Origin of the sequence: Pseudomonas sp. CFBP 13710, from assembly GCF_014842235.1 — a bacterium.
In the GTDB taxonomy this organism is placed as follows: Bacteria; Pseudomonadota; Gammaproteobacteria; order Pseudomonadales; family Pseudomonadaceae; genus Aquipseudomonas; species Aquipseudomonas baltica.
The window spans coordinates 56,149-169,597 of the sequence record NZ_JACYVJ010000003.1 but is presented as its reverse complement, the minus strand read 5'-3'; the positions used below and the strand labels follow the sequence as shown (position 1 = coordinate 169,597).

At 63.6% G+C, this 113,449-nt stretch carries 102 protein-coding genes and 2 pseudogenes (1 of these 104 cut by a window edge); 62 read left to right on the top strand and 42 right to left on the bottom strand.

What is annotated here, in order from left to right:
- From IFT44_RS09200 to IFT44_RS09185, 4 genes are all read right to left on the bottom strand, one after another.
- Positions 1-249, bottom strand: partial view of a DUF1244 domain-containing protein gene (locus IFT44_RS09200; RefSeq protein ID WP_049861226.1) — the 5' portion only. Its footprint begins 48 nt before the window's first position; 249 of the gene's 297 nt are visible here — the first part of the coding sequence; it begins with the start codon at positions 247-249; its stop codon lies off the left edge, out of view.
- Positions 250-276: 27 nt separating this feature from the next.
- Entirely contained in the window at positions 277-648 is a 372-nt protein-coding gene (gene folX, locus IFT44_RS09195; RefSeq protein ID WP_049861227.1) for a dihydroneopterin triphosphate 2'-epimerase, read from the bottom strand.
- A 59-nt stretch (positions 649-707) separates the two neighbouring features.
- On the bottom strand, positions 708-1,409 hold the full coding sequence (folM, locus tag IFT44_RS09190; RefSeq protein ID WP_122795311.1) for a dihydromonapterin reductase: 702 nt from the start codon (positions 1,407-1,409) through the stop codon (positions 708-710).
- Between the two features lie 67 nt (positions 1,410-1,476).
- Complete coding sequence (locus tag IFT44_RS09185; RefSeq protein ID WP_122475163.1) at positions 1,477-2,043, bottom strand: antibiotic biosynthesis monooxygenase; 567 nt, start codon at positions 2,041-2,043, stop codon at positions 1,477-1,479.
- A 206-nt stretch (positions 2,044-2,249) separates the two neighbouring features.
- Here IFT44_RS09185 and IFT44_RS09180 point away from each other — a divergent pair, with 206 nt between their 5' ends.
- Positions 2,250-3,197 carry a MerR family transcriptional regulator gene (locus IFT44_RS09180; RefSeq protein ID WP_192175792.1) on the top strand — a complete coding sequence of 316 codons (948 nt, stop codon included), beginning with the start codon at positions 2,250-2,252 and terminating at the stop codon, positions 3,195-3,197.
- A gap of 10 nt (positions 3,198-3,207) precedes the next feature.
- On the opposite strand, the gene IFT44_RS09175 is transcribed toward IFT44_RS09180, so the two are convergent.
- Together IFT44_RS09175 and IFT44_RS09170 are read right to left on the bottom strand one after the other, a co-directional pair.
- Positions 3,208-3,813 carry a hypothetical protein gene (locus tag IFT44_RS09175; RefSeq protein ID WP_192058620.1) on the bottom strand — a complete coding sequence of 202 codons (606 nt, stop codon included), beginning with the start codon at positions 3,811-3,813 and terminating at the stop codon, positions 3,208-3,210.
- A gap of 57 nt (positions 3,814-3,870) precedes the next feature.
- Complete coding sequence (locus IFT44_RS09170) at positions 3,871-4,338, bottom strand: PAS domain-containing protein (protein ID WP_122475159.1); 468 nt, start codon at positions 4,336-4,338, stop codon at positions 3,871-3,873.
- Positions 4,339-4,472: 134 nt separating this feature from the next.
- On the opposite strand from IFT44_RS09170, the gene IFT44_RS09165 reads away from it, so the two are divergent.
- Entirely contained in the window at positions 4,473-4,925 is a 453-nt protein-coding gene (locus tag IFT44_RS09165; protein WP_185795029.1) for a flavodoxin, read from the top strand.
- A 3-nt stretch (positions 4,926-4,928) separates the two neighbouring features.
- Here the strand turns inward: IFT44_RS09165 and IFT44_RS09160 are convergent, their stop codons facing one another.
- On the bottom strand, positions 4,929-5,204 hold the full coding sequence (locus IFT44_RS09160; protein WP_122475156.1) for a YebG family protein: 276 nt from the start codon (positions 5,202-5,204) through the stop codon (positions 4,929-4,931).
- 225 nt (positions 5,205-5,429) lie between these two features.
- Between IFT44_RS09160 and IFT44_RS09155 the strand changes: the two genes are divergently transcribed.
- Entirely contained in the window at positions 5,430-5,870 is a 441-nt protein-coding gene (locus IFT44_RS09155) for a phosphate-starvation-inducible protein PsiE (protein WP_043192974.1), read from the top strand.
- 13 nt (positions 5,871-5,883) lie between these two features.
- Here IFT44_RS09155 and IFT44_RS09150 read toward each other — a convergent pair whose 3' ends face one another.
- The 5 genes from IFT44_RS09150 to IFT44_RS09130 form a co-directional block, all read right to left on the bottom strand.
- A complete protein-coding gene (locus tag IFT44_RS09150) occupies positions 5,884-6,222 on the bottom strand; it encodes a DUF3509 domain-containing protein (RefSeq protein WP_192058622.1) in 339 nt (112 codons plus the stop codon).
- 219 nt (positions 6,223-6,441) lie between these two features.
- The gene (locus tag IFT44_RS09145; protein WP_122475152.1) at positions 6,442-6,852 is read right to left on the bottom strand and encodes an HPF/RaiA family ribosome-associated protein; all 411 of its coding nucleotides are present in this window, start codon (positions 6,850-6,852) and stop codon (positions 6,442-6,444) included.
- A 240-nt stretch (positions 6,853-7,092) separates the two neighbouring features.
- Positions 7,093-9,453 carry a TonB-dependent Fe(3+) dicitrate receptor FecA gene (fecA, locus tag IFT44_RS09140; RefSeq protein WP_192175791.1) on the bottom strand — a complete coding sequence of 787 codons (2,361 nt, stop codon included), beginning with the start codon at positions 9,451-9,453 and terminating at the stop codon, positions 7,093-7,095.
- Positions 9,454-9,562: 109 nt separating this feature from the next.
- Positions 9,563-10,516, bottom strand: coding sequence for a FecR domain-containing protein (locus tag IFT44_RS09135; protein WP_192175790.1), 954 nt, complete (start codon positions 10,514-10,516; stop codon positions 9,563-9,565).
- Complete coding sequence (locus tag IFT44_RS09130; RefSeq protein WP_446730945.1) at positions 10,513-11,016, bottom strand: sigma-70 family RNA polymerase sigma factor; 504 nt, start codon at positions 11,014-11,016, stop codon at positions 10,513-10,515. Before IFT44_RS09130 ends, IFT44_RS09135 begins: the two co-directional genes overlap by 4 nt.
- A gap of 212 nt (positions 11,017-11,228) precedes the next feature.
- Between IFT44_RS09130 and IFT44_RS09125 the strand changes: the two genes are divergently transcribed.
- From IFT44_RS09125 to IFT44_RS09115, 3 genes are read left to right on the top strand one after another with little or no spacing between them, the layout of a single operon-like run.
- Positions 11,229-11,534, top strand: coding sequence for a DUF3649 domain-containing protein (locus IFT44_RS09125; RefSeq protein WP_192175789.1), 306 nt, complete (start codon positions 11,229-11,231; stop codon positions 11,532-11,534).
- On the top strand, positions 11,531-13,111 hold the full coding sequence (locus IFT44_RS09120; protein ID WP_192175788.1) for a PepSY domain-containing protein: 1,581 nt from the start codon (positions 11,531-11,533) through the stop codon (positions 13,109-13,111). The genes IFT44_RS09125 and IFT44_RS09120 overlap by 4 nt, the downstream gene beginning before the upstream one ends.
- A complete protein-coding gene (locus IFT44_RS09115) occupies positions 13,111-13,437 on the top strand; it encodes a DUF3325 domain-containing protein (protein WP_192137749.1) in 327 nt (108 codons plus the stop codon). Before IFT44_RS09120 ends, IFT44_RS09115 begins: the two co-directional genes overlap by 1 nt.
- A gap of 24 nt (positions 13,438-13,461) precedes the next feature.
- On the opposite strand, the gene IFT44_RS09110 is transcribed toward IFT44_RS09115, so the two are convergent.
- Positions 13,462-14,334: a helix-turn-helix domain-containing protein gene (locus IFT44_RS09110; protein ID WP_192058629.1), complete on the bottom strand. Its 873-nt coding sequence runs from the start codon at positions 14,332-14,334 to the stop codon at positions 13,462-13,464.
- 134 nt (positions 14,335-14,468) lie between these two features.
- Between IFT44_RS09110 and IFT44_RS09105 the strand changes: the two genes are divergently transcribed.
- Positions 14,469-15,419 (top strand): DMT family transporter, encoded by a 951-nt coding sequence (locus IFT44_RS09105; protein WP_192058631.1) that lies wholly within the window; start codon positions 14,469-14,471, stop codon positions 15,417-15,419.
- On the opposite strand, the gene IFT44_RS09100 is transcribed toward IFT44_RS09105, so the two are convergent.
- Both IFT44_RS09100 and IFT44_RS09095 read right to left on the bottom strand, forming a co-directional pair.
- Complete coding sequence (locus IFT44_RS09100; protein ID WP_122475140.1) at positions 15,409-16,383, bottom strand: 2-hydroxyacid dehydrogenase; 975 nt, start codon at positions 16,381-16,383, stop codon at positions 15,409-15,411. The genes IFT44_RS09105 and IFT44_RS09100 overlap by 11 nt on opposite strands.
- A 69-nt stretch (positions 16,384-16,452) precedes the next feature.
- Entirely contained in the window at positions 16,453-17,400 is a 948-nt protein-coding gene (locus IFT44_RS09095; protein ID WP_122475138.1) for a LysR family transcriptional regulator, read from the bottom strand.
- A 179-nt stretch (positions 17,401-17,579) separates the two neighbouring features.
- Between IFT44_RS09095 and IFT44_RS09090 the strand changes: the two genes are divergently transcribed.
- From IFT44_RS09090 to IFT44_RS09075, 4 genes are read left to right on the top strand one after another with little or no spacing between them, the layout of a single operon-like run.
- On the top strand, positions 17,580-19,082 hold the full coding sequence (locus IFT44_RS09090; RefSeq protein ID WP_192175787.1) for an efflux transporter outer membrane subunit: 1,503 nt from the start codon (positions 17,580-17,582) through the stop codon (positions 19,080-19,082).
- Positions 19,079-21,244, top strand: a complete 2,166-nt coding sequence (locus IFT44_RS09085) for an FUSC family protein (protein WP_192175786.1) — start codon at positions 19,079-19,081, stop codon at positions 21,242-21,244. The genes IFT44_RS09090 and IFT44_RS09085 overlap by 4 nt, the downstream gene beginning before the upstream one ends.
- Complete coding sequence (locus IFT44_RS09080; protein ID WP_122475134.1) at positions 21,234-21,434, top strand: DUF1656 domain-containing protein; 201 nt, start codon at positions 21,234-21,236, stop codon at positions 21,432-21,434. Before IFT44_RS09085 ends, IFT44_RS09080 begins: the two co-directional genes overlap by 11 nt.
- An 11-nt stretch (positions 21,435-21,445) precedes the next feature.
- Positions 21,446-22,306, top strand: coding sequence for an efflux RND transporter periplasmic adaptor subunit (locus IFT44_RS09075; protein ID WP_192175785.1), 861 nt, complete (start codon positions 21,446-21,448; stop codon positions 22,304-22,306).
- Positions 22,307-22,337: 31 nt separating this feature from the next.
- Here the strand turns inward: IFT44_RS09075 and IFT44_RS09070 are convergent, their stop codons facing one another.
- Positions 22,338-22,802: a multidrug transporter gene (locus tag IFT44_RS09070; RefSeq protein WP_122475130.1), complete on the bottom strand. Its 465-nt coding sequence runs from the start codon at positions 22,800-22,802 to the stop codon at positions 22,338-22,340.
- A 78-nt stretch (positions 22,803-22,880) separates the two neighbouring features.
- A complete protein-coding gene (gene yaaA / locus IFT44_RS09065; RefSeq protein ID WP_192102606.1) occupies positions 22,881-23,660 on the bottom strand; it encodes a peroxide stress protein YaaA in 780 nt (259 codons plus the stop codon).
- Positions 23,661-23,940: 280 nt separating this feature from the next.
- Between yaaA and IFT44_RS09060 the strand changes: the two genes are divergently transcribed.
- From IFT44_RS09060 to IFT44_RS09035, 6 genes are all read left to right on the top strand, one after another.
- Complete coding sequence (locus IFT44_RS09060) at positions 23,941-24,684, top strand: sulfite exporter TauE/SafE family protein (protein ID WP_192175784.1); 744 nt, start codon at positions 23,941-23,943, stop codon at positions 24,682-24,684.
- A gap of 53 nt (positions 24,685-24,737) precedes the next feature.
- Positions 24,738-25,295, top strand: a complete 558-nt coding sequence (locus IFT44_RS09055; protein WP_122475127.1) for a sugar ABC transporter ATPase — start codon at positions 24,738-24,740, stop codon at positions 25,293-25,295.
- 83 nt (positions 25,296-25,378) lie between these two features.
- Positions 25,379-26,848: an IMP dehydrogenase gene (guaB, locus tag IFT44_RS09050; protein ID WP_122475125.1), complete on the top strand. Its 1,470-nt coding sequence runs from the start codon at positions 25,379-25,381 to the stop codon at positions 26,846-26,848.
- A 116-nt stretch (positions 26,849-26,964) separates the two neighbouring features.
- Positions 26,965-28,542 (top strand): glutamine-hydrolyzing GMP synthase, encoded by a 1,578-nt coding sequence (gene guaA / locus IFT44_RS09045; protein WP_185795040.1) that lies wholly within the window; start codon positions 26,965-26,967, stop codon positions 28,540-28,542.
- Between the two features lie 253 nt (positions 28,543-28,795).
- Positions 28,796-29,050, top strand: coding sequence for a FitA-like ribbon-helix-helix domain-containing protein (locus IFT44_RS09040; RefSeq protein ID WP_192175783.1), 255 nt, complete (start codon positions 28,796-28,798; stop codon positions 29,048-29,050).
- The gene (locus IFT44_RS09035; protein WP_185795046.1) at positions 29,047-29,466 is read left to right on the top strand and encodes a type II toxin-antitoxin system VapC family toxin; all 420 of its coding nucleotides are present in this window, start codon (positions 29,047-29,049) and stop codon (positions 29,464-29,466) included. The genes IFT44_RS09040 and IFT44_RS09035 overlap by 4 nt, the downstream gene beginning before the upstream one ends.
- A gap of 70 nt (positions 29,467-29,536) precedes the next feature.
- Here IFT44_RS09035 and IFT44_RS09030 read toward each other — a convergent pair whose 3' ends face one another.
- Entirely contained in the window at positions 29,537-29,908 is a 372-nt protein-coding gene (locus IFT44_RS09030) for a PH domain-containing protein (protein WP_122475122.1), read from the bottom strand.
- A 168-nt stretch (positions 29,909-30,076) separates the two neighbouring features.
- Between IFT44_RS09030 and IFT44_RS09025 the strand changes: the two genes are divergently transcribed.
- The 3 genes from IFT44_RS09025 (at position 30,077) to tadA (ending at position 34,698) form a co-directional block, all read left to right on the top strand.
- Entirely contained in the window at positions 30,077-32,671 is a 2,595-nt protein-coding gene (locus IFT44_RS09025) for a membrane-targeted effector domain-containing toxin (RefSeq protein ID WP_342214279.1), read from the top strand.
- Between the two features lie 167 nt (positions 32,672-32,838).
- Positions 32,839-34,212 carry a multicopper oxidase family protein gene (locus tag IFT44_RS09020; RefSeq protein ID WP_192102601.1) on the top strand — a complete coding sequence of 458 codons (1,374 nt, stop codon included), beginning with the start codon at positions 32,839-32,841 and terminating at the stop codon, positions 34,210-34,212.
- A gap of 3 nt (positions 34,213-34,215) precedes the next feature.
- Positions 34,216-34,698, top strand: coding sequence for a tRNA adenosine(34) deaminase TadA (gene tadA / locus IFT44_RS09015; RefSeq protein WP_206757920.1), 483 nt, complete (start codon positions 34,216-34,218; stop codon positions 34,696-34,698).
- 73 nt (positions 34,699-34,771) lie between these two features.
- Here tadA and mltF read toward each other — a convergent pair whose 3' ends face one another.
- Positions 34,772-36,232, bottom strand: coding sequence for a membrane-bound lytic murein transglycosylase MltF (gene mltF / locus IFT44_RS09010; protein ID WP_192058649.1), 1,461 nt, complete (start codon positions 36,230-36,232; stop codon positions 34,772-34,774).
- Positions 36,233-36,440: 208 nt separating this feature from the next.
- Between mltF and purL the strand changes: the two genes are divergently transcribed.
- Both purL and IFT44_RS09000 read left to right on the top strand, forming a co-directional pair.
- Positions 36,441-40,340, top strand: coding sequence for a phosphoribosylformylglycinamidine synthase (gene purL, locus IFT44_RS09005; protein ID WP_192175781.1), 3,900 nt, complete (start codon positions 36,441-36,443; stop codon positions 40,338-40,340).
- A 19-nt stretch (positions 40,341-40,359) separates the two neighbouring features.
- Positions 40,360-40,671, top strand: a complete 312-nt coding sequence (locus tag IFT44_RS09000) for a Nif3-like dinuclear metal center hexameric protein (protein WP_122475694.1) — start codon at positions 40,360-40,362, stop codon at positions 40,669-40,671.
- Between the two features lie 15 nt (positions 40,672-40,686).
- Here the strand turns inward: IFT44_RS09000 and IFT44_RS08995 are convergent, their stop codons facing one another.
- The 5 genes from IFT44_RS08995 to IFT44_RS08975 form a co-directional block, all read right to left on the bottom strand.
- Positions 40,687-43,149 carry a two-partner secretion domain-containing protein gene (locus IFT44_RS08995; protein ID WP_192058653.1) on the bottom strand — a complete coding sequence of 821 codons (2,463 nt, stop codon included), beginning with the start codon at positions 43,147-43,149 and terminating at the stop codon, positions 40,687-40,689.
- Between the two features lie 159 nt (positions 43,150-43,308).
- Positions 43,309-47,895 carry a hemagglutinin repeat-containing protein gene (locus IFT44_RS08990; RefSeq protein ID WP_192175780.1) on the bottom strand — a complete coding sequence of 1,529 codons (4,587 nt, stop codon included), beginning with the start codon at positions 47,893-47,895 and terminating at the stop codon, positions 43,309-43,311.
- A gap of 19 nt (positions 47,896-47,914) precedes the next feature.
- Positions 47,915-49,591: a ShlB/FhaC/HecB family hemolysin secretion/activation protein gene (locus IFT44_RS08985; protein WP_185795053.1), complete on the bottom strand. Its 1,677-nt coding sequence runs from the start codon at positions 49,589-49,591 to the stop codon at positions 47,915-47,917.
- Positions 49,592-49,801: 210 nt separating this feature from the next.
- A complete protein-coding gene (locus tag IFT44_RS08980; protein WP_122475109.1) occupies positions 49,802-50,359 on the bottom strand; it encodes a L,D-transpeptidase family protein in 558 nt (185 codons plus the stop codon).
- Positions 50,360-50,410: 51 nt separating this feature from the next.
- The gene (locus IFT44_RS08975; RefSeq protein ID WP_185795054.1) at positions 50,411-50,965 is read right to left on the bottom strand and encodes an NUDIX hydrolase; all 555 of its coding nucleotides are present in this window, start codon (positions 50,963-50,965) and stop codon (positions 50,411-50,413) included.
- 135 nt (positions 50,966-51,100) lie between these two features.
- Here IFT44_RS08975 and IFT44_RS08970 point away from each other — a divergent pair, with 135 nt between their 5' ends.
- From IFT44_RS08970 to purT, 4 genes are all read left to right on the top strand, one after another.
- Positions 51,101-51,700, top strand: coding sequence for a CoA pyrophosphatase (locus IFT44_RS08970; protein WP_122475105.1), 600 nt, complete (start codon positions 51,101-51,103; stop codon positions 51,698-51,700).
- Positions 51,701-51,762: 62 nt separating this feature from the next.
- Entirely contained in the window at positions 51,763-52,287 is a 525-nt protein-coding gene (locus IFT44_RS08965; protein WP_192054626.1) for a gamma carbonic anhydrase family protein, read from the top strand.
- Positions 52,284-52,484: a DUF1289 domain-containing protein gene (locus IFT44_RS08960; protein ID WP_192054624.1), complete on the top strand. Its 201-nt coding sequence runs from the start codon at positions 52,284-52,286 to the stop codon at positions 52,482-52,484. Before IFT44_RS08965 ends, IFT44_RS08960 begins: the two co-directional genes overlap by 4 nt.
- A 124-nt stretch (positions 52,485-52,608) precedes the next feature.
- Positions 52,609-53,790 carry a formate-dependent phosphoribosylglycinamide formyltransferase gene (gene purT / locus IFT44_RS08955; RefSeq protein WP_122475100.1) on the top strand — a complete coding sequence of 394 codons (1,182 nt, stop codon included), beginning with the start codon at positions 52,609-52,611 and terminating at the stop codon, positions 53,788-53,790.
- A 63-nt stretch (positions 53,791-53,853) separates the two neighbouring features.
- On the opposite strand, the gene IFT44_RS08950 is transcribed toward purT, so the two are convergent.
- Together IFT44_RS08950 and IFT44_RS08945 are read right to left on the bottom strand one after the other, a co-directional pair.
- Positions 53,854-55,089, bottom strand: a complete 1,236-nt coding sequence (locus IFT44_RS08950; protein WP_122475098.1) for a transporter associated domain-containing protein — start codon at positions 55,087-55,089, stop codon at positions 53,854-53,856.
- Between the two features lie 10 nt (positions 55,090-55,099).
- Complete coding sequence (locus tag IFT44_RS08945) at positions 55,100-55,912, bottom strand: cytochrome C assembly family protein (protein ID WP_122475097.1); 813 nt, start codon at positions 55,910-55,912, stop codon at positions 55,100-55,102.
- 167 nt (positions 55,913-56,079) lie between these two features.
- Between IFT44_RS08945 and ffh the strand changes: the two genes are divergently transcribed.
- From ffh to IFT44_RS08890, 11 genes are all read left to right on the top strand, one after another.
- Positions 56,080-57,462, top strand: a complete 1,383-nt coding sequence (gene ffh, locus IFT44_RS08940; protein ID WP_122475095.1) for a signal recognition particle protein — start codon at positions 56,080-56,082, stop codon at positions 57,460-57,462.
- Positions 57,463-57,719: 257 nt separating this feature from the next.
- Positions 57,720-57,971, top strand: coding sequence for a 30S ribosomal protein S16 (gene rpsP / locus IFT44_RS08935; RefSeq protein ID WP_043193034.1), 252 nt, complete (start codon positions 57,720-57,722; stop codon positions 57,969-57,971).
- A gap of 5 nt (positions 57,972-57,976) precedes the next feature.
- Positions 57,977-58,513 (top strand): ribosome maturation factor RimM, encoded by a 537-nt coding sequence (rimM, locus tag IFT44_RS08930; protein ID WP_122475093.1) that lies wholly within the window; start codon positions 57,977-57,979, stop codon positions 58,511-58,513.
- 3 nt (positions 58,514-58,516) lie between these two features.
- Positions 58,517-59,269, top strand: coding sequence for a tRNA (guanosine(37)-N1)-methyltransferase TrmD (gene trmD / locus IFT44_RS08925; RefSeq protein WP_122475091.1), 753 nt, complete (start codon positions 58,517-58,519; stop codon positions 59,267-59,269).
- Positions 59,270-59,311: 42 nt separating this feature from the next.
- Complete coding sequence (gene rplS, locus IFT44_RS08920) at positions 59,312-59,662, top strand: 50S ribosomal protein L19 (RefSeq protein WP_043193039.1); 351 nt, start codon at positions 59,312-59,314, stop codon at positions 59,660-59,662.
- A gap of 197 nt (positions 59,663-59,859) precedes the next feature.
- The gene (gene xerD, locus IFT44_RS08915; RefSeq protein WP_192175779.1) at positions 59,860-60,756 is read left to right on the top strand and encodes a site-specific tyrosine recombinase XerD; all 897 of its coding nucleotides are present in this window, start codon (positions 59,860-59,862) and stop codon (positions 60,754-60,756) included.
- 142 nt (positions 60,757-60,898) lie between these two features.
- Positions 60,899-61,633 (top strand): DsbC family protein, encoded by a 735-nt coding sequence (locus IFT44_RS08910; RefSeq protein WP_122475087.1) that lies wholly within the window; start codon positions 60,899-60,901, stop codon positions 61,631-61,633.
- 93 nt (positions 61,634-61,726) lie between these two features.
- Positions 61,727-63,031, top strand: coding sequence for a homoserine dehydrogenase (locus IFT44_RS08905; protein WP_122475085.1), 1,305 nt, complete (start codon positions 61,727-61,729; stop codon positions 63,029-63,031).
- A 25-nt stretch (positions 63,032-63,056) separates the two neighbouring features.
- A complete protein-coding gene (thrC, locus tag IFT44_RS08900; RefSeq protein WP_192058665.1) occupies positions 63,057-64,466 on the top strand; it encodes a threonine synthase in 1,410 nt (469 codons plus the stop codon).
- Between the two features lie 134 nt (positions 64,467-64,600).
- The gene (locus IFT44_RS08895; RefSeq protein ID WP_244652136.1) at positions 64,601-68,200 is read left to right on the top strand and encodes an ATP-binding protein; all 3,600 of its coding nucleotides are present in this window, start codon (positions 64,601-64,603) and stop codon (positions 68,198-68,200) included.
- A 105-nt stretch (positions 68,201-68,305) separates the two neighbouring features.
- Positions 68,306-68,773 carry a response regulator gene (locus IFT44_RS08890; RefSeq protein ID WP_163007386.1) on the top strand — a complete coding sequence of 156 codons (468 nt, stop codon included), beginning with the start codon at positions 68,306-68,308 and terminating at the stop codon, positions 68,771-68,773.
- Positions 68,774-68,813: 40 nt separating this feature from the next.
- Here IFT44_RS08890 and IFT44_RS08885 read toward each other — a convergent pair whose 3' ends face one another.
- Entirely contained in the window at positions 68,814-69,452 is a 639-nt protein-coding gene (locus IFT44_RS08885) for a response regulator (protein ID WP_244647082.1), read from the bottom strand.
- Positions 69,453-69,727: 275 nt separating this feature from the next.
- Between IFT44_RS08885 and IFT44_RS08880 the strand changes: the two genes are divergently transcribed.
- Positions 69,728-70,018, top strand: a complete 291-nt coding sequence (locus IFT44_RS08880; protein WP_122475077.1) for a DUF3509 domain-containing protein — start codon at positions 69,728-69,730, stop codon at positions 70,016-70,018.
- Between the two features lie 36 nt (positions 70,019-70,054).
- Here the strand turns inward: IFT44_RS08880 and IFT44_RS08875 are convergent, their stop codons facing one another.
- The gene (locus tag IFT44_RS08875; RefSeq protein ID WP_244652135.1) at positions 70,055-70,966 is read right to left on the bottom strand and encodes a TIGR02285 family protein; all 912 of its coding nucleotides are present in this window, start codon (positions 70,964-70,966) and stop codon (positions 70,055-70,057) included.
- A 180-nt stretch (positions 70,967-71,146) separates the two neighbouring features.
- Here IFT44_RS08875 and IFT44_RS08870 point away from each other — a divergent pair, with 180 nt between their 5' ends.
- From IFT44_RS08870 to IFT44_RS08860, 3 genes are all read left to right on the top strand, one after another.
- The gene (locus IFT44_RS08870; protein ID WP_122475075.1) at positions 71,147-71,686 is read left to right on the top strand and encodes a YaeQ family protein; all 540 of its coding nucleotides are present in this window, start codon (positions 71,147-71,149) and stop codon (positions 71,684-71,686) included.
- Positions 71,687-71,743: 57 nt separating this feature from the next.
- On the top strand, positions 71,744-73,453 hold the full coding sequence (recJ, locus tag IFT44_RS08865; RefSeq protein ID WP_192175778.1) for a single-stranded-DNA-specific exonuclease RecJ: 1,710 nt from the start codon (positions 71,744-71,746) through the stop codon (positions 73,451-73,453).
- A gap of 140 nt (positions 73,454-73,593) precedes the next feature.
- Positions 73,594-74,700 (top strand): NADH:flavin oxidoreductase/NADH oxidase, encoded by a 1,107-nt coding sequence (locus IFT44_RS08860; protein ID WP_192054608.1) that lies wholly within the window; start codon positions 73,594-73,596, stop codon positions 74,698-74,700.
- Between the two features lie 77 nt (positions 74,701-74,777).
- Here IFT44_RS08860 and IFT44_RS08855 read toward each other — a convergent pair whose 3' ends face one another.
- Positions 74,778-76,391, bottom strand: coding sequence for a glucan biosynthesis protein D (locus IFT44_RS08855; protein WP_122475070.1), 1,614 nt, complete (start codon positions 76,389-76,391; stop codon positions 74,778-74,780).
- A 303-nt stretch (positions 76,392-76,694) separates the two neighbouring features.
- Here IFT44_RS08855 and IFT44_RS08850 point away from each other — a divergent pair, with 303 nt between their 5' ends.
- From IFT44_RS08850 to IFT44_RS08790, 13 genes are all read left to right on the top strand, one after another.
- A complete protein-coding gene (locus IFT44_RS08850) occupies positions 76,695-77,447 on the top strand; it encodes a tellurite resistance TerB family protein (RefSeq protein WP_192102592.1) in 753 nt (250 codons plus the stop codon).
- 205 nt (positions 77,448-77,652) lie between these two features.
- Complete coding sequence (locus tag IFT44_RS08845) at positions 77,653-79,275, top strand: methyl-accepting chemotaxis protein (protein WP_122475688.1); 1,623 nt, start codon at positions 77,653-77,655, stop codon at positions 79,273-79,275.
- Positions 79,275-79,790 (top strand): chemotaxis protein CheW, encoded by a 516-nt coding sequence (locus IFT44_RS08840; RefSeq protein ID WP_185795066.1) that lies wholly within the window; start codon positions 79,275-79,277, stop codon positions 79,788-79,790. The genes IFT44_RS08845 and IFT44_RS08840 overlap by 1 nt, the downstream gene beginning before the upstream one ends.
- Positions 79,791-79,806: 16 nt before the next feature.
- Positions 79,807-81,075, top strand: coding sequence for a CheR family methyltransferase (locus tag IFT44_RS08835; RefSeq protein ID WP_192102591.1), 1,269 nt, complete (start codon positions 79,807-79,809; stop codon positions 81,073-81,075).
- Positions 81,072-81,749 carry a chemotaxis protein CheW gene (locus tag IFT44_RS08830; protein ID WP_122795255.1) on the top strand — a complete coding sequence of 226 codons (678 nt, stop codon included), beginning with the start codon at positions 81,072-81,074 and terminating at the stop codon, positions 81,747-81,749. The genes IFT44_RS08835 and IFT44_RS08830 overlap by 4 nt, the downstream gene beginning before the upstream one ends.
- Positions 81,746-84,070: a hybrid sensor histidine kinase/response regulator gene (locus tag IFT44_RS08825; RefSeq protein ID WP_192175777.1), complete on the top strand. Its 2,325-nt coding sequence runs from the start codon at positions 81,746-81,748 to the stop codon at positions 84,068-84,070. The genes IFT44_RS08830 and IFT44_RS08825 overlap by 4 nt, the downstream gene beginning before the upstream one ends.
- Positions 84,067-85,077 carry a chemotaxis response regulator protein-glutamate methylesterase gene (gene cheB, locus IFT44_RS08820; protein WP_185795068.1) on the top strand — a complete coding sequence of 337 codons (1,011 nt, stop codon included), beginning with the start codon at positions 84,067-84,069 and terminating at the stop codon, positions 85,075-85,077. The genes IFT44_RS08825 and cheB overlap by 4 nt, the downstream gene beginning before the upstream one ends.
- A 39-nt stretch (positions 85,078-85,116) precedes the next feature.
- Positions 85,117-86,130, top strand: a complete 1,014-nt coding sequence (locus IFT44_RS08815) for a diguanylate cyclase (RefSeq protein WP_122475057.1) — start codon at positions 85,117-85,119, stop codon at positions 86,128-86,130.
- Positions 86,131-86,243: 113 nt separating this feature from the next.
- Positions 86,244-87,339 (top strand): peptide chain release factor 2 gene (gene prfB / locus IFT44_RS08810; protein ID WP_122475055.1). Its coding sequence is split into 2 segments (ribosomal slippage): positions 86,244-86,315 and positions 86,317-87,339, totalling 1,095 coding nucleotides; the frame shifts between segments, so codons are not numbered across the junction.
- A gap of 110 nt (positions 87,340-87,449) precedes the next feature.
- The gene (gene lysS / locus IFT44_RS08805) at positions 87,450-88,952 is read left to right on the top strand and encodes a lysine--tRNA ligase (RefSeq protein WP_185795069.1); all 1,503 of its coding nucleotides are present in this window, start codon (positions 87,450-87,452) and stop codon (positions 88,950-88,952) included.
- A gap of 198 nt (positions 88,953-89,150) precedes the next feature.
- Positions 89,151-89,861 (top strand): TetR/AcrR family transcriptional regulator, encoded by a 711-nt coding sequence (locus IFT44_RS08800; RefSeq protein ID WP_185795070.1) that lies wholly within the window; start codon positions 89,151-89,153, stop codon positions 89,859-89,861.
- Between the two features lie 58 nt (positions 89,862-89,919).
- Complete coding sequence (locus tag IFT44_RS08795) at positions 89,920-91,197, top strand: flavohemoglobin expression-modulating QEGLA motif protein (protein WP_122475052.1); 1,278 nt, start codon at positions 89,920-89,922, stop codon at positions 91,195-91,197.
- Positions 91,198-91,346: 149 nt separating this feature from the next.
- Positions 91,347-92,255, top strand: coding sequence for an alpha/beta hydrolase (locus IFT44_RS08790; protein ID WP_192175776.1), 909 nt, complete (start codon positions 91,347-91,349; stop codon positions 92,253-92,255).
- Positions 92,256-92,303: 48 nt separating this feature from the next.
- Here the strand turns inward: IFT44_RS08790 and IFT44_RS08785 are convergent, their stop codons facing one another.
- From IFT44_RS08785 to IFT44_RS08760, 7 genes and pseudogenes are all read right to left on the bottom strand, one after another.
- Entirely contained in the window at positions 92,304-93,086 is a 783-nt protein-coding gene (locus IFT44_RS08785; protein WP_122475048.1) for an OmpA family protein, read from the bottom strand.
- Positions 93,087-93,127: 41 nt separating this feature from the next.
- Positions 93,128-93,541, bottom strand: a complete 414-nt coding sequence (locus IFT44_RS08780) for a DUF4398 domain-containing protein (protein ID WP_122475046.1) — start codon at positions 93,539-93,541, stop codon at positions 93,128-93,130.
- Between the two features lie 246 nt (positions 93,542-93,787).
- Positions 93,788-94,231: pseudogene (locus IFT44_RS21340) on the bottom strand (methyl-accepting chemotaxis protein); the annotation flags it as partial.
- A 108-nt stretch (positions 94,232-94,339) separates the two neighbouring features.
- A pseudogene (locus IFT44_RS21335) lies at positions 94,340-95,056 on the bottom strand (PAS domain-containing protein); the annotation flags it as partial.
- A 216-nt stretch (positions 95,057-95,272) separates the two neighbouring features.
- Positions 95,273-96,085: an OmpA family protein gene (locus IFT44_RS08770; RefSeq protein WP_192175775.1), complete on the bottom strand. Its 813-nt coding sequence runs from the start codon at positions 96,083-96,085 to the stop codon at positions 95,273-95,275.
- A 42-nt stretch (positions 96,086-96,127) separates the two neighbouring features.
- Positions 96,128-96,532 (bottom strand): DUF4398 domain-containing protein, encoded by a 405-nt coding sequence (locus tag IFT44_RS08765; RefSeq protein ID WP_185795075.1) that lies wholly within the window; start codon positions 96,530-96,532, stop codon positions 96,128-96,130.
- A gap of 240 nt (positions 96,533-96,772) precedes the next feature.
- A complete protein-coding gene (locus tag IFT44_RS08760) occupies positions 96,773-97,117 on the bottom strand; it encodes a pilin assembly protein (protein ID WP_192058681.1) in 345 nt (114 codons plus the stop codon).
- A gap of 231 nt (positions 97,118-97,348) precedes the next feature.
- Between IFT44_RS08760 and ppc the strand changes: the two genes are divergently transcribed.
- The 6 genes from ppc to IFT44_RS08730 all read left to right on the top strand — a co-directional run bounded on the left by ppc (position 97,349) and on the right by IFT44_RS08730 (position 103,758).
- Positions 97,349-99,994, top strand: a complete 2,646-nt coding sequence (gene ppc / locus IFT44_RS08755; RefSeq protein ID WP_192175774.1) for a phosphoenolpyruvate carboxylase — start codon at positions 97,349-97,351, stop codon at positions 99,992-99,994.
- A gap of 265 nt (positions 99,995-100,259) precedes the next feature.
- On the top strand, positions 100,260-100,907 hold the full coding sequence (adk, locus tag IFT44_RS08750) for an adenylate kinase (protein WP_122475034.1): 648 nt from the start codon (positions 100,260-100,262) through the stop codon (positions 100,905-100,907).
- Between the two features lie 123 nt (positions 100,908-101,030).
- Positions 101,031-101,711, top strand: a complete 681-nt coding sequence (gene tsaB / locus IFT44_RS08745) for a tRNA (adenosine(37)-N6)-threonylcarbamoyltransferase complex dimerization subunit type 1 TsaB (protein ID WP_192054589.1) — start codon at positions 101,031-101,033, stop codon at positions 101,709-101,711.
- A 149-nt stretch (positions 101,712-101,860) separates the two neighbouring features.
- Positions 101,861-102,154 (top strand): hypothetical protein, encoded by a 294-nt coding sequence (locus tag IFT44_RS08740; protein ID WP_192058689.1) that lies wholly within the window; start codon positions 101,861-101,863, stop codon positions 102,152-102,154.
- Positions 102,151-103,020 (top strand): DUF72 domain-containing protein, encoded by an 870-nt coding sequence (locus IFT44_RS08735; RefSeq protein WP_122475030.1) that lies wholly within the window; start codon positions 102,151-102,153, stop codon positions 103,018-103,020. The genes IFT44_RS08740 and IFT44_RS08735 overlap by 4 nt, the downstream gene beginning before the upstream one ends.
- A 48-nt stretch (positions 103,021-103,068) precedes the next feature.
- On the top strand, positions 103,069-103,758 hold the full coding sequence (locus tag IFT44_RS08730; protein WP_185795079.1) for an extensin family protein: 690 nt from the start codon (positions 103,069-103,071) through the stop codon (positions 103,756-103,758).
- A 324-nt stretch (positions 103,759-104,082) separates the two neighbouring features.
- Here IFT44_RS08730 and IFT44_RS08725 read toward each other — a convergent pair whose 3' ends face one another.
- Positions 104,083-104,697 carry an energy transducer TonB gene (locus IFT44_RS08725; RefSeq protein ID WP_192175773.1) on the bottom strand — a complete coding sequence of 205 codons (615 nt, stop codon included), beginning with the start codon at positions 104,695-104,697 and terminating at the stop codon, positions 104,083-104,085.
- Between the two features lie 95 nt (positions 104,698-104,792).
- Here IFT44_RS08725 and IFT44_RS08720 point away from each other — a divergent pair, with 95 nt between their 5' ends.
- Positions 104,793-105,575 carry a class I SAM-dependent methyltransferase gene (locus IFT44_RS08720; protein ID WP_342214278.1) on the top strand — a complete coding sequence of 261 codons (783 nt, stop codon included), beginning with the start codon at positions 104,793-104,795 and terminating at the stop codon, positions 105,573-105,575.
- A 137-nt stretch (positions 105,576-105,712) separates the two neighbouring features.
- Positions 105,713-107,902 carry a TonB-dependent receptor gene (locus IFT44_RS08715; RefSeq protein WP_192175771.1) on the top strand — a complete coding sequence of 730 codons (2,190 nt, stop codon included), beginning with the start codon at positions 105,713-105,715 and terminating at the stop codon, positions 107,900-107,902.
- A gap of 18 nt (positions 107,903-107,920) precedes the next feature.
- On the opposite strand, the gene IFT44_RS08710 is transcribed toward IFT44_RS08715, so the two are convergent.
- From IFT44_RS08710 to dapE, 5 genes are all read right to left on the bottom strand, one after another.
- Entirely contained in the window at positions 107,921-108,322 is a 402-nt protein-coding gene (locus IFT44_RS08710; RefSeq protein WP_192058694.1) for a YbaY family lipoprotein, read from the bottom strand.
- Between the two features lie 60 nt (positions 108,323-108,382).
- A complete protein-coding gene (plsB, locus tag IFT44_RS08705; RefSeq protein ID WP_122475018.1) occupies positions 108,383-110,866 on the bottom strand; it encodes a glycerol-3-phosphate 1-O-acyltransferase PlsB in 2,484 nt (827 codons plus the stop codon).
- Positions 110,867-111,071: 205 nt separating this feature from the next.
- A complete protein-coding gene (locus IFT44_RS08700; protein ID WP_122475016.1) occupies positions 111,072-111,449 on the bottom strand; it encodes a hypothetical protein in 378 nt (125 codons plus the stop codon).
- Between the two features lie 12 nt (positions 111,450-111,461).
- Positions 111,462-112,274: a putative RNA methyltransferase gene (locus IFT44_RS08695; RefSeq protein WP_192175770.1), complete on the bottom strand. Its 813-nt coding sequence runs from the start codon at positions 112,272-112,274 to the stop codon at positions 111,462-111,464.
- Positions 112,274-113,425 (bottom strand): succinyl-diaminopimelate desuccinylase, encoded by a 1,152-nt coding sequence (dapE, locus tag IFT44_RS08690; protein WP_192175769.1) that lies wholly within the window; start codon positions 113,423-113,425, stop codon positions 112,274-112,276. Before dapE ends, IFT44_RS08695 begins: the two co-directional genes overlap by 1 nt.
- Between the last annotated feature and the right edge of the window lie 24 nt (positions 113,426-113,449).

Below are 113,449 nucleotides of genomic sequence, written 5' to 3'. Positions count from 1 at the left end.
GGCTTCCTGCTGGTATTGCGCCTTCCACTGCGCATAGGGCATGCCGTAGACGACTTCGCGGGCCTCATCGAGGCTGACCTCGACCTGCTGCTCGTCGGCGGCCGCCTTGTACCACTTGGACAGGCAATTGCGGCAGAACCCTGCCAGGTTCATCAAGTCGATGTTCTGCACGTCCTTGCGTTCGTCCAGATGCTTGACCAGGCGGCGGAAAGCCGCTGCTTCCAATTCCAGGCGTTGTTGTTCGTTCATGTCGCTCTCCTGCTGGGCGGCAACCGGTCAGCGGCTGCCGGCGAGGGTGATCGAAACCGATTCGGCGAAGCGCAGCGCATGGGGCTTGTCGACTTCCACTTCGGCATAGCGCACGGCGGTGTTCTGCATGACCAGATCGAGAATCTCCTGGGTCAGGCGTTCGAGCAGGGCAAACCGGTTGCCCTCCACATGCTGGATCACCGCCTTGGTGATGGTGCGGTAGTTCAGGGCATGCTCGATATCGTTGTCGCGCACCGCTTCGAGCGCCGGATACAGGACGGTGAGGTTGATCAACACATCCTGCTTGTTGACGATTTCGTCTTCGTTGATACCGATGAAGGTGCGCAAGCGCAGGTCCTTGACCCGGATGCGTGCCATTCCTGGCTGCAGTGGTGCCATCGTTGTGTGCTCCGCAGAATGTTCGGGGCCAGCGTCGTGCCGAACCGACGCAGGCATGCCTATTTTACGTGTCTGCCGCCGTTGACGGTCAAGGTCGTGCCCGTCACGTAGGGGTTTTCCAGCAGGTAGCGCAGGCTCTGGTAGATGACCTCGGCACCCGGCTCGATGCCCAGCGCCGACTTGGCCAGCGATTTGTAGCGATAGTCGGCATCGTCATCCGGGTTGAACAGAATCAGCGCCGGGGCAATCCCGTTCACTTTGATCGCGGGCGCGAACCGCGCCGCGAACGACAGCGTGAGGTTGTCCAGTCCCGCCTTGCTCGCGCAATAGGCCATGTGCTTGGCGCTACCCTTGCGCGTCACGTCATCGCTGATGTGCACGATGTCGGCAGGTTTCGACGCGCGCAGCAGGTCGGCGCAGTGCAAGTTGATCAGATAGGGCGCCAGCATGTGCACATTGACCATCTGCTGGAACGCGGCGGCTTCGTCTCCGGCGCTGTCCGCGATCCAGGCCGAGGCATTGTGCACGATGGCGCGCAGCTGGGTGGTCTGCGCCTTGAGTGCGTCGATGAAGGCCAGGATGCCGGCTTCGCTGGCGAAGTCGGCATGGATGGTCACCGCGCCCATCTCGCGCAGGTGCGCAACGGTTTCGCGCTCCTGGCGATAGCTGATGATGACCGGTTGGCCTTCGCCCAGCAGGCGTTCGGCACAATGCAGGCCGATGCGCTGGCTGGCGCCGGTAATGAGGATCGGGTGAGGCATGGGGCGAGCTCTTCGTCGGCAGGTTGCTGCGCCGATTTATATCACAAAGCGCAGCAGGTCCGGCCGTTCACGCCACCTTGGCCTTGGGCAGCGGCGCCCGGCTCGGCGTGGCGTGCAACCAGCCGCGCAACAGGCGCGTCGACAGTGGAATGAAAAAGAACACCATGAGCGGGGTCAGGGCCAGGGTGCTGAGCATGACTCTGGGCACCAGGCTGATCTCGTTCAGCACGTGACCGAACAGGAAGTTGAAGATCAGCGATACCGGAAAGAACGCCAGCCAGATGGCCACCGCCTGTTTCCAGCGCGGCGGGCGCTGCAGGCCACTGTCACCGAACCAGCCTTCGGTGCCGCTGACCCGGTGCACGTGTGGCTGGGCGAACAGTTCACTGCCACGGCCAAGCCAGGAGCGACGGGAGGCAGAATGCTCCCATGCATGCAGCGTGGTTTCATCGGCAAAACGGAAGATGATCTGGAATTCGTCATCGCCCGGCGCGGGCGCCAGAACGCCTGAACCCAGGTAACCTGGAAAATCGGTGGCCAGTTGTTCGCCCTCATGCAGCCAGGCGATCAGGTCCTGATATTTGCCATCGGCCACGCGGCGCGCAACCATCAGGGTAACGGGGGAGGTAGACATCGTGTATCTCCAGGCAGTCTGGCGCTCCGGGTAGGAGCCTCCATCGAATGCAGCGCCGGGGTGGTGGCGTGCATCTGAAATCAAGCAAGTATTATTCCCGAAAACCGCTGCGTGCACATCTACCGTCGGTTGGATCATCCACAAACCCCAAGCCTCTGCCAGCGGTTACACTGTGCGTTCCTGTTCCTGGCGGCGGTTGACTAGCAATGAGCGAATCCGGCACCCGATTGCCCGGCGTGCAAGACCACGCGCTGGATGAGCTGTACCCCATTCGCGAGGTGGCCCGGTTGACCGGGATCAACCCGGTCACGCTGCGTGCGTGGGAGCGCCGCTATGGTCTGGTGCAGCCTACCCGCACCGAAAGTGGGCACCGCCTGTACTCCCTGGCCGATATCGAAGAGGTGCGCAGTATCCTGGGCTGGATAGAGCGGGGCGTGGCGGTGAGCAAGGTTGGCAAGATCCTGGCGCGCACCCAGCAGGCCAGAACTGCGCTGCCCGGGCCCTGCGACGAGCACGGTGAATGGCAGCAGTGGCAGGAGCGGATTCGCCAGTGCGTACGTGAGTTTGCCGAAGCTCGGCTCGATCAGGTCTACGGCCAGGTGTTTTCCAGCTATCCGCTGGCCGTGGTATTCGAACAGGTACTGATGCCGGTCTGGCAGGAGCTGCTGGTGCATCAGGGCCACTTTGGCCAGGCCAGCGAATGGTTGTTCCTCGACACCTTCCTGCGTGCCCGCACCCTGCAACGGCTGCGCCTGGCTTCCGATCAGGGCCAAGACAGCCGGGTATTGCTGGTGGCCATACCAGAGCAGTGCCGGGAACTCGAGCTCCAGGTCACAGGCCTGCTGCTGGGCGGACCGCAAGTCGAAGTGCAACTGCTCGGTCTGGGCCAGCCGCTCGAAGAGCTGAGCCTGGTCTGTGAAAAGCTCGCGCCCCAGGCAGTGGTGCTGTTCTCCAATCGCCCAGCGCCACCGGCACTGCCACGGCAGCTGGCCAAACTGAACAACGCCCTGAGCTGCCCGTTGCTGTTGGCCGGAGAGCTGTCCGAAATCATGCAGGACAGCCTGCGATCCACTGAGATCGCCTGGCTGGGCAGCGATGGACGTTTGATGCAACGGCGTTTGCAGCAGTACCTGGCCGGGCATCTGGACAGCTGATTCGGCGCATTCAGGTGTGCAGTTGCGGATGCACCAGTTGGTGGTGCATCAGAATGAACTGGCGCAAGGACTCTATCGCCTTGGCGTTGTTCTGGCTGAGCCGGTAGGCAAACAAGCCGTGCTCGGCCTCGCGAATCATCGAACCGCGCAACGGGATCGGTGCGCACCCTTCGGGGGTGAACCACAGCTGGAATTGCGCGGGCGCCTGTGCCCCATTGCGAACCTCGAGCAAGGCGCCCTTGAAGGAAATGTCACGGACCCAGAAGTCGCTGTCACGCCCTTCGCCGTCGCGCAGCACGATCGGCTGCGCGAGGCTCAGCCGCCACGGGCGCAACATCGGTCCGTCCTCATAGATGCTGGGTGCCCCGAGCTCTAGGTGCGCCGCCTGGAACTCGTCTTCCACGACCTGCAGCGGAAAGCTGATCTGCTGGTTTTCCAGGTGTGCTTCGATGGTGACCTGTTCGTGGGATGCCAGGCGCATCAGCAGATCGCGAACCTGCGGTCCACCCTTGATGGAAAGGTTGAGCAGGGTATCGCGAACATTGAGCTGCGGGTTGGCCTGCATCGCCCGCAGAAACTCCAGTTCGTCCTGGGTCAGCAACACATCAGGCGGCATGGCGTGCACTCGCGGCAAAGGGTGACTCGAAGCAACATTGGAAAACGTCCATGGCGGTCATACCGCACCGGGCGGGGCAGGGGTTTCGAGTTCGACGATGCGCTGTTGCAGCGCCGCCACCTGCTGCTCGAGCGCGACGATGCGCTGCTGCGCTTCGACCTCGCTGCTGACATCCTTCTGGATGCCGATGTAGTACATCAGTTGATCGCTGTCGTTGTGTACCGGGGTGATCGACAGCTCATTCCAGAAGAAACTGCCGTCCTTGCGGTGGTTGCGCAGCACCTCGCGGCACGCCAACCCCTGGTCGATCGCCTCGCGCACGCGCTGGCGCGCAGGCTGGTCGCGGTCGTCACCCTGCAGCAGGCGGCAGTCCTGGTAGAGCATTTCCAGTGACGTATAGCCGGTCATGCGCTCGAACGCCGGATTGACGTAGATGAGGATGTTGTCCTCGCCTTCCTGTTCGGCGACGACGATGCCGTCGTTGGACGCATCGATCACCAGTTGCAGCAGCTTCGCATTGATCATGTCAGGGTTCCCTAGCGTGCAGCGTAGTCTAATTCATACGGGCTGCGGGAGGGATCCCAGTACGTCAGATCCTGTCTTTCAATGCGCGGTCGGGCTGGTAAGATCAGCGCTTTCAACGGTCCGAGACAGTCATCATGAAAGTTGCCATCCTCAGCGGTTCGGTCTACGGCGCGGCCGAGGAAGTCGCCCGGCATGCCGAGCAGCTGCTAAAGCGACAGGATATCCAGGCCTGGCACAACCCGCGAGCCACTCTGCAGGACGTGCTGGCATTCGCGCCCGAGGCTGTTTTGGCGGTGACCTCGACCACCGGCATGGGCGAACTGCCGGACAACATCATGGCGCTGTACGCTCAGCTTCGCGATGAACTGCCGGCGGCGCTGCGTGGCCTGCCCGGTGGTGTGATCGCGCTGGGGGACTCCAGCTACGACACCTATTGCGGCGGCGGCGAGCAGTTGCGCGAGTTGTTTGCAGAGCTGGGCGTGCACGAGGTTCAGGACATGCTGCGCCTGGACGCCAGCGAAAGCGTCACCCCGGAAACCGACGCAGAGCCCTGGCTGGCCGAGTTCGTGCAAGCGCTGCAGGCCTGACGATCAGGCCTGCTCGGCGGGGTCGGCCGTAGCCGTGAGCAACTCGTTCAGGGCATCGGGCTGACTCTTGAATGCCTTGGCGAAGATGTCGCGGTTTTTCGCCATGTAGATACCGGCGTCTTCGACCTGTTTGTCATCGAGTGACGGCACGGCTTTTTTCAGTACGTCTGCCAGCAACTCAGCCAGCTCGAGCATTTTGTCGTGACGATCGGCTTCAGCTTTGTCCATAAACAGGCGCTCCAGATCTCGGCTGCTGCGGTATACCACTTCGACGGCCATTGACCACCTCATTTGCCCAGGGAATGGTTTCAGTATAACTACTGTTCGTTTATACAGTGCCAAGCATAAGGCAAATCGGCAGGCTTGAACAGAGGTGCCGACGAGGGGCCCTGCGACAGTCTGGCTGCTTCTCACCAGCCATGCCTGGCCCTTATGCTGCATGCCCTGAACGAGCATAGGCGTTCAGGCGCATCTCACCATCGGTTGGCAAAAGGAATACAGGCAATGAAATGGGCCGAAAAACTTCGCGGGAGTCTGCACGCCCAGGCCGATTCGCTGGGCAATCTGTGCGTCGAAGCGTTCCACTATCTGGCGTTGTTCGGCATTGGCGCCATCACCGCCTGGGCGGCTGTCAGCGCTTTTCTGGGAATGGTAGAGAAGGGCAGCGTGAGCGTGGACGACATTCTGCTGCTGTTCATCTATCTTGAGCTGGGGGCGATGGTGGGGATCTACTTCAAGACCAACCACATGCCCATCCGCTTCCTGCTGTACGTGGCAATCACCGCCCTGACTCGCCTGCTGATCGGCGATGTCTCGCACCACAATGCACCGGATCTGGGCATCATCTACCTGTGTGGTGGCATCCTGCTCCTGGCTTTCGCCATTCTGGTGGTGCGCTATGGGTCTTCGCGCTATCCATCGGTAAAGGAGAAGTCCGACAGCTGAGTCGCACGGCGGCTCATTGCAGGCTGGCGGCGACCGGCGAGGTGTGCGCGGCGTTGGCGCGAAGGACTGGCTTGCTGCCCAGCTTCTCGACGTTGCCGGCATCGGTCATCGCCGCCAGGATCTGCATGGCGCTGCCACCTTGCTCGATGGCCATGCCGAACTGGATGCTTTCGATCAGCCGGCGCATGCGCTTGGGGTCGTTGCGCTGTTCGGCGGTGATCACGCGCTTGGCGGCAACGCCGCGCTCGTTGGACAGGGTCAGCATGATGCTGCCATCCAGGCGCTGAATGCTCAGGTTGACGCGGTACTCGGGTTGGAACGCATCGCTCAGGGCTTGGAATGGATTATCCATGATGTACTACCTGCAATAGTCGAACTTCGTTAATGGACTAGGCGATTAGTTACTGGTTCAAGACCGCTGGTCGGCGCCGCGTTTCATCTTTTGCTATATGTAACTGCCGCCCTACTTCGTCGCAATTGATGTAGCAATCGCCGTGCCCGGACCGGAAAACTTGTTCGCAGGCAATAAAAAAGGCGAGCCCCGGGCTCGCCTTTTCCTACCTTGCAGGGCTCAGGACTTGCTGTTGAGCACCTGTTCGTTTTCCAGAAACTCTTCCTCGAGCAAGGCTTCGTTCGGACCATCGGGAATGGTTTGCTGGTTGGCTGCACGCTTGTTGCGCAGCCTGCCGAACATGTGCTCCAAAGCGTGGCTGAGCTTCTCGGCGGCGCCATCGACCGCCAGGTCCAAGGTTTCAGCCTTGTGCGTCACGGAAATGGGCTGGTGACCTTTTGGACGCGCTTCCATCTGGCAGCGCATGTCGTCGGGCCCGGATTTCTGGCCGTTTTCGTCGGCGAGATGAACCTCGATACGGGTGAGATCCTCCTGATAATGCTCGACTGCGTTTTCCACTACGGTGCGTACCCACTCCTGCAGGCGGGCATCGCCTTGAATATGGTTATCGCTATTGACCTGGATCTGCATAGTTCATCCCTTATTCGGCTTGCTAGCTAGAGATTCGATGACACTGATATTCATCGCCTCTTGAAGTACAAGGTCAGGGAGTTGAAGAAACAATTCAACCCCCTGACGAAGATAAATATTCAGTAACTTTTTCGAACTTTTTCTGAAATAAGTGCGAAACCCGAAACTCTGCGGGGTGCAATCCTGGCCTCCGACCCGCTGCCACAGGGGTTCAACGGCAGCAGGCGCACGCTGCCGGCGTCAGAAGGCGACGGAGGTTTGCACGTAGACGGTGCGCGGCTCACCCACGTACTTGCCCTTGTTGTTGTCGTCGAAGGAACGGGTGTAATACTGGTGATTGAAAATGTTCTTCACGCCCACCGCGACGTTCAAGTCGGACAATTGCGGGCCGAAGTCGTAGCCGGCGCGGCTGCTGAAGAGCATGTAGCCTGGGATGCGCCCGGTGCTGCCATCGGCGCTTTCGGCCTGGGTGTTGGCGTTGTCGGCGAACTGGCTGCTCTGGTAGCTGCTGTCCAGGTCGAGCTTCCACGGGCCCTGGGTGTACCCAACGCCCAGGGTGCCCTTGTGGCGTGACGAGAATGGCACGCGGTTGCCCTTGTTCGGGCCGTCTTCGCGGATGGTGGCATCGACGAACGCGTAGCTGGCGTGAACGTCGAAACCGGCCAGGGCCGGGCTCAAACCGTCCAGTGCGTAGTTGATGCTGGTCTCGATACCCTGATGGCGAGTCTCGCCGCGAGCGATCACCGTGTCGTTGGTCTGGTTGCTGTCGTACTGGTTGTCGAAGTTGATCAGGAACGCACCGATTTCCGCGCGCAGATTGCCGTTGTCGTAACGCGTCCCCAGCTCCCAGGTCCGGGCCTTTTCCGGCTTCACTTCGCCGCCGGTCACACGGTTGGGCATCTGGCTGTACTGCACACTGCCGAACGACCCTTCGGTGTTGGCGTACAGGTTCCAGTTTTCGTTGACGTGATAGAGCACGTTCAGGGCCGGCAAGGCGGTGGTGTAGTCGCCCTGGTATTTGACGTTGGTGAGGTTGTTGGTCTGCTGCGAGTCGATCATCTCGTAGCGGATGCCGGGCGTGAACGTCCAGCGGCCGATATCGATGCGGTCGTCGACATAGAAGGCGTGGGCCTGGGTGCCGCCGCGGGTATCCCGGTCGTTGCGGCTGTCGGTGCTGGGCAACTGCTGGTTGGCGCTGATCGGCGTGCGGTAGCGCAGCTCATGGCCCGCCTCGCTGATGTAGCGGTAGCCCACGCTCATTTCGTGCTGTGTCTGGCCCAGATCGAAGCCTTGGGAGAAGCGCGTCTCTACACCGCGTACCCAGTACTCGCGGGGCGACAGTGAGAGAAAGTTGCCCTGGTCCAGGTAGCCGCTGCGCAGGGTCTTGGTGAAGAAGGTGTTGGCGGTGAATTCGCGGCGATCTTCCTGGTAGCGGTAGCCGAAGTTGACCATGGTGCGGCGCCCCCAGAACTTGTCGTAGCGGCGGGTCGACTGATAGGGGTCGGCCTTGTAGTCGGCTGCGCTGAGGCCACCGGGCATGTCGGCCTCGCCTTCGTAGTACTGCGCCTGGGCATTGAGGCTGTTGGCTTCGTCGATCTGGTATTTGCCCTTGAGAATCAGGTCGTCGATCTGGGTATCGCTGTGCTCGCGCCAGTCGCCGCCGCGCACGCCGGAGTAGAGCAGGGCGCCGCCCAGGCCGTTGTCGGCAGTACCGCCCGCCAGCAGGTTGCCGGTGGTCTTGAAGCCGTCCTGGCTCGACGAAGGGCTGGCCTGGGTCTGCAAGCCGCCCTTGATGGTAGGTGCATCGGGAATCGCGCGGGTCACGAAGTTGACGATGCCGCCGACGTTCTGCGGGCCGTAGCGCACCGCGCCGCCGCCGCGCACCACGTCCACGGCGTCCATGTTGCCCATGCTGACCGGGGCGAACGACAACTGCGGCTGGCCATAGGGCGCGAACGGCACCGGGATGCCGTCCATCAGCACTGTGGAGCGGGTCGCCAAGCGTGGGTTGAGCCCACGGATGCCGAAGTTCATCGCCATGTCATGGCTGCCCGTGCCGTTGTTCTGTGGTGCATTGACACCCGGAATGCGGTTGAGGACATCGCGCGCGCTGGTGGCGCCAGTGCGTTCGAAGTCTTCGCGGCGCACCACGTCCCGGGCACCGGCGTGCTCGAACACGTTGGTCTGTTCGGCGGCGCCGAGCCAGTCGCCCACGACACTGGACGCACCCAGTTCGACCGTAGCACCGGCGCTGCCAGGCTGGGCCACAGGTGTGGCCTCCAGGCTGTAGGCGCCATCGCCCAACGGCTGCGCGTGCAAGCCGGTACCTTCAAGCAGTACGGCCAGTGCCTGTTCGACGCTGTAGCTGCCTTGCAGGCCACGGCTGGGTTGGTCTGCCAGGGTCGTCGAGCCGAATGAAATCAGTACACCTGCCTCGCGGCCGAACTGATTGACCGCGCTTTCGACCGACGCGGGCGCGATGTGGTACTCGCGGGTAGAGCCCTCGGCGGCCAGGGCGTGCGGCAGTTGAGCCACGCTCACGGCAGTGCCGAGCAACAGACAGCGCAGGGCGCGGGCGAGTGGGGTGGGCAGGTTGGACATTCGGCGTTTCCAGGCAGGATGTAGTGGGAGTTACCCTGTCTGTCACGCGAGCAAGGCAAAACGGCTCACCGACGGTGTAAATAAATGCTCGCCGCCAAACCTGGCATGGCTAGACCCGGGATTGCACCGTGACCCAATAGCGGGTGAAGCGCCGGACTTTCACTGGCAGCGCCGCCTCCAGTGAATCGAGAATTTTCTCGGTATCGCCCAGGGGGAAACTGCCGGAGAGCAACAGATTGGCAGCGCGGGCGTCGCAGTCCAGCTGGCCGCGGCGATAACGGCCTACCTCGGCCAGGAAGTCGCCCAGGCGCATGCGCGCGGCGATCAGCATGCCGTCGACCCAGGCGCCACTGTTGGCGTCCAGTGGTCGCGCCGGATTGAAGCGCTGGCGTTCGAACTCGAGCTGCTGGCCTTCGGCCAGGCGCCGTGGCTCATCGTGCAGCCCGGCGGCCTCGAGGGTGACGGCGCCTTGCAGTGCCTGCACCTGGGTGCTGCCCGGCAGTTGGCGAACATTGACCTGCCCCCGGCCAGCGGTGATCAGCCCTTGGTCGGTGCCGATGAGCAGGGGCCGCGCATCGGCACCCGCCGTGAGCATGATCTCGCCTTCGAGCAAGTGGATCAGGCGCCGACCCGCATCGAAGCGCACGTCCACGGCGCTGGTGGTGTTGAGGTGGATCCGGCTGCCGTCGTCCAGTTGCAATTGGCGGCGCTGGCCCAGCGGGCTGCGGTAGTCGGCCACCAGCGGCGGCAGCCAGTGCTGTTGTCGCAGGGCCAGGGTGGTTGCACCGGCCATTCCCAACAGCAACAGCGCCTTGAGGGCGCGTCGGCGGCCGGGCGAGTGGGGTGCGCCCACGGTAGCCTGCGCCAGGGAAGCGGGCAGGCCGGCGAACTGCTGATTGACCTTCTGGATGTGATCCCAGGCGCGACGGTGCTCGCCGTCGGCGTGCAGCCAGCGCTGCCATGCCTGCTGCTGGCGCGGATCGAGCGGGCCTTGTTGCAGTTCAAGCAGCCACTGCACGGCCTGTTCGGCCACGTGCGGAGAAAAACTGCGGGCTTCGTTCACAGCGCGAAGTAGCAGCGCAGGGCTGCCTTGTGCAGATGGCGCTTTACCGTAGCCAGGGATATACCGAGTTCACTGGCGATTTCGCGGTAGCCCAGGCCATCGACCTGTGCCATCAGGAACGCACGCTTGACCGTGACCGGCAGACCTTCGAGTAGCGCGTCCAGCTCGAGCAGGGTCTGCAGGATGATCGCCCGGTGTTCTTCGCAGGGTGCAAGGGGCTCGGGCATCTGGCTCAAGGCCTCCAGATACGCGCGCTCCAGATCCTGGCGACGGTAGTGATTGAACAGCACGCGCTTGGCCACTGTGGTGAGAAACGCCCGCGGTTCACGGATGGGCGTGACCTCGCGCGCGGTCAACAGGCGCATGAAGGTGTCCTGGGCGAGGTCGGCAGCGTTGTCCGGGCAGCCCAGACGGCTGCGCAGCCACTCGGTCAGCCAGCGGCGATGGACGAGGTAGAGGCCCTCGACCGAATGCGAGGCAGGGGAAGTCACAGAGCTCACCGCGAACACTCCGGCGCCATGGGGTGCGCAGCAGAATAAGAATTGTTCGTATCTTACGGGTGAGCCGCCGTTTGGGCAAGGTCGACAGCCGTCCCAGCGTCGGCAAAAAGTGTTGCAGCACAAGATAAACGTCAACGATCTTTGCGCATGAGAATATTTATCATTATTATCAGCACGATTCGGTGCCGCGTTCGTACGTTTGAAGGTCTTTCATGAGAAGCAGAATCGGCGGGGTACCTGCCTCGTATCGTTGGGCGGTGGCCTCCCGCATCGTCGCGGCCGTGTTTGGCGGCTACGTGCTGGCGGCACTTGCAAGCGTATGCATCGCCTGGCTGCTGCCCATGGCACGCGGCGAGGCCGTGGTCAGCGCCATGATGCTGTCGTTCCTTGTGTATCTGGTGGCCGTGCTCTGGTGTTTCGCCTCGCACAGCGCCGGCCGAGCCTGGCTGGGCCTGGCCATACCAGGCCTGATACTGGCCGCGATAACGGGTCTTCTGCACTGGCAGCACCTGCCGTGAGAGAAGGCTTCCGCCAGGCGATGGCGTGGTTGCATACCTGGGCGGGGCTGGTGTTCGGCTGGTTGCTGTTCGCCATCTTCCTCACCGGAACACTGTCCTATTTCAAGGACGAGATCAGCCATTGGGCGCAGCCCGAAGTGCCGGTGCGCGTGCTCGACGCTCGGGCCAGCCTGACGCAGGCGCAGGCCTACCTGCAGGCCAATGCCGGGCAATCGTCACGCTGGTTCATCAGCCTGCCGGACGCGCGCGAGCCAGCGCTTTCGGTCATGTGGCAGGACCCGAACAAAAGCGGGCGCGGCAGCTTCACCCGGCAGACCCTGGACCCGCAGACCGGGCAGCGAATCGAGGCGCGCGACAGCCGCGGCGGCGACTTCTTCTATCGCTTCCACTACCAGCTGCAAATGGGCTACCCCTGGGGCCGCTGGCTGAGTAGCCTGGCGGCGATGGTCATGCTGGTGACGCTGGTCACCGGCATCATCACCCACAAGAAGATCTTCAAAGAGTTCTTCACCTTCCGCCCCGGCAAGGGCGTGCGTTCCTGGCTCGATGGACACAACGCGATCGGCGTGCTGGTGCTGCCTTTTCACCTGATGATCACCTACAGCAGCCTGGTGATTTTCATGACCATGCTCATGCCGGCGAGCATCAACAGCCGCTACGATGGCGATACCCAGGCGTTCTTCAGCGAGATCTATCCGGGCAACCAGCGTTTGGTCGCCGCCGGGCAGCCTGCGCCGCTGGTGAATCTGGGAGGGCTGTACGACCGTGCGCTGCAGCAATGGCCCGGAGGCAGCATCGGCCGGGTGTCGGTGCAGATGCCGGGCGATGCCAACGCTCAGGTGCAGTTCAGCCGCCATGACGGCGATAGCGTGAGTCGCGACCTGGGCGCAGCCATCACCTTCGCCGGTACTACGGGCGCGGTGCTCGAGCAGCCGCGCGAAAGCTCCACGCCAATAGCCATCGCAGGCACGTTCTATGGGTTGCACATGGGGCTGTTCGCCGGGCCCGTGCTGCGCTGGCTGTATTTCTTCTGCGGCCTGGGCAGTACCTTGCTGATCGGTACGGGCCTGGTCATGTGGCTGGGCAAACGTCAGCTCAAGCATGCCCGCAGCGGTGTGCGGCCCTTCGAGCTGCGTCTGGTGGAAGTGTTGAACGTGGCCGGCATGGCCGGGCTGGTGCTGGCGGTGGCAGGCTTCATGTGGGCCAACCGGCTGCTGCCGGCGACCTATCCGGAGCGTGCCGGCATCGAGGTCGACAGCTTCTTCGTGGTTTGGCTATTGAGCATCGTGCATGCCGCTGTGCGCAGTGGCAGCAAGGCCTGGATCGAGCAATTGGGTCTGGCGGCGATTGCCCTGGCGAGTGTGCCGTTACTGAGCCTGCTCACCACCAACCATGGCCTGCCGGCGTCCATCGCCGCCGGCGACTGGGTATTGGCAGGCGTCGATCTCAGCGCCCTGGGCTGCGGCCTGGTGCTGGCGTGGGTGGTCATGAAGATACGTCGCCGCGCTGTGCTGGCGGCATTGCCGGTGGCGCGGACGGTGCGTGCGCGTCCTACCATGCCTGGCGAGGTGCACTGATGTTGGCTGCAGGTTTGCTCAGTTATGCCGGCTTCAGTGCCCTGTGCCTGGCCATGGAACGTCATCATCAGGAAATGCTCGGGCATCGACCCAGTCCTTCGCGCAAGGTGCAATTGCGCATGGCAGGCTGGGCTTTGCTGGCCTTGTCGCTGTGGGTCTCGGTGCTCAGCGCTGGCTGGGCCATGGGGCTGGTGCGCTGGACCGCAGTGTTGATGGGCAGCGCGGTATTCCTGGTGTGGCTGTTGCCGTACCGGCCACGCTGGGCCCTGGCATTGGCCGCAGCCGGCCTGCTGCTGGGGCCATTGGCGGCAGTGGCACACTGGTAGCGCGAGCTGCTCGCCAGTCTGCCGTCAGGTGCAAGCCAGGCGATATTCGCCTGGGGATACCGCACTTGCCTGGCGAAACCGATTGCTGAAGTGACTGGCGCTGGCGAAGCCGCATGCCAGCCCCACCTCGCCCAAGGGCAGGTGCGTCTGGCGCAACAGCGAGCGGGCGCGGGCGATCCGTCGAGCCAGCACGTATTGATGCGGCGGCAAGCCAAAGCTGGTGCGAAACATCCGTGCGAAGTGGTACTCCGACAAGCTGCACAAGGCTGCCAGCTGGCCGAGGCTCAGAGGTTCGGCCAACTGCGACTCGATGAAGTCGCGAAGCAGGCGCCGCTGATGAGGTGCAAGCCCGCCTTTGAGCCGAAGCTGCGGACGCGCGACTGCTTGGCTGAGCAGAGCGTGGGCGAGCATCTCGTGGGCCAGGCTGCTGGTGAGTACGCGCTCCCCCGGTTCGTTCCAGTTCAACGTGATCAGACGAGCGAAGCGTCGTGCCTGTGCCGGGTCTTCGAGGAAGGTATTCTCGCGCAACTGCATTTCGCGGGGCTCACGGTCCAGAAGCGTCACGCAGCCCAGCGCAAACTGCTCTGCGCTGAAATAGAGATGGGCCAGGCGGATATCACCGTTGATCACCCACGCCGACTCATGCCCGGCCGGCAGGATGCACTGCTTGCCGGGCGCGCCTTTCTCCCAAGGGCGATCGCGGCGAAAGGTGCCCGTGCCGCCGCCGATGTAGCACGACAAAGTGTGATGGGTCGGCGCCTGATACTCCTGGGCATCGTGGTGATTGCTCCACAACGCCGCCACCATCGAGTCGCCCAGTTCGGCGCTGTGCTCGAGGCGCGCGTGGCGCGAGTTGTGCAGCGCCTGAAACACTTGCAGGTCCAGCAAAGCAGTCATGGTCGATACCTCCGTGGCCATGGTACTGCGTCGCGGGAAAGCTGCCAGTGCAGCGGCAGAAAAAGCGCAAGTTTGTGCAAGCCGGGATCGGCCGCTGCTCGGACAATGGGCCCCTGACCCCGGAGGGCCTTGTCATGAACCTATCGTTGTATCTGCTGACCGTACTGATCTGGGGAACGACCTGGATCGCCCTCAAGCTGCAACTGGGCGTGGTCGAGATTCCCGTGTCCATCGTCTACCGCTTCGGCCTCGCCGCGCTGGTGCTGTTCGTGATCCTGCTGGCCACCCGGCGACTGCAGGGCATGGGTCGGCGTGGTCACTTCATCTGCCTGGCCCAGGGGCTGTGCCTGTTCTGCGTGAATTTCATGTGTTTTCTCACCGCCAGCCAGTGGCTGCCGACCGGGCTGATCGCGGTGGTGTTCTCCACGGCGACCTTGTGGAATGCACTCAACGCGCGGATCTTTCTGGGGCAACGGATCACCGCCAGCGTGATCGGTGCAGGTGGTCTTGGCCTGCTTGGCCTGGGCCTGCTGTTCTGGCCGGAGCTGGCCGGCCATGATGCCAGCCCGCAGACCCTGCTCGGCCTGGGCCTGGCGCTGCTGGGCACCTTGTGTTTCTCGGCGGGCAACATGCTCTCCAGCGTGCAGCAGAAAGCCGGGTTGAGGCCGCTGACCACCAATGCCTGGGGCATGCTGTACGGAGCGCTGCTGCTGGGCGGCTATTGCCTGCTGCGCGGCACGCCGTTCACCATCGACTGGAGCATGCGCTACGTCGGCTCGCTGCTGTACCTGGTGATACCCGGCTCGGTGATCGGCTTTACCGCCTACCTGACCCTGGTGGGTCGCATGGGTCCCGAGCGCGCCGCTTACTGCACGGTGCTGTTCCCGGTGGTGGCGTTGAACGTCTCGGCCTATGCCGAAGGGTACCAATGGACCGCACCGGCCCTGGGCGGGCTGGTACTGGTGATGCTTGGCAACGTGCTGGTGTTTCGCAAGGGCGCCAGGCCGGCGACGCCCCCGTCGACTGGGTCGCTGGGGGCGCAGCCGGTGCCGGGCGGCGCGGCGCTGGTTCGCCCTAGCCCTTGAACGCCTGCGGGTTGACCAGATCCTGAGGGCGTTTGCCGAGCAGCGCCGCCGTCAGGTTGTCGATGGCGCGATAAGCCATGGCATCACGGGTCTGCGCCGTGGCCGAGCCGATGTGCGGCAGCGTCACGACGTTGCCCAGCTGGAACAATGGCGATTCGGCCAGCGGTTCCTTCTCGTAGACATCCAGGCCGGCGCCGCGCAAGGTGCCGTCGCGCAGCGCCTGCACCAGCGCCGCTTCATCGACCACCGGCCCGCGCGAGATATTCACCAGAATGGCGCTCTTCTTCATTTGCGCCAGCTCGGCGGTGCCGATCATGTGCCGCGTCTTGTCGCTGAGCGGCACCACCAGGCAGACGAAATCCGCCTCCGCCAGTAGTTGCTCGAGGCTGCGAAACTGCGCACCCAGTTCCTGCTCCAGTTCAGGCTTGCGGCTGTTGCCGCTGTACAGGATGGGCATGTCAAAGCCCAGCCGTCCGCGGCGTGCCACTGCCGCGCCGATATTGCCCAGGCCGACGATGCCCAGCGTCTTGCCGTACACATCGGTGCCGAACTGGTCGGGGCCGACGCTGGCTTTCCAGTTGCCGGCCTTGGTCCAGGCGTCCAGTTCGGCCACGCGCCGGGCGCTGCTCATGATCAGGGCGAAGGCCAGGTCGGCGGTGCTTTGGGTCAGTACGTCAGGGGTGTTGGTGAGCATGATGCCGCGCTCGTCGAAATAGCTGACGTCGTAGTTGTCGTAGCCCACCGACACGCTGGAAACCACCTCCAGGTTGGCGGCGTCGGCCAGTTGCTTGCGGCCCAATGGCCGGCCGGCGCCGATCAGGCCGTGGGCCTTGGGCAGCGCCTCGTTGAACTGCGCGGCGATGTCACCCGCCTTCGGGTTGGGCACGATGACGTCGAAATGCGCTTCGAGCCGCTCGACCATGGCAGGGGTGATACGGCTGAACGCGAGGACGGTTTTTTTCATTGGGCGTGTGCTCGTCGGGAGGTAATGAGAGCACGCTAACATTCCCGCTCGAGCAGAAACAATCCCGGCTCAGTTGGCGATCTGCAGGTCGAAGGTCTGCAGGTCGGCGTCGTGCGCCGCCAGAATGTCGGGCAGCGAACCGCGCAGGTATTCCACCCAGGTCTTGATCTTCGCATCCAGGTACTGACGGGACGGATAGATGGCGTACAGGTTCAACTCCTGCAGGCGGTATTCGGGCAGCATGCGTACCAGCGTGCCGTTGCGCAGGCCATCGATGGCCGCGTAGATAGGCAGCACGCCCACGCCCATGCCACTGCTGATGGCGGTCTTCATCGCATCGGCGGAATTGACCTGGAACGGTGCGTTGCTGATGTTGACCATTTCCTGACCATCGGGGCCCTGAAACAGCCATTTTTCCAGTTGCACCACCGGGCTGACCAGGCGCAGGCAGGCATGGTCGCGCAGATCGCCGGGCGTGCGCGCCGAGCCATGAGCCTTCACGTATTCGGGGGAGGCGCAGACGATGCTGTAGGTGATGCCCAGGCGTTGCGAGACGAAGCCCGAATCGGGCAGCTCGCTGGCCAGGACGATGGACACGTCATAGCCTTCGTCGAGCAGGTCCGGGACCCGGTTGGCCAGGGTCAGGTCGAAGGTCACGTCCGGATGGGTACGCCGGTAGCGCGCGATGGCGTCGATCACGAAGTGCTGGCCGATGCCGGTCATGGTGTGCACCTTCAACTGCCCCGAAGGCCGCGCGTGGGCGTCGCTGGCCTCGGCCTCGGCTTCCGCCACATAGGTGAGGATCTGCTCGCAGCGCACCAGGTAGCGTTTGCCGGCCTCGGTCAGGGCAATGCGTCGGGTCGTGCGGTTGAGCAGCCGCGTCTGCAGGTGTGCTTCGAGGTTGGACACCGCGCGCGAGACGTTGGCGGTGGTAGTGTCCAGTTGCGCGGCGGCGGCGGTGAAACTGCCGGCTTCGGCCACACAGGTGAACGCACGCATGTTTTGCAAGGTGTCCATGATTCGGTCTCTGGTTCGACGGACAAATTGTCGCATGAAGCAACAATTATACAGAAGGATTATCGCCGGTTCGGTAACAAAGATTCGCAGGAATTCCAGCTTATCGCCGCTGTGCACCCGCTCTAGAATGCCGGCCCAGACCCCTCCGCACGCCTACCCCCTTTCCGGAAATCGCCGCAGTGCCGCGCCGCCTCATCGACGAGTTGAAAACCCTCAGTATCTGGATCTTGACCCTGGCCTTGACCGGCTGTATCGGCACTGCCGGCATCGCTCCTGAGGGCGAAGCCTTGTCGGCCGATGCGCTGGCCACCGACGCTGCCATTCAAACCGCCGTCCAGGATGCTCGCTGGCCTGAGGGCCAATGGTGGCAAGCGTATGGCGACAAGCAGCTCGATGCCTGGGTGAGCCTGGCCTTGCTCGGCAGCCCGAGCATGGCCATGGCGGCCGCCCGCGTGCGCGAGGCCAAGGCCATGGCGGGGCTGGCGGAGTCCGCCGAATCCCTGCACATCGAGGCCAGCGCTCATTTGCATCGCCACGCCTGGCCTGCCGACCCCTTCTATGGTCCCGGCGACCTGTCGCGCCAGACCACGTGGGACAATGACGCCGGTCTGGGCTTCACCTATGCGCTGGACCTGTGGGGCCGTGAGCGCAATGCCAGCGAGCGCGCCGTCGACCTTGCACACATGAGCGTCGCTCAGGCGCGGCAGGCTCGGCTGGAGCTTGCGAGCAACGTGGTGCAGGCGTACATCCAGCTCTCATTGCACTATGCCCAGCGCGACATCGCGCACAGCACCCTGACCCAGCAAGAGCAGATCCTGGCGCTGGCGCAGCGGCGTCTGCGCGGCGGCATCGGCACCCATCTGGAAGTCAGCCAGGCCGAGACTCTGCTGCCGGAAACCCATCGGCAGATCGACGCCCTGGATGAGCAGATTTCCCTCGCACAGAACCAACTGGCCGCACTGGCGGGCAAAGGGCCGGGGCAGGGCAGCCAACTCACGCGTCCTAGCTTGTCTCTGCAAGCGCCGCTTGGGTTGCCTTCGGTGCTGCCCGCACAACTGCTGGGGCAGCGCCCGGATGTGGTCGCCAGCCGCTGGGCCGTGGCGGCGAACGCGCGGGGTATCGAAGTGGCCCATGCCGGCTTCTATCCCAACGTCGATCTGGTCGGCAGCCTGAGTTACCTGGCTACCGGCGGCGGCATGCTGGAGTTCCTCGCCGGGCGGAAGCTGAGCTACAACGCCGGCCCCGCGTTGAGCCTGCCGATCTTCGATGGCGGTCGGCTGCGTGCGCAGTTGGCCGATGCATCGGCCGGCTACGACCTGGCCGTGGCACGCTACAACCAGACGTTGGTGGAGGCGCTCAAGCAGATCTCCGACCAGCTGATTCGCCGCGCCTCCATGGCCAAGCAACAGGCCTTCGCCGAGCAATCGGTGGCGTCGGCGCGCAAGAGCTACGACATCGCCCTGATCGCCTACCAGCGCGGTCTGACCGGCTACCTGGAAGTGCTCGATGCGCAGACTTTGCTGTTGCGCCAGCAGCAGGTCGAGCAACAGGTGCAGGCTGCGCGGCTGGCGGTGCATGCGCAGTTGGTCACGGCCCTGGGCGGTGGTCTGGGGGCGGGCAGCGATACCCCTGCCGCGCAGCGTCTGCAGGTTCCCAAGCCACTGGTGGTGATCGGTAGATGACCACTTGGCTGGGCAGCCTGCCCTGGCGCCGGGGTTTCTTCGACTGGGCACGCAGCGATGGCGTCACCTGGATCTACATCTTCAAGGTGCTGCTGGCCGCATTCACCACGCTGTGGCTGGCCATGCGCCTGGAGCTGCCGCAACCGCGTACGGCGATGATCACCGTGTTCATCGTCATGCAGTTGCAAAGCGGCCACGTCTTCGCGAAAAGTTTCTATCGTCTGCTGGGCACGCTGGCGGGATCGGCGGTGACGGTGGTGTTGATCGCCTTGTTCGCGCAGAACACCGAGCTGTTCCTGTGCGGCCTGGCGCTGTGGGTCGGCCTCTGCTCGACCGGTGCCATGCGCTGCCGCAACTTCCGCGCCTACGGCTTTGTCTTGGCTGGCTACACCGCGGCCATGGTCGGTCTGCCGGCCCTGGCCCATCCGGACGGTGCCTTCATGGCGGCGGTCTGGCGCGTGCTGGAGATTGCCCTGGGCATTCTCGTCGCGACGGCGGTCAGCGCGGCCATTCTGCCGCAGTCGGCCTCCGCTTCGATGCGCAACGCCTTGTATCAGCGCTTTGGCGTGTTCGCCCGGTTCGCCGCCGATGGCCTGCGCGGTGGCAGCGCACGGGAACAGTTCGAAGCCGACAACGTGCGCTTCATCGCCGAAGCGGTGGGCCTGGAAAGCCTGCGCAGTGTGACGGCCTTCGAAGACCCGCACATGCGCCGACGCAATGGTCGGGTCAGCCGACTGAACAGTGAATTCATGGCGGTGACGACCCGCTTCAATGCGCTGCACCAATCACTCGAGCGTATCCGCGCGCGCGGTCATCGCCAGGTGGTAACCGCCATCGAACCGGCCTTGCAGGCATTGACGCACGTGCTGGACGACTTCGCCGGCCAGGCCTTGACCGATGCCGATGCCGCACGTTTGGCCCGGCGCATGGTGCAGTACAAGGACGCGCTGCCAGCACAGGTGCGCAGCTTGCGTGACAGCTTCGAGCAGAGTGGTCCGGAAGATGACGACCTGCTGGACTTTCACACCGCTTCGGAGTTGCTCTATCGCTTCGTCGAAGAACTGCACGGCTATGCCCAGACGCATGCCTCGCTGGCCGAGCATCGGCATGCCCGCGAGCGCTGGGACGAGCCGTACCGTGCGCAGACCAACTGGCTGGCCAGCGCCGCCGCCGGTATTCGCGGCGCGCTGGTGTTGCTGCTGCTGGGCGGCTATTGGATAGCGACGGCCTGGCCCAGCGGCGCGACCATGACCCTGGTAGCTGCAGCCACCGTAGGCCTGTCGGCGGCGTCACCGAACCCGCGGCGGATGTCGTTCCAGATGGCCTGCGGCACCTTGCTGGGGGCGCTGGTCGGCTTCTATACGACCTTTTTCGTGCTGCCGTGGATCGACGGCTTCGCGCTACTGTGCCTGACCCTCGCGCCGGTGCTGACGCTGGGCGCCTTCCTTGCCTCTCGACCTCGCTTCGTTGGCTATGGACTGGGCCTGCTGATCTTCTTTTCCATGGGCTCGGTGCCCGGCAACCTCACCCAGTACGATCCGTATGCGTTCATCAACGACTACATTGGCATGGTCCTGGGGATGCTGTTCTGCGCTGCCGCTGGCGCGGTCATCCTGCCGCCCAACAGTCGCTGGATGTGGCAGCGCCTGGAGCAGGACCTGCGCGCCCTGGTGGTGTTCGCCATCAGCGGCAAGCCGCGCGGCCTGGGCTCGGCCTTCGAGAGCCGCACCCGCGACCTGCTGCATCAGGCCTATGGCCTGGCGGCCGGGCAGCCACAGGTGCAGCGCAACCTGCTGCGCTGGATGTTCGTGGTGATGGAGGTGGGGCACGCCATCATCGAGCTGCGCCGCGAGCAGGAGCGCTTGCCGGTGCACCCGGCCTATGCCCCGTGGCAGCCGTGGCGCCAGTCGATCCGGGTGCTGGGGCGTGCGCTGATTCGCCTGTTCATCCAGCCCCAGGCGGGCAACCTCCAGCGCGCGTTGGCGGCCGTGGAGCAGGCCATTCACCTGGTCAGGAACACCGACGAGCCCTTCGCCCGACATTTCGATACCTCGGCGCTGCGCCGGGTGCAGAGTTACCTGCACTTCATTCGCAGTTCGTTGCTGGACCCGCAATCACCCCTTGCCGAACTGGCCGCGCCTGGAGCCGAGCATGCCCCGTGAGATCGCCTTCCATGGTCTGTACATGCCGACCATGACCCTGTTGTTCGTGCTCGCCGCCGGGTTGGCCTGGGCCTTCGACCGGCTGTTCGCCAGCCTCGATGTGTACCGATTCTTCTGGCACCCGGCGCTGTTGCGCCTGAGCCTGTTCGTCTGTCTGTTCGGCGCCATGGCGCTGACTGTCTACCGGTGAGAACCTGCGCAATGAAAAAGTTTTTCAGCCTGTTGGCGACCCTGCTGGTGCTGGCACTGGCGATCTTCATCGGTCGCCAGTTGTGGGTGCACTACATGCAAACACCCTGGACCCGCGACGGACGCGTGCGTGCGGACATCATCAACGTCGCCGCCGATGTGTCGGGCTACGTCACGGCGGTGCCGGTGCGCGACAACCAGCGTGTGCGCAAGGGCGACGTGCTGCTGCAGATCGATCCGGCGCACTACCGCCTGGCAGTCAAGCAGGCGCAGGCGCTGGTGGCGTCGCGCAAGGCCGCCTGGGACATGCGCAAGGTCAATGCCAGCCGTCGTGCCGATCTCGATGAACTGGTGATCTCCAGGGAAAGTCGCGAGGACGCCAGCAACGTCGCCGCCTCGGCGCTGGCCGACTATCAACAGGCCGAGGCGCGCCTCGAGGCCGCGCAGCTGGACCTGGACCGCACCCGTGTGCTGGCCACGGTGGATGGCTACGTCACCAACCTCAACGTGCATGTCGGTGACTACGCGCGGGTGGGCGAGGCCAAGCTGGCCGTGGTCGATGAACATTCGTTCTGGGTCTACGGCTATTTCGAAGAAACCAAGCTGCCCCATGTGCATGTCGGCGACGCGGCGCAGTTGCAGATGATGAGCGGCGAGACCCTCAAGGGCCATGTGGACAGCATCTCGCGCGGCATCTATGACCGCGACAACCCGCAGAGCCGCGAGCTGACCGCCGACGTCAATCCGACCTTCAACTGGGTTCGCCTGGCGCAGCGAGTGCCGGTGCGCATCCAGCTGGACGAGGTGCCCGAAGGCATGCTGCTGGCAGCTGGCACGACCTGCACGGTGATCGTCACGCCCGCACTGCCGTGACCACTGCGCAAGCGTTCGCCATTACCGGTGCTTATTGGGAAAAACTGCCCTGCAAGCGTTCGGCGCGAAATTCCAGGGTCTGCGGGCGATAGCCGGGGCGCAGTGGCGGCAGCGGCAGGCAGTCCTGCCAGTCGGCACCGGCCTGCAGTTCACCAGGGCCGCGGTAGCGAGGTGCGGTGTAGAGGTTTTCGGCCAGGTTGGCGGTCTGGCCGGGGGCGTAGGCAGCTATCTGCCACTGCAGTTCCTGCATCGGTACGTTGTTGCCGTTGTTCAGGTTCAGGCGCAGCGGACGGTCGCCCGGACAGCCCTGCGGATCGTAGGTGATGCGCATCTCCAAGCGTGCCAGGCGGTGGGCTTCGCGGGTGTCGCTCCAGATCACCCACAGCGAGAGCAACGCCAGGCTGAACAGGGCAGCACCGGAGATCGGCAGCGCCTTGGACGGGTAGCGGACCAGCAAGACGATCCAGGTGATGACCAGAAAGATGCCGATTAACATGACTGCCAGCCTTGGTTGGGAAGAGAGGGGTATCGTACAGAACGTTGGCGTGTCAGTGGCAGGCGCACCCACGCCAGGTCAATCATCCGGGTGATCGCGCAGAAACACCAGGTGGTCGGGCCGTGACTGCTCGGCGCTGTAGCGATAGCCCTGGCGGTCGAAGCCCTTGAGCTGCAGGGGGTCGTGGAGTTTTTCGTCGATCACGAAACGCGCCATCATGCCGCGGGCTTTCTTGGCATAGAAGCTGATGATCTTGTACTGGCCATTCTTCAGGTCCTTGAAGTCGGCAGTGATCAGGCGCGCCTGCAAAGCCTTGCGCTTGACCGCCGAGAAATACTCGTTCGACGCCAGGTTGAACAGCACGTCGTCGCCTTGTTCGGCCAGGGCCTGGTTGAGCCATTGGCTGATGCGCTCGCCCCAGAACGCGTAGAGGTCCTTGCCGCGCGCGTTGACCAGCTTTGTGCCCATCTCCAGTCGGTACGGTTGCATCAGGTCCAGTGGCCGCAGCAGACCATAGAGGCCCGACAGCATGCGCAGATGTTTCTGCGCGTAGTCGAAACCCGCTTTGTCCAAGGTGGTCGCGTCCAGTCCGGTGTAGACGTCGCCCTTGAAGGCGAGCAACGCCTGCTTGGCGTTGGCTGGCGTGAAGTCGGGTGTCCAGCTGCCGAAGCGTGCCGCGTTGAGGCCGGCCAGCTTGTCGGAGAGATGCATGAGCTCGGCGATCTGCGCGGGGCTGAGCTCGCGCAGTTGTTCGATCAGCACCTGGGAATGGTCGAGAAATTCAGGCTGGGTGTGGCGCTGGATGACCGGCGGGGTATCGAAGTCGAGGGTCTTGGCGGGGGATATCACCATCAGCATGCAGAGGTTCTCCTGTGAGCGTGGGCAAATTCTGGAGCAGTGCCCGGAGCGCGTCCACCATTAAGCGTGGGGGCATCCAGATGGACCGCAGCGACCCCGGACGCGGCTCGCGCCGCTGCTACAGGAGATCGCTTGTGCCGTTGGTACGGCGTTCCTCTGTAGCAGCGGCGCAAGCCGCGTCCGGCCACACCGCGAACCCTCTGGCACACCACCCACCCCCAACCGTATTGACGCCATCGATCCCACTCCCCCACAGTGCCCGGAAAAAGGAAATCCGCGCATGGACTACGCACTCATCGACTGGAGCATCATGCTTCTGGCAATCGCCGCCGCCTACATCGTCTTCGGCATTGCCGGCTTCGGCACGGCACTGGTTGCAGGCCCGGTACTCATCCACTTCATGCCGCTGGCCACGCTCATCCCGCTGTTGGTCGTACTCGATTTCATCGCTGCCTTCGGCAATCTGCTTCCTGCCCGGCAATCGGTGGTGGGCGTGGAGCTCAGGCGGTTGCTACCGTTCATGGCGCTGGGCTGCACCTTGGGCGTGGTCTTTCTGCTCAACCTGAAATCCGACCTGCTGTTGCTGCTGATGGGCCTGTTCATCACCGGCTACGCCCTGTACATGCTGCTGACCACGGCGCGACCCGCACGGTTGTCGCCCTGGTGGGCCGTACCGATGGGCACCATCGGCGGGCTGTTCGGGGCCTTGTTCGGCAGCGGCGGGTTTCTCTATGCGATCTACCTGGGCGCGCGGCTGGACGACAAACAGCAGGTGCGCGCCACGCAAAGCGCGCTGATCAGTTGCAGCACCATCGTGCGCCTGACCCTGTTCATCATTGCCGGGGTCTATGCCGACACCCAACTGCTGCTGACTGCCGCCTGCCTGCTCCCAGCCATGGCAGCAGGCCTGTTGATCGGACGACGATTGACCCTGCGCATGTCCCGCGAAGCGTTCGTGCGGCTGGTGACCTGGCTGGTGCTGGCCAGCGGCCTGGCGTTGCTGTACCGCTATTTCAACCCTTGACCTGCGCGAGCAGGGGACTATCCTGCCGCTTTTGCGTACTGTCGGGCCCTTGCATGAACACTCAGAACATTCTCGTTCCGCGCCTCTCCACCCTGCCGGTGCACGAGCCGCGTGCGCGGGCAATCCTGCGCTGGCTGGTACGCAAGAACATCGTCGAAGAACAGCTGAGCACCTGTGGCCGCAGCGGCAACCGCATGGCCTACGCCATCGGCCCGGGCGCGCGCCAGGTCGTCGAAAACCCTGAGGTGCTGCCCTACGGACAAACGGTCAACGGTCTGGAAGTGGTCACCGATCGCTGCATTTTCACGCCCGTGGACGGTTTCCTGCACGAGGCCGGCTGCCCCGAATGCCGTCAGGAAGTGGGCGAGGCGCTGTTCGACAGCCTCGAGGAATGGATGCCCGGCCTGACCGACAACTTCACTTGCCCGCTGTGCGGCCATGAAGATGACATCAATGGTTTTCTGTTCCTGCAGCCCTGCGCCTTCTCCAATCTGGGTTTCATCTTCAATAATTGGGGCCAGACCCCCTTCAAGGCGGAGTTCATCGCCGAATTCGCCGATTGGCTCGACCAGCCGATTGCGCAGGTGCTGGTAAAGTTCCAGGACAATTGACCGCCAGGCCATCTTTGCCTTTCTTGTGGGGGCATGTGTGGGTATAATGGCGCGCTTCCATTTTCCCGCTCGGGAGCCCCCGCATGCTGCGTATCAGCCAAGAAGCCCTGACCTTCGACGACATTCTTCTAGTGCCCGGTTATTCCGAAGTACTGCCCAATGAAGTCAGCCTCAAGACCCGTTTGACCCGCGGCATCGAGTTGAACATCCCGCTGATCTCCGCGGCGATGGACACCGTGACCGAAGCCCGCCTCGCCATTGCCATGGCTCAGGAAGGCGGCATCGGGATCATCCACAAGAACATGACCATCGAGCAGCAGGCTGCCGAAGTGCGCAAGGTCAAGAAGTTCGAGGCCGGCGTGGTCAAGGACCCGATCACCATCGAGGCTGATGCCACCGTTCGCGACCTGTTCGAACTGACCTCGCTGCACAACATCTCCGGCGTGCCGGTGCTGCACGACGGCAACCTGGTGGGCATCGTCACCTCGCGCGACGTGCGCTTCGAAAACCGCCTGGAAATCCCCGTCCGCGAAGTGATGACGCCCAAAGAGCGTCTGGTCACCGTCCGCGAAGGGGCCGACAAGGACCTGGTCCGCGACCTGCTGCACAAGCATCGCATCGAGAAAGTGCTGATCGTCGACGCCGAGTTCCATCTCAAAGGCATGATGACCGTCAAGGACATCGAGAAGGCCAAGGCCTACCCGCTGGCGAGCAAGGATGACCAGGGCCGCCTGCGCGTCGGCGCGGCCGTGGGCACCGGCAAGGACACCGGTGAGCGCGTCAGCGCCCTGGTTGCAGCCGGCGTCGACGTGGTCGTGGTCGATACTGCCCACGGTCACTCCAAAGGCGTGATCGACCGTGTGCGCTGGGTCAAGCAGAACTTCCCCGACGTGCAGGTCATCGGCGGCAACATCGCCACCGGCGAAGCCGCCAAGGCCCTGGCCGAAGCGGGCGCCGATGCCGTCAAGGTCGGTATCGGCCCGGGCTCCATCTGCACCACCCGTATCGTTGCCGGTGTCGGCGTGCCGCAGATCAGCGCCATCGCCAACGTCGCCGCAGCCCTGGAAGGCACCGGCGTGCCGTTGATCGCCGACGGCGGCATCCGCTTCTCCGGTGACCTGTCCAAGGCCATCGTCGCTGGCGCCTACTGCGTGATGATGGGCTCGATGTTCGCCGGTACCGAAGAGGCGCCAGGCGAAATCGAACTGTTCCAGGGTCGCTCCTACAAGGCCTACCGCGGCATGGGCTCGCTGGGCGCCATGTCCCAGGCCCAGGGCTCGTCCGACCGCTACTTCCAGGATTCCTCGGCCGGTGCCGAGAAGCTCGTGCCCGAGGGTATCGAAGGCCGCGTTGCCTACAAGGGCGGCCTGTCGGCGATCATCCATCAGCTGATGGGTGGCCTGCGTTCTTCCATGGGTTACACCGGCAGCGCCGACATCCAGGAAATGCGCACCAAGCCCGAGTTCGTCCGCATCACCGGCGCCGGCATGGCTGAATCCCACGTCCACGACGTGCAGATCACCAAGGAAGCGCCCAACTACCGCGTGGGCTGACCCCGGTAGTCCGCCTGCCGCCCGGTGCACACCCGGCGGCAGACGGAAATTCAATCCAGCGGGGCTGTTCACTACAGCCCCGTGTTGTTTCCGAATACATCTGACGAGAATGAGTCATGGCCCTCGACATTCACGCCCACCGTATCCTGATCCTCGATTTCGGTTCCCAGTACACCCAGCTGATTGCCCGCCGCGTGCGCGAAATCGGCGTGTACTGCGAGCTGCACCCGTTCGACATGGACGATGAAGCGATTCGCCAATTCGCCCCGCGCGGCGTCATCCTCGCCGGCGGGCCCGAGTCGGTCCACGAAGCCGACAGCCCGCGCTGCCCGCAGGCGGTGTTCGACCTGGGCGTGCCGGTCTTCGGCATCTGCTACGGCATGCAGACCATGGCCGAGCAGTTGGGCGGCAAGGTGGCCGGCTCCGATATGCGTGAATTCGGCTACGCGCGCGTCGACGTGGTCGGCAAGAGCCGCATCCTGGAAGGCATCGAAGACCACATCGACGCCGATGGCGTGTTCGGCCTGGACGTGTGGATGAGCCACGGCGACAAGGTCACCGAGATTCCCCAGGGCTTCAATGTGCTGGCCAGCACTCCGAGCTGCCCGATCGCCGGCATGTTCGACGACGACCGCCACTACTACGGCGTGCAGTTCCACCCGGAAGTGACCCACACCAAGCAGGGCGAGCGCATTCTGTCGCGCTTCATCATCGACATCTGCGGCTGCGAGGCACTGTGGACCCCGTCGAAGATCGCCGAAGACGCCATCGCCCAGGTCCGCGCCCAGGTGGGTACCGACAACGTCCTGCTGGGCCTGTCCGGCGGCGTCGACTCCTCGGTGGTCGCGGCCCTGCTGCACAAGGCCATCGGCGATCAGCTGACCTGCGTGTTCGTCGACAACGGCCTGCTGCGCCTGCACGAAGGCGAGCAGGTCATGGCCATGTTCGCCGAGAACATGGGCGTCAAGGTGATCCGTGCCAACGCCGAAGACCAGTTCCTCGACAACCTGGCCGGCGAAGCCGACCCGGAGAAGAAGCGCAAGATCATCGGCCGTACCTTCATCGACGTGTTCGACGCCGAGTCGTGCAAGCTGGACAACATCAAGTACCTGGCCCAGGGCACCATCTATCCTGACGTGATCGAGTCGGCCGGTGCCAAGAGCGGCAAGGCCCACGTGATCAAGTCCCACCACAACGTCGGCGGCCTGCCCGAGGAGATGAACCTCAAGCTGGTCGAGCCACTGCGTGAGCTGTTCAAGGACGAAGTCCGCCGTCTGGGCCTGGAACTGGGCCTGCCGTACGACATGGTCTACCGCCATCCATTTCCCGGCCCAGGCCTGGGTGTGCGCATCCTGGGTGAAGTGAAGAAGGAATACGCCGACCTGCTGCGTCGCGCCGACCACATCTTCATCGAAGAACTGCGCAAGGCCGACTGGTACCACAAGGTCAGCCAGGCGTTCGTGGTGTTCCAGCCGGTCAAATCGGTCGGCGTCGTCGGCGACGGCCGTCGCTACGCCTGGGTCGTCGCCCTGCGCGCCGTGGAAACCATCGACTTCATGACCGCTCGTTGGGCGCACCTGCCGTACGAGCTGCTGGAAACGGTGAGCGGCCGCATCATCAACGAGATCGAAGGCATTTCGCGGGTGACCTACGACGTGTCGAGCAAGCCGCCGGCTACGATCGAGTGGGAATGATCGGGCGGCCGGTATCTTCCGGCACTCGTTGGTAAGAAATGCCCTGGAGCCCGCGTAATTGCGGGCTTTTTGGTTTTTGGGTTCAGATTTTTTCAGCTCTTTCTATGCTGCAGCTGAGAGTGGGCTGTTCGGGAGATACCACCGCAGGCGTCGATTCCAGCGGGATCATTAGACGAACGAAATGCCATCAGTTGTCCCGTTGCTTGCAGATTGCTAAAGTGCAAGCAATCGCAGCAGCTAAGGGGTATGAAAGATGCCATCCGTTACCGTTCGAAATGTTTCTGAAGAGGTGCACCGCGCTATCCGCGTGCGGGCTGCTCAACATGGCCGCAGCATCGAAGCCGAGATGCGTGACATTCTCGAGTCTGCGGTGAGGCCGGAAGGTCGGGTCAAACTGGGCTCGCTGCTGGCCCAGACCGGCCGCAAGGTCAAGCTGACGGATGAGGAGTTCGCTGCCTTCCAAAGCGCGCGCGATAAAGCCCCCGCCCGCGCAGCGAGCTTTGAATGATCCTGCTCGATACCAATGTGATTTCCGAGCCTCTACGCCATTCGCCCGCGGCGTGCGTCATTCAATGGATCGACGAGCAGGCATTGGAAACGCTTTACCTGTCCGCCATGACCGTGGCTGAGCTACGTGCAGGTATAGCGTTGATGCCGGTTGGGCGACGCCGTTCGACGCTGCACGAAAGTCTCGAAAAGCAGGTGCTGCCCATGTTCGTCGGGCGCGTTTTGCCTTTTGATCTGGCCTGCACGCAGGCTTACGCCGAGGTGCTGGCCAAGGCGCGCAAGGCCGGTAGTGGGATCGAGGCTGCCGATGCCTGCATCGCTGCGGTCGCTCTTGCCAATGGATTCATTGTCGCCACTCGCGATACTCACCCGTTCCGGGCTGCAGGTCTGGCGGTCATCAATCCTTGGGAGCTATAGAGCAAGCCTTGCTGCGAAGCCACGAAATGACAGGAAAAACGTAGGGCGCCGTGACCGATGACCAATCAACTCACTTCAACACATGCCCCGCAATCAGCCGCGAAATCTCCACCATCGACGTCTTCCCCGAGAACTCAAAGCGCACCTTCCCCAGCGCCGAAAAATACACCTCCAGCTCCGAGTCCAGATCGAACGTGCCCGACGTTTCGATCGAGTACGCCACGATGTTCTTGTAGGGCAGGGAGGTGAAGTCCTTCTTGCTGCCGGTCAAGCCCTGCACGTTCACCGCGATGATCCGTTTGTTGGTGAACACCACGCCGTCGCGCATGGACTTGTAGGCGTCGACCACCTGCTCGTCATCCAGCAGCAGGGCAGTGACGCGTTCGGCGTATTCGGCGTTTTGCTTGAGTTTGAAGAAGCCTTTGTTGTTGAAGTCGATCATGGCCCGGAGTCCTGTATATAGGGGTGGCCAGAGTTTACCTCGATGACGGTGGCAGCAAGGGTGTCGGGTCGTAGTGAGGTGCCTGAACGGTGAGGCCAAATATGTAGGCCAGGAGGGTCCAGGGCACTTGCCACACTCGCAGCTCCTTCAGAAACCGATCCCTTTGATATGACTGATGTACTTCCCAATACGCAATTAGGCGATGTGCTCGCAGGCATCGCACGGCAGGTCACACAACAAGTGCCGGATCTGCACCAAATGGCTGTCGCCACTGCCACCCAACTGCTCGCGTCCATGGCCATCGACACCCACCCCGACGCTTTTTACTGGCATCGCTTCGACAATGCGCAGTCCAGCCATCGCTCCTTCAGTGGCTACGCGCACATGGGCCCGCCCAGTGAAACGATGACGTTTACCGAACTGGTGATGCGGCGGTTCCGCGCGAGCGACCAGGATAATGCCGACTTGCTGCATGTCATGGGCGGGTTCTACACGGGCGATGCGCGGGCAGGCTGGTTCGATGAGCGCAACGAGGTAAGACTGGCGCCCGACAAGGTACTCAACGCGTTATGGCACATCGATTTCGCGGCGGCCTATCGCCAAGCGCTGGCGACGTTCTGGACCGACAATGGGCCAGGGGTGCAGACGCTGATCCGCATCAACTGCCTGCGCGCCGCCGTGGATGCAGCTCAGGCCGGGGCCATGATGCGCCAACAGGTGCAATGTGTGTTCGACGGTCTGGGTTGCGAGTACGCCATGGCACCGACCTTGGCCGACTTGACCGGTAGCCATCCGCCGAGCCACGGCGTTACGGTCAGCACGCTGCAGATTGCCGGCCACGGGTTCGCCAGTGTGTTGTGTTTCAAGGCCAGCGGGGGCGAGTGTCTGTTGTACCTGGCCGGTCGCGACAAGGCGTTTGAAGTGTTCGCCGATGTGAAAGCGGCGCAGGCATGGTTGCACCAGCAGCTGCAGGACGTGCAGCGCCGGGAGCGCTTGCTCGACCACGGCAGGCTGCTGGAGCCGGCGGCTGCATTGGCGCGTGCGCGCAGCCTGGCGCTGCTGGCGAAGAAGCCGCTGGCGCTGTTCGCAGCAAAGGTGTCCTGGCCATCCATCGCAGCCGATGCGGCCCACTGGCTGCAAGGGCAAACCCGCGAGCAGATGCTGGCCGAGGCCAACCTGCAGTTGCACAGCAACAGCGAGTTGCGCCAGCAGTTGTGGATCGGTTATCTGGGTGCAGGCGTGCACTTGTTCGGCGCGGCAGCCATGGTCAGCTGGCCGATCGCATTGATCGTGGTGGTGGCGAGCGCCGGAAAATTCGCCCTCAATGTGGAACGTGCGGTGAATGCGGGCGCCGCCACGGACCGTCGCGCCGCCTTGTATGCATCGATATTCAGCGGTATCGAGTTGCTGCTGAACATGATCCTGCTGATTTCCCAGCGAGCCCCGCAGAGCGCCGAACTCCAGCCACTGCAGTCGCGACCTCAGGTGTCCGCGCTGACGCCTTTGCTGCCCAGTGCCGAAGGGCTGCTGGCAGTCGAGGGGGAGCAGATGATCCGCTTGCACGGCGATCTGTATCGCGTGCGCTACGACCCCAGCCTGCGTTACTGGTTGATCGTCGATCCGCAGCGCCCCTATGCCTTCACCGGTAATTACCCGGTGCGTTTCAACGACCAATTGCAATGGGAACTGATGCCGACCGGTTGCCTGCGGGGCGGTGGCGGCTGCCTGAGCGTGTCACGGCAAATGGAACTTGAACCGCCACCGGTGAGCTACGTGCAGTTCGAGGTTTCGGCGACTCGCTACGAAGTACCGCTGGTGGCTCGCGCTGCCACCGGCGAGCTGTTGAGCGACCAGTTTCGCAAGATGCTCTCCGGTGAATACTTCGACCCCGACACGCCGCTCAATCCGGTGCTCGACAGCCTCAACAAGCTGCGTGTTCAACTGATCGAGGACGCCAACGCATTCATCGCCGAATGGCGCTCGCCCGGCAGATCGCCGTTGCCTGTGCCCGATGCTTCGCTGCCGCCCTATACCGCCGTGCGCCGACTGTTGGACGAATCCGGGGCACTGGTCATCGGTGAGTCTCATCAGGCTATCGCCAGCAAGCGTTTCCTGATCGAGAACATGCGGGCGCTGGCCGGCGACGGTGTCGACACGCTGTACATGGAGCACTTGATGACCGATCTGCATCAGGCCGATCTGAACCAGGTGGCCAGTGATGGCCGGCTGCCCAGTGGGCTGCAGGACTATCTGCGCGATCAGGATCTTGGCCATCGTACCGATCCGGCTCGACAGTACAACTTCACCACGCTGGTGCAGGCTGCGCGGCGCGAGGGTATCCAGGTGCGCGCCCTGGATTGCGCGGCCAGCTATCGACTCGATGGCATGGACGACCTCTACGGCGCCGGCCAGACGCTGCGCCAGCGGGTGTTCAGCTACCACGCCAGTCGCGTCATTGCAGCACGCACCGCATTGCCCGGCCGGGGCAAATGGATCGCCTTGGTCGGTGACACTCACGCGTCCACCTACAAGGGTGTTCCAGGTCTGGCGCAACTGCACGACGTGACAGCACTGCGCATCGTCGATGCCGGTGCCGGCCAGCAGACCAACATCACCCTGGACCCCGGCGAGTACTACCTGCCGTCGATGGGCCGCGGCGACGGGGTGGTCAAAGCGGACTGGCGCTTGGCGCTGACCGTACGCGAAGCGCCGTTCACCTACCTGGATCCGTCCCTGGCCCCACCCGGCGTGATCAGGCCATGACGTACAGGGCCAGACATCATGTGCCCCTGTAGCAGCGGCGCAAGCCGCGTCGGCGGTGCATGCGATCTGTCCGACACCCAACCGCGCGGCGGCGCAAGTCTTAATCTTTCTCAATTGCAGGTGTATGGTGTCGGCCTTTCACGTTCATCACGCAGGTGCCCATAGCCATGTCTTTCACTCGTCGACGATTCCTCGGTGGCCTGGCGGGCGTTGTCGCGGTCGGCGTGGGTGCCGGGGGCGCTGCCCGTTATTGGTTGGGTACGCCTGTGGACCAGGCCGGCGTGGACTATCAGCTGATTGCCGCGCCGCTGGATGTCGAGTTGGTGGCAGGTCATCAGACTCCGGCCTGGGCGTTCGGTGGTTCGGCACCCGGGCGTGAGCTGCGGGTGCGCCAGGGCGAATGGCTGCGGGTGCGCTTCATCAACCAGCTGCCGGTGGAAACCACCATCCACTGGCATGGCATTCGCCTGCCGCTGGACATGGACGGCGTGCCCTACGTGTCGCAGTTGCCGGTCAAGCCCGGTGAATACTTCGACTACCGGTTTCGTGTGCCGGACGCCGGCAGCTACTGGTATCACCCGCACGTGGCCAGCAGCGAGGAACTGGGCCGCGGCCTGGTCGGGCCGTTGATCGTCGAGGAGCGCGACCCCACCGGCTTCGCGCACGAAGCGGTGCTCAACCTGAAGAACTGGCACGTGGACGAGGAGGGCGCGTTCCTGCCGTTCAGCATCCCCCGCGAAGCGGCGCGCAACGGCACCCTGGGCCGGCTGTCGACGATCAACGGGGTACATCGGGCGACGGTCGATCTGCCGGCGGGTCAAGTCGTCAGGGTGCGCATTCTCAACCTGGACAACACAGCCACCTATCGCCTGAACTTCCGTGGCAATGCCGATATGCGCCTGTATGCACTGGACGGCAACCCCATCGAACCGCGCGCGTTCGGCAAGGATTACTGGATGGGCCCCGGCATGCGGGTTTGTCTTGCAGTCAAGATGCCACCTGCCGGTGAAGAGATCGCCATACGTGACGGTCCGGTTCGCCTGGGCACGCTGCGCTCGGTGCAGGCCGCAGCGGCGCCGACCGATTGGCCGCCGGCGTTACCGCCCAATCCGATCGCCGAGCCGGACCTGGCCAATGCCGAGAAGCTCAATTTCAACTTCGAATGGGTCGGCGAGGTGTCGGATACGACCGAGGGCAAGCCGCCCAGCCTGTGGCAGATCAACGGCATCGCCTGGGACATCACCGACAAGACCTGCGCCGACCGCCCCATTGCCAAGCTGCAGTTGGGCAAGAGCTACGTGCTGGAGTTGAAGAACATGACTCAGTACCAGCATCCTATCCACCTGCACGGCATGAGTTTCAAGGTGATTGCCTCCAACAGGCGCAAGATCATTCCTTATTTCACCGATACGTTCTTGCTGGGAAAGAACGAGCGTGCCCAGGTGGCGCTGGTGGCGGATAATCCTGGTATCTGGATGTTCCATTGCCATGTGATCGATCACATGGAAACCGGACTCATGGCGGCAATAGAGGTTTCCTGAACGTTGAAACAACCCAAGATCATTGATCGCAGCCGCGATCGGTTTTTCATGGCCCAGGCGCTAGAGCTGGCCGCTCAGGGTGCGGCGCTGGGCGAAGTGCCTGTGGGCGCAGTCGTGGTGCAGGACGGCGAGATCGTCGGCCGCGGCTTCAACTGCCCCATCAGTGGCAGCGACCCCAGTGCCCATGCCGAGATGGTGGCCATCCGCAACGCCGCGCAGTCCGTGCACAACTATCGCCTGCCGGGCAGCACCCTGTACGTCACCCTGGAGCCTTGCAGCATGTGCGCCGGGCTGATCGTCCATGCGCGCATCGCCCGGGTGGTGTTCGGCGCGCTCGAACCCAAGGCGGGCGTGGTGCAGAGTCAGGGGCAGTTTTTCAGCCAAGGCTTCCTGAACCATCGGTTGGTGGTGGAGGGTGGCGTGTTGGCTGAAGAGTGCGGGGCGATATTGAGCGAATTTTTCAGGGCGCGTCGGGCGAAGGGCTGAGATTGAAGGAGGGAGTGCTGCCGAGGGCCTTTTCGCGGGCAGAGCCCGCTCCCACAGGATCACTCGGGTGCTCTTAGAGCGGCGGCGTCTGCTGTGAGGGCTTAGTTTGGTCCACACCAGGCACGTGCAGATTGCCATCGGCGACCTGGCTGCCTTCGAGCTGTGGCTGGGTCACCCAGGTGAGGATGTCGTAGTAGCGGCGGATGTTGGCCACGAAGTGCACTGGCTCGCCGCCGCGGGCATAGCCGTAGCGGGTCTTGCTGTACCACTTCTTCTGCGCCAGGCGCGGCAGCATCTTCTTCACATCCAGCCACTTGTTCGGGTTCAGCCCTTCACCTTCTGCCAGCTTGCGCGCGTCGTCGAGGTGGCCACTGCCCACGTTGTAGGCCGCCAGGGCGAACCAGGTCCGGTCGGGTTCCTGAATGCCGGCGTCGAGCTGATCCTTGACATAGGCGAAGTACTTGGCGCCGCCATTGATGCTCTGCTTGGGGTCCAGGCGGTTGCTCACGCCCATGGCCTGGGCAGTGTTCTGGGTCAGCATCATCAGGCCCCGCACCCCGGTCTTGGAGGTCACGCTGGCCTGCCACATGGACTCTTGATAACCGATGGCGGCCAGCAGCCGCCAGTCGACCTTCTCCTGCTTGGCCGAGGCCTGGAAGGTTTTCTCGAACTTGGGCAGGCGCTGTTGCAGGTGCTGGGCGAAGGTGTAGGCGCCGACGTAGCCGAGCACATCGACATGGCCGTAGTAGCGGTCTTTGAGGCGCTGCAGGGTGCCGTTGCCCTTGACCTTGTCGATGAAGCCGTTGACCTCGTTCAGCAGGCTGTTGTCTTCGCCCCCGGCAACGGCCCAGCGCTGGTCGCGGCCATCGCCCAGGTCGAAGGCGACCCGCACGTTGGGGAAGTACACCTGGTTCATGGCCACTTCGTTGGAATCGACCAGAGTCAGGTCGATCTGCCCCTCGTCGACCATGCGCAGCAGATCCACCACCTCCACCGCGTCGGACTCTTCGTACTCGAGCGCCGGGTACTGCAGCTTCAATTTGGCCAGTTGCTCGGCGTGGCTGCTGCCCTTGAGCACCATGATCTTCTTGCCCACCAGCTCGGCGGCATCGGTGGGGCGGTTCTGGCCGTTGCGATAGATGACCTGCGGCGTGACCTCCAGATAGGGGTGCGAGAAGCGCGCCTGTTGTTCCCGCGCCTCGCTGGTGACCAGCCCCGCAGCCGCCAGCACCGGGCCCTGGGGCTGGCTCAGGCCGGCGAAGATGTCGTCGAGGTTGTCGGCGGTTTCGATCTGGAGTTTCACGCCCAGGTCATCGGCGAAGCGCTTGACCAGCTCGTACTCGAAGCCGGTTTCGCCGTTGCGATCCTGGAAGTAGGTGGCCGGGCTGTTGCGGGTTATGACGCGCAGCACGCCGTCCTCCTTGATCCGTTCGAGTGTGCTGGGTTTATCAACGCAGCCACTGAGCAGCAGGAGAAGTCCGGTTGCGAAGAGCCATTTGGCGCAGCGCGAGCGTAAGACGGTCTGGGTGAGCATGGGTGCAGTATACGCAAACGGTCGCTCGAGCCATATCTCGACAGCAGGCGAAGGAGTCTGGTAGAGCGCAGCGCAACCTCTTGCCGGCCCCCGGCAAGGGATCTGACGAACGATCGCGCTGTTTTTCCATCCGTCGGGTGCCTAGGTGAATGGTTTAGGCTAGAATGCACGGCCTCCAAGCACACCCCCTTTCGAGGCTGTCCCGACGATGTTGATCCTGCGCGGCGCTCCTGCCCTTTCTGCCTTTCGCCACGGTAAATTACTCGAGCAACTGAGCCAGAAGGTCCCCGCTGTTACTGGCCTGTATGCTGAATTCGCCCACTTCGCCGAAGTCGAAGGCGAGCTGGCCAGCGACGACCGGCAAGTCCTTGCCCGTCTGCTCAAGTACGGTCCCAGCGTTCCCGTTCAGGAGCCCACCGGGCGGCTGTTCCTGGTGCTGCCGCGCTTCGGTACGATTTCGCCGTGGTCGAGCAAGGCCAGCGATATCGCGCACAACTGCGGCCTGACCCAGATTCAGCGTCTGGAGCGCGGCATTGCCTTTTATGTGTCTGGTGATTTCAGCGAAGCCGAAGCCGAGCTGATCGGTGCCGTCCTGCACGATCGCATGACCCAGGTGGTGCTGGCCCGTCTGGAAGACGCCGCCGGCTTGTTCCGTCACGCCGAACCCAAGCCACTCACCGCCGTGGATATCCTGGGTGGCGGTCGTGCCGCGCTGGAACGGGCCAACGTCGAGCTGGGCCTGGCCCTGGCCGAAGACGAAATCGACTACCTGGTCAGCAGCTTCCAGGGGCTGGCGCGCAATCCGCACGACATCGAGCTGATGATGTTCGCCCAGGCCAACTCCGAGCACTGCCGCCACAAGATATTCAACGCCAGTTGGGACATCGACGGTCAGAGCCAGGAAAAAAGCCTGTTCGGCATGATCAAGAACACCTATCAGATGCACAGCGAAGGCGTGCTGTCAGCCTACAAGGACAACGCTTCGGTCATCGTCGGCAGCGTCGCCGGGCGTTTCTTCCCGAACCCTGAAACCCGCCAGTACGGCGCGGTGCAGGAGCCGGTGCACATCCTGATGAAGGTGGAAACCCATAACCACCCGACGGCGATCGCGCCCTTTCCGGGCGCCTCCACCGGCTCCGGCGGCGAGATCCGCGATGAAGGCGCGACCGGCCGCGGCGCCAAGCCCAAGGCTGGCCTGACCGGTTTCACCGTGTCCAACCTGAACATTCCCGGTTTCGAACAGCCGTGGGAAAAACCCTACGGCAAGCCCGAGCGCATCGTCACCGCGCTGGACATCATGATCGACGGCCCGCTGGGCGGCGCGGCGTTCAACAATGAATTCGGTCGCCCGGCCCTGACCGGCTACTTCCGCACGTTCGAGCAGCGCATCGACACCCCCCACGGTGAAGAAGTGCGCGGCTACCACAAGCCGATCATGCTCGCCGGCGGGATGGGCAACATCCGTGCCGAACACGTGCAGAAAGGCGAGATCACCGTCGGTTCCAAACTGATCGTGCTCGGTGGTCCTGCCATGCTCATCGGCCTGGGCGGCGGCGCTGCTTCCTCCATGGCCACCGGCACCAGCTCGGCGGACCTGGACTTCGCTTCGGTACAGCGCGAAAACCCGGAGATGGAGCGTCGCTGCCAGGAAGTCATCGACCGTTGCTGGCAGCTGGGCGGCAGGAATCCCATCAGCTTCATCCACGACGTAGGTGCGGGCGGCCTGTCCAACGCATTCCCCGAACTGGTCAACGACGGTGGCCGTGGCGGCCGCTTCGAGCTGCGCAACGTACCCAACGACGAGCCGGGCATGGCCCCGCTGGAAATCTGGAGCAACGAATCCCAGGAACGCTACGTGCTGGCCGTGGACGCCGCCGACTTCGAGCGTTTCCAGGCCATCTGCGAGCGCGAGCGCTGCCCGTTCGCCGTCGTCGGCGAGGCCACTGCCGAGCCGCAATTGACCGTCACCGACAGCCACTTCGGCAACAACCCGGTCGACATGCCGCTCGAAGTGCTGCTGGGCAAGGCGCCGCGCATGCACCGCAGTGCCGTGCGCGAGCAGGAGCTAGGCGATGACTTCGATCCGGCCCAGCTGGACCTGGCCGACTGCATCGAACGCGTCCTACATCACCCTGCGGTGGCCAGCAAGAGCTTTCTGATCACCATTGGCGACCGCACCATCACCGGCCTGGTGGCACGCGACCAGATGGTCGGCCCGTGGCAGGTACCGGTGGCCGATGTCGCCGTCACCGCCACCAGCTTCGACGTCTACAGCGGCGAGGCCATGGCCATGGGCGAACGCACGCCGCTGGCGCTGCTCGACGCCCCGGCTTCGGCACGCATGGCGGTCGGTGAAACCCTGACCAACATCGCCGCGTCCAGCATCGCGAAAATCTCCGACATCAAGCTGTCCGCCAACTGGATGTCCGCTGCTGGCCATCCGGGCGAAGACGCGCGTCTGTACGATGCCGTGCAAGCGGTTGGCATGCAGCTGTGCCCCGAGCTGGGCATCACCATTCCGGTCGGCAAGGACTCCATGTCCATGAAGACCCAGTGGAGCGAAGAGGGCACCGACAAGAGCGTGACCTCGCCGATGTCGCTGATCATCACCGGCTTCGCGCCCGTGGTCGACATTCGCAAGACCCTGACTCCGCAACTGCGCATGGACAAGGGTGAAACCGACCTGATCCTCATCGACCTGGGGCGTGGCCAGAACCGCATGGGCGCCTCGATCCTGGCCCAGGCACACGGCAAGTTGGCCAGCCGCGCGCCGGACGTCGACGATGCCGAAGACCTCAAGGCGTTCTTCGCCGTGATCCAGGGGCTCAATGCCGACGGCCACTTGCTGGCCTACCATGACCGTTCCGACGGTGGCCTGCTGGCCAGCACGGTGGAAATGGCCTTCGCCGGTCACTGCGGTCTCAACCTGCAACTGGCCACCGTGGCGCACAGCCGCGAGGAAATTGCGGCAGTGCTGTTCAACGAAGAACTGGGTGCAGTCATCCAGGTGCGTCAGGACGCCACGCCGATGATTCTGGCGCAGTTCAGCGCCGCGGGCCTGGGCAACGACTGCGTGGCGGTGGTCGGCCAGCCGATCAACAACGGCGCGGTGAACATTCGCTACCACGACGACCTGCTGTTCAGCGGCGAGCGCCGCCTGCTGCAACGTCAGTGGGCCGAGACCAGCTACCAGATCCAGCGCCTGCGCGACAACGCTGCCGGTGCCGATCAGGAATTCGATGCGCTGCTCGAAGAAGACAATCCAGGGCTGAGCTTCAACCTCAGCTACGATGTCGACGAAGACATCGCCGCCCCGTACATCAAGAAGAACGTCCGTCCACAGGTCGCCGTGCTGCGCGAACAGGGCGTCAATGGTCAGGTCGAAATGGCTGCGGCCTTCGACCGTGCAGGCTTCAACGCCATCGACGTGCACATGAGCGATATTCTCGCCGGACGTGTCGACCTGAACGAGTTCAAGGGTCTGGTTGCCTGCGGTGGCTTCTCCTACGGCGACGTCCTGGGTGCCGGTGAAGGCTGGGCCAAGTCGGCACTGTTCAATGCCCGTGCCCGTGATGCGTTCCAGCAGTACTTCGAGCGCAGCGACAGCTTCACCCTCGGCGTGTGCAACGGCTGCCAGATGATGTCCAATCTGCACGAGTTGATTCCAGGCAGCGAGTTCTGGCCGCACTTCGTGCGCAACCGGTCCGAGCAGTTCGAGGCACGGGTTGCCATGGTCCAGGTGCAGGAGTCCAACTCGATCTTCCTCCAGGGCATGGCCGGTTCGCGCATGCCGATCGCCATCGCCCACGGTGAAGGTCATGCCGAATTCGCCACCGCGGACGCCTTGGTGCAAGCCGATGTGTCGGGCTGCGTGGCGCTGCGCTTCGTCGACAACCACGGCAAGGTCACCGAGCAGTACCCAGCCAACCCGAACGGCTCGCCGCGCGGGATCACCGGATTGACCAGCCGCGACGGCCGCGTGACCATCATGATGCCGCACCCGGAGCGGGTATTCCGCGCTGTGCAGAACTCCTGGAAGCCTGAGGAGTGGAACGAGGACGGCGCCTGGATGCGCATGTTCCGCAATGCCCGCGTGTGGGTGAACTGACAGGTCGGTGAACCAGCAGATGTTCAAACTGGCCTTCTTCGTTCCCGACAGCCATGTCGAAGCCGTCAAGAGCGCTGTATTCGCCGCCGGTGGCGGTCGCATCGGTGCTTACGACAACTGCGCATGGCAGGTGTTGGGGCACGGTCAGTTTCGGCCATGTGATGGCAGCCAGCCATTTCTGGGTCAGGCCGATACACTGGAAAAGGTCGAAGAGTGGAAGGTCGAGCTGGTAGTGGCCGATTCACTCATTGAACCGGTGGTCCAGGCATTGCGCCTGGCCCACCCGTATGAAACCCCTGCCTTCGAAGTGTGGCGACTGCACGATCTGTGAGTCGCCACGTTCCCCTCAGCGGATGCGTACCTGCTCATACAACCGCTTGACCGCCTCCAGGCCTGTGTTGCCCGTGGCTAGCTTGTGGCTGGTCTGCAGTTCATGGGCGCCTGCTGCCATTGCGTGAGTCGTGCCTCGTGCAACTTTGAGGCTCATGGGCTCGCTGCTGAACATTCCGGATTGTTCGCTCACGCCCGTTTTGTCGGTGCGGGTGAACTCGAAATTGGCCTGTTCGACTTCGCCTTTGCCAGCGTTTGGCTGCTGCGCCAGAGCTTCCTTGACCGGCGAATTCCACTTGCCGCCCAGCGCTGCCACTTCATTGAGCATTGTGCCTGGAGCCGTACCTTCGGCCAGCACGACACGCCCCTCGACACCGAGGATTTGCGTGCTGTCGGCGCGATGAGTGATCGCCAGCTTGCCCTTGACGTTGCCGCTCAGGTTGTCGGCCTGCAGACGTGCGCCGTCCAGACGTGCATCCATCTGGCTATCGAGCCTGAGCGTCGCAGCTCGTAGCTGCGCATTGTGCTGTGTCTGCTGCTGCTCGTTGCGGTAGCTGAGGCCAAGAGCCGGCTTGAGCGGATCACTGGCATCGGCGCTCAGTTGCTTGCGGTCCGATTGACGCTGGTCGCTGGCGCTTTCCAGATAGACACCGCCTGCGGTGGCCGCCAGCTTCATGCTGGCTGCGTCGGCCTGGACACCCTGCAGGTGCAGGGCGCGTGCCTTGCGAGCGCCGGCCTGCAGCGCCATGTCGCCCTTTACCTGCCACTGATTGCCGTGCTGATGTTGCGTGCTTTCGTCTCGTTGACCGAAGGTATGCAGACCTTCGGCACTCCTGGATTCACCACCACCCTTGAGGGTTGTCTTGTCCACGGCCGCGAGGCTGGTGAGGGTGCCTCCCGCCGTCACCTTCAGACTGCCAGCGGGCTTGTCCGGCGTGCCTATGTCCACACCGTTGAGCTGCACATCGCCGCTGGCGCGCAGGATCACGTCGCCTGGCGCATCGATCCGCGCCTTGCTCGCCGTGCGTTGCTGGTAAGCGCCGTCCTTGCCCATGCGGTCGAGGGTGGCGTGGGCGGGGTTGAACGCCAGGTTGGCACCGGCGTCGATCTGCACCGCGCCTTGCGAGGTGCCGATGCGGGTGCCTTCGTAGCGACCACTGCCGGTCAGGCGGATGTCGATGCCTTCGGCCGCGCTCAGGCTGCCGGCCTTGGCTGTGCTGGTGGTTGCCGCGCCCGCCTGGACCTTGTGCATGGCCGCCTTCATCTCATGGCTGTCGGCATGGATGGCGATCTTGCCCAGGGTGCTGGCGTACTCGGTACCGGTATCAGCCAGTTTGCCGCTGACATCCAGCGATACCGTGCCGCCCTGCAGGCGACTTGAGCCGGTATTGACCATGGATGCCGCGTTGACCTTCAACAGGCCGCCGCTGTTGATCTCCGCACCCTGGCTGCGCACACCGTCGGCGAGTAGGCGCACATCGGCTTCGCTGGCCAGGCGTGCCGCGCCCAGATTGAGCTGACGGCCGGCTGCCAGGTGGATCTCGCCCGCTCCGCCGTGCAGTTCGGTGGGGGTCTGTGGCTTGCCGGCGCGCGCAGGTGCATGCAGCGTGAGGTCGCCGGCCGATTCGATACGGATGCCTTGACCGGCCGTGAGTCGAGCGCCTGGCATCTTGATACCCGCGCCTTCCTCACTGCTGACGATGCGGATGCGCTTGTCCGTGGCCATCGCGCCGAGCAGGTTGGCATCGATGAGTTTGGTCGTGCGCGTGCTGCCGATCACACCATTGCTGGCGTAGTCGACGACATTGCTGCCCAGCACCAGGTCGATATCGGCGCCTGCGGCCATTGGCCCGCTGCTGACGATACTGGGTGCTATCAGCGCCAGGCTGCCGGCCGGGTTGCTGACACCGCCGCTGTCGACACGCAGCAACTGGTCGGTGGCCTGCGTATCGAACGTTGTCAGCCGACCGTCCTGGACAGTGGCCGCGCCGACCACGAAGGTGGCTCGTGGCGCGTTGACCAGGCTTGCGCCGTTGAGCGTGATGCCATTCGGGTTGGCCAGGACATAGTCTGCCGCGGCGCCGAAAACCACTTGCGGGCCGTTGATGTTGGAACGGTTGTGGCCGACCACCTCGTTGAGGATGGTGCTGGCGGCCGTGCCGCCCAGTTGTGGATTGGCCTTCAGCTCGCCGGCCATTTCACTCTTTCCAGCCACCAGGCTGTTGTTGAGCACCAGGCCCTGGGTGCCGACGTTGTATTCGCTGTAGACGTTGTGCGAAAGGCCGTTGGCATTGGGCGCAACGATGTCGATGACCGGTACTTTGTACTGGCCGTTGATGATTGGCGCCGTTTCGCCACCCGCAAACGCGGTCAGGCCATCGGCCCAGGCAGGGGAGCAGGGCACCAGCAGCGCGCTGGCGATGGCCAGCGGCAGCGAGCGCAGGGTCAGGTGGCGCAATTGTTCCATGGTATGAGGCATCGAGGTCTTTCCTTAGGTCCAGGATTGGCTGTGCATCGACCTGGGGGCCGATGCACGAGAGCTACCTTAGGAAGGGTGGGGCGGACGCGATAGCGGCAGCGCGCGCGGCCCATCGTAGGATGCGGCCCAAACGGATGTCGGGCCGGCGGAGAGTCATGCTCAGAGCGCGAGTTTTTCCACGCCCCCTGTCAGATACTGAGTGCGGTTGTGCCCGCCGGCGCGGAACAGCCCGGTATCGATCATCACCTCTTCGGGCTTGTCCTTCTGCAGATGGCTGTACAGGTCCTTGATCGCACCCAGTGACGGCGTCAGCGCCAGCAGGGAGACCGTTACCAGTCGGTCGCGCGCAGTCAGGTCACTGGTCTGCATCGAGTTCGGGTCCGGGTGCAGCGCAGTGCCACTGGTCTGCAATTGTGCGCCGACCAACTGGGTTGTCCCCAAGACCTCCAGGCCCAGGGTGTCGCGGCCATTGAGTACGGTACTCTGGGCCACGGTATCGCGCAGTTCGCGACGCATGTCGAAGCCCAGCTTGGCCGAGATATCGGTGGAGTAGGCCGCATTCAACTGGTCCAGGCGCTGCTTGCCCTTGCTTCCCCACTCGCCTGCCAGCTTTGCCAGGCTGCCGATCGCGCCCCACGGATCGCCACCGTTGCCGACTTCGGCCTCGGCATTGACCTTGGTCGCGTCAACGTTGTCCCTGACGCTGACTGCCCGCAGGCTGCCCACCGAACCGCTTATTGTGCCGGCATGCACTTGCGCGCCGCCCAGCAACAGCTCGCCCGGGCTGTTGTATTCCACTGTGCCCGCGGTGAGCCTGGCGTTGGCATAGGTGTCGCTCTTGAGCTTGTCGTAGTCGAGCTTGAACTGAACGTTGAACTCATCGAGTGCGTAGGACTGCTTCGCGCCGCCTGAATGGCCACCCAGGCTGAAGGTGGCGGAAATCAGCTTGTTGTCGCGATCGCTGGTCGACCGCGCGGCGATCACGGCGATACCCCCCTTGCGTGCGTCCAGCTTGATCCGGTCGGCCGTGGCGTGCAGGCCTTCGAGCAGTATCGCTGCCGCATGGTCACTGCCTGCCGTGACCGCCATGTCGTTGAGCACATGCCACTGTGCGCCGCGACGCAGTGCCGAATCCTCCGCAGTCTGACCGAATTCGAAGCCTGCGCTGCCTGCCACCGGCAAGCCGCCTGTCGATGGCCTGGCGCTGACCTTGAGCGAACCGCTGCCGCCATAGACATTGCCTTGGGCCCTGGCAGTGTCGATGCCGGCCAGTGCCACGGCACTCTGGCCAGCGTCGATCGACAGGCTGCCCACCGGCGTCTGTTGCGAGCCGATGGCAGTGCCCTGCAGCATCACGTTGCCTTGCGCGCTCAATGTAACGGCGCCGGGGGTGTCCAGCCTGGCGCCGACGGCGAAGGTCTGGGTACTGTCGAGTACGGTGTATTGCCCGCTGCCGCCGATGGCGCCACCCTGAACCACAGGGGCTGGTGCGACCACCCCATTGAGCTGCGCTGCGCCCCGCCCGCGCGTGCCATCGTCATGCTTGACGATACTGTTGCCGGCTTGCAGGAACTGCAGGTTACCGCCGCTGTGGATCTGGATTGGCCCCTGCACACTGCTCATGACCGTGCCTTCATACAGGCCATCGGTGCCCATCTGGATACGGATACCGTTGTTGCCGAGCAGACTGCCGACTACTGCCGTATCCACCGTCTTGTATTGTGCGCTGCTGTGACCGCGGGCTGCGGCGCCCATGGCCCAGTCGGCGCCGGTCGAGGTTTCCAGCCTGGCAATGGCGTCCACCCCCAACGCGTCGATTGCGCTACGCACGCTGTTTCTGGCAGCGTCCATGACATGCCTGTCCGCGCTCAGCGCGATGGCGCCGATCGTGCTTTCGTACTGGGTACCGATGTCGTGCAGCTTGCCGGTCACGGCAATATCGAGCTCACCCCCCGTGAACTGCGACACCCGGGCAATGTGCGTCAGCGACTGGGTATTGCGGTCCAGGTAGTCACCCTTGAGATTGATGCCCACGCTCCACGGCAGCAGGCCATCCTCCAGGCCACTGGCATACAGGCTGGTCTGGTCAACTCCGCTCCACAGCTTCTGTACCTGACGGGTAATGGCGCCGTAGTCCAGCGAGCTGCCCGCACTGAGCTTGATCTTGTTGTAGTCCAGGGCGGTCTTGGTGCTGTCGGTAACGGCCTGATTGTGGACACGGTCGGCGCGCACCTTCAACAACTGGCCTGCTTCCACCTGCGCTGCCTGGGTGGTCAGTGCCTTCGCGGTCAGGCGTACGTCGTTGCCGGCCTTGATCGAGCTGCGCGTGTGTACGTTCTCGCTGCGGCCGTCGGTGTCGGTCTGCAAGGCGAAAGCGGCGCCGATACCGAAACGGTCAACGCCCGCAGTGATCTCGTAACCCACCGTTCTTCCGGTTTCCTGGTTGCGGAAACTGCGTTGCGCCTCGGTGGCCAGAATGCGCATGTCATCGGCATCGAGCAGCACGTTCTGTTCGGCTTGTACCGACGAGCCGACGATGGCCAGGCCCTGCCCGGCCTCGAGTGCGACGTTACCGCCCTTGAGCTGGCTGGCTTGATGCGTGTTCAGCCGGGCGGTGTCCAGCGTCCACTGCTGGCGCATCCCGGCACCGGCGTCCCACTGCCCGGCAGATCCCTGTGCGTCGCCTGGCTGGCCGGAGCCTGGCGTGGTCTGTTCGCCGAAAACGGTCAGTTTCCAGTCCTTGCCCTTGAGGGTGGATTCGCTGCTCTGCTGGCCGGCAGCGACCATCAGGTTGCGCTCGGCCTTGACCGTCAGATCGCCAGCGGTGGCAAGGCTCGAGCCCACGATCAGGGTGTCGCGCTTGCCGTCCAGAAGCAGGGCGCCACTGGCGCTGAGGGAGCTGCCTTGATAGGTACTTTGCCTGCGGTCGTAGCGGCGGTCGGACGCGCTGAACAGCGCCGTGTCCTGGCGCGCATTGTCGATACGCTGGTGGGCTTGGGCACCTTGTACCCTGAGGTCTTGCGCAAGGCTTCGCAGGTCAATGTCCCGGGCCTCCAGCTGCGCGGCTATCAGGTCCACGCGATCGGCCTGGGCGGCGAGCTTGCCATTGCCTGCGGCAAGCCGGCTGCCGCGGTGGTCCAGGGTCTGCTCGCGGTCGTGCAGTTCGGTCGCCGAACGGCGGACGATCACGTGGCCCTCGCGACTGTCCTGCGCAACCGAGCCATGCAGAACGACGGTACCGATCTCCACCGCTTCGGTTGCTGCGAGGTTGAGGTCGCTGCGACTGTTCAAGTCGCTGCCCATGACTGTTATTGCCCGTCCCGTGAGGCTGATCGATTGGCCGTCGATCAACGTCGAGGCTGCGCTCTGAGTGGTCTGGGTGGCCGTGCTGTCCAAGCGTTGAGGGCCCTGGCGTTGGTTGCTGACGGTGACGCGGTCAAGCCTGCGGTCGACATTGGCGGTCAGCTCCAGCGTATTGCCCGCGCCAATGCCTACGTCGCCGAGGCTGTTGACGTGGGTGGCGGCGAGCCTGGCATCGTTGCCCGCAGTCAGGGTCACGGACTGCGTGGCGTTCAGCGCATTCGCCAGATGCTCGGTATGCGTCAGCTCGACGGTGGTAGTGGTCGCACCTGCAGGCAGGATGTACCAGTCGTTCTCCACACCGCTCCTGCGGCTGGATTCGACGGTGCGGGTCAACGTATCCAGGTTCAGATCGGCACCGGCGTCGGCGCTGATCGACGCGCCACTGATCGCCACCGACTTGATGTTCAGGTTCGCTGCCGAGCTCAGCCGCACATCGCCAGTGCCGGCGTCGAGTACACCCTGCGTGGCCAAGCCATCGCGCTTGGCGGTGCTGATCATGTTCAGTGCGCCCTGCGAAGCGATCTCGATGCCTTCACGCGCTGCGGTCCGACTGAGGCCCATGTTGATGCCGGCACCTTCGCGGGTGCTCAGAATATTGATGCGATTGGCGTGCATGGCGCCCATCAGGCGCGCGTCGGTACTGAACGCGTTCTGCTGGACGTGGCTGACCTTCAGATCGCTGGCATCGACCTTGTGTGTGCCCAACAGAATGTCGAGCCTCTGCGCTGCGCTGATCGGCCCGCGCTGGTCGATCGTGGGGGCGATCAAGGCCAGCGAACCGCCATTCACGGTCACCCCGCGGGTGTCTACCCTCAGCGCGGTGCGTGGGTCGACACCACCGTCGGTATTGAGCCCGGTGATCCTGCCGTTCTCGATCTGCGGCCGGCCAACCAGAAAGGTCGCCTGCTTGTCCATTTGCAGGTTGATCCGTGCGCCATTGAGCGAAATCCCGTTGGGGTTGCTCAGTACATAGTCGGCCGCTTGGCCGAAGATCACTTGTTCACCGTTGATGTCGGAGCGGCGTCGGCCGATCACTTCGTTGAGAATGGTGCTTGCCGCCTGGCCCTTGAACTGGCCGTTGGCCCGCACATTCAAGAATTCGCCGGCGACGTGCGCACGGCCGGCCTTCAGGCTGTTGTTCAGTACCACGCCGGGGACACCGACGTTGTATTGCTCGTAGCGGTTGTGCGAAAGACCGGCGGCATTGGGCGCCACGATGTCGACGATCGGGGCGGCACCGGCATTGGTCATGACGATCGGTTTGGCACCCGGCTCGAAGGCCGGCTGGATGACGTCGGCGCTGGCCATGTAAGGCGCCAGTACGACACCGGCGATTGCCAGGCGCAAGGCGTCGCGCTGAACACAACGTGATGGTTTGGTCATGGGGATATCTACCTGTTTTTCAGAAGACTTGCGAAAGCCCGAAGGTCCAGAAACCTGGTTCCGGCGAAGCGCTGGCACGCCGATGCAGGCCGCGCTGATAATCCAGAGTGATCTGGCCGTCTGCCCAGCTCAGGGTGGCCCCGGCGCTCAAGCCGATGGCGTGCTGGGTCTCGACCTGGTTGTACGTGTGCCGGCCCCAGCCCGAGTCCAGCCCCGCTTGGGGGGTCAGGTACAGGCCTTGGGCGAGTAGCTGCGAAGTGCTCAGGGTGTTGCGCAACGTGGCCCCCTTGGAAACCGGCTGGCTGTCCAGGCGATAGCCGCGCACGCTGGCGCTGCCGGCCAGGCGCATCTGCTCCAGGCTCGGTAGCGGGTCTGGGCTGTACTGCATGTCCAGTTCGCTGCTCCACGCCCAACGTCGATCGAGCAGATCGAACAGCGATCGGCGAGTGACGGTGCCTCGGTATTTTTCGAAGTGCGGTTGCGGCGCGTCATGCCGCAGGGGTGTGCGATCGCCCCCCAGCCAACCCTGCCCGCGGGAGTAGCCCAGGGCGCCACTCCACACCGAATCACCCAGGTGAGTCAGGTTGAGCCCGACGCTGGCGACGCTCAGCGTGGTGCGACCGTTGCGTACGGTAGTGCCGTCGAACAGCAGATCGGTACGGGTCTGGTCCAGGCGCAGGTGCCCATTGAGCAGGGTCGTCTGGTTGCGCCACAGGCTGCGATCCAGCTTCAGGCCATAGCTGTCCAGGCTCTGCGCCACCTCATGGCGGTTGGGCAGCGGGGCGCGGGATTCGAAACGACTCGCCGAAGCGTTCAGGGTCCAGCGCCCGTAGGGTATTTCGTAGAACATCCCGCCTTGGCGACTGCGGCCCGATCCACCGTCCAGGCTGTTGGCATAGCTGGCAGCCAGCGAATCATTGAGACGAAACGGGTTGTCCAGGCTCAGGCTCAGCTGTGCCTGGTGGCGCCCCGATGCATCGCTGCCACGGTTGTTCAGTCCGGTGCCCAGGGTCCAGGATTTGTGCGTGCCCTGTGGGCGCAGAACGATTCGCGTACCCCCCACCTGCTCGCCGGGAGCGATGTCCAGGATCAGGTCGACGGAGCGCAGCCGGTTGAGCTGGTCCAGGCCACTTTCCACATCGGTGAGCTTGAGCGGGCGACCGATCATCCCAGGGAAAGCGCTGCCCAGCGCCAGGTCGTCACTGCCGTCGGCGATTTCAATGGATTCGATGAAGCCTTCGAGCATGGCGATGACCAGCTCGCCATCTGCTGCGGGCATGCGAACGATATAGGGCCTGGCCGCGATATAGCCGGCCTTCACGTAGGCACCGGTCAAGGCCAGCAGCATCTGGTTGATGTCATCGACGCCGCTGCACGGCGCCACCCATGGCTGCAGGACACCTTGCAGCGCAGCGGTGTCCAGCAGCTGGTTGTCCTGCACGCGCACCGCGGACACCGGCCAGCACTCGCCATCACCTTGCTCGACCCGCTGCGGTGCGCGGCTGGCTGGCTCCGCCGCGTCTTCACGAAGGGTTTCCAGCCGTTGCGCCTGTTCGGCAGCGGCGCGCTCGTGGCGCTGGGTATCGAACTGACGCAGGATCTGGTCATTCAGCGGTTGCGCGCCGGTTTCGCCCAGCGCCATGGCGGGTGCGAAAAGCAGTGCGGATAACAGCCGGTCCTTGCGGAAAATCGTCATTGCAGCCCAGCCCCAATCGTCGACCAATCAATAGGCGGCCACTTTAAGAGGGGGGACTTCCCAGGGAACGGGCAGGGGAGAGGGGTTGTTGGTAGGAAGAATCTGACAGACAGTAGGAAAGGGCGGATTCGAAAAAGGAACCAGTTGTAGGATGGTTCCTATGACAGCTGAAGGAAGGTCAAGGCTGGGTCGGTAAAGAGAACGCCGTGCTCACGGCCGGATCTCGATCATCGTGCCGTCCTTGACCAGGCTCCACACCTCCCGCATGTCGTCGTTCTTCATGGCGATACAGCCATCGGTCCAGTCCAGGGTGGCGAAGTACCATTCCGGGTACTCCTCGTCGATCGGCGTGCCGTGGATCATGATCATGCTGCCCGGTGGAACGCCCTCGCGGCGGGCGCGGGCCGAGTCGCTGATGTTGGGATAGGAAACGTGCATCGCCAGGTTGAAGCGATCGCTGACCTTGCGCCAGTCGAGCCAGTAGAAGCCCTCGGGCGTGCGCTTGTCGCCCTCGCGCGCCTTCGCGCCCTGGGGTTGCTTGCCCAGCGAGATGCGGTAACTCTTGAGCGGCTCGCCACCGCTGATCAACTGCAACTGGCGACTGGTCTTGAGCACCAGCACCTTGTCGATCGGGTCCACGCCCAGGCGCTTGCTCGATTGCACCGCAGGGGCGATCTGGTCGACCGGCTTGCGTTCAACGGTAACGGTGAAGGCAGCCTGGGCGCTCACGGCGAAGCACAGGCAGAACAGGGCGGTCAGGCAACGCATCTATGGGATATTCCTGCAATGGAAACGCGCCGCTGGCGCCGGTGCGATGGGTCAGGCCTGTGGCCAGCGCGCGAGCAGCGGCCCCAGGCACTCGTTGCGAACCGGGTAGCTGTGCTCCAGCCGGTCGGCGAAAAAGTATTCTAAGGTACGGCCGACGGTGGGGAAAGCCAGCTCCGCCCAAGGGATCTGATTTTGCGCGAACAAGCCCACTTCCAGGCTTTCCTCGCCCACGGCAAACGAAGGCTCGGACATTTCGGCTCGGTAGAACACCTGCACCTGGCTGATGTGCGGCAGATCGAACACGGTGTACAACGCAAGGTTGGTCACCTGTGCGCAGGCTTCTTCGACGGTTTCCCGGCTGGCAGCCTGTTGCAGCGTTTCGCCGTTTTCCATGAAGCCTGCCGGCAGGGTCCAGAAACCACGGCGCGGCTCGATGGCCCGGCGGCACAGCAAGACCTGGTCCTGCCACACGGCGATGCAGCCCGCGACCACTTTGGGATTCTGGTAATGGACGAGGTGGCAATGCCCGCAGACGAATCGGGGGCGAGTATCGCCGGTAGGGATGCGCAGGGTTACCGGGTTGCCGCAATGGCTGCAGAAATTCATGCTCAGATCCTTGATGGCTGCCGCTATCTTGGCCGTAGTGCCGAGGTGCCGCAAGCCTGCGGCACGGCAAATCGAGCTTGGGCTGCCAGCGGCTTTTGGTGCATCATGCCAGCAGGCCACGGATCGAGAAACGCCATGCTGGACGAGCTACTTCGCCGAGTGAGCAACCATACGCCACGGACACTGGAAACCGACAGCCGTTTTCCCGAAGCGGCCGTGTTGCTGCCCATCACCCGCAGCGACGAGCCCGAGCTGGTGCTGACACTGCGCGCCTCGGGGCTCTCGACCCATGGTGGCGAAGTGGCTTTCCCCGGCGGACGCCGCGACCCGCAAGACCCTGACCTGATATTCACCGCTCTGCGCGAAGCCGAAGAGGAAATCGGCCTGCCGCCCGGGCTGGTGGAAATCATCGGTCCGCTCAGCCCGCTGGTGTCCAAGCACGGGCTCAAGGTCACGCCATTCGTGGGCATCATTCCCGACTATGTCGAATACCGACCCAACGATGCCGAAATCGCCGCGGTGTTTTCCGTGCCGCTGGAGTTCTTTCGGCAGGACCCACGCGAGCACACCCACCGCATCGATTACCAGGGTCGCAGCTGGTACGTGCCCAGCTATCGCTTCGGCGAGTACAAGATATGGGGATTGTCGGCGATCATGATCGTCGAACTCGTCAACCTTATGTATGACGCCCGGATCAGCCTGCATCGGCCTCCCGAGCATTACACCGCCATCTGACCGTCATCTGAACGTAGTGCGGCGGGGCGCCGTGCCGACCATTGCCGCGTCGAGGAGATCACATGAAATACCGTCTGGGCGACTCGCGCGTCGAAACCCATCCCGACAGCTGGGTCGCACCCAATGCCACCCTCATCGGCAAGGTGCGCCTGCAGGCCGGGGCCAGCGTGTGGTTCGGCGCCGTGCTGCGCGGCGACAACGAGCTGATCGACATCGGCGAGCACAGCAACGTGCAGGACGGCACCGTGATGCATACCGATGCCGGCGTGCCGCTGACCATCGGTCGCGGCGTGACCATTGGCCACAATGCCATGCTGCATGGCTGCACTGTGGACGACTTCAGCCTGATCGGGATCAACGCCGTCATTCTCAACGGCGCCAGGATCGGCAAGCACTGCATCATCGGCGCCAACTCGCTGATTGCCGAGGGTAAGGACATTCCCGATGGATCGCTGGTCATGGGCTCCCCGGGCAAGGTCGTGCGTGAGCTGAGCGAAGCCCAGAAGCGCATGCTCGAAGCCAGCGCCGCGCACTATGTGCACAATGCCCAGCGCTATGCTCGCGAACTGATCGAGCAGGACTCGTGAACCCTCTGCCCAAGCCGGTCAAGTCTCCCTGCATCAGTGTCTGCGCCCTGGATGAGCAGGATGTGTGCACGGGCTGCCAGCGCACCGCCGCGGAAATTACCCAGTGGGGGCGCATGAGCGACGACCAGCGCCGCGCCGTGCTGCGCCTCGCCCATGAGCGAGCCGTGGCCCAGGGCCTGGTATTTGCGGGCGGCTGATCCGGCCCTTGCCTGTGGGCGGCGAGACTGGCGCACGCAAAGCCGCGTTGAGTTAAAATGCCCGCCCCTGTCGGGTCGGCCTGCGTGCTGCCCCTCGATCCAGACGATTCCCTGAGGACCTGAAATGACCCGTATCGGAACCCCCCTGTCGCCGACCGCGACCCGCGTACTGCTGTGCGGCTGCGGCGAGCTGGGCAAGGAAGTGGTGATCGAGCTGCAACGCCTGGGCGTCGAAGTCATCGCCGTAGACCGTTACGCCGATGCGCCGGCCATGCAAGTGGCCCATCGCAGCCACGTCATCAACATGCTCGATGGCGCCGCCTTGCGGTCGGTCATCGAAGCGGAAAAACCGCACTACATCGTGCCCGAGATCGAGGCCATCGCCACCGCCACGCTGGTGGAGCTGGAGTCCGAAGGCTTCACCGTGGTGCCGACTGCGCGCGCAGCCCAGCTGACCATGAACCGCGAGGGCATTCGCCGCCTGGCCGCCGAAGAGCTGGACCTGCCGACCTCGCCGTACCATTTTGCCGACACCTTCGAAGACTACGCGCGGGCCGTGCAGGACCTGGGTTTCCCGTGCGTGGTCAAGCCGGTCATGAGCTCTTCGGGCAAGGGCCAGAGCCTGCTGCGCTCGGCGGCCGATGTGCAGGAAGCGTGGGACTATGCCCAGGAGGGCGGCCGCGCCGGCAAGGGCCGTGTGATCATCGAAGGTTTCATCGACTTCGACTACGAGATCACCTTGCTGACCGTCCGCCACGTTGGCGGGACGACGTTCTGCGCACCGGTTGGCCACCGGCAGGAGAAGGGCGACTATCAAGAGTCCTGGCAGCCCCAGGCGATGAGCCCGGTGGCCCTGGCCGAGTCGGAGCGGGTGGCGCGTGCAGTGACTGAAGCCCTGGGTGGGCGCGGCCTGTTCGGCGTCGAACTGTTCATCAAGGGTGATCAGGTGTGGTTCAGCGAGGTCTCGCCGCGTCCGCACGATACCGGCCTGGTCACCCTGATTTCCCAGGATCTGTCCCAGTTCGCCTTGCACGCACGCGCCATTCTCGGGTTGCCGATCCCGCTGGTTCGTCAGTTCGGGCCATCCGCCTCGGCGGTGATCCTGGTCGAAGGCAACTCTCGCCAGACCGCCTTCGACAACCTCGGCGCGGCACTGGCCGAACCGGATACGGCGCTGCGTCTGTTCGGCAAGCCCGAGGTCAATGGGCAACGGCGCATGGGCGTGGCCCTGGCCCGCGACGAATCGATCGAGGCAGCCCGGGCCAAGGCCACGCGCGCCTCGCAAGCGGTCAAGGTCGAACTGTAAGGTCTGAGTCGACCGGTGCCTGCCGAGCGGCGGCGCCGGTTTTGCGAGGGCGCGACACCGCCGTCACGCTGCTGGCAGGCTGCTCGCGTGCCATATAAGCACCCGTGACGCGCGGTTTTCCTCGGTCTCGAGAATTTCCATGCGATAGCGACCGATCTTCAGGCACACCGCGCTGGCCGGAATGCTTTCCAGCGCCTCGGTGACCAGGCCGTTCAAGGTCTTGGGGCCATCGCTGGGCAAGTGCCAGCCCAGGCTCTTGTTGATGTCGCGAATGGAGGCCTGGCCTTCGACCACGAAGCGGCCATCCAGCTGCGGATGGATATGCGGATTGGCCAGCGCATCGTCATCTTCGAACTCGCCGACGATCTCTTCCAGAATGTCTTCCAGGGTGACGATGCCCTGCACCTCGCCGTATTCGTCGACGACGATGCCCAATCGGCGTTGCTGCTTGTGGAAATTCAGCAGCTGCATCTGCAGGGGCGTGCTTTCCGGAACGAAGTAAGCCTCATAGCAGGCGGCCAGCAAGGCCTCGATGGTGAGTTCGCGGTGCGGCAGCAGGTGGCTGATCTGGCGGGTATTGAGCACCCGTTCGACATGGTTGATGTCGTTGTGGAAGACCGGCAGGCGGGTATGGCGGCTGATCATCAGCTGGTCGATGATCTCGTCCAGCGAATCTTCCAGGTTGATGCCGTCGATTTCGTTGCGCGGCACCAGGATGTCGTTGACGGTGATCTTGTCCAGCGCATGGATGCTGTTGGCCAGGTGCGGTTTGTTGCTGCGCGCTTCGGCGGCCAGTTCGTCCAGCACACTGCGCGGTATGGCAGGCTCCTGCTGGGCGCCTTTGCCGGGTTCCTTGCGGGCGAAGGGCACGACCAGCAGCCGTGCGGCGCCGTCCAGTAGCCATGCCAGCGGCCAGACCAGCTTGAGTGGCGGCGCCAGCAACGCATTGGCCATGCCGATGAACGGCCGCGGGTAGCGCTGGGCAAGGCGGCGTGGCAGGTAGTCGGCCAGCACCAGCAGGGCGAGCGTGGTGCCCAGGCCACCGAGCCAGGCGCCATGGGCGCCGCGCAGATAGATGCCAAGCGTTACCCCCAGGGTCACCGCCATGGCACGGGCCAGGGTATTGAGCAGCACCAGGCTGGGCAGCGGCGCCTGCAGCGCCGGTCGATCGCCATTGCGCCCGGTAGGGCGCTGTGCGGCCAGCGTGTGCAGCGCGGCTTCCACTGCGCAAAGCAGCGCGGCGAGGAGAATTGCCAGCGCCAGCGCGCCGAGCATCGGCCCTAGGGGCAGAGTGTCCATGGGTGACCTGTCAGATGTGCAGAATGTATTCGCGAACCAGCTTGCTGCCGAAATAGGCCAGCATCAGCAGGCAGAAGCCGGCCAGCGTCCAGCGAATGGCCTTGTGCCCGCGCCAGCCCAGGCGATTGCGTCCCCACAGCAGCACGCTGAAAACGATCCAGGCCAGGCAGGCGAGCAGGGTCTTGTGCACCAGGTGTTGCGCGAACAGGTTCTCGACGAACACCCAGCCTGAAATCAGTGACAGCGACAGCAGTGCCCAGCCGGCCCAGATGAAACCGAACAGCAGGCTTTCCATGGTCTGCAGCGGCGGGAAATTCTTGATCAGCCCTGCCGGATGCTTGTGCTTGAGCTGGTGGTCCTGGAGCAACAGCAGCAACGACTGGAACACGGCGATGGTGAACATGCCATAGGCCAGGATGGACAGCAGGATGTGCGTGAGAATGCCTGGCTCTTCGTGGATCAGCGGTGCAGTCCCGCCGGGCGCGAACTGGGCGATCAGAATGGTCGCCAGACCCAGGGGAAACAGCAGCACCAGCAGGTTTTCCACGGGTATCTGGCTGGTGGCCAGCAGGGTCAGGGCGATCACCGCCACGGCGATCAGGCTGGCCGCGCTGAAGAAGTCCAGGCTCAGCCCCAGGGGGGTGAGCAACTGCGAGAACAACGCGCAGCCGTGGGCAATCACGGCCAGGAAGCCGAACAGGTAGAGCACGCGCTTGTCAGCCTTGCCGCCTTGGCCGATACGGGTTGCCTGATAGGCAGTCGCAGCGGCGTACAGGCAGGCGGCGGCGAGGGTGGGGATTAGACTGGGTGACAAGGGGAGCATAGGTCCTGTGGAGCACAAGCCGGAAAGTGCCTGAGTTTGGCATCAAATGCCCGCCGACGAAAGACTGCATACCGCGCAGTGTCCGTGGCACCCACTCTTGGTTATAATCGCCGGCCTGCTCTTGCCGCCACAACCTCGGCTCAACCAGAGCCAGAAAGGATCGCGACATGTTTGAAAACCTTACAGACCGCCTCTCGCAGACGCTTCGCCACGTTACCGGCAAAGCCAAGCTGACCGAGGACAACATCAAAGACACCCTGCGCGAAGTGCGCATGGCGCTGCTCGAAGCCGACGTCGCCTTGCCGGTGGTGAAGGACTTCGTCAACAAGGTCAAGGAGCGTGCGGTCGGCACCGAGGTTTCGCGCAGCCTGACCCCAGGCCAGGCGTTCGTGAAGATCGTCCAGGCCGAGCTCGTCGAGATGATGGGCGCGGCCAACGAGGAACTGAGCCTGGCGGTGACCCCGCCGGCGGTCATCCTCATGGCCGGCCTGCAGGGTGCGGGCAAGACCACCACCGCCGGCAAGCTGGCGCGCTACCTCAAGGAGCGCAAGAAGAAGACGGTGATGGTGGTGTCGGCAGACGTCTACCGCCCGGCAGCCATCAAGCAGCTGGAAACCCTGGCCAACGATATCGGCGTGACCTTCTTCCCGTCGGACATCAGCCAGAAGCCCGTGGACATCGCCAACGCCGCGATCCGCGAGGCCAAGCTCAAGTTCATTGACGTGGTCATCCTCGACACCGCCGGGCGCCTGCACATCGACGCCGAGATGATGGGCGAGATCCAGCAGCTGCACGCGGCGGTCAAGCCTGCCGAAACCCTGTTTGTGGTCGACGCCATGACCGGCCAGGACGCAGCCAACACGGCCAAGGCCTTCGGTGATGCGCTGCCGCTCACCGGTGTGATCCTGACCAAGGTCGACGGCGACGCTCGCGGCGGTGCCGCACTGTCGGTGCGTGCCATCACCGGCAAGCCGATCAAGTTCATCGGCATGGGCGAGAAGAGCGAAGCGCTCGAGCCGTTCCACCCCGACCGCATCGCCTCGCGCATCCTGGGCATGGGCGACGTGCTCAGCCTGATCGAGCAAGCCGAGCAGTCGCTGGACAAGGACAAGGCCGACAAGCTGGCCAAGAAGCTGAAGAAGGGCAAGGGCTTCGACCTCGAAGACTTCCGCGACCAGCTCGTACAGATGAAGACCATGGGCGGCCTCGGTGGCCTGATGGACAAGCTGCCGAGCATCGGCGGTGTGAACCTCTCGCAGATGGGCAACGCCCAGAACGTTGCCGAGAAGCAGTTCAAGCAGATGGAAGCCATCATCAATTCCATGACCCCGGCCGAGCGCCGCGACCCCGAGGTGATCAGCGGCTCGCGCAAGCGTCGCATCGCCATGGGCTCGGGTACCCAGGTGCAGGACATCGGTCGCTTGATCAAGCAGCACAAGCAGATGCAGAAGATGATGAAGAAGTTCTCGACCAAGGGCGGCATGGCCAAGATGATGCGCGGTATGGGCGGCATGCTGCCCGGCGGCGGTGGCGGCATGCCCAAGATGTAACCCATTGCGTCGGTACGAGAACCCTGTGGGAGCCTGCTCCCACAAGCACATCCCTCTTGCCGATGAATACCCTGGCCATGTGGCCAAACTCCGTTGCTTGCAACGGCTCATAGGCAAATCCTCGCTGCAAGCCTCGACCTATCGGAAAAAGGCATTTGCAAATGTCCGTGTATTCCTTGAGAATATGCGGCCTTTCGGGCACCCGTGTGCCCGCTGTGCATTATGATTTGCAGCACCGACTACAGGAACGATGTTCAATGCTAACCATCCGTCTTGCCCGTGGCGGCTCCAAAAAGCGCCCGTTTTACCAACTGACCGTAACCGACTCGCGCAACCCGCGTGACGGTTCCCACAAAGAGCACGTGGGTTTCTTCAACCCTGTTGCCCGTGGTCAGGAAATCCGTCTGTCCGTGAACCAAGAGCGCGTCAACCACTGGTTGAGCGTTGGTGCACAGCCTTCTGAGCGCGTTGCTCAGTTGCTGAAGGAAAATGCCAAGGCCGCGGCCTGAGCAATATGAACGCGACGCCAGATTCCGCTGATGACTTGATCGTCGTCGGCAAGATTTTCTCGGTACACGGCGTTCGCGGCGAGGTGAAGGTCTTTTCCTTTACCGATCCGATTGAAAACCTGCTGCAGTACACCTCCTGGACGCTCCGGCGCGAAGGCGTGACCAAGCAGGTAGAGCTGGTCAGCGGCCGATCCACGCAAAAGGATCTGGTTGCCAAGTTGAAAGGCCTGGACGATCGCGACGAAGCACGTCTTCTGTCCGGTTACGAGATTTGCATCTCGCGCAGCCTTTTGCCCGACCTGGCCGAAGATGACTACTACTGGTATCAGCTTCAGGGCCTGAAAGTCATCGACCTGCAAGAGCAATTGCTCGGCACCGTCGATCACCTGTTGGAGACCGGCGCCAACGATGTAATGGTGGTGAAGCCCTGCGCGGGCAGCCTGGATGATCGTGAACGCCTGTTGCCCTATACGGCGCAATGCGTGTTGAAGGTCGACCTGGCCGCTGGCGAGATGAGGGTGGATTGGGACGCGGACTTCTAGGCGATGGCAACCCTTCGCGTGGAAGTGATCACCCTGTTCCCCGAGATGTTCTCGGCCATCAGCGAGTACGGCATTACCAGCCGCGCGGTGAAACAGGGGTTGTTGCAATTGACCTGCTGGAATCCGCGGGACTACACCACGGACCGTCACCACACAGTGGATGACCGGCCCTTCGGCGGTGGTCCGGGAATGGTGATGAAGATCAAGCCCCTGGAAGACGCTCTGGTTCAGGCCAAGGCTGCGGCAGGGGAAGCGGCGAAGGTGATCTACCTTTCGCCCCAGGGCCGACCGCTGGTACAGGGTGCGGTGAAACAACTGGCGACCTCCGAATCCTTGATTCTGATCGCCGGGCGGTACGAAGGCATCGACGAGCGTTTCATTGAAGCTCATGTCGATGAAGAGTGGTCTGTTGGCGACTATGTGCTGTCGGGCGGTGAATTGCCTGCCATGGTCCTGATCGATGCGGTTACACGGCTGCTGCCCGGAGCTTTGGGGCATGCGGACTCTGCGGAGGAAGATTCCTTCACCGACGGTCTGCTGGATTGCCCGCACTACACCCGACCGGAGGTGTATGCGGATCAGCGTGTTCCCGACATATTGCTTAGCGGCAATCATGCACACATCCGGCGCTGGCGTTTGCAGCAGTCCCTTGGGCGGACCTACGAACGACGTGCCGATCTTCTGGAAAGACGCTCGCTTTCTGGAGAAGAGAACAAGCTGCTGGCGGAGTACCTCCGCGAGCGGGACGATAGTTAACGTATCGATGGTAAGTCAGACGATTTACCTTAGGAGCACAGCATGACCAACAAAATCATCCTTGCACTCGAAGCAGAGCAGATGACCAAAGAAATCCCTCCCTTTGCCCCGGGCGACACCATTGTCGTTCAGGTGAAAGTGAAGGAAGGCGATCGCTCGCGTCTGCAGGCGTTCGAAGGCGTTGTTATCGCCAAGCGCAACCGCGGCGTGAACAGTGCTTTCACCGTTCGTAAAATCTCCAACGGTGTAGGTGTAGAGCGTACTTTCCAGACCTACAGCCCGCAGATCGACAGCATGGCCGTGAAACGTCGTGGTGACGTGCGCAAAGCCAAGCTGTACTACCTGCGCGACCTGTCGGGTAAAGCAGCACGTATCAAGGAAAAACTGTCCTGAGTACAGTTTGTTTCTGATGCAGGAAAAGGCAGCCTTCGGGCTGCCTTTTTTGTGGGCGAAAGTGTGTAGGCGAGCGTGAACGGGTGGGTAAGGTTCATGTGGGAGCGGGGCGGGTGGCGAGCCCTCTGCCCGCGAAGGCGTCGCCCTGACGCTGCGCCCTGTTATCATCCCCGCACCCCCACAGCCCTGCGATTGCGATGCCTGCCCTCGACCACCCCCTGATCGACCAATTTCTCGATGCCTTGTGGCTGGAAAAAGGCCTATCGGAAAACAGCCGCAACAGTTACCGCAGCGACCTTGCATTGTTCAACGGTTGGTTGCACGAGCGCGGCATCGCGCTGGAGGCGGCGGGCCGCGATGTATTGCTCGATCACCTGGCCTGGCGGGTCGAGCAGGGTTACAAGGCGCGCTCCACGGCACGCCTGCTGTCGGGCGCGCGCGGCTTCTATCGCTACCTGCTGCGCGAAAAGCTGATCGGTGCCGACCCGACGCTGCAGGTCGACATGCCGCAACTGGGCAAACCGTTGCCGAAATCGTTGTCCGAAGCCGACGTCGAAGCGTTATTGCAGGCGCCCGATCTGAGCGAGCCGATCGGCCAGCGGGATCGCGCCATGCTCGAGGTGCTGTATGCCTGCGGCCTGCGCGTGACCGAGTTGATCAGCCTGACCCTGGACCAGGTCAATCTGCGCCAGGGTGTATTGCGCGTGGTGGGCAAGGGCAACAAGGAGCGCCTGGTGCCGATGGGTGAGGAAGCGGTGGTCTGGGTCGAGCGGTACCTGCGCGACGGACGTCACGAACTGCTCGGCGGCAGGCCCAGCGACGTGGTCTTCCCCAGCCAGCGCGGCGAGCAGATGACGCGACAGACCTTCTGGCATCGGATCAAGCATCAGGCCCAGGTCGCCGGCATCGCCAAGTCGCTGTCGCCGCACACGCTGCGCCACGCCTTCGCGACGCATCTGCTCAATCACGGTGCGGATCTGCGCGTGGTGCAGATGCTGCTCGGCCACAGCGATCTGTCGACCACGCAGATCTACACCCACGTGGCACGCGCGCGTCTGCAGGAGCTTCATGCCAGGCATCATCCGCGCGGATGAAACAACGTGCTCAAAGGCTGTGTCGAGGGTTGTCCAGAGTCGGTCTTGGCCAATGAATGTGGTAGGCTTGCCCGGTTTATGCAGCGGGCTGTGACGAGCTGATCGTCCACCGCCCCTCAAGTCCGTCGCTCCAGGAGTTCCCATGCGCGTGACCCGCCTTTTCGCCGCCGCAGCCCTTGCGCTGGCCAGCACCTTTGCCGTTGCCGACCCGGCTGCGGAACAAGCGATTCGCAAGACCCTGCAGACCCTGCAACTGGAAGTGCCGATCGAAAGCGTCGCCGCCAGTCCGCTCAACGGCTTGTACGAGGTCAAGCTCAAGGGCGGTCGCGTGCTTTACGCCAGCGCCGACGGTCAGTTCGTCATGCAGGGCTACCTGTTCCAGATCCAGGACGGCAAGCCGGTCAACCTCACCGAGAAAACCGAGCGGCTGGCCATTGCCAAGACCGTCAACGCGATCCCGGTAGCCGATACCGTTGTGTACCCCGCAGTGGGCGAAACCAAGTCGCACATCACGGTTTTCACCGATACCACCTGTCCGTACTGCCACAAGCTGCACGCCGAAGTCCCCGAGCTGAACCGCATGGGTGTCGAGGTCCGCTACGTAGCGTTCCCGCGCCAGGGCTTGAAGTCGGCCGGTGACGAACAGCTGCAGGCTGTCTGGTGCTCCAAGGACCGCAAGGCAGCGATGGACAAGATGGTATCGGGCGATACCATCAAGGCGCCTTCATGCGCCAACCCGGTGGCCAGGCAGTTCGAGCTGGGCCAGTCGATCGGCGTCACCGGCACGCCAGCCATCGTGCTGGAGAACGGTCAGGTCATTCCGGGTTACCAGCCGGCCGCCAACGTCGCCAAGCTGGCCCTCGACGCGAAAGGCTGAGTGGCACTCGCACGTCATCAATAGCCGAAGGCTCACGGCCTGCGGCCAGTATCACGACCGTCATCGAGGCGGTCGTTTCATGGGGAGTTCAGAGTGAAACCGGTCAAAGTAGGCATCTGTGGGTTAGGTACCGTCGGTGGCGGCACCTTCAACGTACTTCAGCGCAACGCCGAGGAGATTGCCCGCCGTGCCGGGCGCGGTATTGAAGTGGCGCAGATTGCGATGCGCTCGCAGAACCCCAATTGCCAGATCGCCGGTACCCCCATTACCAACGATGTCTTCGCCGTGGCCTGCAACCCGGATATCGATGTCGTCATCGAACTGATCGGTGGCTACGGCATCGCGCGCGAGCTGGTACTCAAGGCCATCGAAAACGGCAAGCACGTGGTCACCGCCAACAAGGCGCTGATTGCAGTGCACGGCAACGAGATCTTCGCCAAGGCACGCGAGAAGGGCGTGATCGTTGCGTTCGAAGCCGCCGTGGCGGGTGGCATCCCGGTGATCAAGGCCATTCGCGAAGGCCTGTCGGCCAACCGCATCAACTGGGTCGCGGGCATCATCAACGGTACTGGCAACTTCATCCTGACCGAAATGCGCGAGAAGGGTCGTACCTTCGAGGACGTCCTGGCCGAAGCGCAGGCCCTGGGTTATGCCGAGGCCGACCCCACCTTCGACGTCGAAGGTATCGACGCGGCGCACAAATTGACCATTCTGGCGTCCATCGCCTTCGGCATTCCGCTGCAGTTCGACAAGGCCTACACCGAAGGCATCACCCGCCTGACCACGGCCGACGTCAACTACGCCGAAGCCCTGGGCTACCGCATCAAGCATCTGGGTGTGGCGCGCAGCACCGAGCGCGGTATCGAGCTGCGGGTGCACCCGACGCTGATCCCGGCCGACCGTCTGATCGCCAACGTCAATGGCGTGATGAACGCAGTGATGGTCAACGGCGACGCGGCCGGTTCAACCCTGTTCTACGGTGCCGGTGCGGGCATGGAGCCGACTGCCTCGAGCGTGGTCGCCGACCTGGTCGACGTGGTCCGCGCCATGACCTCGGACCCGGAGAATCGCGTGCCGCACCTGGCCTTTCAGCCGGATTCGCTTTCCGCTCACCCGATCCTGCCCATCGAGGCCTGTGAAAGCGCCTACTACCTGCGCATTCAAGCCAAGGATCATCCGGGCGTGCTGGCGCAGGTGGCGAGCATCCTCTCCGAGCGTGGCATCAACATCGAGTCGATCATGCAGAAAGAGGTCGAGGAACACGATGGCCTGGTGCCGATGATCCTGCTGACCCACCGCGTCGTCGAACAGCACATCAATGATGCTATCAAGGCGCTGGAAGCCTTGCAGGGCGTGGTTGGCCCGGTCGTGCGCATCCGTGTCGAGCACTTGAACTAAGCGGCAGCTGCCAGAGGAATTCGCAATGCGTTATATCAGTACTCGCGGTCAGGCCCCGGCCCTGAACTTCGAAGAGGTTCTGCTCGCCGGTCTGGCCAGTGACGGTGGCCTCTATGTCCCGGAAAACCTGCCGCGCTTCACCCAGGAAGAAATCGCCTCGTGGGCGGGGCTGCCTTATCACGAGCTGGCATTTCGGGTCATGCGCCCGTTCGTCACCGGCAGCATTCCGGATGCCGATTTCAAGAAGATTCTCGAAGAAACCTACGCGGTATTCGCCCATGCATCCGTCGCACCTTTGCGCCAGCTGGGTGGTAACGAGTGGGTGATGGAGCTGTTCCACGGGCCAACGCTGGCGTTCAAGGACTTTGCCCTGCAGCTGCTGGGGCGGCTGCTCGACTACGTACTGGCCAAACGCAGCCAGCGTGTGGTGATCGTCGGCGCCACCAGTGGCGATACCGGTTCGGCCGCAATCGAAGGCTGCAAGCACTGCGAGAACGTCGATATTTTCATCCTGCATCCGCATGAGCGCGTGTCTGCGGTTCAGCGTCGGCAAATGACCACGATTACCGGCGACAACGTGCACAACATCGCCATCGAAGGCAATTTCGACGACTGCCAGGAAATGGTCAAGAACAGCTTCGCCGACCAGAGTTTCCTCAAGGGCACGCCGTTGGTTGCAGTGAACTCGATCAACTGGGCGCGGATCATGGCCCAGATCGTCTACTACTTCCACGCGGCCCTGCAGCTGGGCGGCCCGGCACGCTCGGTGGCGTTCTCGGTGCCCACCGGCAACTTTGGCGATATCTTCGCCGGCTATCTGGCGCGCAACATGGGCCTGCCGATCAACCAGTTGGTGGTGGCCACCAACCGCAACGACATCCTGCACCGTTTCATGAGCGGCAATCAGTACGTCAAGCAAACCCTGCACGCGACGTTGTCGCCGTCGATGGACATCATGGTGTCGTCGAACTTCGAACGCCTGCTGTTCGACCTGCACGGTCGCAACGGCGCGGCCATTGCAGGCCTGATGGACAACTTCCGCCAGGGCGGCGGTTTCAGCGTCGATGAGGAACGCTGGACCGAGGCGCGCAAGCTGTTCGACTCGCTGGCGGTCACCGACGAGCAAACCTGCGAGACCATCGCCCAGGTGTTCGCCGAGTGCGGCGAGGTCCTCGATCCACACACGGCCATTGGCGTACGCGCGGCGCGCGAGTGTCGTCGCAGCCTCGACACGCCCATGGTGGTGCTGGGAACGGCGCACCCGGTCAAGTTCCCCGAAGCCGTGCAAAAGGCCGGCGTAGGCAAGGCCCTGGAGTTGCCTGCGCACCTGGTCGATCTGTTCGAGCGCGAAGAGAAGTGCACCGTGTTGCCCAACGACCTGTCGGCCGTACAAGCCTTCGTCAGCCAACATGGCAATCGCGGCAAACCGCTGTGATGGCATGCAGCCTCGCGTCTGACGCGATCTGAAACACATAAAGCCCGCCCGATGCGGGCTTTATGCTTTTTACAGTGCCAAGCTTATGCAACTTTTTCCTGGGCCCCTTTGGCCCGCAGGCAAGGATGCATGGCATGAAACCCACACTGACCTCGTTTCTCACGCTCGCAGGGGTGACGGCGTGGATGGCGGGGTTGTTCATGGCGGTTGCCATGCTTTCGCCCGGCCTGGCGTTCGCTGCCCAAAGCCTGCCCTTCGCCTTGGTTGCACCGTTCGCGCAGCTTTCTCCACTGCCCCTTTCCAGCACCGAACAGCAGTGGCTGCAACGCCACGGCACGCTCAGGGTGGGTGTTTCCCTGGCCGATCACGAACCCATCGACATCACCAGCGATCGCAACCGCTATCAAGGTGTGAGTGCCGACTACCTGAGCCTGATCGGCAGCCGCCTGGGGGTCGATCTGCGGGTGTTGGGGTTTGCCCAGCGCAGCGAGGCGGTGCAGGCGCTCAAGGATGGCGAAATCGATCTGCTGACCAGCGCCAATGCCTTCGAACAGGCCATCGATGGCCTGGCCTTTTCCAAGGAGTACATGCCTGACCGCGGCGTCATCGTACGGCGCGCGGGCAGCAAGCACAGCAGCGGCCTGGCCGGGGAGAAGGTCGCGCTGGTGGATGGCTATGCCGACGATGCCACGGTGCAGCGCGTGTATCCCGACAGCCGCATCGTGGTCGCACCCAGCCTGAGCAGTGGCTTGCAGGCGCTGCACCAGGGCGATGTCGACGCCATGATCAGCAACGAGGTGATCGTGCGCGCCTACAACGCACTGCGACCCTACCTGGCTCTGGATATCGTCGGCCCCAGCGGTCTGCCACCCGTGGGTTACACCATCGCCAGTCGCCAGGCCGATCCGATATTGGGGCAGATGGTCGAGCGGGCCCTGGCCAGCCTCGACGATGGTTTGCGCCGCGAGATCCTGACCCGCTGGACCACCGGGCTGGGGTCGGAAATCGGCCACCACCGGGTACCGCTGGAGCCTGCCGAACAAGCCTGGATCGCCCGGCACCGCCAGGTGCGTGTGGTCGCGACGCAGTATCCTCCCTACCTGTACCGGGACCGCCAGGGAAACTGGGTAGGGCTCAACAGTGAAGTGCTGGCAACGCTGTCGCACATGACGGGGCTGCAGTTCGTCTACCTGCCTTCCCACTCGATGGCCCAGAGCCTGGAAATGCTGAAGCTTGGCAAGGCCGATATGAATACCACTCTCTCGGAAACGCCGGACCGCAAGGCCTTCCTGAGTTTCAGCCATTCGTTCGGGGGCCAGGGCTGGGTGTTCATCGTGCGCGCCGAGGACCTGCCCATCGGTCATCTGGACGAGCTGGCCGGCAAGGTCCTGGCGATTCCGGCCGAGCACGCCCTGGAAAGCGCGATCCGCAGCCAGTACCCGCACATCAAGCTGCGCCTGGTCAGCACCTACGACAAGGCGCGCGAGATGGTGGCGAGCGGCGAAGCGGATGCCACCATCGACAGTGAAGTCGGCGCCTATCGCGCGGTTGGCCGTTATCCGCCCGGCGTGCTCAAGGTCGGACGCAACGTCGCCGGCGAATGGTCGCCCGACCGTTTTGCCATTCGTGCCTCGGAACCCGAGCTCACGTCCATCATCAACAAGGCGCTGGAGGCCTATCCGGTCGCGGAACTGCGTGCAGCGCGCCTGAAGTGGCTGGGGGCGGTAGTGCCTCCAGAGCCCATGTGGCAACGCATTGCCACCTGGGTCTATTGGCTGCTGGCAGCAGCGCTGGTGCTGGGCGCGGTGTCGCTGTTGTGGAGTGGTCGACTCAAGGCGCAGATTCGTCAGCGGCTCAAGGCCGAGCAGGCACTCAACGATCAGCTGGCATTCCAGCACGCGCTGCTCGATGGCATCCCCGGGCCCATCTATGTCCGCGACCTGCAGGCGCGGCTGTTGTCCTGCAACAAGAGTTACGAGCAGAGCTTTGCCACCCGTCTGCAGGACATCAAGGGTCGTACATTGCTGGAAGTCGCCGTGGTCAATGCCGACGAAGCGCAGCAGATGCACCGTGACTACCTCAGGCTGCTGGACGATCAGCAGCCGGTGTCGACCGATCGGCAGATCCAGATGCGCGGCCGCAAGGTTCACGCCTGGCAATGGATCGTGCCGTTCTACAACGCCGAGGGGCAGTTGCAGGGCCTGCTCGGTGGTTGGATCGACATTTCCGAACGCAAGCGCCTGGAAGACCAACTGGTCGAAGCGCGGCACATTGCCGAACAGGCCAACCAGGCCAAAAGCGCTTTTCTGGCGACCATGAGCCATGAGATCCGTACGCCCATGGCAGCCATCATCGGTCTGCTCGAGCTCGAGCGTGAACGGCGCAAGCGTGACGACCAGCCAGTGTCGCAGGCGCTGGAAGTGGCCTGGCGTTCGGCGCGGGACCTCATCGCCCTGATCGGCGACAGCCTGGACCTGGCGAAGATCGAATCGGGCAGCATGTTGCTGGCCGAGGAGGTAACCGAAGTGAGGCCGTTCTTCGAGGGCATGCTCAGCCTGTTCTCGGCCCAGGCTCAGCGCAAAGGCGTAGCGCTGCACCTCGATATTGCGCCGGGCGTGGCCAGCGCGTTCTGGTTCGATCCGCTGCGATTGCGGCAAGTGGTGCACAACCTGCTCGGCAACGCCTTGAAGTTCACCCGCCAGGGCAGCGTCAACCTGGCGGTCGCGGCGCAGCCACTCAGTTCAGGCCAGTGGCACATGACCATTACCGTCAGCGACACAGGTGCGGGCATCACGCCCGCTCAACAGGCCAGGCTGTTCAGGCCGTTCGTCCAGGGTAACGTGGATGTGCAGCAGGAATCGGTCGGCACCGGCTTGGGTTTGAGCATCTGCAAGCAGCTGGTCCAGCTGATGGGTGGCACGATCAGCCTGCACAGCACCGAAGGCGAGGGGACACGGGTGGAAGTGCAGATCGAGGTGCGGCATCAGGCTGAACAGGACGCGATGCCGACCGTGCACGCTCGGCCCGACAGCGCTGCACTGGACATACTGGTCGTGGACGATCTGTCGGCTAACCGGATGGTACTGACCCAGCAGTTGCAGTTCCTCGGGCACCGGGTGCAGGACGCCAGCGACGGTGTGAGTGCGCTGGCGGCCTGGCAGGCCGGGCATTTCGATCTGGTGCTGACCGACTGCAATATGCCGGGCATGAACGGCCATGCCTTGTGCAAAGCCATCCGCCTGCAGGAGGCCGCGTCCGCCGCGCCTCCGGTCAGGCTCATCGGTTGCACCGCCAATGCCATGCAGGACGAGCGGTTGCGCTGCGCCGAAGCGGGCATGGACGAACTGCTGGTCAAGCCGATAGCGTTGGACAAGCTGGCGCAGATCATCGCCGACATGCAGCAGGGCCCGGCATTCTCCATGCAGGCGCTGCATCACCTGACCCAGGCGGATAACGCGGTCATTAGGCGAATGCTCGATGAGCTCTCGCGCAACCTTGAGGCTGAAAGCCAGACGTTGGCGAAAAGTGTCGAGACGCTCGATCGTGTGCGGTTGCACGAGGTGCTTCATCGGCTCCACGGCATCGCTTGTTTGATCGATGCCGCACCTCTGGCACGCGTGCTGGCCAAGGTGAACACATGCTGCCGGTCGGGCAGCGATGAACAGTTGACCGTTCACGCTGCCGAGCTGAATCGCGAGATCGCCAGGCTGGCGACGGCGATAGCACGCTGCTAGGAAAATTCTCGGAAACTTTCGGACTTGTCCTATCCCAAGCGTGCCGCTTGCCCTTTAGAGTGCCTGTCAATGCGCAGCTCGATGCGCTCACTCGAGGTTTCCTTCATGCGTTCGCTCAGAGTTCTGGTGCTTGAAGACATTCCGTACCAGCTGATCGCCATGCATCAGGTGCTCAATGCGTGTGGCGTGTTCGATGTCCTGACCGCGCAAAGTTTCAACGCGGCATGCCTCTCGCTGGAGAAGCGCCAGGGCGTCGACATTGTCATCTGCGAAATGACCGTGGCCGGCCTGGACATGGGCGAGCTGATCGGCCATCTGGCCGCAACCGGGTTGGCACGGGCGCTGGTCATCTACAGCAATGGGTCACAGCCGGTGGAACCGTTCACGGCATTGGCGCGGCAGCATCGGCTACCGCTGCTGGGCGTACTGCACACACCGGTGTCGGCCGCAGCAGTGCATGGCCTGTTGCAGGATTACCAGCGAAGCATGAGCGCACGGGCCTTGTTGCCCCTGCCGGAAGTGCACGAAATCAGTCACTTCGAGGGCGCCTGGTCTTTGCCTTTGCGTCCTTAGAACGGCCCGCCTACCCTGCGCACACCTGCCGCGGCCGGGTTCATTTCAGCCCGTGAGCCTGCAGGTAGATATACAGCGCAGCATCGTTGCCGATGCCCAGCTTGCGCATGGCGCTCACTTTCTGTGCACTGATCGTCTGCTTGCTGCGGTTGAGCTGCGCGGCGATTTCGTTGACCGAGAGCCCCTGCGCCAGCAGTCGCGTTATCTCGAGCTCGCGAGGTGACAGGTCGACATGGCCGGTGATCCGTCTTGCGGGGGTATCGCTGGGCAGTGCCAGGATGCTCTTCACCGATTGCGCCACGTAGGGTTTGTTGCGCTTGAGGCTGGCAATCGCCGTAGGGAGTTCATTAACCAGGCTGGCCTTGCCCAGCAAACCAGCTACCCCCAGGTTGAGGATCGAACGCAACAGACCCGGGTTGGTCAGCATGGTCACCACCAGCACGGGCAGCTTTGGCCAATGCCGGCGAACGTAGGCGATCAGCCGCAGGCCATCGCCCTGTTCCGTGGAGGGCATCATGAAGTCGGTGATCAACAGGCCACATTCGGTTTCGCCCAGGCAGCGTGTCAGCTCCTCCGGCGAGGAAGCTTCGGCCACCACGCGCAAACCGGGGTCTCGTTCCAGTACGGCGCGCAGGCCAACGCGAAAGATCGGATGGTCATCGGCCAGCACGATCCGCAGCGGGGCGATCAGTGGGTCGGTCAAGGCAGGCTCCGGTGACGGGCAAATCAGGCGATGAATTCTGGCACACCTGTGGTCCATTCCTGATCTGTTTTGTAGTCCATTTCTAAGCATGCAGGCGCCAAATCTGATATTCAGAAATGTCCTACATTCGCGCTGTCATATTCTATCGGCAACCTCGGTAATAGTCTGACACGGCTTGCTCAGAACTTTTTTCGCAGGGCAGGGGTCAGTGTCATGCACCTTAAGAATTCGAACAGACGAGTGGTGATGCGATGAAGAATATCAGCCTGTTGCTCAATGAAGCCCTGACGCCGTATCGCGTGACGCTCGAAGGGCAGGATAGCCTTGGCAATTGCCAGGTCGTGGTGATGAGCGCGGCTGGGAGCGTGGTGACCAAGCGTTTGGTCAACCGCAGTCAGTTCGAGGATCTGCGTTCGTTTACCGACGTGGTCGATGGTCTGCACCGCGATCTTCTGGTGGCAGAAGGGCGGCTGGAGCCGTCGATGATCGCGGCGCTGCGCAATGTTTCGCAAAATGCCGCTTTCAGCCACGCGCTGGTCTGACATTCATCGATGGATGGCCGCCTGTGTAATCCTCACTCAGCGCTGACTGCTCATGGCCTCTTTGCGCTGGGCATCGAACAGCGCAGTGGTTTCCCGCAAGTACGCCGGCCGTTCGGCGGGCGCCAGCCATTGGGCGTAGAAATCTGCCAACTGACCGTTCCTGAGGTCCAGCAACACCGAATTCAGTGCTGTCAGTACGCGCCGGCTGGCAGGGCTGTCGGAGCAACCGACATGAATGAACTGCGAGCGCGCTGAGCCCTCGATGGGGACTTGCACCAACTGTTCCGGATCCAGACCTTCCTGACGTGCCTGGTAGCGCGCTTCGTGCCAGTAGCCGAGCAGCGCCTTGATCCGGCCGAGTCTTTCCATGCGCAGCAGGCTGCCCATGGCGTCGTTGCCATGATGGGCCAGAAGCTGATAGCTGTCGGTGTCGGCGAGAATCCGGTCCACCACAGGGCCATAGCTGCGCTCGGCAATGATGCCCAGGGCCAGGGTTCTGCTGCGTAGAAGCGCGCCCAGGTCGACCTTGCCGTCTCGCATGAACTCGGCAATCAGCGGCAGGTCGCCGCGCTGCATGATCAGCATATTGCTCAGCACATTCATGCTGGGCACGGAATAAAGAATGCTGCGCGCCCGCTGTGCGGTCCAGAGCAGCGCAGGGTCGCAGTTGAGGCCGGGTTCGCCAAGCATCTGCGAGGCACGCGCCCGATTGACCCTGAGGACATTGTGGTCGTACTCGGGCAAGGCTGCGCGCAACAACGGCAGGGCCAGGTCGACGGCGCCCAGGTTACGCGCCGGGCCGCTGGCGATGGTCAGCGGCGCCAGGTCGCGCAGCAGCCATGTAATGGTCTCGCGACCATGGGCGAGCGGCGAAGTGAGCAGGCACGAGCACACCGCCAGTGCCAGGAGAAGGCTGCTGGGCGGCAGAGTTCTGGAACACGAGTCCATGGCATTCCTTGCGCGGGGTGTGGGGCGTGGGTGTCCGTTTTTGAAACACTGCGCCATCTTTACCACACCCGGACCCATGATCAAAACGTGCCGCAGGGTCGCACTGCCCCGTGGTGGTCGTTGATCGGGCCCGCATCGGGTAGACTGTCGGCCTTTTCCTGTCCCCAAGAAGCCTGCCTAATGGCCCAGCCGTCGACCACCTACAAATTCGAACTCAACCTCACCGATCTTGACCGCAGCGTTTACCAGACCGTCAAGCAGACCATCGCGCGTCACCCCTCGGAAACCGAAGAGCGGATGACCGTGCGCTTGCTTGCCTACGCGCTGTGGTACAACGAGCAGGTGTCTTTCGGCCGTGGTCTGTCGGATGTCGACGAGGCTGCTTTGTGGGAAAAGAGCCTGGATGGCCGGATCCTGCATTGGATCGAAGTCGGCCTGCCCGATGCCGATCGCCTGACCTGGTGTTCGCGGCGTACCGAACGCACCAGCCTGTTGGCCTACGGCAGTTTGCGCGTATGGCAAACCAAGGTGGTCGATGCGGTGAAGAACCTGAAGAACGTCAACATCGCCGCGGTGCCCCAGGAGGTGCTCGAGACCCTGGCCAAGGACATGCCGCGGGTCATCAAATGGGACGTCATGATCAGCGAGGGCACGGTGTTCGTCACCGATGACCGCGGTCAGCACGAAGTTCAGCTCGAGTGGCTGCTGGGCGAGCGCTAGGCCGCCCAGGTTTCAACCTTCTTCCCTTGTCTTGCAGTGAGAACCGCCCCAGGCCCCATGCGCATCGAACCCCGTCAGTTGCCCCAGACCCTGCCTTTCCTCGGCGACATGCCGCCCTTGCTGAATCGTCTTTATGCGGCACGTGGCGTGTCGAGCGCAGAGGAGCTGGACAAGAGCTTGGCGCGCCTGATTCCCTTTCAGCGGCTCAAGGGCATCGAGGCCGCCGTCGAGCTGCTGGTGACGGCGATCGACCAGCGCCAGCGCATCCTGATCGTCGGCGATTTCGATGCCGACGGTGCCACGGCCAGCGCGGTCGGTGTGCTCGGCCTGCGCCTGCTGGGCGCCGCTCACGTCGACTACCTGGTGCCCAACCGCTTCGAGTATGGCTATGGCCTGACCCCGGAAATCGTCGCAGTCGCCCTGCAGCGCGAGCCGCAATTGCTGGTTACGGTCGACAACGGCATTTCCAGCGTCGAGGGTGTGGCTGCGGCCAAGGCTGCCGGGCTGCAGGTGCTGGTCACCGACCACCACTTGCCGGGGCACGAGTTGCCGGCTGCAGATGCCATCGTCAACCCCAACCAGCCAGGCTGCGAGTTCCCCAGCAAGAATCTGGCGGGCGTCGGGGTGATTTTCTACGTGCTGATGGCACTGCGGGCGCGGCTGCGCCAGCTGGGCCGCTATGCACAGGTGCCGCAGCCCAATATCGGCGAGCTGCTGGACCTGGTGGCACTGGGCAGCGTGGCGGACGTCGTGCCGCTGGACGCCAACAACCGCATCTTGGTGCACCAGGGCCTGGAGCGCATTCGTGCGGGCCGTGCGCGGCCGGGCATCACGGCAATCCTTGAAGTGGCACGCCGAGAGCATGTGCGCATCACCTCGACCGACCTGGGGTTCATTCTCGGGCCGCGACTCAACGCAGCCGGCCGCCTGGACGATATGAGCCTGGGCATCGAGTGCCTGCTGAGCACCGATCTGCCCAGCGCCCAGACCATCGCGGCGCAGCTCGATGGCTTGAATCAGGACCGCAAGTCGATCGAGCAAGGCATGCAGCGCGAGGCCCTGGCTCAGCTCAAGGACCTGGCGCTGGAGTCGATGCCGTTTGGCTTGTGCCTGTTCGATGCGCAATGGCATCAGGGTGTGATCGGCATCCTCGCTTCGCGTCTCAAGGAGCGCTACCACCGTCCAACGATTGCCTTCGCCGACGCCGGTGACGGGCTGCTCAAAGGCTCGGCACGCTCGGTCCAGGGCTTCCATATCCGTGACGCGCTGGACGCGGTGGCGGCCAGGCATCCGCAATTGATCAGCAAGTTCGGTGGGCATGCGATGGCCGCCGGGCTGACCCTGCCGCAGGAGAATTTCCCGGCGTTCTGCGAGGCATTCGACGCGCAGGTGCGCACCCAGCTGTGCGAGGAAGACCTGACCGGACGCCTGCTGTCGGACGGTACCCTGGGCGTCGAGGAATTCCATCTGGAGCTGGCGCGCGCCCTGCGCAATGCCGGCCCGTGGGGGCAACATTTCCCGGAGCCGATGTTCCACGGGGTGTTCCAGTTGGTGGAGCAGCGGGTGGTTGGCGAGCGACACCTGAAGGTGACGCTCAAGACCGAGTGCGGCAGCGTCAGCCTGGACGGCATCGCTTTCGGCGTCGACCGCGAGGTGTGGCCCGATCCATCGGTACGCTGGGTGCAGTTGGCCTACAAGCTGGATCTCAACGAGTTCCGCGGGCGGGAAACGGTGCAGTTGCTGATTACCCACATCGAGCCGCGCTGAGCCGTACGACCCTGCTCGGCCGCGGAACCACGCTCGCGGCTCGGTTGTCGACTAGTCTTCGAGAACGAGACAGGCACGTCCGCAGCCGTGTTCGAGCGGACGCTTCTCGTCCTATCTGAAACTGCCAACCGAGGTGCCCGATGAGCATGTTGCTCGAACCCTATACCCTGCGCCAGTTGACCCTGCGCAACCGCATCGCCGTATCGCCGATGTGCCAGTACTCCAGTGTCGATGGCCTGGCCAACGACTGGCACCTGGTGCACCTGGGCAGTCGCGCCAGTGGCGGTGCCGGTCTGGTCTTCACCGAGGCCACCGCAGTGACGGCAGAGGGTCGCATCACGCCTGAAGACCTGGGCCTGTGGAACGACGAGCAGATCGAACCGCTGCAGCGCATCACCCGCTTCATTACCTCGCAAGGCGCGGTGCCGGCCATCCAACTGGCCCACGCCGGGCGCAAGGCCAGCACTTGGCGGCCTTGGCTGGGCAAGCATGGCAGCGTGCCTGTCAATGAAGGCGGCTGGGTGCCGGTGGGCCCGTCGCGTATCGCCTTCGACCCGCAGCACACCGCGCCGACCGCACTGGATGAAGCAGCCATCAAGGACATCATCCAGGCGTTCGTCGACGCGACTCGTCGCGCGCTGACCGCCAATTTCAAGGTAGTCGAGGTGCATGCGGCGCACGGCTATCTGCTGCACCAGTTCCTGTCGCCGATCAGTAACCAGCGTCAGGACAGTTACGGCGGCAGCTTTGAAAATCGCATCCGTCTCACTCTGGAAGTCACCCAGGCGATTCGCGACATCTGGCCTGAAGAATTGCCCGTGTTCGTGCGTGTGTCGGCCACCGATTGGGTCGAAGACGGCTGGAACCCGGACGAGACCGTCGAGCTGGCCAAGCGCCTGAAAGCGCTGGGCGTGGATCTGATCGACGTGTCGTCGGGCGGTACCTCGGCCAATGCCGAGATCCCGACCGGGCCTGGTTATCAGACGCGCTTTGCCGAGCGAGTCCGCAAAGAGGCGGATCTTGCCACGGGCACCGTCGGGATGATCACCGATCCCGCGCAGGCCGAACACATCCTGCGCACTGGCCAGGCCGACGTCATCCTGCTGGCGCGTGAGCTGTTGCGTGATCCGTACTGGCCGCTGCACGCCGACGAAGACCTGGGTGGTCGTCTGGCCACATGGCCCGCCCAGTACCAGCGCGCCACCCATCGCGACCAGCCGATTGTGGAATCGGACCTTCGCGACTGAGTGGCGCTGCGGCGTTTCGGTGATGTCATCCTCGCCCGCAAAAAGGGCGGGCGAGGATGCTGGCTGAGGTCAGCGCATCACACGTACTTGCGTTTCTCCGCTGCGGGCGGCAGGTACTGATAGAGCCAGGTTTCGCTGAGGGTACGCCCCTGGGTCTTGATGAACAGGCGCATGTCCACCGGATCGACGCTGTCGCTGGTCGGGTACCAGTCGAACAGCACGCGGAAGCCCTTGATGTCGGGCAGCTCGAGTACCTGAACGTCCTGCACCTTGCCACCCGAAGCCGTGATGATGGGCTCGATCGGCGTTTTCAGCGATTCAAGCCCGCCGCCGGCGAAGTCCACGGCAAAACGCCGCGCCCAGACATTCGGATAGTGTTCACCCGGTGCCCAGCCTTCGGTGAAACCGCCCATCCCCGAGCGCGTCGCTGCAACGCGGGCCAGCGGTGTACCGATCGGCGCCAGGGCGCTCCAGTACAGTTTGTAACCGAAATTAAGGGCATCGCCGGCCTTGACCGGTGATTTGGGTGTCCAGAAGGCAACGATGTTGTCCATGGTTTCACCGGTGGTCGGCAGTTCCACCAGGTCGATGGAGCCTTCGCCCCAGGCGGTGGTGGGCTCGACCCACAGGCTGGGGCGCTTGTGGTACCAATCGACCGTGTCCTGGTAGTTGCTGAAGTCGTGGTCGGTCTGGATCAGGCCGAAGCCTTTTGGATCGACATCGGCGAAGGCGTTGAAGCGCACCCGGTCCGGGTTGTTCAACGGCCGGCAGATCCATTCGCCGTTGCCGCGCCACATGGCCAGCCGGTCGGAGTCGTGGATTTGCGGGTGGATGGTGTCGCACATGCGCCGCTCGTGGTTGCCGCAGCTGAACATGCTGGTCATCGGCGCCACGCCCAGTTGCTCGATGTCCTGGCGCGCATGGATGTGCGCGTCGATGTCCATCACCACGCGCTCGGCCTGGCAGTCAATGTCGAAACGATAGGCGCCGGTGGCGCTGGGCGAGTCGAGCAGGGCGTAAACCACGAAGCGGGTACTGTCCTTGCCAGGCGTTTCGAACCAGAACTTGGTGAAATCGGGGAACTCTTCCTGCTTCTTGGCATAGGTGTCGATGGCCAGGCCGCGCGCGGACAGACCGTACTGCCCGGTGGCATCGACGGCGCGGAAGTAGCTGGCGCCGAGGAAGGACACCACGTCATGGCGGTCGAGCTTGGGTGCCTTGAACAGCTTGAAGCCGGCAAAGCCCAGGTCGCCCTTGAGCTGCGAGGTATCCACCGTGGTGTTCTTGTAGTCGAACAGCGGCGGATGGAAATGCACTTCACGCGCTTGTTTGCGCCCGGCGTCGACGCTGTACATGCGCACCGGCGTGCGGAACCCCATGCCCACATGGAAGAACTGCACGTCCAGTTGGCCCTTGAGGTCGTTCCACAGCGAATGATTGGCGTCGTAGGCAATTGCATTGAATTGCTGGGGGGTCATGTTTGCCAGGGTCGGCGGCAAGGTCTGCTTGTTGCTGACATAAGCCTGCGCGGCGAGACTCTTGGCCTGGGCCTTGAGCATGTCGAAAGTGAACGGTTCGGCTTCGCCGTCGGCGGTGGCGGCCAGGGCCTGGGCAGCGAACAATCCGGTGCCGGACAGTCCGGTATAGGCCGCGAGGGCCATCGACGCTTTCAGAAGGTGCCTGCGGTGCATAGATAACCTGTTCTGAATCAACCTCGGTCGCTCCAAGCGACCGGCGAGGCTCAAGTAGGAAGGTTTGGGCCTGCCTTGTCCAAACGCAGAGAACTGTACACAGATACCGTAATGACCGATGTGTTCGCAAACTCCTGTAAAAATTTTTTCACGTGCACTTTGTATCGACAGCGAGATCGGTGGTCGAGGCGCAGTGTTGAGAGCAAGCCTTTGCGCAACATCCCGAAGCAAATCACCGTGCGAGCCAGGCAACGGAATGCCCTTACTCTCGTCAAACGTATCTCCCATTGACGAGACCAAAAAATGAACACGCGTGGCTTGCTCGACCAGTTGTTCAAATCCGGCCAGGAACTGCTCAAGAACAAGGGCGGCGGTTCTTCCCCCCTGGGCGGTGCCGGTAGCACCGGTGGTGTTGCCGGCGCGCTCGGCGGCCTGCTCTCGGGCAAGGGCGGTGCGGGCGGCGCGCTGGGTGGCCTGCTGTCCGGCGGCAAGGGCGCACTGACCGGCGGCGCCATGGGCTTGCTGCTCGGCAACAAGAGCGCGCGCAAGTACGGTGGCAAGGTCTTGGCCTACGGTGGGTTGGCGGCACTGGGCGTGATTGCCTACAAGGCCTACGGCAATTGGCAGGCCCAGCAGCAGAACGCCCCTCGAGGCGAACCGCAGACGGTCGACCGAGTGCCACCCCAGCAGGTAGAGGAACACAGCCAGGCTATCCTCAAGGCGCTGGTGGCAGCAGCCAAGTCCGATGGCCATGTGGATGATCGCGAGCGCGAGCTCATCGAAGGCGAATTCACCCGCCTGGATTCGGACAACGAACTGCAGCAGTGGCTGCACGCCGAACTGAACAAGCCGCTGGACCCGGCAGACGTGGCGCGGGCAGCCAAGACTCCGGAGATCGCTGCCGAAATGTACATTGCCAGCGTCATGATGGTGGATCAGGAGCACTTCATGGAGCGTGCCTATCTAGACGAGCTGGCCAAGCAGTTGGCCCTCGACCCTGCGCTCAAGCTCGAACTGGAGAAGCAGGTGCGTCAGGCCGAAGTCGAAGCCGTCTGACCCCGGACGTCAGGTCCGAAGGCTGACGCCGCCACTCATCTGCCGGAACTTACGTTGGTTGGCAATAGTGGCGCATTGATCTACCAGTAACTGGCAATACCCTCGCGGATGAAGGAAAGTCAGGTACCAGCGCGAAATCGTCTGAGGTAGGGCTATACTCAGGCGATTTTTCGTTTGTAGCTGCAGGAATTTTCGAGGGTTGACTGTGAAGAACTGGTCCTTGCGCCACCGCATTCTGGCGAGTTTCGCCGTTGTCATTGCAATCATGCTGTTGATGGTCGTGGTCTCCTATTCACGTCTGCAGACCATCGAGACGAACGAAACCAAGGTGCGCACCGACAGCGTTCCGGGCGTGGTCTTCAGTTCCATGATCCGCAGCGCCTGGGTAGACAGCTACGTGTACACCCAACAACTGGTGGGCTTGAGCTATCAGCGCGAGTTGCTCACGGCCGACGTGGACCAGTACAAGAGCTTCGCCGAGCGCCTGACCCAGCAGATGGCCAATTACCGCAGCACCGTCCAGGACAGCGACGACCAGGCGGCCTTCGAAGAATTCGCGCGGATGCGCGTGACCTATGAAAAGACCTTGGCCGATGTGCTGGAGGCCTATCGACTGCGCAAGTTCAGTGAAGCCCAGCAGATGGCCATCGACGACCTCACGCCCGCCTGGGTGGCAGGTCGCAAGCAGCTCAATACCTTGATCGACCGCAATCGTGAAGCGGCCGAGAAAGCCACCAGCGCCATTGACGCTTCGGTCGCGGCGGCCAAGGTCAGCCTGGTGATTTCCCTGTTGGTGGCAATCATCGTTGCCGGTATTTGCGGGCTCTGGCTGCTGCGCACCATCATGGCGCCCATGCAGAAGATCGTGCGGATTCTCGAAGTGATGCGCACCGGTGACCTGAGCACGCGCCTGAGCCTTGCGCGCAAGGACGAGTTCAACGAGGTCGAACTGGGCTTCAACGACATGATGACCGAGCTCACCGCGCTGGTCGCCCAGGCGCAACGCTCCTCGGTGCAGGTCACCACCTCGGTGACCGAAATCGCGGCCACCTCCAAGCAGCAACAGGCCACGGCGACCGAGACTGCCGCAACCACCACCGAGATCGGCGCGACCTCCCGGGAAATCGCTGCCACGTCCCGTGATCTGGTGCGAACCATGGGTGAAGTCACCTCGGCGGCCGATCAGGCTTCCTCGCTGGCCGGCTCCGGCCAGCAGGGTCTGGCGCGCATGGAAGAAACCATGCACCAGGTGATGGGTGCCGCCGAATTGGTCAACGCCAAGCTGGCAATCCTCAACGAGAAGGCCGGCAACATCAATCAGGTAGTCGTGACCATCGTCAAGGTCGCCGACCAGACCAACCTGCTGTCGCTCAACGCGGCCATCGAAGCCGAGAAGGCCGGTGAATATGGTCGCGGTTTCGCCGTGGTCGCCACTGAAGTGCGCCGCCTCGCCGACCAGACCGCCGTGGCCACCTACGACATCGAGCAGATGGTGCGAGAGATCCAGTCGGCAGTGTCGGCCGGCGTCATGGGCATGGACAAGTTTTCCGAAGAAGTGCGCCGCGGCATGTTCGAGGTACAACAGGTCGGCGATCAGCTGTCGCAGATCATTGGCCAGGTCCAGGCCTTGGCGCCGCGCGTGCTCATGGTCAACGAAGGCATGCAGGCTCAGGCGACCGGTGCCGAACAGATCAACCACGCCCTGTCGCAGTTGGGCGATGCCAGCAGCCAGACGGTCGAATCCTTGCGTCAGGCCAGCTTTGCCATCGACGAGCTCAGCCAGGTCGCTACCGGCCTGCGCGGCGGCGTCTCGCGCTTCAAAGTCTGATGAACGCATTGCCGGTCACATCGCGCAGCAAGTTGTTCCTGTTGTTTCGCATTGCGCAGGAACGCTTCGCCCTGGATGCGCTGGAAGTCGCAGAGGTGCTGCCGCTGCTGCCGCTCAAGCCGGTCGCGCATGCCCCGGCCTGGGTGGCCGGTGTGTTCGCCCATCGTGGCCGGGTGGTGCCGGTGCTGGACGTCAGCGCGCTGAGCTTCGGCGTGGCTGCCGTGCGGCGCACCAGCACGCGTCTGGTGCTGGTGCATTATCCGCACGAGCAGGCCGGCCCCGAGGCGCGCCTGGGGCTGATCGTCGAACACGCCAGCGAAACCCTTCGCTGTGACCCCAACGGTTTCAAACCCATGGGAGTGCATAACCGTGCCACGCCCTATCTGGGGCCGGTGCTCGAAGACAGCCAGGGGCTGTTGCAGTGGTTGCGGGTACAGGATCTGCTCGAACCGTCGGTGCGCGACTTGCTTTTCGCACCGCAGTTGGCGGCCTCCGTATTGGGTGAAACAGGGTGATGGGTGATGCATCGTGATGGGTGAAGAGCAGCGCTTCGTACGTTTTCTGCGTGAGCGCATCGGCCTGGACGTGGCCTCGGTAGGCCCGGCGCTGATCGAGCGCGCGGTCGCGCAGCGCAGCCAGGCTGCGCATGTCCGCGACCTGGATGCCTACTGGAAGCTGCTGCAGGGTTCGGCGGCGGAACAGCAGGCGCTGATCGAGGCGGTGATCGTCCCGGAAACCTGGTTCATGCGTTATCCCGAGTCCTTTGCCGCGCTGTGCAAGGTCGCCAAGGCGCGGCTCGCCGAACGGCCGGGCGTGGCGCTGCGTATCCTCAGCCTGCCGTGTTCCACTGGCGAGGAGCCGTACTCGATCGCCATGGCCTTGCTCGACGCCGGGCTGGCGCCGCAGCAATTCAGTGTGGACGGCGTGGACATCAGCCCCCTTTCGGTGGCCCGGGCAACGCGAGGGATCTATGGCCGCAATTCGTTTCGCGGCGCACCACTGACCTTTCGCGACCGCCATTTCGTGCCTGCGGACGAGGGGTATCTGCTCGATGCTCAGGTTCGGGCCCAGGTTCGCTTGCAGGTCGGTAACATTCTCGATCCGTTGCTGCTGGGCGGTGAACTGCCCTATGACTTCGTGTTCTGCCGCAACCTGCTCATCTATTTCGACCTGCCGACCCAGCAGCAGGTGTTCGAAGTGCTGAAGACATTCACCCGTGAAGACGGCGCGTTGTTCATCGGTCCTGCCGAAGGCAGCCTGCTGGCACGGTTGGGCATGCGCCCGATCGGTATTGCCCAGTCCTTCGCGTTCGTCCGCGATCGCCACGTCGCACCAACGCCCACGCCGCTGCCCCCGGCAACGGCGCGCCTACAGATGCCGATCAAGTTGTTGCCCGAGCCGGGCAGGTTGCCCGTGCGAACGCGAACCCGTGCGCTGCCGGTGGCGAATGCCGCCGAGGCAGTGGCAAGCGATGGCGCCGGTCTGCTCGCGCAGATCGCCCGCTTGGCCAACGAAGGCAAGAGTGCCGAGGCGCAGGCCGCGTGCGACGCGTTCCTGCGCAGCCACGGTCCCGACCCCCAGGTGTTCTACTGGCTGGGCCTGCTCAGTGATGTCGGCGGCCAGGTGCTGCAGGCGCAGGGTTATTACCGCAAGGCGCTGTACCTCGACCCGCAGCACGCCGAGGCCCTAGCCCACCTGGCCATGCTGCTCACCGCCCAGGGCGACATTGCCGGGGCGCGGCGACTGCAGGAGCGCGCAGCACGCAACGACCGGCCGCACGTCCAGGAGCATAAGCGATGACCGCCCTGGACCTGATCGACAGCGACGCCCAGCAGATTGACGACTGCTGGAACCGTATTGGTATTCATGGCGACAAATCCTGCCCGTTGCTCGCCGAGCATATCCACTGCCGCAATTGCGCGGTGTACGCCTCGGCGGCCGTGCGCCTGCTGGACCGCTACGCGCTGGACCGCCAGCACGCGCCGATGCACTACAGCGAAACCCTGGGCCGGGTCGAAAGCAGGTCGCTGGTGCTGTTTCGCCTGGGCGATGAGTGGCTGGCGCTGGCCACCCGCTGCCTGGTCGAAGTGGCCCCGGTGCAGGCAGTGCATTCGCTGCCGCACCAGCGTTCGCGCGCCTTGCGCGGGGTCGCCAACGTGCGCGGCGCACTGGTGCCATGCCTGGCGTTGGAGGAACTGCTGGGCATCGACACCCAGCACGTCGCACCGGCCGCTTCGGCGCGGGTCATGCCACGCATGCTGATCATCGCCATAGACGGCGGCTCGGTGGTGGTACCGGTGGAAGAGGTGGATGGCATTCATCGGATCGACCTGGTCGAGCTCGAACAGGCGTCTACCGCCACCACCCAGGCGGGCGCCCGTTTCACTCAAGGGGTTCTGCCGTTTCGCCAGCGCAGTGTGCGCCTGCTCGATGACAAGGCGCTGCTGATCGCCATGAACCGGAGCCTGACATGACCCCGGAACAGATGCGCGACGCCTCGTTGCTGGAGCTGTTCAGCCTGGAAGCCGAGGCCCAGACCCAGGTGCTCAATGCCGGGCTGCTGGCCCTGGAACGCAATCCGACCCAGGCCGATCAACTGGAAGCGTGCATGCGCGCGGCCCACTCGCTCAAGGGTGCGGCACGCATCGTCGGCCTGGATGCCGGGGTGCGTGTGGCTCACGTGATGGAAGACTGCCTGGTCGCGGCGCAGGAGCGGCGTGTCTACCTGATGCCCGAACACATCGATGCGCTGCTGTTGGGCACCGACCTGCTGATGCGCGTCGGCACGCCCGGCCCTGGCGCACCGGGTACCCTCGATATCAATGCCTACGAGGCGCAGATGGCCGCGGTGATGGACCCGTTGGCGGCCGCGGCAGCGCAGATACAGGTCAGCGTGCCCGTATCGGCCGTCCCGCTCGCGCCTGCCGAGCCGCCCATGGAGGTCGCGGCCGAGCCGCCTCGGGACATCGATCCGTCGCAAGCGATGCCCGGCCAGGACGACTCGGCCGCCGAACTACTTGCCGGCCGGGCGCGCCGGGTCAGCGATACCGGCGAGCGCGTGCTGCGGGTCACGGCGGAGCGCCTGAACAGCCTGCTGGACCTGTCGAGCAAGTCGCTGGTCGAAACCCAGCGCCTCAAGCCCTATCTGCTGACCATGCAGCGCCTCAAGCGCATGCAGGCGCAAAGCATCCGCGCGCTTGGCGGGCTTGCCGAACAATTGCAGCTCGAGGGCCACAGCGCAGAGGTACGCGACGCCCTGGCGCAGGCGCAGTCGCTGCTGGATCAGACCCAGCAGATGCTGCTGCAGCAGACCGCCGAACTGGACGATTTCGGCTGGCAGGCCAGCCAGCGCGCGCAGTTGCTGTACGACACGGCGCTGGCCTGCCGCATGCGCCCATTCGCCGACATGCTCGGTGGTCAGGAACGCATGGTCCGCGACCTCGGTCGTTCATTGGGCAAGCAGGTGCGCCTGGATATCGAAGGCGAGAAGACCCAGGTCGATCGCGACGTGTTGGAAAAGCTCGAAGCGCCCCTGACCCACCTGCTGCGCAACGCCGTCGACCACGGCATCGAAACCGCCGAGCAGCGATTGCTGGCCGGCAAGCCCGCCGAAGGTCGCGTGGTGCTGCGCGCTTCGCACCAGGCGGGCTTGCTGGTGGTGGAACTGAGCGACGACGGGGCGGGTGTCGACCTTGCCGCGCTGCGGCGCAGTATCGTCCAGCGCGGTTTGTCGGCCGCCGATACGGTGGAGCAGCTCAGTGAAGAAGAGCTGCTGAGCTTTCTGTTCCTGCCCGGCTTCAGCATGCGCGACACGGTAACCGAGGTCTCGGGCCGCGGCGTTGGCCTGGATGCGGTATTGCACCTGATTCGCCAGCTGCGCGGCTCGGTCGAACTGATTCAAGTGCCAGGGCAGGGCAGTCGCTTCCATATCGAGGTGCCGCTGACCCTGTCGGTGGTGCGCAGCCTGGCAGTGGAAGTGGGGGGCGAGGCCTATGCGTTTCCGCTGGCCCACATCGAACACACCATGGACCTGCCGGCCGAAGACATCATCCAGCTCGAGGGGCGCCAGCACTTCTGGTTCCAGAACCGCCATGTGGGGCTGGTTGCCGCCAGCCAGCTGCTGCAGAGGCCGGCCAGCCAGGGCGACGAAGCGAGCCTCAAGGTGGTGGTGATTCGCGACCGTGAAGCGATCTACGGCGTGGCCGTGGAACGCTTCATCGGTGAGCGCACGCTGGTGGTGCTGCCGCTGGACGCCCGCCTGGGCAAGGTCCAGGATATTTCCGCCGGTGCCTTGCTCGACAATGGTTCGGTGGTGCTGATCATCGACGTCGAAGACATGTTCCGCTCGGTGGAAAAGCTGCTCAACACCGGCCGCCTGGAGCGTATCGACAAGCGCAGCCAACAGGCCGAATCGGCTCGCAAGCGGGTACTGGTGGTGGATGATTCGCTCACCGTCCGCGAGCTGCAGCGCAAGCTGCTCAGCCATCGTGGCTATGACGTTGCGGTGGCCGTCGACGGCATGGATGGCTGGAACGCGTTGCGCAGCGAGGACTTCGACCTGCTGATCACCGACATCGACATGCCGCGCATGGACGGTATCGAATTGGTGACTCTGCTGCGCCGCGACACCCGCCTGCAATCGCTGCCGGTCATGGTGGTTTCCTACAAGGACCGGGAAGAGGACCGCCGCCGCGGCCTCGACGCCGGGGCCGATTATTATCTGGCCAAGGCCAGTTTCCACGACGATGCCTTGCTCGATGCGGTGGTTGAATTGATCGGAGGAGCGCGGGGATGAGGATCGCCATCGTCAATGACATGCCCATGGCCGTGGAGGCGCTGCGTCGCGCGATCGCCTTCGAACCGTCCCATGACGTGGTGTGGGTGGCCGCCAACGGTCGTGAGGCGGTCGAGCGCTGTCAGGCCGTAACTCCGGACCTGATCCTCATGGACCTGATCATGCCGGTCATGGACGGCGTGGAAGCCACCCGGCAGATCATGGCCAATACGCCCTGCGCCATCGTCATCGTCACCGTCGACCGCCAGCAGAACGTCCACCGCGTATTCGAGGCCATGGGCCATGGCGCCCTGGATGTGGTCGACACCCCTACACTGGGGGTGGGCGACGCTCGCGAAGCCGCAGCGCCGCTGTTGCGCAAGATCTTCAATATCGGCTGGCTGGTGGGCCAGCGCAGCCCGGCGGTGCGCAGCGAGTTGCCGCTGCCGCGCTCGGGCGGCGTGCGGCAGAAACTGGTGGCCATCGGTTCGTCGGCCGGCGGTCCGGCCGCGCTGGAAATCCTGCTCAAGGGGCTGCCACGCGATTACCCGGCGGCGATCGTGCTGGTCCAGCACGTGGACCAGGTGTTCGCCGCCGGAATGGCCGAGTGGCTGAGCAGCGCAGCCGGCTTGCCGGTGCGTCTGGCCCGCGACGGAGAAACGCCGTTGGCTGGCACTGTGCTACTGGCAGGCACCAATCATCATATTCGTCTGCTGAAAAATGGTACCTTAACCTACACGGCAGAACCGGTGGACGAGATCTACCGGCCCTCCATAGATGTTTTTTTCCGAAGCGTGGCGCAATTCTGGAATGGCGATGCAGTGGGCGTACTGCTCACCGGCATGGGCCGCGACGGCGCACAGGGCTTGAAGTCGATGCGTCAGCGCGGCTTCCTGACCATCGCGCAGGACCAGCAGAGCAGCGCTGTCTACGGAATGCCCAAAGCGGCGGCGGCCATTGACGCAGCTGTTGAAATTCGTCCGCTGGAGCGGATCGCACCCCGACTGATGGACGTATTTTCACGATGAACTCGAGCCACCGCGTAGGCAGTATCCAGGTGACAACGCATGATTGATCTACAGATCGAAGCCTTCAGGTCCAACGACAACAACAAGTCGATGGTACTTCTGGTGGACGACCAGGCCATGATCGGTGAAGCCATCCGTCGCAGTCTCAGCGACGAGGCCAACATCGACTTCCACTTTTGCGCCGATCCGCAGCAGGCCATCAACCAGGCCATGCGAATCAAGCCGACGGTGATCCTCCAGGACTTGATCATGCCGGGGCTCGACGGCCTGTCGCTGGTGCGTGACTATCGCAACCATCCGGCCACCCAGGACATCCCGATCATCGTGCTGTCGACCAAGGAAGACCCGCTGATCAAGAGCGCTGCCTTCGCCGCCGGTGCCAACGATTACCTGGTCAAGCTGCCCGACACCATCGAGCTGGTGGCGCGCATACGCTACCACTCCAAGTCGTACCTGACCCTGCTGCAGCGCGACGAAGCCTACCGTGCGCTGCGCGTGAGTCAGCAGCAGCTGCTCGACACCAACCTGGTGCTGCAGCGGCTGATGAACTCCGATGGCCTGACCGCGCTGTCCAATCGTCGTCATTTCGACGAGTACCTGGAACTGGAATGGCGTCGCGCGATGCGTGACAAGACCCAGCTGTCGCTGTTGATGATCGACGTCGACTATTTCAAGTCCTATAACGACAACTTCGGCCACCTGGCAGGCGACGAAGCCTTGCGCCGCGTCGCCGACGCCATTCGCCATTCCAGCAACCGCTCCAGCGACCTGCCGGCGCGCTATGGCGGCGAAGAGTTCGCCCTGGTGCTGCCGGGTACCTCGCCTGGCGGCGCGCGGCTGGTTGCCGAGAAACTGCGGCAGACCATTGCCGCCCTGAACATCCCCCACATCGCGCCCCAGGCTGATGCCTGCCTGACGGTGAGCATCGGCCTGTCGACCATGACTCCGCAGCAGGGCAGCCATTGCCGCGAGCTGATCCTGGCCGCCGACAAGGGCCTGTATACGGCCAAGCATGCCGGGCGCAATCAGGTAGTGGTCGGGGATCAGGGCTAGGCCGCCCGATCTTCCAAAAAAAAAGCCCGTCCCCTGCTCGGCGGGCTGCTGTCATTGGCCGGCTGCGGTATACTCTCCGGCTTTTGACACGTTACGCACGAGAGCTGCCCGCCATGGAAATCAACCCGATCCTTAACAGCATCAAGGACCTGTCCGAGCGCTCCGAAACCATTCGGGGGTATCTTTGACTACGATCAAAAGCATGAGCGTCTGACCGAAGTCAATCGCGAGCTTGAAGATCCCGCTGTCTGGAACAACCCTGCCTACGCCCAGGAACTGGGCCGCGAGCGTTCGCTGCTGGCGCAGATCGTCGACACCCTCGATGAAATGAACGCCGGCCTCGGCGATGCCCGCGACCTGCTGCAAATGGCGGCCGAAGAAGAAGACCAGAGCGCCGTCGACGACGTCTCCGCCGAAGTCGAGCGCCTGCGTGCCCAGCTCGAGAAGCTGGAATTCCGCCGCATGTTCAGCGGCGAGATGGACGCCAACAACGCCTACCTGGACATCCAGGCCGGCTCCGGCGGCACCGAAGCCCAGGACTGGGCCAACATCCTGCTGCGCATGTACCTGCGCTGGGCCGACAAGCGCGGTTTCGACACCACCATCATGGAGCTGTCGGCCGGTGAAGTCGCCGGTATCAAGGGCGCCACCCTGCACATCAAGGGCGAGTACGCCTTTGGCTGGCTGCGCACCGAAATCGGTGTCCACCGCCTGGTGCGCAAAAGCCCGTTCGACTCCGGCAACCGTCGCCACACCTCGTTCTCGGCCGTGTTCGTCTCGCCGGAAATCGATGACAACATCGAAATCGACATCAACCCGGCCGACCTGCGCATCGACACCTACCGCTCCTCCGGTGCCGGCGGCCAGCACGTCAACACCACCGACTCGGCGGTGCGTATCACCCACGTGCCGACCAACACCGTGGTCAGCTGTCAGAACGAACGTTCGCAGCATGCCAACAAAGACACGGCGATGAAGATGTTGCGTGCGCGCCTGTACGAACAGGAAGTACAGAAGCGCAATGCCGCCTCGCAGGCGATGGAAGACAGCAAGTCGGACATCGGCTGGGGTCACCAGATTCGCTCTTATGTGCTCGACGCTTCGCGGATCAAGGATCTGCGTACCAACATCGAACGCAGCGACTGCGACAAGGTGCTCGACGGCGACATCGACGAATACCTCGAAGCCAGCTTGAAACAAGGGCTGTAACACCGCCTGGCAGGCTGGCGCAGCCATTGCGTCGGCCTGCCACGGCTGGCCTGCCCGCGATCCCGGCGCCGTAGTCGGGAGCAACGAACCCGTGATGGAAAATCCAAGACATGAGCGACCAACAACCCGACCCGCAAGACCTGCAACAGGAAGAGAACAGCCTGATCGCCCTGCGCAAGGAAAAGCTTGCTGCCGTGCGTGCCCAGGGCCAGGCCTTCCCCAACGATTTTCGTCGCGACAACTATGCAGGCGACTTGCAGAAGCAGTACGCCGACAAGACCAAGGAAGCGCTCGCCGAAGCGGCGATTCCGGTCAAGGTCGCCGGTCGCATCATGCTCAACCGTGGCTCGTTCATGGTGATCCAGGACATGACCGGGCGGATCCAGGTCTACGTCAATCGCAAGACCCTGCCCGAAGAAACCCTGGCTCAGGTGAAAACCTGGGACATGGGCGACATCATCGCGGCTGAAGGCACCCTGGCCCGTTCCGGCAAGGGCGACCTGTACGTCGAAATGACCAGCGTACGCCTGCTGACCAAGTCGCTGCGCCCGCTGCCCGACAAGCACCATGGCCTGGTCGATACCGAGCAGCGCTACCGTCAGCGCTATGTCGACCTGATCGTCAACGAGGAGGTGCGCGACACCTTCCGTGTGCGCTCCCAGGTCATCGCCCACATTCGCAGCTTCCTGGCCAAGCGCGACTTCCTCGAAGTCGAAACGCCGATGCTGCAGACCATTCCCGGCGGCGCTGCGGCCAAGCCGTTCGAAACCCACCACAATGCCCTGGACATGGAAATGTTCCTGCGCATCGCCCCGGAGCTGTACCTCAAGCGCCTGGTGGTCGGTGGCTTCGAAAAGGTCTTCGAGATCAATCGCAACTTCCGTAACGAAGGCGTTTCGACCCGGCACAACCCCGAGTTCACCATGCTCGAGTTCTACCAGGCCTACGCCGACTACGAAGACAACATGGACCTCACCGAAGAGCTGTTCCGTGAGCTGGCCCAGTTGGTACTGGGCAGCACCGACGTGCCCTACGGCGACAAGGTGTTCCATTTCGGCGAGCCGTTCGTACGCCTGTCGGTGTTCGACTCGATCCTCAAGTACAACCCCGAGCTGACGGCAGACGACCTCAACGATGTCGACAAGGCGCGTGCCATTGCCAAGAAGGCCGGCGCCAAGGTGCTGGGGTTCGAAGGCCTGGGCAAGCTGCAGGTGATGATTTTCGAAGAACTGGTCGAGCACAAGCTCGAGCAGCCGCACTTCATCACCCAGTATCCGTTCGAGGTGTCGCCACTGGCGCGCCGCAACGACGACAACCCCAACGTCACCGATCGCTTCGAGTTGTTCATCGGGGGCCGCGAGATTGCCAACGCCTATTCCGAGCTCAATGACGCCGAGGACCAGGCCGCACGCTTCATGGCCCAGGTGGCGGACAAGGATGCCGGCGACGACGAAGCCATGCACTACGACGCCGATTTCGTTCGGGCGCTCGAATACGGCATGCCGCCGACGGCCGGCGAGGGTATCGGTATCGATCGCCTGGTCATGCTGTTGACCGATTCGCCTTCGATCCGCGATGTGATCCTGTTCCCGCACATGCGACCACAAGCCTGACGGTCGTTGATCAGCCGCCCCATGGGGCGGCTTTTTTATGAGCGCAGATCAGCGGTGTCATTGCCGGCCCCGACGCGGCTTGCGCCGCTGCTACAGGGATTGCGATCTCACGCCGTCGTTACAGGCGATTACGCTATCGTGTAGCAGCGGCGCAAGCCGCGTCGGCACCCACTCCCACTCACTCAAAGGATACGAGCAGTGATCCCAGCCACACCCAGACAGGGAGCCGCCAGCGTTGCCTCGACGCTCGCCCGCAACGTCCAGTATCAAGGCCGCAAGGCCAGCCGACAGGGCAGCGAACTGCGCCGCCAGGAAATCCTCGACGCAGCCATGCGCATCGTCGTGCGCGATGGGGTGCGGGGTGTGCGCCATCGCGCCGTGGCCACCGAAGCCGGGGTGCCGCTGTCGGCTACTACCTACTACTTCAAGGACATCGATGACCTGCTCAACGATGCCTTCGCCCAGTACGTCGAGCGCAGCGCCGTGTTCATGGCCAAGCTGTGGAGCAACACCGAAGAGCTGCTGCGCGCCCTGATCGCCCGCGGCGACGGCAGCCCCCAGGCCCGCGCTGCCCTGGCCGACGAAATCGCCCGCCTGACCGCCGACTACGTCATGCATCAGCTGCAGACCCGTCGCGACCAATTGATTGCCGAGCAGGCTTTCCGCCAGGAAGCGTTGCTCAACCCGCGCCTGGCCGAACTGGTGCTGGCGCATCAGGACATTCTGCTGCAGGGCGGGCGGCAGATGCTCGAGGTGCTTGGCTCGCGCGAACCGTCGCAGGACGCACAGGTGTTGACGGCGATTATCGGCCGGATGGAATATCAGGGTCTGCTGGCCAGTGCCCCTGCCGATGCCGACCGTGAAATGCTCGGCATCCTTACCCGTTTCATGCAGTGGGTACTGAGCTGAGCCCCATGCAGTGAGAGGTCCGCTGCCGGCGGGCCGAGCCAGAACGAGGAGCAGTACGGTGGACGAGTATCAGCAGACGATTCGAGACCTGTCCGACCGCATCGTGCACGCGCAGACGCCGATCCGCGTGCTTGATGCGGTGAAATGGGACGACTCCATTCGTCACGGCTTTCTGCAGGCGGGCGGCAAGCAGATGCCTGCGGTCGACCGCGACTATTACCAGAACCGCGCACTGGGCTTCGACTCCAGTGCGGTCAAACTGGAATTCCAGAACATCGAGCGCGACATCACCCGTCAGCTCGGCCAGTTCAACCCGGTCGGGCAGATCATGCGGCGCATGTGCAAGGAGTACCGCATGGTGGTGCGCATGCTCGAGGCGCGTGGCACCGAGGACTTCGGCCTGATCTCGCAGGAGCTGTACGGCGCCGCGTCGGATGCGTTTCATGCCGGCGATCCGACCCTGGCCGACCTCGGCCTGATGCTCTCCGATTACCTGAACAACATTGCCGGGCGTGGCGATCTCAAGGACGAAGCCAAGACCCTGACCGCCAAGGATGCAGTGAACATGCTGCAAGGACGCCTGAACCGTGTGTTCGGCGAAACCGAGGGCACCATCCGCGTGTTCGAATCCGATGGCATCGTCGCCGACGCTGCCGCAGGGGCGGACTACATCAAGATCCGCAGCGATGCCATGTTCAACGAGCGCGATGTGCGCGCCCTCGAGGTGCACGAGGGCCTGGTCCATGTTGCCACCACCCTCAATGGCCAGAACCAGCCGATCTGCACCTTCCTGTCCAAGGGTCCGCCGTCGTCCACGGTGACCCAGGAAGGCTTGGCGATCCTGATGGAAGTGATCGCCTTCGCTTCCTACCCCAGCCGCCTGCGCAAGCTGACCAATCGCACGCGCGCGATCCACATGGTCGAGGAGGGCGCCGACTTCCTGCAGGTGTTCGAATTCTTTCGCGAAGAAGGCTTCGAGATGCCCGAGGCCTACGGCAACGCCAGCCGCGTGTTCCGCGGCTCGACTCCGACCGGGCTGCCGTTCACCAAGGATTTGTCGTACCTCAAAGGCTTCATCATGGTCTACAACTACATTCAGCTGGCCGTGCGCAAGGGCAAGCTGGAACAGGTGCCGCTGCTGTTCTGTGGCAAGACCACCCTGGAGGACATGCGCACGTTGCGCCAGTTGGTCGACGAAGGACTGGTGACGCCGCCCAAGTACCTGCCCGAACAGTTCCGTGACATGAACGCACTGTCCGCCTGGATGTGCTTCTCGAACTTCCTCAATCACCTGAGCCTGGACCGAATTGAAGCCGACTACTCGAACATCCTCTGACCTGCCGACGCAGCTGCATCGACCCCCTGTAGCAGCGGCGCGAGCCGCGTCCGGGCGTTGCACATGAAGGCCTGCCTGCCGCGACGCTCGCCGACATTGCTGCATCGCCCCCCTGTAGCAGCGGCGCGAGCCGCGTCCGGGCGTTGCACATGAAGGCCTGCCTGTCGCGACGCCTGCCAGCGCTGCTGCTACTGACCGCGCTACTGACTGGCTGCAGCTCATTATTGTTCTACCCCGAGCGGGGGTTGCCGTTCACCCCGGAAAAAGCCGGGCTGGGTTTCGAGGACGTCAACCTCACGGCCGCCGACGGTACCCGATTGCACGGTTGGTGGCTGCCTGCCAAGCCCGGTGTCGAGGTCAAGGGCACCGTGCTGCACCTGCACGGCAACGGCGGCAACCTCGCCTGGCATCTGGGCGGCAGCTGGTGGTTGCCCGAGCAGGGCTATCAGGTGCTGATGCTCGACTACCGTGGCTACGGGATGTCCGGGGGGTCGCCCAGCCTGCCGGCGATCTACCAGGACATCGACGCCGCGTTCGCCTGGCTGGCGAGCAAGCCTGAGGTGCAGGCCAAGCCGTTGGTCTTGCTGGGGCAAAGCCTGGGCGGCGCCATGGCCGTGCACTACCTGGCCGAACACCCCAGGCAACGCCAGCGCCTGCAGGCGCTGGTGCTCGATGGCGTCCCTGCCAGTTACCGCGCCGTTGGCCAGTACGCACTGAGCACATCCTGGCTGACCTGGCCACTGCAGGTGCCGCTGTCCTGGCTGGTGCCCGACAGCGACAGTGCGATCCGCTCCATCGCCCAGCTCGAGGGCACACCGGCGCTGCTCTTCCAGAGCATGGACGACCCTATCGTGCCATTGGCCAACGGTATCGCGCTGTACCAGCAGGCACCGCTGCCGCGAGTCCTGCAACTGACCCGCGGGGGACACGTGCAGACGTTCGCCGACCCTACCTGGCGCCAGGTCATGCTGCGCTACCTGGATGACCCGCAGCATTTCAATGGCCTGCGCCGTCTGGGCGAGATTCCCAACTACCCAGCGCCCGCTGCGGACAAATGAAAACGCCCCGGTGAGCACTCACCGGGGCGTTCGATTACAGCGCGAGGATCAACGCATCGACGAGCGTGGAGCCACTGGCTGGTTGTCGTTGGAAATGGTCACTTCCACGCGACGGTTCTGGGCGCGGCCCGAGTTGCTGGTGTTGTCGGCAACCGGGTATTCCTTGCCATAGCCCTGAGCGACGACGCGCGAAGGCTCGACGCCAGCGCGGACCAGTGCGGCCATTACCGAAGTAGCGCGACGCTCGGACAGGCTCTGGTTGTAGGCAGCCGAACCGGTGCTGTCGGTGTAGCCTTCGACGATGACCTTGCGATCGGGGTTTTCCTGAAGGAACTGGGCCAGCTTGGCCACGTTGACGAACGCGGACGATTTCAGCTCGGCCTTGTTCAGGTCGAACAGCACGTCACCAAAGGTCACCAGGGTGCCGCGGTCAGTCTGCTTGGCGTTCAGGCTTTCCTGAAGCTTCTTGATCTGAGCGTCGCGGGCATCCAGGCGAGCCTGAGCGCGCTGGGCAGCTGCGCCTTTGAGGTTTTCCTCGGCGCTGCGCAGGGCGATGGTCTGCTTGGCCACTTCAACGCGCTGGTTGGTCAGGTAGGCCAGTTGATCGACTTTCTTCGCGTCGGCGTCGTCGCGGAAGGCTTTGTCAGCCTTGTCCAGCCACTCCGACGCGTCCTTGGTTTCCAGGGCCGCCAGTTGTACCGACTTGGGGTTGGTCTGCAGGGACGAGAAATTGGTCCGCGCCTGTTCCAGGTTAGGGTTCGGCGGAGTGGAGCAAGCTGCCAGGCCAACGCTGAGAGCCAACAGAGCAGGAACCATCAATTGTTTACGCATAATCTTCATCCTTTATTCGAGTTCAAGTCGCGATGGGCAGCTTACTGAACGCTGCGGCCGGCTTCGTCACGCAGGTCCTGTACACCCTGCTTGGAGTCTTGCAGGGCCTTGGCGGCTTTGCCGGCCTGGGCCTTGCGCTCGGCCAGACGTGCGTCCCACTCGGCCTGTTCGGCCAGCATCTTGGCTTTCTCGTAGTTCTTGTCATGCATGGCGATTTCCGCCTGCTTGAACTTGTCCTGCGCCGCTTTCATTTCGACGGCAGCGTATTCGGTACCGCCAGCGCTAACGGCGCTGTTCACAGCCGACTCGGTCACAGCGTACTGTTCGGTCGGTGGCTTGCCGGCGCAGCCAGCCAGGACGAAGGTGGTACCCAGTGCCAGGGCAGCCAGTTTCAGCCCGCGCAGAGGGTTGGACGAGGTTTTGGCAGTACGGGTATTCATGGCTTTCAACTCCATTGGATAGCTCCTGAAAAACATCAAAATCCATGACAGTCGAACGTTTCGCGCGCCTGGGTCAAGCCCGGCGACTCACTGACGCCGCTGGCTGTAATGGTTAAACGTTGGGACACAAGAGAATTTTGAATAGTTCAGAAATTTGTCCGAATGGGCGGTTTTTTTCTGACGCCGTGGGTTTGGCGCCATGAAAAAGCCCGTGATACGGATGTCGACTACATACCGTGTACACAGCTGCCTGGAACTCGACTAGGACTCGGCGCCCAGCTGGGTAGCAAAGCTCTCGACCGCGCCTAGCACGCGCTTCGCACCGTCCTGAATTTCGGTGATGACCGTGCCTGCCTGGTTCGCCAGTTGCAGGCCAGACTCGGCTTTGTGTTTGCCGGCGCCGATGGTGGCTACTGCACCGGTGGCCAGTTTCTGGTTCTGCTGCACCACGCTCTCGATCTCTGCAGTGGCTTGGGTCGTGCGCGATGCCAGCTGCCGGACTTCATCGGCGACGACTGCAAAACCGCGACCCTGTTCACCGGCTCGCGCAGCTTCGATAGCGGCGTTCAGCGCCAGTAGATTGGTTTGCGCGGCGATTCCGCTGATCGTCTTGATGATGTTGGAAATGACCTGGCTCTGCTCGTCCAGCGCCTCGATGCCTTCGGCGGCGCTTTGCATATGATGAGCCAGATCTTTCATCACTTCGACCGTCTCACGCACGACTTGCGCCCCGCGCAGTGCAGTTTCATCCGTGCGCACCGACGTGTCGTACGCCACCGTGGCGGCTTCGGCGATGGCTATTTCACGCTCTACCATCTCGGTAATGACGGTAGCGACCTTCACCACCTTGTAGACTTTGCCATTGCCATCGCGGACCGGGTTGTAGGACGCTTCGAGCCACACATCCCGGCCCTTGCTGTCGATGCGTTTGAAGCGCTGGGCAACGAACTCCCCCCGGCGCAGCCGATCCCAGAACGCCTGGTATTCGCTGGAGTCGGCGATGTCGCTGCTGCAGAACAGCCGGTGGTGCTTGCCCTTTACCTGCTCCAGGCGATAGCCCATCGCCTGCAGAAACAGGTCGTTGGCGGTGAGCACGTGCCCGCCGAGGTCGAACTCGATCACCGCAGTAGAGCGCAACAGTGCCTGGATGAAGTTCTCGTGGGCGCGAGAGGTTTCGATGGTATTGGTCAGGTCGCTTGCGTAGCAGGAGAACTTGAGCAACGTGCCGTCGGTGGCGCGTACAGGGTGCATGATGACGCGCAGCCAGGTTTCGCCGCCGTCCTTGCGCAACAGCCGCCAGGCGCCACAGAAATGTTCGCCCTGCCGGATCGCGGTCCGCACCCGCGCATAGTGCGGGTCGCTGCGCACCTGTTCGGCAACGAGGCTTTCCAGCGGTTTGCCCGCCAGCTCGTCATTGCGGTATTGCAGCACTTCCTCGAAGTTGGCATTCACGCCGAGAATGCACCCGCGAGGGTCGAGCCTCAGGTGGATGGTTTCTTCGTCCAGGCCCTGACGGATCTGCCTGACCATTGCCACTTCCTCACGCAAGGCGGCCATTTCGTTTTTCATGCGTTTGAAAGAAAACATGTGGCAGGCCTCGGGTAGGGGAAGGGCACCTAGATTATCGACCGCGCAGAACCATACTTAAGGCCAAGGTGCTCGCGAACCGACCGCGCATTCGTCGCGATGAAACGCCCGGGCATGAAAAACCCGGCGCGCAGGCCGGGCTTTTCGAGGCATCGTGGATCAATGCAGCGAAGCGCGGCTCCTGACCGGCTGGTTGTCGTTGGAAATGGTCACCTCTACCCGGCGATTCTGTGTCCGACCCGAGGCGTCGCCGTTGCTGGCAACCGGGTAGGCCATACCCAGCCCCTGAGCCACGATACGTTCGGCACCCACGCCCGTACGCACCAGCTGCACCATGACGGCATTGGCGCGTCGCTGTGATAGGGCCTGGTTGAAGGAAGCCGAACCCGTGCTGTCGGTATGCCCTTCGACGATGACCTTGCGGTCCGGATTGTCGCGCAGGAACTGCGCCAGGCGGCCTATGTTGTCGTAGGCATTGGCGCGCAGCTCGGCATGGCCCACTTCGAACAGTACGTCGCCGAAGGTCACCAGGCTGCCGCGCTCGGTCTGTGCCACGGCCATCACTTCGGCTGCGGGCTGCTTGGCATTGAGGCTTTCCTGCAGTTTCTTGATCTGCGCATCGCGAGCTTCCAGGCGGGCCTGCGCACGCAGCGCGGCAACACCCTGGATCGCGTGCTCGGCCGTGCGCAGTTCGATGGTGTGCTTGGCAACTTCGACACGCTGATTGCTCAGGTAGGCCAGATGACCCACGTGCTCATCGGCCTCGTTGGCGCGAGCGGCCGCTTCGGCGCGCTCCAGCCAGTCGGCGGCGTCCTTGGTCTCCAGGGCGGCCAACTGTACCGACTTGGGGTTGCCCTGCAGGCCGGCGAAGTTGGCCTGGGCCTGCACCAGTTGCGGGTTGGGGGTCTTGGAGCAGGCAGCCAGCAGTACGACCAGCGCCGACAGGGCGGGGAACTTGAATGTGTTGTTCACGGTATTTTCCTGAATCTTGATAGAAGAACGCGAAGGCCAGGCTCAAGAAGCAGCGCGCAGGCCTTCCTCGCGCAGGTCCTGAACGCCCTGGCGGGCATCGTCGACGGCGCGGCGAGCCTTGGCGGCCTGAGCCTTGCGCTCGGCCACACGGGCATCCCACTCAGCCTGCTCGGCGAGGCGCCGGGCTTCATCGTGGTGCTTGCGGTGCAGGGCGATTTCAGCGTTCTTGAGTTTGTCCTGGGCGGACTTCATTTCGATGGCGGCGAACTCGGTGCCACCGGCGCTCACCGCCGCATTGACGGCCGACCGGCTCAGCGCATATTGCTCGACCGGTGCGTTGCTGGCACAGCCTGTCAGCACGACACCGGCAGCAAGGCATACAAGGGCTGTTTTCAACGGGCCGAAAGACGACCTTACGCTGGATGTATTCACGCGATAGTGCTCCATTGGACAGCGATTGATTGCTTCGTCCGCTATCCGCGACGCGCCGGAGTGGGCCTGTCGCTGGGATGCGCTGCGGACGGATCGGTGGCCATTACCTGGCTCTTTTTTTCGAGTCTACAATCGCTATGGAACACTATCCTATTGATTTATATGGTTTTATACGTGGAGGCCTGGTTTTTTTTCTGACCATTTGACCCGGCGCGTTATGGGTGTAGGAATATTCTTAAAGTTAATAGTCCATGTTCAGTCTGGAGTGTCATCCGCATTGTGTTTCAAGCGCCCAAGGTGTTCACGCGACAGCGCCAGGAAACGCGGCGTCGCGCCGATGTCTTCGTACATCGGGTCGCCTTCTTCGTCGGTAGCGATGACCTTGGTCCCCTTGACGTAGGGAAAGCTGCCTTCGAGTTCTTCGAGTGCCGCACCGATCAGTTCGCCCAGCAGTTCCTGAGCGTGATGCTTGGGGTACATCTGGGTCAGGGCCGCCAGGCGTGCGGCCGACTCCATGTCCAGATGTATGTTGATACCCGTGTCGGTCAGTCGGCCCTTGGCGTTCTGTTCCCAATGCTCGGCCAGTTCATGAATCTTCATAAATACCTCTTGCCCAGGTTGTTCACGCCCCGTCCAGCACGCTTGTCAGCCTCGGCTCGGCTGGGGCACTCTTTACTGTACAGCCGTCGTTGCATGGCAGTAGTTGTTGCGTACCAGTAGTTTGTAGAGCCATTTTTCCCGTGCTTGTTCAGTGGCCATGGCGACCGAATCACCGGTCGCGCCGCGCGGGCTGGAAGGGCACACCGTTTCCAAGCAATGGAGAAAATGCCGATGTCCGATATCGATCTGCGCCTGCGCGAAGACGTGCACCTGCTGGGTGAATTGCTGGGCAATACCATCCGCGAGCAGTACGGCGACGCCTTTCTGGAAAAGATCGAGCGCATACGGCGTGGCGCCAAGGCGGACCGTCGGGCTGATCCGTCCGGTGATGCGGTCAGCGCCGAACTGCGCTCCAGCCTGGACGACCTCGGTGAGCAAGAGCTGCTGCCCGTGGCCCGCGCCTTCAATCAATTCCTCAACCTGGCCAATATCTGCGAGCAATACCAACTGATCCGCCGTCGCGACGAGGGCCAGCCCGAACCTTTCGAAAACCTTGCCCTGGGCGAGCTGCTGGGGCGGTTGAAAAACGCCGGGCACAGCCCTGAAGCCTTGGCGCAGCAGTTGCTGGCGCTGGATATCGAGCTGGTGTTGACCGCGCACCCCACCGAAGTGGCTCGCCGCACGCTGATCCAGAAATACGACGCCATCGCTGCGCAGTTGGCCTTGCATGACCACCGCGATCTCACCACCGCCGAGCGCAACGCGGTGCGCGAGCGCCTGCAGCGGTTGATCGCCGAGGCCTGGCACACCGAGGAAATCCGTCGTACCCGACCCACGCCTGTGGATGAGGCCAAGTGGGGCTTCGCGGTCATCGAAAATTCGCTGTGGCAAGCGGTGCCCAACCACCTGCGCAAGGTCGACGCGGCATTGCAGGCCGCCACCGGCCAACGCCTGCCGTTGGGCGCTGCACCCATACGCTTCGCTTCGTGGATGGGCGGCGACCGCGACGGCAATCCGAACGTGACAGCCAAGGTTACTCGCGAAGTGCTGCTGCTGGCGCGCTGGATGGCGGCGGATCTGTTTCTGCGCGATGTCGATCAACTGGCCGCCGATCTGTCCATGCAGCAGGCCAGTGCGCCGCTCATGGCCCAGGCGCCCGACAGCCGCGAACCCTATCGCGCCGTGCTCAAGCAACTGCGCGAACGCCTGCGGGCCACGCGCAACTGGGCCCATGCCTCGCTGCCGGGCGATCAGCCCGGCGATGACCAGGTGCTGCAGGACAATCGCGAGCTGATCGAGCCGTTGCAGTTGTGCTTCGATTCACTGCACGCCTGCGGCATGGGCGTGATCGCCGATGGACCGCTGCTGGACTGCCTGCGCCGCGCCGTGACCTTCGGCCTGTTCCTGGTGCGCCTGGACGTGCGTCAGGATTCGACCCGCCATCGCGCAGCGTTGAGCGAGATCACCGAGTACCTGGGGTTGGGTCGCTATGCCGACTGGGACGAAGAGGCGCGGGTCGAATTCCTCGTGCGCGAGCTCGCCAATCGCCGGCCGTTGCTGCCGACCTGCTTCGAACCCAGCGAAGACACCGCCGAAGTGCTGGCTACCTGCCGCGAGGTAGCGGCCGCGCCGGCTGCGTCGCTGGGCTCCTACGTGATCTCCATGGCGGGCGCCGCCTCTGACGTGCTGGCGGTGCAGCTTCTGCTCAAGGAGTCCGGGCTGCGTCGATCAATGCGCGTGGTGCCGCTGTTCGAAACCCTGGCCGACCTCGACAATGCCGGCCCGGTGCTCGAGCGCCTGCTGCAGCTGCCCGACTACCGCCGCTCGCTGCAGGGTCCGCAGGAGGTGATGATCGGCTACTCCGATTCGGCCAAGGATGCCGGGACCACCGCCGCCGCGTGGGCGCAGTACCGGGCCCAGGAAACCCTGGTGAACATTTGCCAGGCGCACGGCGTCGAGCTGTTGCTGTTCCATGGTCGCGGCGGCACCGTCGGCCGCGGCGGCGGTCCGGCCCATGCGGCCATTCTGTCGCAGCCACCAGGCTCGGTGGCGGGGCGCTTCCGCACCACCGAGCAGGGCGAAATGATCCGCTTCAAGTTCGGCCTGCCGGACATCGCCGAGCAAAATCTCAACCTGTATGTCGCCGCCGTGCTGGAAGCCACCGTGCTGCCGCCGCCGCTGCCCGAGCCTGCCTGGCGCACCGTGATGGACGAGTTGGCGGAGCAGGGCGTCAAGGCCTATCGGCAGGTGGTGCGCGAGAACCCGCACTTCGTCGAGTACTTCCGCCAGGCCACGCCCGAACAGGAGCTCGGTCGTTTGCCACTGGGCAGCCGTCCGGCCAAGCGCCGGCAGGGCGGCATCGAAAGCCTGCGCGCCATTCCGTGGATATTCGGCTGGACCCAGACGCGGCTGATGCTGCCCGCCTGGCTGGGCTGGGAGGCGGCCCTGGGCGCAGCGCTGGCGCGTGGCCAGGCTGCACAACTGGCTTCGATGCGCGCCCACTGGCCGTTCTTCCGCACGCGCATCGACATGCTCGAGATGGTGCTGGCCAAGGCCGATGCCGAGATTGCGGCGCTGTATGACGTGCGGCTGGTCGAACCCGAGCTGCAGCCATTGGGCGCGCAACTGCGCGACCTATTGTCGCAGTGTTGCGCGGCCGTGCTGGGCCTGACCGGGCAGACTCACCTGCTTGCGCACAGCCCGACGACCCTGGAGTTCTTCAGCCTGCGCAACACCTACCTGGATCCGTTGCATCAGTTGCAGGCCGAACTGCTGAAACGCTCGCGCGCCCGCGAAGCGGCGCTGGACAGCCCTCTGGAACAGGCCCTGCTGGTCACCGTGGCAGGCATCGCCGCCGGGTTGCGCAATACTGGTTGAGACTGGTGGTCGATCGGTGCAGCCGGGCAGCTGTCAGCTCGGGTGCAACCGATTGGCGGTGATACCCGGTACAACCCCTGCAGGATGCCGTCCTCGGGGGCAGGTGCCTGCGACTTTCGGTGGCTTGTGTGCCCCGTGCCCGCTGTGTATCTTGATCAGCCTTTGGCCATCTTGCGGCCATCATTTTTCTTGGGAAGGGCTTCTGCCGTCAGCGCGGCGGAAGCAGATTCGACGACTATCTATAAAAATCGAGAGGAGCACATCGATGCGCGTGATTCTGCTGGGAGCTCCCGGGGCCGGTAAAGGTACTCAGGCAAAATTCATCACCGAAAAATTCGGTATCCCGCAAATTTCCACGGGCGACATGCTCCGTGCTGCCGTCAAGGCCGGTAGCGAACTGGGCGTGCTGGCCAAGAGCGTCATGGACAGCGGTGGCCTGGTGTCCGACGACCTGATCATTGCCCTGGTCAAGGAGCGCATTGCCCAGCCCGACTGTGCCAACGGCTTCCTCTTCGATGGCTTCCCGCGCACCATTCCGCAGGCCGAAGCGCTGGTCACCAATGGTGTGGAGCTCGATCACGTTCTGGAAATCGCCGTCGACGACGAAGAGATCGTTCAGCGTATCGCCGGCCGTCGGGTCCATGAGGCATCGGGCCGGGTCTATCACACCGTCTACAATCCACCGCGCGAAGCGGGCAAGGATGACGTGACCGGTGAGGCGTTGGTGCAGCGCAAGGACGACACCGAGGAAACCGTGCGTCATCGCCTCTCGGTCTACCACTCGCAGACCAAGCCCTTGGTGGCCTTCTACAACGAACTGGCGGCTGCCCATGGCAAGCCCAAGTGCAGCCACGTCGAAGGCGTCGGTTCGGTCGCCGACATCACCGCCAAGGTGCTTGCCGCACTGAGCTGAGTGCTGGCATCCAGACGCCTGGCATCCACACACTGGGTGTCGGCCACTGCCTTGCCATGAACGGCCCGCTTGCGGGCCGTAGTTGTCTATAATCGCCTATTCCCCCTTGCTTGGACCCTTTCGATGACCACCCTGCTGGCCCTGGACACTGCCACTGAAGCCTGTTCCGTTGCGTTGCTGCACGATGGCAAGGTGTCGAGCCACTATGAAGTGATCCCGCGCCTTCACGCGCAGAAGCTGCTGCCCATGATCAAGACCTTGCTGGCCGAAGCGGGGGTAGCGCTGACGGCCGTCGATGCGATCGCTTTCGGGCGCGGCCCGGGCGCTTTCACCGGGGTGCGCATCGCGGTGGGGGTGGTCCAGGGCCTGGCGTTCGGTCTGGATCGTCCCGTGTTGCCAGTGTCCAACCTGGCCCTGCTGGCGCAGCGCGCCTGGCGCGAGCATGGCGTCGGCCAGGTAGCGGCCGCGATCGACGCGCGCATGGACGAGGTGTACTGGGGTTGTTATCGGGAGCACGCGGGAGAAATGCGCCTGCAGGGTAAGGAGGGGGTATTCGCTCCCGAACGTGCCCTGCTGCCGGCCCAGGCCTCTGGCGAATGGTTCGGCGCAGGCACCGGCTGGACCTATGCCGAGCGGATCGCCGTGCCCATCGTAGGGCGTGATGCCGATCTGCTGCCTCATGCGCAAGACCTGCTCGAGCTTGCACGGTTTGCCTGGGCACGTGGCGAAGGCTTGCCCGCCGATGGCGCCCAGCCGGTCTATCTGCGTGACAACGTTGCCACACCGAAGAAGTCGCCGTTGTAGTACGCTTCGTCGGCGTTCAACCCTGTAGTGCGCATTTCATCGGCATAATCTGCCATGAAGATAAAACTTTGCCGCAATTTGTGGTCTAGTGGTTACTTGGGTCACTGCAGGATACTGTGGCGGCTTGTCTCGACGATCGAGTGAACCTGATGCGTATCGATGGTGTTTCCTCCCAGCCTTATCCAATCAAGCGCAAGCCGCTTGCGGACAAGGCGCGGGTGCAGGAAACCCTCGACGATATCGAAGGCGAGTTCGAGGTTCCTGCGCAACCTACGCCCCAGCGCTCCCGCGCGCGTGGCACCAGCGTGCCGGCCCGCCAGCAGGACATGATCTTTCCCCGCTCGATGAGCCGGCGTGCGGCTGACGCGCTGGGCATGTACCTGAGCACCCAGGGTTTCGTCGAGTGGGACAATGAAGTCCTGGGCCTGGATGTGCATATCTGACTGTGCCCAGCCTGCCTTATTTCATCGGCTGTCCGTCGTGGAGCGAAAACGCCTGGCGCGGGGATTTCTATCCGCAAGACGCGCGTCCGCCGGATTTCCTGGCTCTCTATGCCCAGCAGTTCAACGCTGTGGAAGGCAACACCACGTTCTACGCACGGCCGGCGCCCAATACCGTGGAACGCTGGGCTGCAAGCATGCCGTCCGATTTTCGCTTCACGGCCAAACTGCCGCGCGACATCAGCCATGGTGGCGATCTGCGCGAGCAACTGGGAGTGGCTGAGGATTTTTGTCGGCTGCTCGCGCCGCTCGGCGATCGGGTGGCGCCCTTGTGGTTGCAGCTGCCTGCATCGTTCGCGCCCTGGCGGCTGCCGGAATTGATCGGCTTCATCGACGTGCTGCAGCGGCCCATCGCTGTGGAGGTACGCCACGGCGCATTCTTCGCTCGCGGTGACGAGGAACGACTGCTCAACAATCTGCTGCGCGAACGCAATGTCGAACGCATCTGTCTGGATCCGCGTGCGCTGTTCAGTTGTGTTTCCGACGCGCCCGCCGTGCTCCATGCCCAGTCCAAGAAGCCGCGGGTGCCACCCCGCCCAGCGGCGTTCAGCCACAGCCCGCAGGTGCGTTTCATCGGCCACCCGCAGCTGCAGGCGAATGAGCCTTTTCTGACCCCCTGGGTGGAGAAGATCGCCGCCTGGATCGAAGAGGGCCGCACCCCCTACATTTTCCTGCACACGGCCGACAACTTGCTCGCGCCCGCCCTGGCCCGGCGTTTCCACGAGCGTTTGATGGAACGTTTGCCAGGCCTGCCGGCCTTAATGGAACTGCCTCGGGAGCCACAGACGGCGCAACTCGGCCTGCTCTGACGCGGTTTTTCCGCAGGTACCGTTCAGCCACGCCAAGCAGGAGCCTGTGTGCCGAGATTGCTGATCATTCTGCTGCTCCTGGCCGCCGCGCCCGTTGCCGTGTGGCGAGGCTGGGTCGAGGTGCCCGATCGCTGGAATCCCTGGGCGCCGCTGGATATCGCCGAACCGGTGAATTTCCTTACCCGCTACAAGCTCGGCAAATTACAGAATGATCCACAGCTGTGTGTGCAGGCTCTGGCAACTTCCACCGTGCGCTATAGCGTTCAGGCCGACAGCCCGGCCGATGCCAAGTGCCCGTTGGTGAACGTGTTGCGCGTGCAGGGCAGCGAGGTCAGGTTGAGCAGCAGTTTCCTCGCCACCTGCCCAGTGGTGGTGGCGTTCGCCATGTTCGAGCGCCAGGCCCTGCAGCCGGCAGCGCAGGCGACGTTCGGTCAGGCAGTAACGCAGGTGGATCACCTGGGCAGTTTTGCCTGCCGCAATGTCTATGGTCGCAGTGAAGGACGTCTGAGCCAGCATGCCAGCGCCAACGCGCTGGACATCGCCGGGTTTCGTCTGGCCGACGGACGTCGTATCAACGTGCTCAAGGATTGGCCTGGCGACAGCGCCAACGCGCGCTTCCTGCGGCAGGTACGCGACGGCGCCTGCAAGCATTTCAATACCGTGCTGGGCCCCGAGTACAACGCCGCCCACCGCAACCATTTTCACCTCGACATGGGCCGCTGGAGCGTGTGTCGCTGATTCATTTCCGGCCACCGCGGTGGACCCGGACGCGGCTTGCGCCGCTGCTACAGGGCCTGTGTTGGCTGAACGCCGGACGCGGCTTGCGCCGCTGCTACAGGGCATGGGCTGGCTGAACGCCGGACGCGGCTTGCGCCGCTGCTACAGGGCATTGGCTGGCTGAACGCCGGACGCGGCTTGCGCGGCTGCTACAGGGCCTGGGCTGGCTGAACGCCGGACGCGGCTTGCGCCGCTGCCATATGGCTGCCGGTGCGGGCCTCTGTAGCAGCGGCGCGAGCCGCGTCGGCGGTGCACGCGAGGTATCTGGATGGATGCGATCGGCGCTCAGGCAGCCAGACGGATGTTGTTCAACACGGCGGGGCGCATCCAGCTCAGGTCCAGGTCCAACGCATGGCATTGCTCACTGATAGTTTCCTGCGCCAGCGGTACCGGCGTCTGCGCCAACTGCCAGTCGAGCTCGGCAATCGGCAGGCGCATTGCCCGAGGCAGAGGCGCGGGGGCAGGTTGCGTGCTCTGGCCACCCTGGTTCAGCACCAGTGGACGAACCCAGCGGCTGTCGAACGCCAACTGCGCCTGTTGGGCCAGCACGTCCTGCTCGGGCAGCGGCGCCGAGGGTTTGTCCAGCAACGTCAGCTCCAGTTCGGCCTTTGGCAGAAACAACGGCTCGGGAGGCTTCACTTCGGTGTCGCGAACATCGCACAGGCGCTGCAGAAGAATGTGCGCCAGGATCTCGCTGCCGGCGCTGGGCTCGGCCGCCGCTGTATTGTCTGCCGCTGCACGAGCCTGCCCGGGCAGCTGTCCGTCGCAGTGCTCGGTCAATGCCTGGGCAAAGAAGTCCTGCCACAGCGCACTTGCAGCACCCAGGGTCTGGATGTTGTGCTGGCTGAAGTCGCCGATGGGCGAAATGTAACCTGGCGCTGTGGAATTGATGACGGACATGGCACTCGGCACGCTTGGGCTCTGGCAAAATGCCTGGCAAAGTTCTTATCGGCGGCGTGCGCCGATCTTTTAGCCTTTCGATACAGGAATCTTCAGTGGAGCAGCAAGTCGGTGGTCGCATCCAGGTTCAGGCGCAGAACGACGCCTGCGAACCGCAAGCCGAACGATGGGCGCAACGCCTGCATCTGCCTCGCCAGTTGCCCGACGCCGATTTCGTGCTGCAGGTCGGCGAAACCGGCCTGCAGTTGCAACAACTGGGCGCGGACGCGCCGGGGCCCGTGCGTGTGGATTTCGTCGAGGGCGCCGTCGCTCACCGACGACTGTACGGCGGTGGCAGCGGTCAGATGATCGCCAAGGCCGTAGGCGTGCAGCCGGGCGTGCGCCCGCGGGTACTGGATGCCACGGCCGGCCTGGGCAAGGACGCGTTCGTGCTGGCCAGCCTGGGCTGCGAAATGAGCCTGGTGGAGCGACAGCCGATCATCGCCGCGCTGCTCGAGGACGGACTGGCCCGTGCCCAGGGTGACCTGGAGGTAGGCGCCATCGTTGCACGCATGCATTTGCTTCAGGGCAACTCGATCGAGGTCATGCAGCAGTGGCAGGGCGAAGCGCCCCAGGTGATCTACCTGGATCCGATGTTTCCCCATCGCGAAAAAAGTGCGTTGGTGAAGAAGGAAATGCGCCTGTTCCGGCCGCTGGTGGGCGATGACATGGACGCGCCGGCCCTGCTGGCCGCCGCCCTGGCCCTGGCCAGCCACCGGGTAGTGGTCAAGCGACCGCGCAAGGCGCCCTGCATCGAGGGCTGCAAACCCAGCCATGCGCTTGAAGGCAAATCCAGCCGCTACGATATCTACCCGAAGAAAGCCCTGAAACCGACGTGATGAATGGACGCAGGTTGTAGGCCAGGACGACCCCCGGCGCCCGGGGGTACGTAGGATCGGTCCTGATTTTTTCCCAACCGGTTATAGCGCGGCGCGCTCAAATAGAATCAAGTCTCATTTGTAGTGAGGCTGTATACATGTACCGTTCTACAGGAGTTTGCACATTGCCCCGCCGTTCGGCGCTGGGCCTGGCGTTGATCGGTTGCGCCGCAGGTGCCAATGCCCACGAAGGGCCCGAATCGCTGGTGCTCGACAAGCTGAGCGTGATCGGCAAGCAGGCCGCGCCACCCTACCAGGTCGAGCGTTCGGCTTCCGCCAAGTACGCCGTGCCACTGCTCGACGTGCCGCAAACGGTTACCGTTGTCCCGCGCCAGATCATGCGCGAGCAGAATGCCCTGAGCCTGCGCCGGGCACTGTCCAACGTCTCCGGCATCTCCTTCAATGCGGGCGAGGGCGGCGGCGGGTCGGGAGACAGCATCAACATCCGCGGTTTCAGCGCCAATGCCAACCTGCAGATCGACGGCCTGCGCGACTCTGCGCAGACCAGTCGCAGCGACCTGTTCAACCTGGAGCAGGTCGAGGTCATCAAGGGGCCCAGTTCGGTGTTCGGTGGCGCGAGCGCCACCGGCGGCTCCATCAACCTGATCACCAAGCTGCCGGTTGCCGACAGCTTCACCGAGCTGGGCGCCGGCGTTGGTACCGATCGCTATCGGCGCCTGACCCTGGACACCAATCAGCAGCTGCACGACCTGGGCGACGGCACCCTGTTTCGTCTCAATCTGATGGCTCACGAGAACCACGTGCCGGGGCGCGATCGCATCGAACAGCAGCGCTGGGGCCTGGCGCCGTCGCTGATGTTCGGGCACGGCAGCGACACGCGCCTGACCCTCAGCTATTTCCACCAGAGCGATGACAACCTGCCCGACTACGGCGTGCCTGCACGCGATGGCAAGCGCTTGCCGGGCGTCAAGACCAGTCACTATTATGGCTGGCGCAACCTGGACCAGGACCGCACCGACACCGACAGCCTGACGGTCAAGTACGAGCACGACCTGAACCCGGACTGGAGCGTGCAGAACCTTGCCCGACTCAGCCAGGTTGACCGCGATGCCACCGTGTCCGCTTCCCATGTCAGGCTGGCCAAGCTTCCGGCGCTACGCTACCTGCCGGCAGGGCCTCAAGCCTATCGGCGCGACGTGCAGACCCGCCTGGCGATGAACCAGACCAGCCTGACCGGTCACTTCGATACCTTCGGCCTGGGCCATACCCTGGTGGTCGGCGCGGAACTGTCGCGCGAAACCTACGACCGCAAGGCCTCGGGCTATGCCGTGGAGTCCTTCTACCCAGCCAACGGCTACGATCTGGCCAACCCGCCGGGTTACTGGAGCGGGCCGAAGGTCAAGTCGCCTACCAGCGTGGCGCACAACAGCATGGAAGATCGCGCCCTGTACGTGTTCGATACCCTGGCCCTGGACGAGCAGTGGGACCTCAGCCTGGGCCTGCGCTACGACCACATGCGGGCCCAGGCCAGCAATCGCTCGGCCAGCGGCGTTCGGACCCAGGCCGGCTCAACCGATGGCGTGTTCAGCCAACGCGCCGGCCTGGTCTACAAGCCCACCGAGCACGGTCGCTTCTACGTCGCCTACGGCACCTCGTTCAACCCTTCGGCCGAGAACCTGCTGACCTACGGCGGTGGTCTTTCCGACAGCACCCAGAGCCTGGAACCCGAGAAGGGCAAGACCTGGGAACTGGGTACCAAGTGGCAGTTGCTCGATGAGCGGCTGCAGCTGGAGGGCGCGCTGTTCCGGGTGGTCAAGGACAACGTGCGCGAACGTCTGAGCGATGGCAGCAACCTGCTTGCCGGCAAGCAGCGCGTGCAGGGGTTGGAATTGGCAGCCACGGGCGCATTGAGCGAGAGGTGGCACGTGTTCGCCAACTACACCCTGCAAAGCAGCGAGACACTGAAGTCGGTGGCCAATCCCGAACGCGTAGGTCAGGCACTGAAAAACACGGCGCCCCGATCTTTCAATCTATGGACCGCCTACCAGCTTCCCAGCGACATTACCCTGGCCTACGGCATCCGCCACGTCGGCAAACGCAACCTGACGTCCCAGGATCAAATCAAGCTCGATGCCTACTGGGTACACGACGCGATGCTGGGCTACCGGGCATCCGACAACCTCGAGCTGCAGCTGAACCTGAGCAACCTGACCGACACGAAGTACGTCGAGCGGGTGCGCACGGTCATCGGCAGCGATACCCGTTCTTCGGCCGTGGAGTTCGGTGATGGTCGTGCGGCGGTATTGAGCAGCGTCTATCGGTTCTGAACACCGCCGCAGCCCTGGCTACCGCGAAGCGGCATCCATGCGGATACGCAGCGGCTGCTCATCCTTGCCATCCAGCGTCACGCCGTGATGCTGGGTGCTGACGAACAGCAGGTGCCCGTCGGCTTCAACGCGGGCACTCACCGAATAGCGATGCCCCGGCTTGACCTGGGCCGGGTCGTATTCAAGTTTGAACGGCAGCGGCACCTGGCCAGTGATCGGGCCACTCTGCCGGGCCAGGGCCACCGCAGGGGCGTCAGCCAGGGACACGTCCTGCAGGCTCACGGTCAATACGGCCGAAGGCGGCAAGGCGATGCGCTGCAGATAGAACGCCTCCCCCTCAAGCGTGGCCTTGGGTGCGGGCTGCATGCTGCTGCAGGCGCCGATGAGGGCGCTGAGTACGATCAGTGAAAGGCGCTTCATGGTTATCTCCATTTACAAATTCGGCCGTCAGGCAAAAGCATAGGCAAAGACCGTCGTCGATCACAGCCCATCGGCGGCCTCATCGCTGCGGTGCAGCGCAACCTGACGGATCGACAGGCGTATTTCAGCGGGCAATACCCGTTTGGCAGCGCCTTCGGCCAGCTCATCGAGCATGGGGTGGTGGCTCAACTTGCCTTGGGCATCGCGGCGCAGTACCCCTTGATCGAGAAGGGTCTGAATGAAGTGACGGAACAGGCTCTTGTCGAAGAACTCCGGGGCGTTCAGGCCATGCAGGATCGACAGGCGCTGGGCCATGGTGGTGCACAGGTTTTCCAGTTCTTCGGCGCTGAGGGTGTTCTGCCCGGCATTGAGCAACAGGGCGATGGCCATGTAGAAACGCTGCAGGGTCTGCGCGATGGCACGCGACAACAAGGTCAGCAGCACGAATTGCCGCGAACTCGGCGCGGGGCGCAGGTACACACCGTTTTCCAGGCGCAGCAGGCCTTGTTCGACCAGCGCTTGCAGCCACTGGTCAATCACCTCGTCGAGCTGCCCGGCGTTCCAGCGGATGAACAGTTCGGCCTGCAGATAGGGGTACAGCGCATGGGCGTAGCGCAGGATCTGCTCGCGGGTCATGCGCGAAGTGCTCTGGAAGAAGCTGGCAAGCAGCGCGGGCAGGGCGAAGATGTGCAACACGTTATTGCGGTAATAGGTCATCAGCACCGCGTGCTGTTCGTCCAGATACAGGATTTTGCCCAGGGCATCGCTCTGTTCGGACAGCAGCTGCATGCCCTGGACATGAGCGATCAGGCTGCGGGCATCGCCAGTGGGAACGGTGGTATGAGGCGAGTAGGGCACCTGGCGCAGCAGGGTCAGGTACAGGTCGAGTACCCGTTCCATTGCCCGTTCGTCCAGGGCCAGCTTGCTGGTCGACAGCAGCGCCAGTGCCACCAGGTTTACCGGGTTGATGGCTGCGGCCTCGTTCATGTGGCGAGCCACGCGGATACTCAGGCGGTGCGTGGTTTCGTTCAGCCAGTCGGGCTTGAACTGCGGCGCCAGGTCTTGCTCGCGCCAGCCAGGCTGCTGCTCATCGAGAAAAGCCTGCAGCTTGATCGGCTCGCCGAAGTTGACCGCCACTTGGCCAAAGCGCTGTTTGAGTGCGCCGATGACCTTGAAGACGTCCAGAATCGACTCTTTCTTCTTCGCCGCGCCGCGCAGCTCGCCCAGGTAGGTACGGCCTTCCAGCACCCGTTCGTAGCCGATGTACACCGGTACGAAGACGATGGGCGTACGCGAGGAGCGCAGATAGCTGCGCAGGGTGATGGCCAGCATGCCTGTCTTGGGTTGCAGCATGCGTCCGGTGCGCGAGCGCCCGCCTTCGACGAAGTACTCCACCGGAAAACCCTTGGTGAACAGGGTGTGCAGGTATTCGTTGAACACGGCGCTGTACAGCGGATTGCCCTTGAAAGTGCGGCGCATGAAAAACGCCCCGCCTCGGCGCAGCAGGCTGCCGATCACAGGCATGTTGAGGTTGATGCCGGCAGCAACATGGGGTGGCGTCAGGCCGTTCTTGAACAGCAGGTAAGACAGCAGCAGGTAGTCGATGTGGCTGCGATGGCATGGCACATAGATGATCTCGTTGCCACGGGCAACGTCCTTCACACCGTCGATGTTGTTGACCTTGATGCCGTCGTAGATCTTGTTCCAGAACCAGCTGAGCACCACTTCCATGAAGCGGATGGCGGTGTAGGTGTAGTCCGAGGCGATTTCGTTGCCGTAGTGCAACGCTCGGGCCTCGGCCTTTTCCAGGGTGATGTGCTCGCGTTCGGCTTCTTCGGCAATGGCCTGGCGCACCAGTGGGTCGCGCACCAGACCCTTGACCAGATGGCGGCGGTGGGAAATGTCGGGGCCGATGACTGCCGTCTTCAGGTTGCGAAAATGCACACGCAGGATGCGCTGGGCCATGCGCACCGTTCGCTCGTGACCCTTGTTCTGCTGCACCAGCTCGGCCAGGTGGATTGGCTCGGAAAACTGTACGCGGGTCTTGCGTCCCAGGATCAGAATGCTGACCAGCTTGCGCAAGCGCCCGGTAACCGCCCAGCTGTCGGCGAACAGCAGCTTCCAGGGGCTGGATTCGCTCGCTGGCGACTGGCCCCAGAACACGCTTACCGGAATGATCTGCGCATCTTCGCCGGCGTTCTGTGCCAGTGCCGTGACCAGCCGCGCCAGGGTGGGCGGGGCGCCGCGCTTGTCTTGCCGGCCCAGCCAGTCAGGGTCCGGGGTCAGGTAGAACACCGCCGTGGGCTCCATGAGATCGCCGATGGCCACGGGCAGCACCGGGCGTGGCAGGCCGGCTTTGCTGCATTCGCGGTCGACCACGGCAAGGTCGGCCAGCGAAGGCGATTGCAAGGCGTACAGCACGGGCCTGCTGCGATCCAGGTTCAAGGTGAACGAGGACTGGTTGATGGTTTCAGACCGAACCCACAGGTACAACAAGCGGCGCAAGGTGCCGAACACGAGGCGGTGCAGAGGTGAGCGGGTCATAGGCCAGGGCTTGGGGGGAAAACGCTATTTTACCGGCTTTTGCCGACGTAAGGGATGCGGGGTGTCGGCGAATATCTTCGCGCGGCTACGGGCTCTTTCGCGGCCACTGGCCGCTCCTGCAGGGGTTTTGCATGGCCTGCCCGCAGCGGTCCCGAATGGTTCCGCAGGAGCGGCCACTGGCCGCGAACCGTCGCGCTGCGGTGTATCAACTGGTACGCCAGGTGATTTCCTCTTCGCCATCGTCGCTGATACGGATCCAGCGGTCGGCATTCTCTTCGCCTTCTTCTTCCACCCAGCTGCCAGGCGCACAGCGCACCTCCACATTCAGGGCCTTGAAAGCTGCACGGGCGCAGGCCACGTCGTCGTCCCACGGCGTGGCGTCGCTCTCCAGGTACAGGCTGTTCCACTTGCCGACCGCTTTGGGCAGCCAGGTGACCGGCACGTCGCCCGCCTGGCACTTCCAGGTCTGGCCTTTCTGCTGCCAGTCGCTGCAGGGGCCCAGGGCCTGGCCGAGCCATGCGGCGATGGCCTTGTGATCGACGTCGGCGTCCTTGAGGTAAATCTCGATATCGGGTTGGCGCATGGGTAGGCTCGCTCAGTCTTGACGCACAAAGTAATCGTAGCGCATGGATACCGTGACCACGAACGGCCGCGGCTGTTCGATCACCGCGGTCCGTCGCTCGGCGCTGGCGCGCCAGCCATGCGGCGTCATCGCCAGCAGGTTGGCGCGCGATTGCGCGTCGATCAGCTTGAGCTTGAAGGTCAGGGTTTCATGGTGGGCATGCTGCATGCCCTCGGGCACCTGCAACAGGTGTTTGTCGTCGACGTAGTCGCGCACCTCGTCATACAGCTGTTCGCGCAGCTCCATCAGGTGGCCGCTGGTGGGTCCCACACGCATCAGCCCACCCCCCGGCGCCAGCAGGCGCTTGGCTTCGTCCCAGTCCAGCGGGCTGAAGACGCTGGTCAGGAACTGGCAGCTGGCATCGGCAAGCGGTACACGCGCCATGCTGGCCACCAGCCAATGCACCGACGGCGCTCGCTTGCAGGCGCGTTTGACCGCCTCGCGGGAGATATCCAGGGCATACCCGTCGGCGCGCGGCAGCGCCTGGACGATCTGTTCGGTGTAGTACCCCTCGCCACAGCCGATGTCCAGCCAGCGCCGAGGCCAGCGCTCGGCTGCAAGCTCGGCCAGGCGCTGGGCCACCGGCGCATAGTGGCCTTCGTTGAGGAAGTCCCGGCGAGCCTCGACCATGGCCTGGTTGTCGCCGGGGTCGCGGCTGTTCTTGTGCTGCACCGGCAGCAGATTCAGGTAGCCCTGGCGCGCGCGGTCGAAACGGTGACCGCTGGGGCAGACCATGCCGTTGTCGGCGTTGGCCAGCATGGCAGTGCAGAGGGGGCAGGTGAGCATCAGGCGAGTAACTCGACGAGGGTCTGGTAGTAGATTTCGGTCAGTACATCGAGGTCGCTGGCCAGGATGCGTTCGTTGACCTGGTGGATCGTGGCGTTGACCGGGCCCAGCTCGACCACCTGGGTGCCGAGGGTGGCGATGAAGCGCCCGTCGGAGGTGCCGCCGCTGGTGGAGGCCTGGGTGTCGCGCCCAGTGACGGTCTTGATGCTCGCGGCCACCGCGTCCAGCAGCGCACCGGGCTCGGTCAGGAACGGCAGGCCGGACAGCGCCCAGTCCACGTGCCAGTCCAGGCCATGCTTGTCGAGAATCGCGGCCACGCGCTGCTGCAGGCCTTCGACCGTGGACTCGGTGGAGAAACGGAAGTTGAACACCGCCGTCAGTTCACCGGGAATGACGTTGGTGGCGCCCGTGCCGCTGTTTAGGTTGGACACCTGGAAGCTGGTTGGCGGGAAGAAGGCGTTGCCGTCGTCCCAGTGCTCGGCGGCGAGCTCGGCCAGGGCTGGGGCGACCAGGTGGATCGGGTTGCGGGCCAGGTGCGGATACGCCACATGGCCCTGCACGCCGCGCACGGTCAGAGTCGCACCGAGCGAGCCGCGTCGGCCGTTCTTGACTACGTCGCCGACCAGGGTGGTGCTCGACGGCTCGCCGACGATGCACCAGTCCAGGCGCTCGTTGCGTGCAGCCAGGCGCTCGACCACCGCTTTGGTGCCGTGATGGGCCGGGCCTTCTTCGTCGCTGGTGATCAGGAAGGCCACCGAGCCCCTGTGGTTGGGATGGTCGCCGACGAAGCGCTCGGCGGCCACCAGCATGGCCGCCAGGCTGCCCTTCATGTCGGCCGCGCCGCGCCCGTGGAGCATGCCCTGCTCGTCGATCACCGCCTCGAATGGGGCGATCTGCCAGGCCTGGGTGGGGCCGGTGGGCACCACGTCGGTATGCCCGGCGAAGCACAGCACCGGACCGTCCTGGGTACCGTGGGTGGCCCAGAAGTTATCCACCTCTTCGATGCGCATCGGCTCCAGCGCGAAGCCAGCCTGCCCCAGGCGTTGCATCATCAGCTTTTGGCAATCGGCGTCCAGAGGCGTGACCGAAGGGCGGCGGATCAGGTCGCAGGCAAGCTGCAGCGTGGGCGAAAGGTCGGCGGCGGCCGTCATGAAAACTCCAAAAGCAGGGGCGGC

Excerpts from the sequence above, each read along its gene's own strand:
- folX (WP_049861227.1), bottom strand. The coding sequence starts at position 648 with ATGGCACCACTGCAGCCAGGAATGGCACGCATCCGGGTCAAGGACCTG.
- folM (WP_122795311.1), bottom strand. The coding sequence starts at position 1,409 with ATGCCTCACCCGATCCTCATTACCGGCGCCAGCCAGCGCATCGGCCTG.
- IFT44_RS09185 (WP_122475163.1), bottom strand. The coding sequence starts at position 2,043 with ATGTCTACCTCCCCCGTTACCCTGATGGTTGCGCGCCGCGTGGCCGAT.
- IFT44_RS09180 (WP_192175792.1), top strand. The coding sequence starts at position 2,250 with ATGAGCGAATCCGGCACCCGATTGCCCGGCGTGCAAGACCACGCGCTG.
- IFT44_RS09175 (WP_192058620.1), bottom strand. The coding sequence starts at position 3,813 with ATGCCGCCTGATGTGTTGCTGACCCAGGACGAACTGGAGTTTCTGCGG.
- IFT44_RS09170 (WP_122475159.1), bottom strand. The coding sequence starts at position 4,338 with ATGATCAATGCGAAGCTGCTGCAACTGGTGATCGATGCGTCCAACGAC.
- IFT44_RS09165 (WP_185795029.1), top strand. The coding sequence starts at position 4,473 with ATGAAAGTTGCCATCCTCAGCGGTTCGGTCTACGGCGCGGCCGAGGAA.
- IFT44_RS09160 (WP_122475156.1), bottom strand. The coding sequence starts at position 5,204 with ATGGCCGTCGAAGTGGTATACCGCAGCAGCCGAGATCTGGAGCGCCTG.
- IFT44_RS09155 (WP_043192974.1), top strand. The coding sequence starts at position 5,430 with ATGAAATGGGCCGAAAAACTTCGCGGGAGTCTGCACGCCCAGGCCGAT.
- IFT44_RS09150 (WP_192058622.1), bottom strand. The coding sequence starts at position 6,222 with ATGGATAATCCATTCCAAGCCCTGAGCGATGCGTTCCAACCCGAGTAC.
- IFT44_RS09145 (WP_122475152.1), bottom strand. The coding sequence starts at position 6,852 with ATGCAGATCCAGGTCAATAGCGATAACCATATTCAAGGCGATGCCCGC.
- fecA (WP_192175791.1), bottom strand. The coding sequence starts at position 9,453 with ATGTCCAACCTGCCCACCCCACTCGCCCGCGCCCTGCGCTGTCTGTTG.
- IFT44_RS09125 (WP_192175789.1), top strand. The coding sequence starts at position 11,229 with ATGAGAAGCAGAATCGGCGGGGTACCTGCCTCGTATCGTTGGGCGGTG.
- IFT44_RS09115 (WP_192137749.1), top strand. The coding sequence starts at position 13,111 with ATGTTGGCTGCAGGTTTGCTCAGTTATGCCGGCTTCAGTGCCCTGTGC.
- IFT44_RS09110 (WP_192058629.1), bottom strand. The coding sequence starts at position 14,334 with ATGACTGCTTTGCTGGACCTGCAAGTGTTTCAGGCGCTGCACAACTCG.
- IFT44_RS09105 (WP_192058631.1), top strand. The coding sequence starts at position 14,469 with ATGAACCTATCGTTGTATCTGCTGACCGTACTGATCTGGGGAACGACC.
- IFT44_RS09100 (WP_122475140.1), bottom strand. The coding sequence starts at position 16,383 with ATGAAAAAAACCGTCCTCGCGTTCAGCCGTATCACCCCTGCCATGGTC.
- IFT44_RS09095 (WP_122475138.1), bottom strand. The coding sequence starts at position 17,400 with ATGGACACCTTGCAAAACATGCGTGCGTTCACCTGTGTGGCCGAAGCC.
- IFT44_RS09085 (WP_192175786.1), top strand. The coding sequence starts at position 19,079 with ATGACCACTTGGCTGGGCAGCCTGCCCTGGCGCCGGGGTTTCTTCGAC.
- IFT44_RS09080 (WP_122475134.1), top strand. The coding sequence starts at position 21,234 with ATGCCCCGTGAGATCGCCTTCCATGGTCTGTACATGCCGACCATGACC.
- IFT44_RS09075 (WP_192175785.1), top strand. The coding sequence starts at position 21,446 with ATGAAAAAGTTTTTCAGCCTGTTGGCGACCCTGCTGGTGCTGGCACTG.
- IFT44_RS09070 (WP_122475130.1), bottom strand. The coding sequence starts at position 22,802 with ATGTTAATCGGCATCTTTCTGGTCATCACCTGGATCGTCTTGCTGGTC.
- yaaA (WP_192102606.1), bottom strand. The coding sequence starts at position 23,660 with ATGCTGATGGTGATATCCCCCGCCAAGACCCTCGACTTCGATACCCCG.
- IFT44_RS09060 (WP_192175784.1), top strand. The coding sequence starts at position 23,941 with ATGGACTACGCACTCATCGACTGGAGCATCATGCTTCTGGCAATCGCC.
- IFT44_RS09055 (WP_122475127.1), top strand. The coding sequence starts at position 24,738 with ATGAACACTCAGAACATTCTCGTTCCGCGCCTCTCCACCCTGCCGGTG.
- guaB (WP_122475125.1), top strand. The coding sequence starts at position 25,379 with ATGCTGCGTATCAGCCAAGAAGCCCTGACCTTCGACGACATTCTTCTA.
- guaA (WP_185795040.1), top strand. The coding sequence starts at position 26,965 with ATGGCCCTCGACATTCACGCCCACCGTATCCTGATCCTCGATTTCGGT.
- IFT44_RS09040 (WP_192175783.1), top strand. The coding sequence starts at position 28,796 with ATGCCATCCGTTACCGTTCGAAATGTTTCTGAAGAGGTGCACCGCGCT.
- IFT44_RS09035 (WP_185795046.1), top strand. The coding sequence starts at position 29,047 with ATGATCCTGCTCGATACCAATGTGATTTCCGAGCCTCTACGCCATTCG.
- IFT44_RS09030 (WP_122475122.1), bottom strand. The coding sequence starts at position 29,908 with ATGATCGACTTCAACAACAAAGGCTTCTTCAAACTCAAGCAAAACGCC.
- IFT44_RS09025 (WP_342214279.1), top strand. The coding sequence starts at position 30,077 with ATGACTGATGTACTTCCCAATACGCAATTAGGCGATGTGCTCGCAGGC.
- IFT44_RS09020 (WP_192102601.1), top strand. The coding sequence starts at position 32,839 with ATGTCTTTCACTCGTCGACGATTCCTCGGTGGCCTGGCGGGCGTTGTC.
- mltF (WP_192058649.1), bottom strand. The coding sequence starts at position 36,232 with ATGCTCACCCAGACCGTCTTACGCTCGCGCTGCGCCAAATGGCTCTTC.
- purL (WP_192175781.1), top strand. The coding sequence starts at position 36,441 with ATGTTGATCCTGCGCGGCGCTCCTGCCCTTTCTGCCTTTCGCCACGGT.
- IFT44_RS09000 (WP_122475694.1), top strand. The coding sequence starts at position 40,360 with ATGTTCAAACTGGCCTTCTTCGTTCCCGACAGCCATGTCGAAGCCGTC.
- IFT44_RS08995 (WP_192058653.1), bottom strand. The coding sequence starts at position 43,149 with ATGCCTCATACCATGGAACAATTGCGCCACCTGACCCTGCGCTCGCTG.
- IFT44_RS08990 (WP_192175780.1), bottom strand. The coding sequence starts at position 47,895 with ATGACCAAACCATCACGTTGTGTTCAGCGCGACGCCTTGCGCCTGGCA.
- IFT44_RS08985 (WP_185795053.1), bottom strand. The coding sequence starts at position 49,591 with ATGACGATTTTCCGCAAGGACCGGCTGTTATCCGCACTGCTTTTCGCA.
- IFT44_RS08980 (WP_122475109.1), bottom strand. The coding sequence starts at position 50,359 with ATGCGTTGCCTGACCGCCCTGTTCTGCCTGTGCTTCGCCGTGAGCGCC.
- IFT44_RS08975 (WP_185795054.1), bottom strand. The coding sequence starts at position 50,965 with ATGAATTTCTGCAGCCATTGCGGCAACCCGGTAACCCTGCGCATCCCT.
- IFT44_RS08970 (WP_122475105.1), top strand. The coding sequence starts at position 51,101 with ATGCTGGACGAGCTACTTCGCCGAGTGAGCAACCATACGCCACGGACA.
- IFT44_RS08965 (WP_192054626.1), top strand. The coding sequence starts at position 51,763 with ATGAAATACCGTCTGGGCGACTCGCGCGTCGAAACCCATCCCGACAGC.
- purT (WP_122475100.1), top strand. The coding sequence starts at position 52,609 with ATGACCCGTATCGGAACCCCCCTGTCGCCGACCGCGACCCGCGTACTG.
- IFT44_RS08950 (WP_122475098.1), bottom strand. The coding sequence starts at position 55,089 with ATGGACACTCTGCCCCTAGGGCCGATGCTCGGCGCGCTGGCGCTGGCA.
- IFT44_RS08945 (WP_122475097.1), bottom strand. The coding sequence starts at position 55,912 with ATGCTCCCCTTGTCACCCAGTCTAATCCCCACCCTCGCCGCCGCCTGC.
- ffh (WP_122475095.1), top strand. The coding sequence starts at position 56,080 with ATGTTTGAAAACCTTACAGACCGCCTCTCGCAGACGCTTCGCCACGTT.
- rpsP (WP_043193034.1), top strand. The coding sequence starts at position 57,720 with ATGCTAACCATCCGTCTTGCCCGTGGCGGCTCCAAAAAGCGCCCGTTT.
- rimM (WP_122475093.1), top strand. The coding sequence starts at position 57,977 with ATGAACGCGACGCCAGATTCCGCTGATGACTTGATCGTCGTCGGCAAG.
- trmD (WP_122475091.1), top strand. The coding sequence starts at position 58,517 with ATGGCAACCCTTCGCGTGGAAGTGATCACCCTGTTCCCCGAGATGTTC.
- rplS (WP_043193039.1), top strand. The coding sequence starts at position 59,312 with ATGACCAACAAAATCATCCTTGCACTCGAAGCAGAGCAGATGACCAAA.
- xerD (WP_192175779.1), top strand. The coding sequence starts at position 59,860 with ATGCCTGCCCTCGACCACCCCCTGATCGACCAATTTCTCGATGCCTTG.
- IFT44_RS08910 (WP_122475087.1), top strand. The coding sequence starts at position 60,899 with ATGCGCGTGACCCGCCTTTTCGCCGCCGCAGCCCTTGCGCTGGCCAGC.
- thrC (WP_192058665.1), top strand. The coding sequence starts at position 63,057 with ATGCGTTATATCAGTACTCGCGGTCAGGCCCCGGCCCTGAACTTCGAA.
- IFT44_RS08895 (WP_244652136.1), top strand. The coding sequence starts at position 64,601 with ATGAAACCCACACTGACCTCGTTTCTCACGCTCGCAGGGGTGACGGCG.
- IFT44_RS08890 (WP_163007386.1), top strand. The coding sequence starts at position 68,306 with ATGCGTTCGCTCAGAGTTCTGGTGCTTGAAGACATTCCGTACCAGCTG.
- IFT44_RS08880 (WP_122475077.1), top strand. The coding sequence starts at position 69,728 with ATGAAGAATATCAGCCTGTTGCTCAATGAAGCCCTGACGCCGTATCGC.
- IFT44_RS08875 (WP_244652135.1), bottom strand. The coding sequence starts at position 70,966 with ATGGACTCGTGTTCCAGAACTCTGCCGCCCAGCAGCCTTCTCCTGGCA.
- IFT44_RS08870 (WP_122475075.1), top strand. The coding sequence starts at position 71,147 with ATGGCCCAGCCGTCGACCACCTACAAATTCGAACTCAACCTCACCGAT.
- recJ (WP_192175778.1), top strand. The coding sequence starts at position 71,744 with ATGCGCATCGAACCCCGTCAGTTGCCCCAGACCCTGCCTTTCCTCGGC.
- IFT44_RS08860 (WP_192054608.1), top strand. The coding sequence starts at position 73,594 with ATGAGCATGTTGCTCGAACCCTATACCCTGCGCCAGTTGACCCTGCGC.
- IFT44_RS08855 (WP_122475070.1), bottom strand. The coding sequence starts at position 76,391 with ATGCACCGCAGGCACCTTCTGAAAGCGTCGATGGCCCTCGCGGCCTAT.
- IFT44_RS08850 (WP_192102592.1), top strand. The coding sequence starts at position 76,695 with ATGAACACGCGTGGCTTGCTCGACCAGTTGTTCAAATCCGGCCAGGAA.
- IFT44_RS08840 (WP_185795066.1), top strand. The coding sequence starts at position 79,275 with ATGAACGCATTGCCGGTCACATCGCGCAGCAAGTTGTTCCTGTTGTTT.
- IFT44_RS08835 (WP_192102591.1), top strand. The coding sequence starts at position 79,807 with ATGGGTGAAGAGCAGCGCTTCGTACGTTTTCTGCGTGAGCGCATCGGC.
- IFT44_RS08830 (WP_122795255.1), top strand. The coding sequence starts at position 81,072 with ATGACCGCCCTGGACCTGATCGACAGCGACGCCCAGCAGATTGACGAC.
- IFT44_RS08825 (WP_192175777.1), top strand. The coding sequence starts at position 81,746 with ATGACCCCGGAACAGATGCGCGACGCCTCGTTGCTGGAGCTGTTCAGC.
- cheB (WP_185795068.1), top strand. The coding sequence starts at position 84,067 with ATGAGGATCGCCATCGTCAATGACATGCCCATGGCCGTGGAGGCGCTG.
- IFT44_RS08815 (WP_122475057.1), top strand. The coding sequence starts at position 85,117 with ATGATTGATCTACAGATCGAAGCCTTCAGGTCCAACGACAACAACAAG.
- lysS (WP_185795069.1), top strand. The coding sequence starts at position 87,450 with ATGAGCGACCAACAACCCGACCCGCAAGACCTGCAACAGGAAGAGAAC.
- IFT44_RS08790 (WP_192175776.1), top strand. The coding sequence starts at position 91,347 with ATGAAGGCCTGCCTGTCGCGACGCCTGCCAGCGCTGCTGCTACTGACC.
- IFT44_RS08785 (WP_122475048.1), bottom strand. The coding sequence starts at position 93,086 with ATGCGTAAACAATTGATGGTTCCTGCTCTGTTGGCTCTCAGCGTTGGC.
- IFT44_RS08780 (WP_122475046.1), bottom strand. The coding sequence starts at position 93,541 with ATGGAGTTGAAAGCCATGAATACCCGTACTGCCAAAACCTCGTCCAAC.
- IFT44_RS08765 (WP_185795075.1), bottom strand. The coding sequence starts at position 96,532 with ATGGAGCACTATCGCGTGAATACATCCAGCGTAAGGTCGTCTTTCGGC.
- IFT44_RS08760 (WP_192058681.1), bottom strand. The coding sequence starts at position 97,117 with ATGAAGATTCATGAACTGGCCGAGCATTGGGAACAGAACGCCAAGGGC.
- ppc (WP_192175774.1), top strand. The coding sequence starts at position 97,349 with ATGTCCGATATCGATCTGCGCCTGCGCGAAGACGTGCACCTGCTGGGT.
- adk (WP_122475034.1), top strand. The coding sequence starts at position 100,260 with ATGCGCGTGATTCTGCTGGGAGCTCCCGGGGCCGGTAAAGGTACTCAG.
- tsaB (WP_192054589.1), top strand. The coding sequence starts at position 101,031 with ATGACCACCCTGCTGGCCCTGGACACTGCCACTGAAGCCTGTTCCGTT.
- IFT44_RS08740 (WP_192058689.1), top strand. The coding sequence starts at position 101,861 with ATGCGTATCGATGGTGTTTCCTCCCAGCCTTATCCAATCAAGCGCAAG.
- IFT44_RS08725 (WP_192175773.1), bottom strand. The coding sequence starts at position 104,697 with ATGTCCGTCATCAATTCCACAGCGCCAGGTTACATTTCGCCCATCGGC.
- IFT44_RS08715 (WP_192175771.1), top strand. The coding sequence starts at position 105,713 with ATGTACCGTTCTACAGGAGTTTGCACATTGCCCCGCCGTTCGGCGCTG.
- IFT44_RS08710 (WP_192058694.1), bottom strand. The coding sequence starts at position 108,322 with ATGAAGCGCCTTTCACTGATCGTACTCAGCGCCCTCATCGGCGCCTGC.
- plsB (WP_122475018.1), bottom strand. The coding sequence starts at position 110,866 with ATGACCCGCTCACCTCTGCACCGCCTCGTGTTCGGCACCTTGCGCCGC.
- IFT44_RS08700 (WP_122475016.1), bottom strand. The coding sequence starts at position 111,449 with ATGCGCCAACCCGATATCGAGATTTACCTCAAGGACGCCGACGTCGAT.
- IFT44_RS08695 (WP_192175770.1), bottom strand. The coding sequence starts at position 112,274 with ATGCTCACCTGCCCCCTCTGCACTGCCATGCTGGCCAACGCCGACAAC.
- dapE (WP_192175769.1), bottom strand. The coding sequence starts at position 113,425 with ATGACGGCCGCCGCCGACCTTTCGCCCACGCTGCAGCTTGCCTGCGAC.